Annotated in this window: 77 protein-coding genes and 3 tRNA genes (1 of these 80 only partly in view); 35 read left to right on the top strand and 45 right to left on the bottom strand. The window is 73.7% G+C overall.

Going from position 1 to position 84,044, the window contains the following annotated elements:
- The 3 genes from IE287_RS05605 to IE287_RS05595 form a co-directional block, all read left to right on the top strand.
- The coding region (locus IE287_RS05605; RefSeq protein ID WP_189847730.1) for an integrase core domain-containing protein at window positions 1–318 on the top strand (318 nt) is incomplete at its 5' end.
- A complete protein-coding gene (locus tag IE287_RS05600) occupies window positions 315–1,502 on the top strand; it encodes an FG-GAP repeat domain-containing protein (RefSeq protein ID WP_189847729.1) in 1,188 nt (395 codons plus the stop codon). The genes IE287_RS05605 and IE287_RS05600, both read left to right, overlap by 4 nt.
- Window positions 1,503–1,646: 144 nt before the next feature.
- Entirely contained in the window at window positions 1,647–3,224 is a 1,578-nt protein-coding gene (locus IE287_RS05595) for an FG-GAP repeat domain-containing protein (RefSeq protein ID WP_229883286.1), read from the top strand.
- A 471-nt stretch (window positions 3,225–3,695) separates the two neighbouring features.
- Here IE287_RS05595 and IE287_RS05590 read toward each other — a convergent pair.
- The 3 genes from IE287_RS05590 to IE287_RS05580 all read right to left on the bottom strand — a co-directional run bounded on the left by IE287_RS05590 (window position 3,696) and on the right by IE287_RS05580 (window position 4,096).
- Window positions 3,696–3,769 (bottom strand) — tRNA-Ile (locus tag IE287_RS05590).
- Between the two features lie 176 nt (window positions 3,770–3,945).
- Window positions 3,946–4,018 (bottom strand) — tRNA-Asn (locus IE287_RS05585).
- Between the two features lie 5 nt (window positions 4,019–4,023).
- Window positions 4,024–4,096, bottom strand: a tRNA-Asn gene (locus tag IE287_RS05580).
- A gap of 146 nt (window positions 4,097–4,242) precedes the next feature.
- On the opposite strand from IE287_RS05580, the gene IE287_RS05575 reads away from it, so the two are divergent.
- The 4 genes from IE287_RS05575 to IE287_RS05560 all read left to right on the top strand — a co-directional run bounded on the left by IE287_RS05575 (window position 4,243) and on the right by IE287_RS05560 (window position 9,792).
- On the top strand, window positions 4,243–4,557 hold the full coding sequence (locus tag IE287_RS05575; protein ID WP_189847727.1) for a YtxH domain-containing protein: 315 nt from the start codon (window positions 4,243–4,245) through the stop codon (window positions 4,555–4,557).
- 35 nt (window positions 4,558–4,592) lie between these two features.
- Window positions 4,593–6,032 (top strand): FGGY family carbohydrate kinase, encoded by a 1,440-nt coding sequence (locus IE287_RS05570; protein ID WP_189847726.1) that lies wholly within the window; start codon window positions 4,593–4,595, stop codon window positions 6,030–6,032.
- Window positions 6,033–6,130: 98 nt separating this feature from the next.
- Entirely contained in the window at window positions 6,131–7,864 is a 1,734-nt protein-coding gene (locus tag IE287_RS05565) for an ABC transporter ATP-binding protein (protein ID WP_189847725.1), read from the top strand.
- On the top strand, window positions 7,864–9,792 hold the full coding sequence (locus IE287_RS05560) for an ABC transporter ATP-binding protein (RefSeq protein WP_189847724.1): 1,929 nt from the start codon (window positions 7,864–7,866) through the stop codon (window positions 9,790–9,792). Before IE287_RS05565 ends, IE287_RS05560 begins: the two co-directional genes overlap by 1 nt.
- Before the next feature lie 70 nt (window positions 9,793–9,862).
- Here the strand turns inward: IE287_RS05560 and IE287_RS05555 are convergent, their stop codons facing one another.
- The 6 genes from IE287_RS05555 to IE287_RS05530 all read right to left on the bottom strand — a co-directional run bounded on the left by IE287_RS05555 (window position 9,863) and on the right by IE287_RS05530 (window position 17,638).
- Complete coding sequence (locus tag IE287_RS05555; RefSeq protein ID WP_229883285.1) at window positions 9,863–10,873, bottom strand: RNA polymerase sigma factor; 1,011 nt, start codon at window positions 10,871–10,873, stop codon at window positions 9,863–9,865.
- A 149-nt stretch (window positions 10,874–11,022) separates the two neighbouring features.
- Window positions 11,023–12,924, bottom strand: a complete 1,902-nt coding sequence (gene dnaG, locus IE287_RS05550; RefSeq protein ID WP_189847723.1) for a DNA primase — start codon at window positions 12,922–12,924, stop codon at window positions 11,023–11,025.
- A gap of 55 nt (window positions 12,925–12,979) precedes the next feature.
- Window positions 12,980–14,239, bottom strand: coding sequence for an NAD(P)/FAD-dependent oxidoreductase (locus IE287_RS05545; protein WP_189847722.1), 1,260 nt, complete (start codon window positions 14,237–14,239; stop codon window positions 12,980–12,982).
- Between the two features lie 192 nt (window positions 14,240–14,431).
- Window positions 14,432–15,733, bottom strand: a complete 1,302-nt coding sequence (locus tag IE287_RS05540) for a deoxyguanosinetriphosphate triphosphohydrolase (protein WP_189847721.1) — start codon at window positions 15,731–15,733, stop codon at window positions 14,432–14,434.
- A gap of 35 nt (window positions 15,734–15,768) precedes the next feature.
- On the bottom strand, window positions 15,769–16,596 hold the full coding sequence (locus tag IE287_RS05535; protein ID WP_189847720.1) for a sirohydrochlorin chelatase: 828 nt from the start codon (window positions 16,594–16,596) through the stop codon (window positions 15,769–15,771).
- 346 nt (window positions 16,597–16,942) lie between these two features.
- Window positions 16,943–17,638, bottom strand: coding sequence for a hypothetical protein (locus IE287_RS05530; protein WP_373307807.1), 696 nt, complete (start codon window positions 17,636–17,638; stop codon window positions 16,943–16,945).
- A gap of 75 nt (window positions 17,639–17,713) precedes the next feature.
- Between IE287_RS05530 and IE287_RS05525 the strand changes: the two genes are divergently transcribed.
- Genes IE287_RS05525 through IE287_RS05515 form a run of 3 tightly spaced genes read left to right on the top strand, consistent with a single transcriptional unit; the run spans window position 17,714 to window position 21,317 of the window.
- Window positions 17,714–18,439, top strand: coding sequence for an aquaporin (locus IE287_RS05525; RefSeq protein ID WP_189847719.1), 726 nt, complete (start codon window positions 17,714–17,716; stop codon window positions 18,437–18,439).
- Between the two features lie 30 nt (window positions 18,440–18,469).
- Complete coding sequence (locus IE287_RS05520) at window positions 18,470–19,174, top strand: SanA/YdcF family protein (protein ID WP_189847718.1); 705 nt, start codon at window positions 18,470–18,472, stop codon at window positions 19,172–19,174.
- Between the two features lie 46 nt (window positions 19,175–19,220).
- Entirely contained in the window at window positions 19,221–21,317 is a 2,097-nt protein-coding gene (locus IE287_RS05515; protein ID WP_189847717.1) for a molybdopterin oxidoreductase family protein, read from the top strand.
- Here IE287_RS05515 and IE287_RS05510 read toward each other — a convergent pair.
- The 5 genes from IE287_RS05510 to IE287_RS05490 are packed head-to-tail and all read right to left on the bottom strand — an operon-like array spanning window position 21,283 to window position 26,301.
- Window positions 21,283–21,681 (bottom strand): gamma-glutamylcyclotransferase family protein, encoded by a 399-nt coding sequence (locus tag IE287_RS05510; RefSeq protein WP_229883284.1) that lies wholly within the window; start codon window positions 21,679–21,681, stop codon window positions 21,283–21,285. The two genes, IE287_RS05515 and IE287_RS05510, sit on opposite strands and share 35 nt — an antisense overlap.
- Window positions 21,678–22,019: a divalent-cation tolerance protein CutA gene (gene cutA, locus IE287_RS05505; RefSeq protein ID WP_189847715.1), complete on the bottom strand. Its 342-nt coding sequence runs from the start codon at window positions 22,017–22,019 to the stop codon at window positions 21,678–21,680. Before cutA ends, IE287_RS05510 begins: the two co-directional genes overlap by 4 nt.
- 20 nt (window positions 22,020–22,039) lie before the next feature.
- Window positions 22,040–23,944, bottom strand: coding sequence for an ABC transporter ATP-binding protein (locus IE287_RS05500; RefSeq protein WP_189847714.1), 1,905 nt, complete (start codon window positions 23,942–23,944; stop codon window positions 22,040–22,042).
- Entirely contained in the window at window positions 23,941–25,680 is a 1,740-nt protein-coding gene (locus IE287_RS05495; RefSeq protein WP_189847713.1) for an ABC transporter ATP-binding protein, read from the bottom strand. The genes IE287_RS05500 and IE287_RS05495 overlap by 4 nt, the downstream gene beginning before the upstream one ends.
- A gap of 9 nt (window positions 25,681–25,689) precedes the next feature.
- Window positions 25,690–26,301 carry an NADPH-dependent FMN reductase gene (locus IE287_RS05490; protein ID WP_189847712.1) on the bottom strand — a complete coding sequence of 204 codons (612 nt, stop codon included), beginning with the start codon at window positions 26,299–26,301 and terminating at the stop codon, window positions 25,690–25,692.
- Between the two features lie 99 nt (window positions 26,302–26,400).
- Between IE287_RS05490 and IE287_RS05485 the strand changes: the two genes are divergently transcribed.
- From IE287_RS05485 to IE287_RS05470, 4 genes are all read left to right on the top strand, one after another.
- On the top strand, window positions 26,401–27,213 hold the full coding sequence (locus IE287_RS05485; RefSeq protein WP_189847711.1) for an aminotransferase class IV: 813 nt from the start codon (window positions 26,401–26,403) through the stop codon (window positions 27,211–27,213).
- Window positions 27,214–27,222: 9 nt separating this feature from the next.
- Window positions 27,223–28,014 (top strand): sporulation protein, encoded by a 792-nt coding sequence (locus IE287_RS05480; RefSeq protein ID WP_189847710.1) that lies wholly within the window; start codon window positions 27,223–27,225, stop codon window positions 28,012–28,014.
- Between the two features lie 356 nt (window positions 28,015–28,370).
- Window positions 28,371–28,883, top strand: a complete 513-nt coding sequence (locus IE287_RS05475) for a GVDTG sorting domain-containing protein (protein WP_189847709.1) — start codon at window positions 28,371–28,373, stop codon at window positions 28,881–28,883.
- Window positions 28,884–28,976: 93 nt separating this feature from the next.
- A complete protein-coding gene (locus tag IE287_RS05470) occupies window positions 28,977–29,597 on the top strand; it encodes a class F sortase (RefSeq protein WP_189847708.1) in 621 nt (206 codons plus the stop codon).
- Between the two features lie 7 nt (window positions 29,598–29,604).
- Here the strand turns inward: IE287_RS05470 and IE287_RS05465 are convergent, their stop codons facing one another.
- From IE287_RS05465 to IE287_RS05455, 3 genes are read right to left on the bottom strand one after another with little or no spacing between them, the layout of a single operon-like run.
- On the bottom strand, window positions 29,605–30,390 hold the full coding sequence (locus IE287_RS05465; protein ID WP_189847707.1) for a sulfite exporter TauE/SafE family protein: 786 nt from the start codon (window positions 30,388–30,390) through the stop codon (window positions 29,605–29,607).
- 49 nt (window positions 30,391–30,439) lie between these two features.
- Window positions 30,440–30,742 (bottom strand): hypothetical protein, encoded by a 303-nt coding sequence (locus IE287_RS05460; protein WP_189847706.1) that lies wholly within the window; start codon window positions 30,740–30,742, stop codon window positions 30,440–30,442.
- A complete protein-coding gene (locus tag IE287_RS05455) occupies window positions 30,739–32,019 on the bottom strand; it encodes a ferredoxin reductase family protein (protein WP_189847775.1) in 1,281 nt (426 codons plus the stop codon). Before IE287_RS05455 ends, IE287_RS05460 begins: the two co-directional genes overlap by 4 nt.
- Before the next feature lie 360 nt (window positions 32,020–32,379).
- Here IE287_RS05455 and IE287_RS05450 point away from each other — a divergent pair, with 360 nt between their 5' ends.
- From IE287_RS05450 to IE287_RS05425, 6 genes are all read left to right on the top strand, one after another.
- Window positions 32,380–33,570, top strand: coding sequence for an NAD(P)/FAD-dependent oxidoreductase (locus tag IE287_RS05450; RefSeq protein ID WP_189847705.1), 1,191 nt, complete (start codon window positions 32,380–32,382; stop codon window positions 33,568–33,570).
- On the top strand, window positions 33,567–36,089 hold the full coding sequence (nirB, locus tag IE287_RS05445; RefSeq protein ID WP_189847704.1) for a nitrite reductase large subunit NirB: 2,523 nt from the start codon (window positions 33,567–33,569) through the stop codon (window positions 36,087–36,089). Before IE287_RS05450 ends, nirB begins: the two co-directional genes overlap by 4 nt.
- On the top strand, window positions 36,086–36,427 hold the full coding sequence (nirD, locus tag IE287_RS05440; RefSeq protein WP_189847703.1) for a nitrite reductase small subunit NirD: 342 nt from the start codon (window positions 36,086–36,088) through the stop codon (window positions 36,425–36,427). The genes nirB and nirD overlap by 4 nt, the downstream gene beginning before the upstream one ends.
- Before the next feature lie 43 nt (window positions 36,428–36,470).
- Window positions 36,471–37,055 (top strand): TetR/AcrR family transcriptional regulator, encoded by a 585-nt coding sequence (locus IE287_RS05435; RefSeq protein WP_189847702.1) that lies wholly within the window; start codon window positions 36,471–36,473, stop codon window positions 37,053–37,055.
- An 85-nt stretch (window positions 37,056–37,140) separates the two neighbouring features.
- The gene (locus tag IE287_RS05430) at window positions 37,141–38,514 is read left to right on the top strand and encodes an MFS transporter (protein WP_229883282.1); all 1,374 of its coding nucleotides are present in this window, start codon (window positions 37,141–37,143) and stop codon (window positions 38,512–38,514) included.
- A 23-nt stretch (window positions 38,515–38,537) separates the two neighbouring features.
- Window positions 38,538–39,299, top strand: a complete 762-nt coding sequence (locus IE287_RS05425) for an SDR family NAD(P)-dependent oxidoreductase (protein ID WP_189847700.1) — start codon at window positions 38,538–38,540, stop codon at window positions 39,297–39,299.
- 18 nt (window positions 39,300–39,317) lie between these two features.
- Here IE287_RS05425 and IE287_RS05420 read toward each other — a convergent pair whose 3' ends face one another.
- A complete protein-coding gene (locus IE287_RS05420; RefSeq protein WP_189847699.1) occupies window positions 39,318–39,731 on the bottom strand; it encodes a VOC family protein in 414 nt (137 codons plus the stop codon).
- 92 nt (window positions 39,732–39,823) lie between these two features.
- Window positions 39,824–40,291 carry a group III truncated hemoglobin gene (locus IE287_RS05415; protein WP_189847698.1) on the bottom strand — a complete coding sequence of 156 codons (468 nt, stop codon included), beginning with the start codon at window positions 40,289–40,291 and terminating at the stop codon, window positions 39,824–39,826.
- 226 nt (window positions 40,292–40,517) lie between these two features.
- Between IE287_RS05415 and IE287_RS05410 the strand changes: the two genes are divergently transcribed.
- Window positions 40,518–41,678: an alkaline phosphatase PhoX gene (locus IE287_RS05410; protein WP_189847697.1), complete on the top strand. Its 1,161-nt coding sequence runs from the start codon at window positions 40,518–40,520 to the stop codon at window positions 41,676–41,678.
- On the opposite strand, the gene IE287_RS05405 is transcribed toward IE287_RS05410, so the two are convergent.
- The 4 genes from IE287_RS05405 to IE287_RS05390 all read right to left on the bottom strand — a co-directional run bounded on the left by IE287_RS05405 (window position 41,648) and on the right by IE287_RS05390 (window position 47,908).
- Window positions 41,648–42,673, bottom strand: a complete 1,026-nt coding sequence (locus IE287_RS05405) for an ArsR/SmtB family transcription factor (RefSeq protein ID WP_189847696.1) — start codon at window positions 42,671–42,673, stop codon at window positions 41,648–41,650. The two genes, IE287_RS05410 and IE287_RS05405, sit on opposite strands and share 31 nt — an antisense overlap.
- Window positions 42,674–43,167: 494 nt before the next feature.
- The gene (gene ppdK, locus IE287_RS05400; protein ID WP_189847695.1) at window positions 43,168–45,879 is read right to left on the bottom strand and encodes a pyruvate, phosphate dikinase; all 2,712 of its coding nucleotides are present in this window, start codon (window positions 45,877–45,879) and stop codon (window positions 43,168–43,170) included.
- A 356-nt stretch (window positions 45,880–46,235) separates the two neighbouring features.
- Window positions 46,236–47,372: a tRNA dihydrouridine synthase DusB gene (gene dusB, locus IE287_RS05395; RefSeq protein WP_189847694.1), complete on the bottom strand. Its 1,137-nt coding sequence runs from the start codon at window positions 47,370–47,372 to the stop codon at window positions 46,236–46,238.
- 359 nt (window positions 47,373–47,731) lie between these two features.
- Entirely contained in the window at window positions 47,732–47,908 is a 177-nt protein-coding gene (locus tag IE287_RS05390) for a DUF6243 family protein (RefSeq protein ID WP_189847693.1), read from the bottom strand.
- 275 nt (window positions 47,909–48,183) lie between these two features.
- On the opposite strand from IE287_RS05390, the gene IE287_RS05385 reads away from it, so the two are divergent.
- Complete coding sequence (locus tag IE287_RS05385) at window positions 48,184–49,191, top strand: aldo/keto reductase (RefSeq protein WP_189847692.1); 1,008 nt, start codon at window positions 48,184–48,186, stop codon at window positions 49,189–49,191.
- Window positions 49,192–49,208: 17 nt separating this feature from the next.
- Window positions 49,209–49,802 carry a TetR/AcrR family transcriptional regulator gene (locus IE287_RS05380; protein ID WP_189847691.1) on the top strand — a complete coding sequence of 198 codons (594 nt, stop codon included), beginning with the start codon at window positions 49,209–49,211 and terminating at the stop codon, window positions 49,800–49,802.
- Window positions 49,803–49,878: 76 nt separating this feature from the next.
- On the opposite strand, the gene IE287_RS05375 is transcribed toward IE287_RS05380, so the two are convergent.
- Window positions 49,879–51,261, bottom strand: coding sequence for a glycine--tRNA ligase (locus IE287_RS05375; RefSeq protein ID WP_189847690.1), 1,383 nt, complete (start codon window positions 51,259–51,261; stop codon window positions 49,879–49,881).
- 165 nt (window positions 51,262–51,426) lie between these two features.
- Between IE287_RS05375 and IE287_RS05370 the strand changes: the two genes are divergently transcribed.
- Genes IE287_RS05370 through IE287_RS05355 form a run of 4 tightly spaced genes read left to right on the top strand, consistent with a single transcriptional unit; the run spans window position 51,427 to window position 54,574 of the window.
- On the top strand, window positions 51,427–52,425 hold the full coding sequence (locus IE287_RS05370) for a metal ABC transporter substrate-binding protein (RefSeq protein WP_189847689.1): 999 nt from the start codon (window positions 51,427–51,429) through the stop codon (window positions 52,423–52,425).
- 12 nt (window positions 52,426–52,437) lie between these two features.
- Entirely contained in the window at window positions 52,438–53,205 is a 768-nt protein-coding gene (locus IE287_RS05365; protein WP_189847688.1) for a metal ABC transporter ATP-binding protein, read from the top strand.
- Between the two features lie 2 nt (window positions 53,206–53,207).
- On the top strand, window positions 53,208–54,104 hold the full coding sequence (locus IE287_RS05360; protein ID WP_189847687.1) for a metal ABC transporter permease: 897 nt from the start codon (window positions 53,208–53,210) through the stop codon (window positions 54,102–54,104).
- 59 nt (window positions 54,105–54,163) lie between these two features.
- Window positions 54,164–54,574 carry a Fur family transcriptional regulator gene (locus IE287_RS05355; RefSeq protein WP_189847686.1) on the top strand — a complete coding sequence of 137 codons (411 nt, stop codon included), beginning with the start codon at window positions 54,164–54,166 and terminating at the stop codon, window positions 54,572–54,574.
- A gap of 58 nt (window positions 54,575–54,632) precedes the next feature.
- Here the strand turns inward: IE287_RS05355 and IE287_RS38320 are convergent, their stop codons facing one another.
- From IE287_RS38320 to IE287_RS05335, 4 genes are all read right to left on the bottom strand, one after another.
- Entirely contained in the window at window positions 54,633–55,184 is a 552-nt protein-coding gene (locus tag IE287_RS38320) for a YcxB family protein (protein WP_229883281.1), read from the bottom strand.
- Window positions 55,185–55,221: 37 nt separating this feature from the next.
- Window positions 55,222–56,046, bottom strand: a complete 825-nt coding sequence (locus tag IE287_RS05345) for an isoprenyl transferase (protein ID WP_189847685.1) — start codon at window positions 56,044–56,046, stop codon at window positions 55,222–55,224.
- Window positions 56,047–56,059: 13 nt separating this feature from the next.
- Window positions 56,060–56,809, bottom strand: coding sequence for a DNA repair protein RecO (recO, locus tag IE287_RS05340; RefSeq protein WP_031005024.1), 750 nt, complete (start codon window positions 56,807–56,809; stop codon window positions 56,060–56,062).
- Between the two features lie 294 nt (window positions 56,810–57,103).
- Window positions 57,104–57,319, bottom strand: coding sequence for a hypothetical protein (locus IE287_RS05335; protein WP_189847684.1), 216 nt, complete (start codon window positions 57,317–57,319; stop codon window positions 57,104–57,106).
- Window positions 57,320–57,979: 660 nt separating this feature from the next.
- Here IE287_RS05335 and IE287_RS05330 point away from each other — a divergent pair.
- From IE287_RS05330 to IE287_RS05315, 4 genes are all read left to right on the top strand, one after another.
- Window positions 57,980–58,393 carry a hypothetical protein gene (locus tag IE287_RS05330; RefSeq protein ID WP_189847683.1) on the top strand — a complete coding sequence of 138 codons (414 nt, stop codon included), beginning with the start codon at window positions 57,980–57,982 and terminating at the stop codon, window positions 58,391–58,393.
- A gap of 218 nt (window positions 58,394–58,611) precedes the next feature.
- The gene (locus tag IE287_RS05325; RefSeq protein WP_189847682.1) at window positions 58,612–59,979 is read left to right on the top strand and encodes an FAD-dependent oxidoreductase; all 1,368 of its coding nucleotides are present in this window, start codon (window positions 58,612–58,614) and stop codon (window positions 59,977–59,979) included.
- A gap of 102 nt (window positions 59,980–60,081) precedes the next feature.
- On the top strand, window positions 60,082–61,731 hold the full coding sequence (locus tag IE287_RS05320; protein WP_229883280.1) for a helix-turn-helix domain-containing protein: 1,650 nt from the start codon (window positions 60,082–60,084) through the stop codon (window positions 61,729–61,731).
- Between the two features lie 78 nt (window positions 61,732–61,809).
- Entirely contained in the window at window positions 61,810–63,180 is a 1,371-nt protein-coding gene (locus IE287_RS05315; RefSeq protein WP_189847681.1) for an FAD-binding oxidoreductase, read from the top strand.
- Between the two features lie 7 nt (window positions 63,181–63,187).
- On the opposite strand, the gene IE287_RS05310 is transcribed toward IE287_RS05315, so the two are convergent.
- From IE287_RS05310 to leuA, 3 genes are all read right to left on the bottom strand, one after another.
- Window positions 63,188–63,880, bottom strand: a complete 693-nt coding sequence (locus IE287_RS05310; RefSeq protein ID WP_189847680.1) for a TerB family tellurite resistance protein — start codon at window positions 63,878–63,880, stop codon at window positions 63,188–63,190.
- 127 nt (window positions 63,881–64,007) lie between these two features.
- Window positions 64,008–65,351: a choice-of-anchor A family protein gene (locus IE287_RS05305; protein ID WP_189847679.1), complete on the bottom strand. Its 1,344-nt coding sequence runs from the start codon at window positions 65,349–65,351 to the stop codon at window positions 64,008–64,010.
- 229 nt (window positions 65,352–65,580) lie between these two features.
- Complete coding sequence (gene leuA / locus IE287_RS05300; RefSeq protein WP_189847678.1) at window positions 65,581–67,344, bottom strand: 2-isopropylmalate synthase; 1,764 nt, start codon at window positions 67,342–67,344, stop codon at window positions 65,581–65,583.
- Between the two features lie 293 nt (window positions 67,345–67,637).
- Here leuA and IE287_RS05295 point away from each other — a divergent pair, with 293 nt between their 5' ends.
- The gene (locus IE287_RS05295) at window positions 67,638–68,681 is read left to right on the top strand and encodes a M4 family metallopeptidase (protein WP_189847677.1); all 1,044 of its coding nucleotides are present in this window, start codon (window positions 67,638–67,640) and stop codon (window positions 68,679–68,681) included.
- 21 nt (window positions 68,682–68,702) lie between these two features.
- The gene (locus IE287_RS05290; RefSeq protein WP_189847676.1) at window positions 68,703–68,951 is read left to right on the top strand and encodes a protealysin inhibitor emfourin; all 249 of its coding nucleotides are present in this window, start codon (window positions 68,703–68,705) and stop codon (window positions 68,949–68,951) included.
- A 1-nt stretch (window position 68,952) separates the two neighbouring features.
- Here IE287_RS05290 and IE287_RS05285 read toward each other — a convergent pair whose 3' ends face one another.
- The 8 genes from IE287_RS05285 to IE287_RS05250 form a co-directional block, all read right to left on the bottom strand.
- Window positions 68,953–69,969 carry a hypothetical protein gene (locus tag IE287_RS05285; protein WP_189847675.1) on the bottom strand — a complete coding sequence of 339 codons (1,017 nt, stop codon included), beginning with the start codon at window positions 69,967–69,969 and terminating at the stop codon, window positions 68,953–68,955.
- Window positions 69,970–69,973: 4 nt separating this feature from the next.
- Entirely contained in the window at window positions 69,974–70,366 is a 393-nt protein-coding gene (locus tag IE287_RS05280) for a hypothetical protein (RefSeq protein WP_189847674.1), read from the bottom strand.
- A gap of 2 nt (window positions 70,367–70,368) precedes the next feature.
- Window positions 70,369–71,328 carry a GTPase Era gene (era, locus tag IE287_RS05275; protein WP_373307806.1) on the bottom strand — a complete coding sequence of 320 codons (960 nt, stop codon included), beginning with the start codon at window positions 71,326–71,328 and terminating at the stop codon, window positions 70,369–70,371.
- A 29-nt stretch (window positions 71,329–71,357) separates the two neighbouring features.
- Window positions 71,358–72,305, bottom strand: coding sequence for a WxL protein peptidoglycan domain-containing protein (locus IE287_RS05270; RefSeq protein WP_189847672.1), 948 nt, complete (start codon window positions 72,303–72,305; stop codon window positions 71,358–71,360).
- A gap of 123 nt (window positions 72,306–72,428) precedes the next feature.
- A complete protein-coding gene (locus IE287_RS05265) occupies window positions 72,429–73,766 on the bottom strand; it encodes a beta-xylosidase (protein WP_189847671.1) in 1,338 nt (445 codons plus the stop codon).
- Between the two features lie 201 nt (window positions 73,767–73,967).
- Window positions 73,968–74,450 carry a hypothetical protein gene (locus IE287_RS05260; protein WP_189847670.1) on the bottom strand — a complete coding sequence of 161 codons (483 nt, stop codon included), beginning with the start codon at window positions 74,448–74,450 and terminating at the stop codon, window positions 73,968–73,970.
- Between the two features lie 197 nt (window positions 74,451–74,647).
- Window positions 74,648–75,010, bottom strand: a complete 363-nt coding sequence (locus IE287_RS05255) for a cytidine deaminase-like protein (protein WP_189847669.1) — start codon at window positions 75,008–75,010, stop codon at window positions 74,648–74,650.
- Window positions 75,011–75,037: 27 nt separating this feature from the next.
- Window positions 75,038–75,856 (bottom strand): helix-turn-helix transcriptional regulator, encoded by an 819-nt coding sequence (locus tag IE287_RS05250; RefSeq protein ID WP_373307810.1) that lies wholly within the window; start codon window positions 75,854–75,856, stop codon window positions 75,038–75,040.
- Between the two features lie 157 nt (window positions 75,857–76,013).
- Here IE287_RS05250 and IE287_RS05245 point away from each other — a divergent pair, with 157 nt between their 5' ends.
- Window positions 76,014–77,414: an MFS transporter gene (locus tag IE287_RS05245; RefSeq protein WP_189847667.1), complete on the top strand. Its 1,401-nt coding sequence runs from the start codon at window positions 76,014–76,016 to the stop codon at window positions 77,412–77,414.
- Window positions 77,415–77,442: 28 nt separating this feature from the next.
- Here IE287_RS05245 and IE287_RS05240 read toward each other — a convergent pair whose 3' ends face one another.
- From IE287_RS05240 to IE287_RS05220, 5 genes are all read right to left on the bottom strand, one after another.
- Window positions 77,443–77,796 (bottom strand): MmcQ/YjbR family DNA-binding protein, encoded by a 354-nt coding sequence (locus IE287_RS05240; protein ID WP_189847666.1) that lies wholly within the window; start codon window positions 77,794–77,796, stop codon window positions 77,443–77,445.
- Window positions 77,793–79,100 (bottom strand): hemolysin family protein, encoded by a 1,308-nt coding sequence (locus tag IE287_RS05235; protein WP_189847665.1) that lies wholly within the window; start codon window positions 79,098–79,100, stop codon window positions 77,793–77,795. Before IE287_RS05235 ends, IE287_RS05240 begins: the two co-directional genes overlap by 4 nt.
- Before the next feature lie 13 nt (window positions 79,101–79,113).
- Window positions 79,114–79,611, bottom strand: a complete 498-nt coding sequence (gene ybeY, locus IE287_RS05230; protein ID WP_043221475.1) for an rRNA maturation RNase YbeY — start codon at window positions 79,609–79,611, stop codon at window positions 79,114–79,116.
- 11 nt (window positions 79,612–79,622) lie between these two features.
- On the bottom strand, window positions 79,623–80,660 hold the full coding sequence (locus IE287_RS05225; protein ID WP_189847664.1) for a PhoH family protein: 1,038 nt from the start codon (window positions 80,658–80,660) through the stop codon (window positions 79,623–79,625).
- Window positions 80,661–80,765: 105 nt separating this feature from the next.
- Window positions 80,766–81,833 carry a PfkB family carbohydrate kinase gene (locus IE287_RS05220; RefSeq protein ID WP_189847772.1) on the bottom strand — a complete coding sequence of 356 codons (1,068 nt, stop codon included), beginning with the start codon at window positions 81,831–81,833 and terminating at the stop codon, window positions 80,766–80,768.
- Between the two features lie 368 nt (window positions 81,834–82,201).
- Between IE287_RS05220 and IE287_RS05215 the strand changes: the two genes are divergently transcribed.
- A complete protein-coding gene (locus tag IE287_RS05215) occupies window positions 82,202–83,539 on the top strand; it encodes an MFS transporter (RefSeq protein WP_189847663.1) in 1,338 nt (445 codons plus the stop codon).
- Window positions 83,540–83,605: 66 nt separating this feature from the next.
- Here the strand turns inward: IE287_RS05215 and IE287_RS05210 are convergent, their stop codons facing one another.
- Window positions 83,606–84,044 carry the 3' portion of an adenosine deaminase gene (locus IE287_RS05210; RefSeq protein ID WP_189847771.1) on the bottom strand. 551 nt of this gene lie beyond the right edge of the window, so 439 of the gene's 990 nt are visible here — the last part of the coding sequence; the start codon falls outside the window, past its right edge; its stop codon occupies window positions 83,606–83,608.

The following is an 84,044-nucleotide window of genomic DNA, read 5'->3' as shown; positions in this document are numbered from 1 at the left end:
TGCGTTCTGCACAGCGATCGCGGGTCGCAATTCCGGTCCCGAAAGTTCGTCCGGACGCTCGGACGGCATCAGATGTCCGGCTCGATAGGGAGAGTCGGAGCGGCCGGCGACAACGCCGCCATGGAGTCGTTCTTCAGCCTGCTGCAGAAGAACGTTCTCAACCGCCGCACCTGGGCCACCCGTGAGGAACTGCGGATCGCGATCGTGACCTGGATCGAACGGACCTATCACCGGCGCCGCAGACAGACCGCACTCGGCCGACTGACCCCCGTCGAATACGAAACCGTCATGACCACACCGGCCACCCTGGCCGCGTGACCGAACCTGTCACCCAACTTTGCAGCAGACCCCCTCCGACGTTCGTGTACGAGAAGGAGAACTCCGACCCCCTCGTTCCCGGCGCCAAGCATGATCGGCCGGGAGACCTCAACGGGGACGGCTTCGCCGACTTCGTCGCCAACGATGCCGAGGGCAAGCTCTGGTTCTACGGCGGCAACGGCAACCTCGGTACGCCAGCAACCCGCCAGCTCGTCGGCACCAGCGGCTGGACCGGAGCACTCATCGCCCACCGCGGCGACCTGAAGAGCATGAACTTCGAGGACACGGCTCTCGACGGCTACGAAGACTTCCTCGTCCGGCTGTCCGACAACAAGCTCTACCTCTACCCCGGCAACGGCGTGGGCTCTCCCTGGATCTACACCCGCAAGGAACTCGCCCACCCCTCCGAAGGTGACTGGCGCGGCCTGCGCCAGATGCTGCTCCCTGGCAATATCGACGGAAAGCCCGGCAACGACCTCATCACCGTCGAGTGCATCTGGAATGACGACACGATCAAGCCAGAGGACCGCACGTGCGTGAGCGCCCGTCTCATCCTCTACAGCGGCAACGGGATCAGCGGAGACGGCGGCCAGAACCAGGCGATTCCCTTCGACTGGGACAAGAAAATCATCCTGGGCACCGGTGGCTGGCGCGACCTCACCAACCTCGCCGTCAGCGACGTCAACGGAGACTCCTACGCCGACCTCGTCGCCCGTGACCCCAGCGACGGCACGCTCTACCTCTACCCCGGCTGCGTCAACGACGCCGTCGCCTGCCCTGGCAGCGACTACAAGTTCCTCCCCCGCACCGTCTACGGCAACGGGGGCTGGAACCAGCGCCCCTACCTGACCTCTCCCGGCAATACCCAGGGCACCCTGCTGGCCGACGAGGTCACCTCACAGCCCTCAAACGAACTCCCTCCGGACCACCCGGACAACCAGCCCAAAACCTACTACTTCAAGCGGTTCATCCCGACCGTCGGCCAGGAAGCCGGCGACATCTGGGCCACCACCCCTGCTGCCCCGGACACCCCGGTCAACTACGTCGACTCCACCGGTACCGCGAAGAGCATCCTGTGCCCCACCGGATGCCTGCTCATCTACCCCGGCGGCAAGACCGCCCACGGCGCACCCCGCCTTGCGGGAACCGCCGGATGGGCCACTACTATCCGCGGAATCTTCTAGCGTCCACAGCCCACGAACGGACCCAGGTGTGCCATGCCTCAGAAAGGCACGGCACACCTGCCGTCCACCGGCCGCCTCACCACCGGTCCGCTCCGACCGCAGCACACACCCAGCCTGCGGCCCCTACCTTCCTGCGAAGGACACATGAGACGCCTCACCCGACGCACGGCCACGCTCACCGCGGCCACCGGCCTCCTCACCACGGCCACCCTCCTGGCCCCGCCCACCGCCAGCGCGGCGGACGAGCTGAAGCTGTCGGGGTACGACGTGGTGGCCGCACCCGGCTCGGCACCGCGGTTCTACCCGACCGTCGAGTCCGGCACGACCTTCTGGGGGAAAGTCGTCATCACCGTCGGCACCAAGCCGATGACCGACCCGGCGGGCGCCGGGGCGGGCCTCCCGGCGGGGTACGACTCCCGCAACAACAGCTGCACCCCGGCTGCCGGGTACACCGGTGTCCTCGTGTGCGACGGCGTGCCCTATCAGCAGCCCGCCACCATCGTTCCCTCGGGCGCCGCGGACGCCACCCTGTACTGGGGCTTCGCGTACATGCCCGCCGACGGCGACCTCGCGGCGGCCGTGAAGGAGGCCCGCAGCGCCGGCAGCCTCCCCGCGGACGGGCGCCGTGGTACCGGCAAGGTCACCGTGAAGTCCCGCGCGCACGCGCTGCTGAACACGATCGCCTTCGACACCCCGGCCGTCCCCGACGGCGGCACCGTCCGCCAGCAGCTGCGCGTCCACGCCAACGACGCCGGACGGCTGACACTCCGCTTCGGCCGGGCCGACGGCCAGCTCTTTGCCAACCTGGCCGTCCGCATCGGCGCCATCACCACCGGCCCGGGCGCCACCTGCGAGATCCACTACGCGACCCTGCCCGACGACGTGCCCAACCTGGCCTGCGAGCTGGAACCCGGTGACCACGTCATCGGCTACGCGCTGACCGGCACCGCGGGGCAGTACGCCCAGAAGCTCCAGGCCCACACCCGCTACGACATCTACGACCTGGCCGTGTGGGACGAGTCCGACGTCAAACTGGTGAGTGCGCCCTTCGCCGTCCAGGGCCGCACGATCCGCCCCTCCCACGGCCTCCTCGCCCGCAACACCGCCGGCACCCTGTTCTCTTACAGCGGCACCCGCTCGGCGGCAGCGCCCCTGTCCGGCCCGTACAAGATCGGCTCGGGCTGGCAGACCTACACCGCCCTCACCTCGCTCTCCCCGCTCAAGCAGGGCGGCTACTACTGGGCCGACCGGAAGCCCTCCGCCCGCACGCGCGGCCTGGGCGACGTCGTCGCCCGTGACGCGTCCGGCACCCTCTGGTACTACGACCGCCAGCTCGTCCGCGGAAAGCCCTTCGCCCCCCGCGTCAAGGTCGGCGGCGGCTGGAACGTCTACGACCGCATCGACGGCGCCGGGGACCTCGACCGCGACGGATACGCCGACCTCCTCGCCCGCGACAAGGCCGGGGTCCTGTGGCTCTACGAGGGCACCGGCAGCCTCACCGGCGCCCGGTTCACGGCGCGGGTGCGCGTCGGCGGCGGCTGGGGCGCGTACGACCGGCTCGCCGGCGGCGCCGACCTGACCGGCGACGGCCGGGCCGACCTGCTGGCACGGGACCGGGCCGGGGTGCTGTGGCTGTACCAGGGCACCGGCGACACCACCCGCCCGTACACCGGCCGCACCCAGATCGGCGGCGGCTGGAACACCTACAACCACCTGTTCTGACCCCTGCCGCCACCATGGCGGACGGCCGGGTCCCGAGGTCCGAGGAGAGACCGAGGGGATCCGGCCGGCCCACCGCTTGTCCTGCCCACGCGCCGGGAAGCACCTCGGTCCGCCCAGCGGGTCCGGCCGCAGGAGATGACGTGCGGCCGGACCGTGCCGCGTGCCGTCCGCCCGGTCGCCGTCGTCCGCCGACGCGGTCGTGTCGGAGCCGGGCTGTCAGACGCCGCCCGGGGCGGTCGCGGCCGTCGGGAGCGACCGCGTCCGGGTTCGGGAGGACGGGACCGGTGAAGAGGCCCGGAAGTGACGCGGGACGCGGTCACCGATGCGCCGAACGGGCGGTTCGGGCGCGTCGCGTGGCCCGCGTCCCGGCTGTGTCCCCACAGGTGTGATTTCCTGCCCGGGACGGGCCGCCAAGGCCCTTCGTACTCACGTCTGACCAGCCAAGCGCCTGGTCAGAACGATTTTTCCTTGTGGGGCGGGTGGGACTCGAACCCACGGCCGACGGATTATGAGTCCGCTGCTCTAACCGGCTGAGCTACCGCCCCCGACGCCGACGCGCGTACAAGTGTGCGCGCCGTCCTGCCGCAGCATAGCCGCTCATACGATCTCCTGCTCCGGAAGATCGGGACGATCGGTGCTGCTCGACCATGAAGACCGCGGAGCGGAACGGTTGGTTCCCGGGAACGCGAAAGAGGACCCCTGAGGGTCCTCTTTCGCTCTGCTCCCCCGACTGGACTCGAACCAGTAACCCTCCGGTTAACAGCCGAATGCTCTGCCAATTGAGCTACAGGGGATCGCGCTCCCCCGACTGGACTCGAACCAGTAACCTGCCGGTTAACAGCCGGCTGCTCTGCCAATTGAGCTACAGGGGATTGCTGCGGTGCACCGAACGGTCCTGCCCGGGTCGTCCCGGGCGGCGGTCGCTCGCTGCGAGACATACATTAGCGCAAGCAGGGGGGTGCTCCGCCAATCGGTATCCCCAGGACATCCCCAGGGCCCTCCAGGGAAGGATCGCAGCGTGCGGTACAAGCTGACGTTCGCCGCGGGTCTCGCGCTCGGTTACGTGATCGGCACGCGCGCGGGCCGCGAGCGGTACGAACGGATGAAGAAGTCCGCCAAGGACTTCGCACGGAACCCCGCGGTGCGCAACGCCGCCGAGACGGCCGCGCAGACCGGCCGGCAGTACGCGGGGAAGGCGGCGCACGTGGTCGGCGACAAGGTGGGCGACCGCCTGCCCGCCTCCGTCACCGACCGGGTGTCCGCCCTGCGCGGACGCGTCCGCTCCAACGGGCACGTCACCGAGGACGACGACTGGGGCACCAGCAACACCTGACCCGCAACCGGCCCGCGTGCGGCAGAATCGGGCCCATGGGGATAGTCGCGGGACTCGACAGCTCTTCGGACGCCACGCGCATCGTGGTCTGTGACACGGACACCGGGGCCGTACTGCGGCAGGGGCACGCCCCGCACCCGGTGGACGCCAAGGCCACCGACGTCGACCCGCAGAGCTGGCTGCTCTCGCTCGGGGAGGCCGCGACCGGCGGGCTCCTCGAAGGCGTGGAGGCCATCGGCGTCTCCGCGCAGGCGCACGGCGTCGTGCCGCTCGACGCCCAGGGCGGCCTGGTCAGGCCCGCGCTGGTCGGCAACGACAAGCGGGACCAGGTCGCCGCCGCCGACCTCGTCGATGCGCTCGGCGGGCGCGAGGCCTGGGCCGAGGCCGTCGGCACCGTCCCGCAGGCCGGGCTCCCGGTCGCGAAGCTGCGCTGGCTGGCCCGTACCGAACCGGAACACGCGCGGCGGATCGCCGCCGTCCTCCAGCCGCACGACTGGCTGGTCTGGCAGCTCCTCGGCCGCCCCGCCCGCCGCACCACCGACCGCGGCGCCGCCTCCGGCACCGGCTACTGGTCGCCCCGCACCGGCGCCTACCGCCCCGACCTCGTCGAGCTGGCGCTCGGGCACACCGTCGCGCTGCCCGAGGTGCTCGGCCCCGCCGAGCCGGCCGGCACCACCCCCGAGGGCCTGCTGATCTCCGCCGGCACCGGCGAGACCATGGCCGCCGCCTTCGGGCTCGGGCTCGGCCCCGGCGACGCCGTCGTCTCGCTCGGCGCCTCCGGCTCCGTCATGGCCGTCCACCACGAGGCCCTGGACCGGCCCGGCGCCTCCGTCACCTCCTACGCCGACGCCACCGGCAGGCACCTCCCGGTCGTCTCCGTCACCAACGCCGTCCGCACCCTGCGCGGCACCGCCGAGCTGCTGGGCGCCGAGTCCCTGGACGAACTCTCCGCGCTGGCCCTGAAGTCCACGCCGGGCGCCTCCGGACTCGTGCTCCTCCCCTACCTGGAGGGCGAGCGGACGCCGAGCCTGCCGCACGCCGCCGGCACCCTCACCGGGCTGCGCCGCGAGTCGATGCGGCCCGAGCACCTGGCGCGCGCCTCCTTCGAGGGGATGCTCTGCGGGCTCGCCGACGCCCTGGACGTGGTGCGCGGCCGGGGCGTCGAGGTGCGGCGGATCTTCCTGCTCGGCGCCGCGGCCTCGCTGCCCGCCGTCCAGGCCCTGGCGCCGGCGCTCCTCGGCGCACAGGTCGTCGTCCCCCAGCCGGCCGACTACGCGGCGCTCGGCGCGGCCAAGCAGGCCGCCTGGGCGCTCGGCGTGGCCCGCGGCACCCTCTCCCCCTCCGCCCCGCCGGCCTGGCAGGGCGCCGCGGCGCAGATCCTGGAGCCGGGCGACGAGCTGCCGGCGGGCCAGGCGGTGCGCCGGCAGTACGCGGCGGCGCGGGACCGGATCCATCCGGGGGCCTTCGGCGGCTGACGGGCGGGCGGGACGGTTCGTAAAGTCTTTCCCAGGGCTGGGCCGGGCGCCGTAAACCCGCTCGTAACGGTTCGCACGCTCGGGCGATAGTGGGAACCGTGCTCATAAGACTTCTCCGAACCCACCTGCGACCCCATCGAAAACCCCTCGCCCTGCTCGTCCTGCTCCAGTTCCTGGCGACCTGCGCGAGCCTCTACCTGCCGACCCTGAACGCCGACATCATCGACGAGGGCGTCGTCACCGGGGACACCGGCTACATCCTGCGGTTCGGCGCGCTGATGATCGGCGTCTCCGTGATCCAGGTGCTGTGCAACATCGGGGCCGTGTACTACGGCGCGCGGACCGCCTCCGCCGTCGGCCGGGACGTCCGCGGCGCCGTCTACGACCGCGTGCAGTCCTTCTCGGCGCGCGAGCTCGGGCAGTTCGGCGCGCCGTCGCTGATCACCCGGACGACCAACGACGTCCAGCAGGTCCAGATGCTGGTGCTGATGGCGTTCACCCTGATGGTCTCCGCGCCCATCATGTGCGTCGGCGGCATCGTGATGGCCCTCGGCCAGGACGTGCCGCTCTCCGGCGTGCTGCTCGCGGTGGTGCCGGTGCTCGGCGTCTCGGTCTCGCTGATCGTCAAGCGGATGCGGCCGCTCTTCCGGACCATGCAGGAGCGGCTCGACACGGTGAACCGGGTGCTGCGCGAGCAGATCACCGGCAACCGCGTGATCCGGGCGTTCGTGAAGGACGGGTACGAGGAGGAGCGCTTCCGCGGCGCCAACGCCGAGCTGACCGACGTGTCGACGGCGACGGGCCGGCTGATGGCGCTGATGTTCCCGACCGTGATGACGGTCGTGAACGTGTCCAGCGTGGCCGTGGTCTGGTTCGGCGCGCACCGCATCGACAGCGGCGGGATGGAGATCGGCGCGCTGACCGCCTTCCTCGCCTATCTGATGCAGATCGTGATGGCCGTCATGATGGCCACCTTCATGTTCATGATGGTGCCGCGGGCCGAGGTCTGCGCCGAGCGCATCGAGGAGGTCCTCGGGACCGCGTCGAGCGTGGTGCCGCCGGCCGAGCCGGTGACGGCGCTGGGGCGGCGCGGGCACCTGGAGGTCAGGGCGGCCGGCTTCCGCTACCCGGGCGCGGAGGAGTCCGTGCTCCGGGACGTGGAGCTGGTGGCGCGGCCGGGCGAGACCACCGCGATCATCGGTTCGACCGGCTCCGGCAAGTCGACGCTGCTCGGGCTCGTGCCGCGGCTGTTCGACGTGACCGGCGGCGAGGTCCTCGTCGACGGCGTCGACGTGCGGACGCTGGACCCGGCGCTGATGGCGCGGACGGTCGGGCTCGTGCCGCAGAAGCCGTACCTGTTCTCGGGGACGGTGGCGTCGAACCTGCGGTACGGCAAGCCGGACGCGACCGACGAGGAGCTGTGGCACGCCCTGGAGGTGGCCCAGGCCGCCGACTTCGTCCGGGGCCTCGAACACGGCCTGGAGGCGCCCGTCGCCCAGGGCGGCACCAACGTCTCCGGCGGCCAGCGGCAGCGGCTGGCGATCGCGCGGACGCTGGTCCAGCGCCCGGAGATCTACCTCTTCGACGACTCCTTCTCCGCGCTCGACTACGAGACGGACGCCCGGCTGCGGGCGGCGCTCTCGGAGGAGACCTCGGACGCGACCGTGGTGATCGTCGCCCAGCGGGTGTCGACCATCCGGGACGCCGACCGGATCGTGGTCCTCGACGAGGGCCGCGTCGTCGGCACCGGGCGGCACCACGAGCTGATGGCGGGGAACGAGACGTACCGGGAGATCGTGCTCTCCCAGCTGACCGAGGCGGAGGCAGCCTGATGGCCGGTCCTGGCGGACGCATGATGGCCGGGGGCACCCCGGGTGAGCGGTCGATGGACTTCAAGGGGTCGTCGAAGCGGCTGCTGCGGCAGCTGGCGCCGGAGCGCACCGCGCTCTGGCTGATGCTGGTCGCCGGTGTGCTGTCGGTGGCCGGCGCGGTGGTCGGCCCCAAGATCCTGGGGCGGGCGACCGACCTGATCTTCGCGGGCGTGGTCGGGCGGCAGATGCCCGAGGGCGTGACGAAGGCGGAGGCCCTGGCGAAGCTGCGGGCCGACGGCGACGGCGGGATGGCCGACATGCTGTCCGGGGTCGCCTTCACCCCCGGGCGGGGCATCGACTTCGGCGCGGTCGGCGAGGTGCTGCTCCTCGCGCTCGCGGTGTACGTGGTGGCGGGCCTGCTGATGCTGGTCTCCACCCGGATGTCGATCAAGGTGATCAACCGGACCGTGTTCCGGATGCGCGAGGACGTGCAGACGAAGCTGGCGCGGCTGCCGCTGTCGTACTTCGACCGGGCCAAGCGCGGCGAGGTGCTGTCCCGGGCGACCAACGACCTCGACAACATCGGCCAGACGCTCCAGCAGTCGATGGGCCAGCTCATCAACTCGCTCCTGACGATCGTCGGCGTGCTGGCGATGATGTTCTGGATCTCGCCGCTGCTCGCGCTGGTGGCGCTGGTGACGGTGCCGGTGTCGGTGGTGGTCGCGGCCAGGATCGGCAAGCGCTCGCAGCCGCACTTCGTGCAGCAGTGGAAGTCGACGGGCGCGCTCAACGCGCACGTGGAGGAGATGTACACCGGGCACACCCTGGTGAAGGTCTTCGGCCGGCAGGAGGAGGCCGCGCAGGGCTTCCGTGAGCAGAACGAGGCGCTGTACGAGGCCGGGTTCAAGGCGCAGTTCACCAGCGGCATGATGCAGCCGGTGATGTTCTTCGTCTCGAACATCAACTACGTCCTGGTGGCGGTGGTCGGCGGTCTGCGGGTGGCGAGCGGCACGCTCTCCATCGGCGACGTGCAGGCCTTCATCCAGTACTCGCGCCAGTTCTCGATGCCGCTGACGCAGGTGGCGTCGATGGCGAACCTGGTGCAGTCGGGCGTCGCCTCGGCCGAGCGGGTCTTCGAGCTGCTCGACGCCGAGGAGCAGCGGCCGGACGCGCCGGTCACCGGCAAGCCGCGCGACGTCGAGGGGAAGGTGGCCCTGGAGCACGTCTCCTTCCGCTACGAGGCCGACAAGCCGCTCATCGAGGACCTGTCGCTCGCCGTGGAGCCGGGCCAGACGGTCGCGATCGTCGGTCCGACCGGGGCCGGCAAGACGACGCTGGTCAACCTCCTCATGCGGTTCTACGAGGTGACCGGCGGCCGGATCACCCTGGACGGCGTGGACATCGCGTCGATGCCCCGGGCGGAGCTGCGGGCCGGGATCGGCATGGTCCTCCAGGACACCTGGCTCTTCGGCGGGACGATCGCCGAGAACATCGCGTACGGCGCCACCCGCGAGGTGACCCGGGCGGAGGTCGAGGCGGCCGCGCGGGCGGCCCACGCCGACCGCTTCGTCCGCACCCTGCCGGACGGGTACGACACGGTGGTGGACGACGACGGCGCGGGGGTCAGCGCCGGCGAGAAGCAGCTGATCACCATCGCCCGGGCGTTCCTGTCCGACCCGGTGATCCTCGTCCTCGACGAGGCGACGAGCTCGGTGGACACCCGGACCGAGGTGCTGATCCAGAAGGCGATGGCCCGGCTGGCCCAGGGCCGCACCTCCTTCGTCATCGCGCACCGGCTCTCCACCATCCGGGACGCGGACGTGATCCTGGTGATGGAGGACGGCTCGATCGTGGAACAGGGCACGCACGAGGAGCTGCTGGTCTCGGGCGGGGCCTACGCCCGGCTGTACGCGGCGCAGTTCGCGGCGGCGGTCGCCGAGGTCGACTGACCGGGGCGTCCGCCGTGGAGGGGCCCGTGCCGGGTGCGGCGCGGGCCCCTCGCGCGTGCGGGGGCGGACGTCAGTCCAGGTAGCCGCGGAGCTGGTCGGCGTAGGTGTGGTCGCGGAGCTTTCCGAGGGTCTTGGACTCGATCTGGCGTATGCGCTCGCGGGTGACGCCGAAGATCCGGCCGATCTCCTCCAGGGTGCGGGGGCGGCCGTCGTCGAGGCCGTAGCGGAGCTGGACGACCTTGCGCTCGCGCTCGCCGAGGGTGGACAGGACGTCCTCCAGGTGGCGGCGGAGCAGCAGGAAGGCGGCGGACTCGACGGGCGAGGCGGCGTCGCCGTCCTCGATGAGGTCGCCGAGGTCGACGTCCTCCTCCTCGCCGACGGGGGTGTGCAGGGAGACGGGTTCCTGGGCGAGCCGGAGGACCTCCCGGACCCGTTCGGGGGTGAGGTCGAGCTGGTCGGCGACCTCCTCCGCGGTGGGCTCCTGGCCGCGCTCCTGGAGCAGGTGGCGCTGGACCCGGACGACCCGGTTGATGAGTTCGACGACGTGCACGGGGACGCGGATGGTCCGGGCCTGGTCGGCGAGGGCCCGGGACATGGCCTGGCGGATCCACCAGGTGGCGTAGGTGGAGAACTTGTAGCCGCGCGCGTAGTCGAACTTCTCGACGGCCCGGATGAGGCCGAGGTTGCCCTCCTGGACGAGGTCGAGCATGGTCAGGCCGCGGCCGACGTACCGCTTGGCGACGGAGACGACGAGGCGGAGGTTGGCCTCGATGAGCTTCCGTTTGGCGATCCGGCCGAGGACGACGAGCCGGTCGAGGTCGTACGCGAGCTGCGAGTCGAGGTCGGGGGTGCGGGCCAGCTTCTCCTCGGCGAAGAGGCCGGCCTCGACGCGGCGGGCCAGTTCGACCTCCTCCTCGGCGGTGAGGAGGGGGATCCGGCCGATCTCCCGGAGGTACTGGCGGAAGAGGTCGGCGGAGGGGCCGTTGCCGCCGGTGTCACCGGTGGCGCGGCGCCGCTGGGCCGGGACCTCGGGGAGCGGGGGCAGTTCGTCCGGTTCGGTGGTCTGGATCTCGGTCTGCACGGGGGGCGACCTCCAGGAGGGGGCGGAACGGCACCGTCACCCCGCCCAGTGTGGGGTACGACACATCGCCGCCACGAGGGGCGTGCGGTGACTTTTTGCGGCCGGGCCGTGACCGAACGTGCCGCGGGGCGGCTGCGGCCGGGCGGGCCTCAGAGGGCGGCGGCGCCGTGGTTGCGGAGGGACTGCCCGTACTGGGTCAGGACCCACAGCTCGTTCTGCACGGCGGCGTGCCGCTCGGCGTCGCCGTGGGCGCCGAGGCGGGCGAGGGTGCCCTGGACGTCGCGGATGCGCCGGTCGACGGCGCGGAGGCGGACCTGGACCAGCTGGGCGCCGGCGTACACCTCGTCGATGGTCTTGGCGAAGATCGCCTCGACGGCGAGTTCGGTGACGAGGGCGCGGACCGTGTCGTCGGGCGCGGCCTCGCGGACGGCGTCGAGGTAGTCGGCGGGGGCGCCGTCGGCGCCGCCCGCGTCCTGGATGCACTGCCGGACGGCGGCGTAGGGCGGGGCGGTGAACTCGTCGGCGCCGTAGGCGTCGAAGGCCGGGGAGACGAGGGCCGGGTACTGGAGGGCGAGCTTGAGGAGCTCGCGCTCGGTGCGGTGGGCGGGGCTGCGCAGGTTGAGCGCGGGCCCGGCGGGGCCGCTGGGGGCCCGGACGTCGCCGTACGTGCGCTGCTGCCGGCCGTCGCCGCGCTGCGGGCCGCCCTGCTCCTTGCCGCCGCCGCGCTGCCAGCGGGCGATCTGGGCGACCCGGCGGACGACGAACTGGGTGTCGAGGATGCCGACGAGGCCGGCGAGCTGGACGGCGACCTCGTGCTGGGAGGCCACGTTCTTGATCTTGGCGACGACGGGGGCGGCCTCGTCGAGGGCGGCGGCCCGGCCCGCCGGGGTGTCCAGGTCGTACCGGTTCACGATCTGGCGGAGGGCGAACTCGAAGAGCGGGGTGCGGGGCTCGACCAGGTCGGCGACGGCGTCGTCGCCCTTGGCGAGGCGCAGCTCGCAGGGGTCCATGCCGTCGGGGGCGATGGCGATGTAGGTCTCGGCGGCGAACTTCTGGTCGTCCTCGAAGGCGCGCAGGGCGGCCTTCTGGCCGGCGGCGTCGCCGTCGAAGGTGAAGATGACGCGGGCCGAGCCGTTGTCCATCAGGAGGCGGCGGAGGATCTTGATGTGCTCGCCGCCGAAGGCGGTGCCGCAGGTGGCGATGGCGGTGGTGACGCCGGCCAGGTGGCAGGCCATGACGTCGGTGTAGCCCTCGACGACGACGGCCCGGCTGGTCTTGGCGATCTCCTTCTTGGCGAGGTCGACGCCGTAGAGGACCTGGGACTTCTTGTAGACCGGGGTCTCGGGGGTGTTGAGGTACTTGGGGCCGTTGTCGTCCTCGCGCAGGCGGCGGGCGCCGAAGCCGACGATCTCGCCGCCGACGTCCCGGATGGGCCACATGAGGCGGCCGCGGAAGCGGTCGATGGGGCCCCGGCGGCCCTCCTGGGAGAGGCCGGAGACGATCAGTTCCCTGTCGGAGAAGCCCTTGCCGCGCAGGAAGCGGGTGAGGTGGTCCCAGCCGGCCGGGGAGTAGCCGACGCCGAAGTGCTCGGCGGCGGCCTGGTCGAAGCCGCGCTCGGCGAGGAACTTCCGGCCGGTCTCGGCCTCGGGGGAGTCGAGTTGGGCGACGTAGAAGTCGGCGGCGATCTTGTGGGCCTCGATCAGGCGGATGCGCTCGCCGCGCTGGTGGCCGGGGTTGTAGCCGCCCTCCTCGTAGCGGAGGGTGATGCCGGCCTTGGCGGCGAGGCGCTCGACCGTCTCCGAGAAGGAGAGGTGGTCGATCTTCATCACGAAGGCGATGGTGTCGCCGCCCTCCTGGCAGCCGAAGCAGTGGAAGAGTCCCTTGCTGGGGCTGACCTGGAAGGAGGGCGACTTCTCGTCGTGGAAGGGGCAGAGTCCCTTGAGGTTCCCGCCGCCGGCGTTGCGGAGCTGGAGGTACTCGGACACCACGGAGTCGATCGGGACCGCGTCCCGGACCGCCTTCACGTCGTCATCGTTGATCCTGCCTGCCACGCAGGAAAGTGTACGGGGGTCCGGGGGCCGCCCCCCGGGCGTGTCGCCGCCGTGGTCAGGTGAGGCTCTCCAGGGCGACCGAAGGGTCGCAGAGGGCGTCCGGGTCCACGGTGGCCCGGGAGCGGATGAGCTTCTGGATCGGGTCCGTGACGTCCCACACGTTCACGTTCATCCCGGCGATCACCCGGCCGTCCTTGAGCCAGAAGGCGATGAACTCGCGCTTGCCGGTGTCGCCGCGGACGACGACCTGGTCGTAGGAGCCGGGCGGGGCCCAGCCGGAGTACTCCATGCCGAGGTCGTACTGGTCGGTGAAGAAGTAGGGGATCCGGTCGTGGGAGACGTCCTGGCCGAGCATGGCGCGGGCGGCGGCGGGGCCGCCGTTGAGGGCGTTGGCCCAGTGCTCGACGCGGATGCGGTGGTGGAGGAAGGGGTGCTCGAAGGCGGCGACGTCGCCGGCGGCGTAGACGTCGGGGTCGCTGGTGCGCAGGGAGGAGTCGACGGCGATGCCGCCGCCGTCGGCACGGTCGACGAGGGCGAGGCCGGCGTTCTCGGCGAGGGCGGCGCGGGGGGCGGCGCCGACGGCGACGAGGACGGCGTGGGCGGGGTGCTCCTCGCCGTCGTCGGTGCGGACGGCGAGGACCATGCCGTCCTGGCCGGTGATCTCGGTGATGCGGGCGCCGAAGTGGAAGCGGACGCCGTGCTCGGCGTGGAGGTCGGCGAAGAGCTGGCCGAGCTCGGGGCCGAGGACCCGGTGGAGCGGGGTGGGGTCGGCCTCGACCACGGTGACCTCGGCGCCGTAGGTACGGGCGGCGGCGGCGACCTCCAGGCCGATCCAGCCGGCGCCGGCGACGACCAGGTGGCCGTTGTCCCGGCCGAGGGCCTTGAGCTCGTCGCGGAGCCGCTCGGACTCGGGGATCCGGCGCAGCTGGTGGACGCCGGCGAGGCCGGTGCCGGGGACGTCGAGGCGGCGGGGCTCGGCGCCGGTGGCGAGGAGCAGCTTGTCGTAGCGGATGACGGTGCCGTCGCCGAGGCGGACGGTGCGGGCGTCCCGGTCGATGGCGGTGACGGTCTGGCCGAGGTGCAGCTCGACGTCGTGGGCGGCGTACCAGCCGGGTTCGTGGACGAGGGTGGCTTCCCGGTCCTTCTTGCCGAGGAGGTAGCCCTTGGAGAGCGGGGGGCGTTCGTAGGGGTGGTCGCGCTCGTCGCCGATGAGGATCACCCGGCCGTTGAAGCCCTCCGCGCGGAGCGTCTCCGCCGCCTTGGCACCGGCCAGTCCTCCGCCGACGATGACAAAGGTCTGATCTGCGTCGACCACGTTGATTCCTCCTCGTTGCGACCGGTTCTCTACGCTACGCCCCCGGGCCCGGCCCGGGTGGCACCGTCCGGGACCCGGATGCGAGGGTCCCGCACGCCGCCGGAAGGCGAAAGGGGGCGAACGGCGCCCGGGTCGTCTCTTCCCGGGTCTCGCAGGGCGGCGCGGGCCCGGCAGGATCCGGGAGGTGAAGGCCTAGCCCCGGGGGGTGCGCAGGCGGGCGTGGAGGGCGCGGGCGGAGGCGTCGGTGAGGGAGGCGATCTGGTCGACGATCACCCGCTTGCGGGAACGGTCGTCGGGCGCGGCGGCGAAGAGGGCGCGGAACTGCGGTTCGAGTCCGTCGGGGGCGCGGGCGACCAGGGCCTCGGCGAGCTCGGCGACGACGACGCGCTGGTCGGCGCGGAGCGCCTCCTGTTCGGCGCGCTGCATCACGTACCGGTCGGCGACGGCCTTGAGGACGGCGCACTCGTTGCGCGCGGCGCGGGGGACGACCAGTTCGGCGCCGTAGCGGGAGAGGCGGCCCGAGCCGTACGCCTGGCGGGTGGCGCCCTCGGCGGCGAGGCAGAAGCGGCCGATGAGCTGGCTGGTGGCGTCCTTGAGGCGGGCCTGGGCGACGGCGGAGCCGTCGTATCCGTGCGGCCACCAGTCCTGGTCGAGGAGGCGGTCGAGGGCTTCGGCCAGCTCGGCGGGGTCGGTGTCCTCGGGGACGTAGCGGCCGACGGCGACGGCGAAGACGTCGGCGCGCTCGGGCTCGGCGTGGAGGAGGTTGGGGTCGATGTGGCCGGCGTGCAGGCCGTCCTCGAAGTCGTGGACGGAGTAGGCGACGTCGTCGGACCAGTCCATGACCTCGGCCTCGAAGCACTTGCGCTGGTCGGGGGCGCCGCGCCGGATCCACTCGAAGACGGGCAGGTCGTCCTCGTACACCCCGAACTTGGAGGAGCCGGGGTCGGTGGGGTGACCGCCGCGCGGCCAGGGGTACTTGGTGGCGGCGTCGAGGGCGGCGCGGGTGAGGTTGAGGCCGACGCTGACGGGCTCGCCGTCGGCGTCCCTGACGAAGCGCTTGGGCTCGATGCGGGTGAGGAGGCGGAGCGACTGGGCGTTCCCCTCGAAGCCGCCGCAGTCCTTGGCGACGTCGTTGAGCGCCTGTTCGCCGTTGTGCCCGAAGGGCGGGTGGCCCATGTCGTGGGAGAGGCAGGCGGCCTCGACGAGGTCGGGGTCGCAGCCGAGGGCGGCGCCGAGCTCGCGGCCGACCTGGGCGCACTCCAGGGAGTGGGTGAGCCGGGTGCGGGGAGTGGCGTCCCAGGCGTATCCGCGGGTGCCGGGGGTGACCACCTGGGTCTTCCCGGCGAGCCGGCGCAGGGCCGCGGAGTGGAGCACGCGGGCGCGGTCGCGCTGGAAGGCGGTGCGGCCGGGCCGCTTGTCGGGCTCGGTCGCCCAGCGCTCGGTCGCGGTCGGGTCGTACCCGGGGGTCTCGCTGGTGCCGTCGTAGCCTGCCATGTCTCGACGGTAACCGGACGCGCCGACAAAAGGGGTCAGATGGCGGCGAGTTCCCGCGCGGGGGTGGTGGGGCGGCCGGTGCGGGCCCGGTCGTAGCGGTGCAGGACGAGACGGGCGAGGGCGGGGTGGGCGCCGAGCGGGTCGGCGGCGATCCAGGGGGCGTGGGCGGCCGCGCGGGCGGCGAAGAGGCCGGGGGCGGTGAAGCAGGAGGCGACGGCGACCCGGTGGCGGCCCCGGGCGGCGAGCGCGGCGACGGCCTCGGGGACGGTGGGGGCGGCGGCCGAGGTGTGGGCGGAGATCACGGGGACGGGCGCGCCGGGGGTGCCGAGGCGTTCGCCGAGGTCGGCGGCGATCCGGCGGAGGGTGGCGGCGGAGCGGGGGTCGCGGGAGCCGGCGGAGGCGAGGACGACGCCGGTGGCGGCGGAGGCGGAGTCGGCGGGGGTCCAGCCGGCCTCGGCGAGCCGGCCGGCGAGGGCCTCGACGAGGAGGGGGTGCGGGCCGAGCGGGTCGGCGACGCGGGCGCGCAGGCCGGGGACGGCGGCGAGCGCGGCGGGCAGGTCGTGGGTGACGTGGTGGCCGGGGGCCAGCAGGAGGGGGACGAGAACGGCGCCGGCACCGGTTCCGGCCTCGTGCTCCTCGGCGGCGAGGCCGGCCAGGGTCTCGTCGAGGAGCGGCGCGTTCAGTTCGATGTGGGCGAGGCGGACGTCGAGTCCGGGGCGCAGCTCGCGGACCCGGGTGAGGAGCCGGGCGAGGGCGGCACGCGCGCGGGGGTCGCGGCTGCCGTGTCCGACGGCCACGAGGACGGGGGCGGTGGTGGCGGGAAGGGCGGGGCGGTGGCTGGGGGACGGTGCGGACGGCTGCATGATCGGGGTACCTCCTGCTCGGGCTTCCCCGCCGGGGCGCCGTACGGACGCACCTGGCGGAGCTGGAGTCCGAGCTGCCGCGCGATCCGCCCCAGCAGGGCGGCGGCGTCCGCGAACGTGCTGTCCGGCTCCGTCATGGACCGATCCTGACGGGGGCAGGTTGCCTGCCCGTTGCACGGCGGTCACGGCTCCTTTCCGGGCCGGCACGCGGGTGTTTCGCCGGGCTCACGCGCGCGTGGCGGCGGATGTCAGGCCCGCGCCGCGCACGGGAGGGCCGGGGCCCCGGGCCCGTGCCGCGCGGGCGGACCGGGCGTCGGGCCCGTGCCGCGCGCGTGAGCGCGGGGTGTCAGGCGGCGAGCCAGACGCGGAGCGGGCCGAGGGGCCGGAATCCGGCGGCGAGCGCGGGGGCGAGGTCGTCGCCGGACTCGTAGCCGACGACCGGAAGGGCGGGGTCGGCGGCGGCGAGGACGGCGGGCCAGACGGCGGCGGGATCGGTGCCGTCGGCGGCGAAGAGGTCGGAGACTCCGGTGACGCCCGCGGCGACGGAGAGGACGGCGCCGCCGAGGACCGTCCCGCCGGGACCGGGGACGGCGAGGACGGTGACGGCCGGGTCGTCGAGGAGGGCCGGGCGGAAGAGCCCGGCCTCGTCGGCGTCGCCGCCGCTCCAGGCGTGCGCCCAGGCGGCGAGCGCCTCGGGGGTGCGCACGGGGGCGGCCGGCGCGGCACCGGCGCCGGCACCGGCGGGGCGGCCGATCCAGGTGGCGTCGAAGAGCGGCCGGAAGCCCTCGGGGGCGAGGTCGAGGCGGGCGTAGGAGTCCTTCACGGAGGCTCCGGGCGCGGTCCGGTCGATGCCGGCGACGACGTCGGCGGCGGTCGCGTCGCCGGTGAGGGAGACGGCGTCCGGGTAGTAGAGCGGGGTGCGGCGGGGGCTCGTCCAGGCCCGGGGGCCGGTGGTGGTGGCCAGGCCGTGGGCCCGGCACATGCCCGCGCACCACTCGGCGTTGTTCCGTACGGCGGCGGTCAGCAGTTCGTCGTTGATCACCGACGGATCGTACGGAGTGCGCACCCCTCCCCTCCCCCCTTTTTTCATTCCGAATCACGGAATATCTTTTCCACTATGAGAATGTCCCCCGCGTCGCTCCCCCGACGCGCCGCCGCCGAGTTCACCGGCACCGCCGCCCTCGTCGCCGTGATCGTCGGCTCCGGCCTCCGCGCCGACTCCCTCAGCCAGGACGTCGGGGTCCGGCTGCTCGCCAACGCCGCCGCCTCCGCCCTGGGCCTCGGGCTGCTCATCGCGCTCCTCGGTCCGCTCTCCGGCGCCCACTTCAACCCCGTCGTCACCCTCTCCGAGTGGTGGTCCCGCCGCCGCGACCCGCGAAGCGGCCGCGCGGTCCTCGCCTACGTCACCGCCCAGGTGGCCGGCGCGGTCACCGGCGCGGTCCTCGCCGAGGCGATGTTCGGCCGCGCGCCCGGCTCCTGGTCCACCGAGCCGCGCGCCGCCCTCCACCTGCTGCTCGGCGAGGCGATCGCCACCGCCGGGCTCGTCCTCGTCGTCCAGGGCCTGCGGCACATCGGCCGCCCCCAGCTGACCCCCGTCGCGGTCGCCGGCTACATCGGCGCGGCGATCTGGTTCACCTCCTCCGGCTCCTTCGCCAACCCGGCGGCCACCGTCGGCCGCTCCCTCACCGACTCCTTCACCGGCATCGCCCCCGCCTCGGTGCCCTCCTACGCCGCCGCCCAGCTCCTCGGGATGCTCCTCGGCATGGGCGTGGCGGGTGTGCTGTACGGCACGGATCGGGCCGCGGCCGAACCAAAGCCGGCGGCGGCGCGTCGGACGGGGTGACAGCCCGTCCCCGACCCCCGGAGGCCCGCGATGCAGGTCCGGCTCCCCCGCACCGTCCGGGCCCGCCGCCGCGCCGTCCAGGCCGTCATGGCGGCCGCGGTCCTCGCCCTGCTCCCCGCGGCCTGGATGCACACCGCCGCCGCCGGCAGGCTGCGGACCACCGCCGACGTGCCCGCCCGGGACGTCGCCGTGGTCTTCGGCGCCGGGCTCCGGGAGGGGCGGCCGACGCCGTACCTCGCCCACCGGCTCGACACCGCCGCCGAGCTGTACCGCACCGGCAAGGTGAAGGTCCTCCTCGTCACCGGCGACAACAGCAGGACCGAGTACGACGAGCCGGGCGCCATGCGCGCCTACCTCGCCGAGCGCGGCGTCCCCGACGACCGGGTCGTCGGGGACCACGCCGGCTTCGACACCTGGGACAGCTGCGTGCGGGCCCGTGAGGTCTTCGGCGTCGACCGGGCCGTCCTCGTCACCCAGGACTTCCACGTCAAGCGGGCCGTGGCCCTCTGCGAGCGGGCCGGCGTCTCCTCGTACGGCGTCGGCGTCGCCGAGCCGAAGGACGTCACCTGGTACTACGGCACCACCCGCGAGCTCTTCGCCGCCGGCAAGGCCGCCCTCGACGCGGCCCTCCGGCCCGACCCCCGCTTCCTCGGCCCCCGCGAGACCGGCGTCACCGAGGCCCTGGCCTCACCTCCGGGGGCCGCCCGGCCTGAGGGGAGAGCCCCGCGCCCGTAATCCGGGACGCGCTCGCGCGTAACACGCCCGACGCACCCTGGAACGCATGTCCGACGCCACCGCGGTCCCCACCCACTGCCCCTACTGCGCCCTGCAGTGCGGCATGCGGCTCCGCCCGACCGGCACGGCGGAGTCGCCCGCCGAGGTGGTCGAGCGGACCGACTTCCCGGTCAACCGGGGCGCCCTGTGCGGCAAGGGCCGCACCGCCCCCTCCGTACTCTCCTCCCGGGTCAGGCTCACCGAGCCCCTGGTCCGCCGCCCTGACACCGGGGCGCTCGCACCGGCCTCCTGGGAGGAGGCCCTCTCCGCCGTCGCCGAGGGGCTTCGCCGGACCCGCGCCGACCACGGCCCCGATGCCGTGGGGGTCTTCGGCGGCGGCGGACTCACCAACGAGAAGGCGTACACGCTCGGCAAGTTCGCCCGGCTCGTCCTCGCCACCTCGCAGATCGACTACAACGGGCGCTTCTGCATGTCCTCGGCGGCCGCCGCCCACCAGCGGGCCTTCGGCCTCGACCGGGGCCTGCCCTTCCCGCTGGAGGACATCCCGCGGACGGGCTGCGTGATCCTCGTCGGCTCCAACCTGGCCGAGACCATGCCGCCGGCCCTGCGCTACCTCACCGAGCTGCGGGAGAACGGCGGAAAGCTGATCGTCGTCGACCCGCGCCGCACCCGCACCGCCGAACAGGCCGACCTCCACCTCGCCCCCCGCCCCGGCACCGACCTCGCGCTCGCCCTCGGCCTGCTCCACCTGATCGTCGCCGAGGGCCGCGTCGACGAGGAGTTCGTCGCGGAGCGCACCACCGGCTGGGAGGCCGCCCGGGCCGGGGCCATGGCCCACTGGCCCGAGCACGTCGAGCGGATCACCGGCGTCCCGGTGCCGCTGCTGCGCGAGGCGGTCGCGCTCTTCTGCGACGCCGGCGACTCCATGGTCCTCACCGCCCGCGGCCCCGAGCAGCAGTCCAAGGGCACCGACACCGTCGGCGCCTGGATCAACCTCTGCCTCGCCACCGGGCGGGCCGGCCGGCCGCTCTCCGGCTACGGCTGCCTCACCGGCCAGGGCAACGGCCAGGGCGGCCGCGAGCACGGCCAGAAGGCCGACCAGCTGCCCGGCTACCGCAAGCTCGACGACCCCGCGGCCCGCGCCCACGTCGCCGGGGTGTGGGGAGTCCCCCCGGAGTCGCTGCCGGGACCGGGGCGCAGCGCCTACGAACTCCTCGACGCGCTGGGCGGCGAGGTCCGGTCGCTGCTCCTGATGGGCTCCAACCCGGTCGTCTCCGCGCCGCACGCGGCCCACGTCGAGGAGCGGCTGCGCTCGCTCGACTTCCTCGCCGTCGCCGACGTGGTGCTCTCCGAGACCGCCGCCCTCGCCGACGTCGTCCTCCCGGTGACCCAGTGGGCCGAGGAGACCGGCACGATGACCAACCTGGAGGGCAGGGTGCTGCTGCGCCGCCGCGCCCTCACCCCGCCGGCCGGGGTCCGCACCGACCTGGAGGTGCTGCACGCGCTCGCCGGGCTGCTCGGCTGGGAGAAGGGCTTCCCGACCGACCCGGAGGAGGTCTTCGACGAGCTGCGCCGCGCCTCGGCGGGCGGCCCCGCCGACTACTCCGGCATCAGCTACCGGCGGATCGAGGAGGAGCAGGGGGTCTTCTGGCCCTGCCCCGGGACCGGTGCCGGGGAGGACGACCACGCGGGCACGCCCCGGCTCTTCCTGGACCGCTTCGCGACCGCCGACGGGCGGGCCCGCTTCGTGCCGGTGACGCACCGGCCGTCCGCCGAGGAGACCGACGCGGACTACCCGGTGGTGCTCACCACCGGCCGGGTCGTCTCCCAGTACCAGTCCGGGGCGCAGACCCGGCGGGTGGCGGAGCTGAACGCCGCGGCGCCCGGGCCCTTCGTCGAGCTCCACCCGCGCCTGGCGGAACGCCTCGGGGTCGCCGAGGGCGAGCCGGTCGCGGTGGTCTCGCGGCGCGGGCGGGCGGTGGCGCCGGCCCGGATCACCGGCGCGATCCGCCCGGACACCGTCTTCATGCCCTTCCACTGGTACGGGGAGGGCCGGGCGAACACCCTGGTGAACCCGGCCCTCGACCCGGTCTCCCGGATGCCCGAGTTCAAGGTGTGCGCGGTGCGTCTGGAGCGTGGCTGAACCAGTCGCCGGAGGCGATGAGCGGGCCGACGGCGGTCCCGGGGGCGGCGAGGTAGACCCAGGCCCGGACGGTGGCGCCGTCGCCGGTGCGGACCGCGTCGACCGCCACCCGCTCGTACCCGGCCCCGGACTCCAGCCGGTCGAGGGCGTCGAGGAGCGCCGCGTACGCCTCGGGGAGGGGGGTCACCAGGCTGCCGCGGACCGTGCCCCCGCCGCGGACGGCGTACGGGTAGCCGGGGCCGTCGTGCAGGAGCGCGCCCGTCAGGAGGGCGTCCTCCTCGGTGGCGGTGCGGCCGAGGAGGAGCCGGTCGTGATGGCGCGCGCCGGGGCGGAGCGTGCCGTAGACGAAGAATGGCAGGGTCACGCGGTGCCGACCTCGGTTTCCAGCCATTCCAGGTAGGCGGCGGAGCCGCGGACGACCGGGGTGGCGAGGAGCTCCGGGGTCTCGTAGTCGTGCGCGGCGAGGAGGTGGGTCTCCAGGGCGGCGTACCGGCCCTCGGTGGTCTTGAGGTCGACCCGCCACTCCTCCGCGGTCTCCACGGCCGACTTCCAGTGGTAGACGGAGGTGACGGGGCCGGAGACCTGCGCGCAGGCCGCGAGCCGGGCCTCGACGGCGCCGCGCGCGAGCGCCTCCGCCTTGGCCCGGCTGTCGGTGGTGGTGGTCACGGCGAGGACGGTGGGGGCGCTGGGAGTGGTGGTCACGCCCTCACCGTACTGATCCGTCACCCGGCCGCGAACTGGGCCTGGTACAGGCGGGCGTACGCGCCGCCGGCGGCGAGCAGCTCCTCGTGGCCGCCCTGTTCGGCGATGCCTCCGCCGTCCAGGACGACGATGGTGTCGGCGTCGCGGACCGTGGAGAGCCGGTGGGCGACGACGAAGCTGGTGCGGCCGGAGCGGAGGGCCGACATCGCCCGCTGGACGTGGCGTTCGGTGCGGGTGTCGACGGAGCTGGTGGCCTCGTCGAGGACGAGGACCACGGGGTCGGAGAGGAAGGCCCGGGCGAGGGTGATCAGCTGGCGTTCGCCGGCGCTGAGGCCGTTGCCGTCCTCGTCGAGGAGGGTGTCGTAGCCGTCGGGCAGGGTGCGGACGAAGCGGTCGGCGCGGGCGGCCTCGGCGGCGGCGACGATCCGCTCGCGGGAGACCTCGCCGGGGACCCCGTAGGCGATGTTCTCGGCGATGGTGCCGCCGAAGAGCCAGGTGTCCTGGAGGACCATGCCGATGTGGGAGCGGAGCTCCTCCCGGCTCATGGCGGCGGTGTCGGTGCCGTCGAGGGTGATCCGGCCGCCGGTCGGCTCGTGGAACCGCAGCAGGAGGTCGACCAGGGTGGTCTTGCCGGCGCCGGTGGGGCCGACGACGGCGACCGTGCGGCCGGGTTCGACGGTGAGGGAGAGGTCCTCGACGAGCGGCCGGTCCGGCACGTGGCGGAAGGAGACGTGCTCGAAGGAGACCCGGCCGCGCGGCCCGGCGGGCCGCTCGGGGCGCTGCGGGTCGGGGCGCTCCTCCTCGGCGTCGAGGAGGTCGAAGACCCGCTCGGCGGAGGCGACGCCGGACTGGAGCGGGCCGGTCATGGCGGCGAGCTGGTTGACCGGCCCGTTGAACTCGTAGGAGTACTGCACGAAGGCCTGGACGTCGCCGATGCTCAGCGTGCCGCTCGCCACCCGCAGGCCGCCGAGGACGGCGATCAGCACGTAGGTGAGGTTGCCGACGAGGGTGACGGCGGGCTGGACGAGCCCGGAGACGGTCTGGGCCCGCAGGCCCGCCCGGTACAGCTCCTCGCCGAGCGCGTCGAAGCGGCGGACCGCCTCGTCGCGGCGCCCGAAGGCGGCGACCTCGGTGTGACCGGTGATCATCTCCTCGGCGTGGCCGCCGAGCCGGCCGGTCACCGCCCACTGCCGGGCGAACTGGGGCTGGGAGCGGCGGCCGACGAGGGCGGCGAGGCCGAGCGAGAGGGGGACGAGGGCGAGCGCGACGAGGGCGAGCGCCGGGGAGATCCAGAACATCATGGCGACGACGCCGACCAGGGTGAGCAGGGCGCGGACCGTCTGGCTGAGGGCCTGCTGGAGGGTCTGGGTGACGTTGTCGATGTCGTTGGTGGTGCGGGAGAGGACCTCGCCCCGGGGCTGCCCGTCGAGGTACGCGAGCGGCAGCCGGGCCAGTTTGGCCTGGGCCCGGGCGCGCATCCGGTGGCCGGCCCGCTGGACCACGGTGGTGGCGAGCCGCTGCTGGACCCAGGTGAACAGGGCGCCGCCGGCGACGACCGCCGCGGAGAGGGCGAGGTAGCGGCCCACGGCCGGATGGTCGACGCCGCCCGGGCCGGTGGCACCGCGGATGACGAGGTCGGTGGCGCGGCCGAGGAGCAGCGGGCTGAGGACGGAGAGGCCGACCGCGGTGACGCCGGCGGCGAGGACGCCGGCGAGCCGGATCCGGTCGGCGGCGAGCTCCCCCAGCAGGCGGAGGGCGGAGGCGCGGAAGCGCACCGAGCGCTCCGGGGCGGGACCGCCGGCCGGGCCGGGGAGCCGCTCCCGGGCGGCGGGGCCGCGGCGGGCGGGCGCGGCGGGCCGGGAGGCGTCGGAAGGGGCGGGCGGGGAGGAGGCGGGGGTCGAGCGGGGGGTGGCGGCGGTGCTCATGCGGCCGCCTCCTCTTCGGTCGGCTGGGAGCGGACGATCTCGCGGTAGGCGGGGCTGGTCCTCAGGAGCTCCTCGTGGGTGCCGGAGCCGACGACCCGGCCCCGGTCGAGGACGACGATCCGGTCGGCGTGGCGGATGGTGGAGACGCGCTGGGCGACGAGGACGACGGTGGCGTCGGCGGTCTCCCGGCGGAGGGCGGCGCGGAGCCGGGCGTCGGTGGCGTTGTCGAGGGCGGAGAAGGAGTCGTCGAAGAGGTAGACGCGGGGCCGGGCGACGAGGACCCGGGCGATGGCGAGGCGCTGGCGCTGCCCCCCGGAGAGGTTGGCGCCGCCCTGGGTGACGGGCGCGTCCAGGCCGCCGTCGAGGCCCCGCACGAAGTCGGCGGCCTGGGCGACCTCCAGGGCGTGCCACAGCTCGTCGTCGGTCGCGCCGGGCCGGCCGTAGCGCAGGTTGGAGGCGACGGTGCCGGAGAACAGGTAGGGCTTCTGGGGGACGAGGCCGACGGTCCCGGCGCGCAGCGCCGGATCGAGCCGGCGCACGTCCACTCCGTCGACGCGGACCTCTCCGCCGGTGGCGTCGAGGAGGCGGGGCACCAGGGCGAGGAGGGTGGACTTGCCGGAGCCGGTGGAGCCGATGACGGCGGTCGTGGTGCCGGGGCCGGCGGTGAGGGTGACGCCGCCGAGGACGGGTTCCTCGGCGCCGGGGTGGCGGAAGGAGACGTCGCGCAGGTCGAGGCGGCCGGCGCCGTCGAGGACGGTGACCGGGTCGGCGGGGACGGTGGCGGCGGGGACGGTGTCGAGGAGTTCGCGGACGCGGGCGGCGCCCGCCTCGGCCCGGGGCAGGTGCATGAGGAGGAAGAGGGCCATCATCACGGACATGGCGGTCTGGAGGAGGTAGCCGAGGAAGGCGACGAGCCCGCCGGGCTGGAGGGCGCCGGCCTCGATGCGGTGGGCGCCGCCCCAGATGAGGGCGAGGGTGGTGGCCTCCCAGACGACCAGGACGACGGGGAACATGACGGCCTGGAGCCGGCCGGCCCGCAGGCCGACGTCGAGGAGCCCGTCGTTGGCGGCGGCGAACCGTTCCCGCTCGTGCCGGTCGCGGACGAAGGCGCGGACCACCCGGACGCCGGTGATCTGCTCGCGCAGCACCCGGGTGACGTGGTCGAGGCGGCTCTGCATGCCGTGGAAGTGGGGCCGCATGCGCAGCACGACGGTGCCGACGGCCCCGGTCATGACGGGGACGAAGAGGAGGAGGACGAGGGCGAGCGGCACGTCCTGGCGCAGGGCCATGGCGAGCCCCCCGACGCAGAGCAGCGGGGCGGCGACGAGCAGGGTGAGGACGAGGACGGCGAAGGTCTGCACCTGCTGGACGTCGTTGGTGGCGCGGGTGATGAGGGAGGCGGTGCCGAAGCGGCCCCGCTCCCGGGCGGACAGGTCCTGGATCCGGCGGAAGACCTCGGAGCGCAGGTCCCGGCCGACGGCGAGGGCGATCCGGGCGGCGGTCCAGGTGACGGCGGCGGCCGCGGCGGCCTGGAGGAGGGTGACGGCGGCCATGGCGGCGCCGCCGGAGAGCACGCGGCCGGTGTCGCCGCGCAGGACGCCCTCGTCGATGACGCCCGCGTTGAGGGCGGGCAGGGCGAGGGAGGCGAGGGTCTGGGCGAGCTGGAGCAGGACGAGTAAGGCGAGCGGGGCGCGGTGCGGGCGCAGGCGCCCGGCGAGGAGCCGGAGCAGGGTCATGGCGGATCCTCAGGTCCCGTAGGGGCGGACGGCCTTGGCGTCCTTGAGGGCGCGGCCCCACCAGGCGAGCTGGTCGAGCATCAGCTTGGCTCCGGCCTCCGGTCCGGCCGGGTCCCGGAAGGCCCCGTCCTCGCCGAAGAGGCCCTGGGCGTTGGGCAGGACGACGCCGTCGCGGACGGTGACGGCGTGCATCTCGGCGTAGACCTGACGGAGCTGCTCGACGGCCCGGATGCCGCCGGAGATGCCGCCGTAGGAGACGAAGCCGACGGGCTTGGCGCGCCACTCGGTGTAGTGGCGGTCGATGAGGTTCTTGAGGGAGGCCGGGAAGGAGTGGTTGTACTCGGGGGTGAGGACGACGTAGGCGTCGGCGGCCTCCAGGACGGGGGTGACGCGGGCCAGTTCGGCGCGGACGCCGGGGTCGGGGTCGTAGGAGAGGGCGGTGGGCAGGCGGATCTCGGCGAGGTCGACGACGGTGAGCGCGAAGTCGGGGCGCTCGGCGACCCGGCCGCGGAACCAGTCGGCGACGACGGGGGCGAAGCGGCCTTCCCGGTCGCTGGCGACGACGAGGGCGAGGGTCAGGGGGGCGGCGGCCCGCGCGGCGGCGGAGTTCGTGGTGTCCATGCGGATGATCGTGGTACCTCAAGTTTGGTTGAGGTCAAGCGCGGTTCCGAAGGGTTCTCCGGGAGCGGGTCCCCGGGCCCCTCCGACTACCGTGGGCCCATGACGACCCCGCCCGCCCCCTCCCCCGTCCACGTCGAGGTCGACGGCGTCCCGGCCGCCGGTCCCGGAGTCCTCGCCGCCGTGATGGGCGGGTACGGGCACTTCACCGCGATGCAGGTGCGGGGCGGCCGGGTGAAGGGCCTCGGTCTGCACCTCGACCGCCTCGACCGGGCCACCCGCGAGCTGTTCGGGCGCCCCCTGCCCGGGGAGCGGGTCCGGGAGCTCCTCGCGCGGGCCGTCGCGTCCTCGGGCCGGCGGGACTCCTCGGCACGGGTGTACGCGTACGGGGACGGGCCCCGGGTCCTGGTCGCGGTCACCGTCCGCGAGGCCGCCCCCGACGGTCCCGGCGCCCCGCAGCGCCTGACGGCCGTCGACTACCTGCGCCCGGCGGCGCACCTCAAGCACCTGGGCGGCTTCGCGCAGAGGTACCACGGCGACGCGGCGCGCCGGGCCGGCTTCGACGAGGCGCTGCTGACCTCCCCCGCGGGCGAGGTCGCCGAGGCCGCCGTCTCCAACATCGCCTTCTGGGACGGCACTTCGGTGGTGTGGCCGACCGCGCCGCATCTCACCGGGATCACGATGGCACTGCTCGCGCCCCGGCTGCCGTCGGCGCACCGCGCGGTCGGCCTGGCCGAACTCCCCTCCTTCCGGGCCGCCTTCACCGCCAACGCGCGCACCATCGCGCCGGTGACCGGCATCGACGGGGTGACGTACCCGGTGGACGAGGAGCTGATGGCGCGGGTGGCCGGCACCTACGCGGGGGTTCCGGGCGAGGAGATCGCTTCCGGGGACGCGGACGGATCCGCCCGCTAGCCTGCGCCCATGGTTTTCAAGAGGCTTTTCGGCGGCGGCATCCCGCTCGAAGTGGACACGATCATCGAGCCCGGCCCGGTGCGGCCGGGCGGCCTGCTGCGCGGGGAGGTGGTGGTGCGGGCACCCGAGCGCGACCTGGAGATCGAGTCCATACAGCTCCGGCTCGTGGCGAACGCGCCGCTGTTCCACAAGGGCGACGGCGACGGCCAGGGCAGCGGCGACACGATCGGACGCCCCAGCGTCAGAGGCTGGTTCGAGATCGGGAAGGGCCAGGAGAAGCGCGTCCCGCTCACGTTCCGCCTGGGCTGGGAGACCCCGGTCAACGACCTGCGCGGGCAGGACCTCGGGGTCGTCATCGGCATCAGCACCGAGGTCGACGCCGCCGGGGTCAAGGCGCAGACGGACATGGACCCGGTGCGGATCGAGGCGCTGCCGCTGCACGAGGCGGTCCTGGACGCGTTCGTGGCGGAGGGGTACGCGGTCGACGGGGCACAGGTCCACGGGACGACGATCCCCGACGTCGAACGGCACCTCTACGCGTGGCAGGGCTTCCGGCTCACCCGGCCGGAGGCGACGGAGGACCGGCTGCGGGAGGTGGAGCTGACCTTCCACACCAACGCGGTGGGCAGCGAGATCTTCCTGCGGAAGTACGCCACCGGGAAGTACTGGGAGAACAAGCCGCCGGCCCTGCGGTACGTGGCCGCCCACCACGAGGTCGGCGCCCGCGACTTCACGGCGGACGCCCGGCAGTGGCTCGGCGAACTGACGGTCCTGAAGCGCACGGGGCGCGACGAGGACTGACCCCCGCCGCGCCCCCGCGCCCCGGGCCCGCGGGGGCGCGGGGGCGCACCCCCGTGACCCCGCGGAGACCCGCGGGGCGCCGGGCCGCGGGCCCCTGGAAGGCTCGTCCCCGGGGCCCGCGGGCCCCGGGCCCACCCCTCCCGCCCGTCCCGCCCCGTCCCGCTCACCCGTTCGGCACGACGTGGTGACCGACGACTCGAAACCCGCTCCGAGCTGCACAAACGCCCGGATTCCAGTCGACGCGCCGTATCGGACGGCGCAATCCTGATGCCCCATCAGCAGGCGCGGGGCGCGCCGGGGCCGTTACCTCGGTCCTACGGAAGACCGAACGACCGCGCGCCCCGGAGGACCCCACCATGCGCCCCACTGCCCGCCTGCTCACCGGAACCGCGCTGACGGTCGTCGCGCTCGGCGCGTTCGCCGCGCCGTCGGCGTACGCGAACAACGACGGACCCCAGACGCTGGAGATCTACCCCTCCTCCGCCTCGCCCGGCACGACCGTCACCGTGAACACCCTGGCGTGCGGCAAGAAGGGGCACGGCGTCGGCGACGCCAACTCGGTCGGCGCCGGGGAGTTCCAGCTGAGCCCGAGCACCCACAAGGAGGTCGTGGTCGGGCAGTTCACGCTCCCCCAGCACGCCCGGCCGGGCACCCACTGGATCGCGGTGGCCTGCGACAACGGCCGGACGGCCCGGGGCGAGCTGACCGTCAAGCACCGCGAGCCCAGCGGTCACGTGAAGACCGGTGTCGGCGGCAGCATCGGCCCCGACACCGCCCAGGTCACGGCAGGCGCGGCGGTGCTGGCCGCGGCTGCCGTCGGCGGTGTGTGGCTCATGCGGCGCCGGGCGAGCGGCGCCCAGGGCCACTGATCACACCGCCCGTCCCGCCCCCGCGCCGGCTCCCGCACACGGCCGGCCGGGGGCGGGACCTTCTTCTCCCCTCGACACCCGTGAGGAAGCGACGTGAGCAACAGGAGCAAGGGCTGGGGCATCGCGGTCGCCGCCTGCGCCGGCATCTGGCTCGTCCAGAACGGCTCGCAGGACGTCACCCCGCCCGTCCCCTCCGCCGCGCAGGCCTTCGCCGCCGGGCCGAGCGTGCACACCGACGCCGCCGCCGACCCGCTGCCCCCGTCCCCGCCGGTGCGGCTGCGCATCCCGGAGACGGACGTCGACGCCCCGATGACCCGGCTCGGCCTGGCCCCGAACGGCTCCCTGGAGGTCCCGCCGGCCGAGGACCGCAATCTGGCCGGCTGGTACGGGGACGGCGTCACGCCCGGCGCCGAGGGCACCGCGATCGTCGCCGGGCACGTCGACAACGCCGGCGGCCCCGCCGTCTTCTACACGCTCGGCGCCCTGAAGAAGGGGCACCGGATCGAGATCGACCGGGAGGACGGGAGGACCGCGGTCTTCACCGTCGACGCCGTCGAGGTCTATGCCAACGACGCCTTCCCCGACGAGAAGGTGTACGGCGCCACCGACCGCGCCGAGCTCCGGGTGATCACCTGCGGCGGCGGCTTCTCCGAGAAGAGCGGCGGCTACCAGGGGAACGTGGTGGCCTTCGGGCACCTCATCGGGGTGCGCTGAGCCGGTCTCACGCCCACTGGTCCCACCCGAGCTTCGCCACCATGGAGAGGACCACCACCAGGAGCACCCCGCGGACGAACCCCGAGCCCTTGCTGAGCGCCATCCGGGCGCCGACCATGCCGCCGGTCAGGTTGAAGGCGGCCATGAGGGCGGCCAGCTGCCAGTAGACGGTGCCCTGGTAGGCGAACATGGCGAGGGCGCCGGCGTTGGTGCAGACGTTGACGATCTTCGCGGTGGCGGAGGCCGTCACCAGGTCCAGGTGGAGGACGGCGGTCAGGGCCAGCACCAGGAAGGTGCCGGTGCCGGGCCCGAACAGGCCGTCGTAGAAGCCGATCCCGCCGCCGACGAGGACGATCGCGGTGACCACCCGGGCCCGGGTGAGGGGCGCCCCGTCCCCGCCCTCGGGCCGCGCGCCGAACGAGGGCCTCAGGATCACGAAGGCCGCCACCGCGACGAGCACCACGATGATCAGCGGCCGCAGGATCTCCTCGTCGACGGCGGTCGTGAAGAGCGCGCCGGCCGTCGAGCCCGCGAGGGCCGCGAGACCGACCCGCACCGCCGTCCGCACCGGCACCTTCGTCCTGCGGACGTAGGTGATCGCCGCGCCCGTCGTGCCCACGATCGCGACCGCCTTGTTGGTGCCGGTGACGTAGGGGTACGAGGCGTTCGGCAGCCCGATCAGCAGCGCCGGCAGGAGCAGCAGTCCGCCGCCCCCGACCACGGCGTCGATCCAGCCCGCGACGAGCGCGGCCAGGCAGAGCAGGACGAGGGTGCTGAGGGCGATGTCGGGCATGCCCGCGAGCCTAGGGACGGGATCGTTGCCCCGTCCATCGATCTCCTGATCATTGAGCAAGGTCTGAGCTTGTGTGCCCCGGCTCCCGGTCGGGCGCGGGCGGCGCGGCCGGGTCCACGCCGGTCAGCAGGGTCGCGGCGAGCGCCCCGGTGGCGGCGAGCACCACGGCGAGCCTGCGGCGCAGCCGCTCCTCGGTCGGCGGCTTCGGCCGCGCCCGGTGCCGGGCCGGAGCGGACCCGGGGACCGCGGTCGCGGGTCCGGGCGCGCCCGCGGACGGGAGGCCGCGGGGCACCGCAGGGGGGACGTCCGCGGGCGCGGTGCGGCGGGCGGCTCGGATCGCTGCTCGGGTCACGGGGCCTGCTCCTCGAAGTTCTCGGCGTGGATGCGGGAGGCCGGCACCCCGGCCCTGCGCAGGGAGGCGGTCGCGGCGCGCGCCATCGCGGGCGGCCCGCACAGGTAGACGTCGTGGGCGGCCAGGTCGGGGACGAGGGCCCGCAGCGCGCGGGGGGCGAGCGGGTCGTAGGAGCCGTCGGAGGGGCCGAGGAGGTAGTGCAGGGCGGCCTTCCGCTCCCGGGCGATGGCCTCCAGCTCGGCGCGCAGCACCAGGCCGCCCTCGTCGGAGGCGCGGTAGAGCAGGGTCATGTCGCCGGGTCCGCCGGGCATCGTCTCGAAGAGGGCCCGCAGCGGGGTGATGCCGACGCCGCCCGCGAGCAGCAGGACCTTGCGGCGGGTGCGGCGGTGGGCGGTGAACGCGCCGAAGGGGCCCGCGGCGAGGACGCGGGTGCCGGGGCGCAGCCGGCGGACCCGGCGGGTGTGGTCGCCGCGCACCTTCACGGTGATCCGCAGGGTGTCGTCACGGACCGGCGCGGAGAGCGAGAAGGGCAGCGCGGTGGCCCACAGGCCGCGGCTGAGGAAGCGCCACCGGAAGAACTGGCCGGGCTCGGCGCGCAGCCGGGCCACTCCCCTGCCCCGGACGAGGACGGAGACGACGCCGGGCGCCTCGTCGCGCACCTCGCTGACCCGCAGGTCGTGCCGGAGGGCCGCCCGGGCGGGCACCACGAGGCGGTACCAGACGAGGAGGACGGCGACGGTGGCGTGGGCCATCGACCAGAGCCAGCGGGTGAGCAGCCCGCCCGCGATGTCCGGTCCGGCGAGCTGGTGGACGAAGCCGAGGGCGGCGGCGAGCAGGGCGCCGAGGTGGACGGCGCGCCAGGTCTCGTGGCGGAGCCGGCCCCGGACGGCGCGGGCGGAGGTGATGCCGACGGCGGCGAGGAGGAGGGTGCCGGCGACGGCGGCGGCGATCGCCCCGTAGGAGAGGAGGTCGCCGGTGGCGGTGACGAGGTCGGTGCGGGTGTGGACGGCGTAGCCGCAGAGGGCGAGCACCGTGTGGGCGGCGATCAGGCCGAGGGTGTACCGGCCGCCGCGGGAGTGCCAGCGGGCCAGCCGGTCGGCGCCGACGCCGTGCTCGATCGCCGGGACCCGGGCCATCAGCAGGAGCAGGACGAGGACGCCGTATCCGGCGAGGAGGCCGGTGAGGTGGGCGCCGGTGGCGAAGAAGGCGTCGAGGCGGGCGGAGGGGCGGGCCTGCACGCCCCACAGCAGGGCGACGGCCCCGGCGCCGCCGAGGATGCCGTCCTGGAGCCGCCGGGGCGCGAGCCGCAGCACGGGAGCGGGCGCCGGGCCGGGCGCCGGGGCCGGCCGCGGCGGGGGTGCGGTGCGGGGCCCGGAGCCGTGGGGGGCGAGCGGCACGGGCACGGGGGTGTAGAGCGGGTGGTGGCGGGCCTCGGTGGTCACCTCCGTCACCCTAGGGCGGCCCGTATACGGGAACCGGGGTGCTTAAGCCGGGCTTGAGGCACGGCTGATCACGCCTTAACCCCGCGGGGTCCGGGCCGCCCTCACAGCCCGCCCGGTCCCCGTCGGAGATCAGCGTTCCGTACGGGAAACAGTCGGGATGCCACCGGGAAACACCGGCCGCGCACCCTTCCCGGTATGAGTACACGGATCGTGGTGGTCGGCGGCGGGACGGCGGGCCTCCGCCTCGCCCAGCGCCTGCCGGTCACCCTCCTCGGCGAGGAGCCGCACCTCCCGTACAACCGGGTGCTGCTGGCCGACGTCCTCGCCGGGCGGTACGCCCCCGAGGTGATCGCCCTGCCCGAGCCCCGCGAGCCGGTGCGCCGCGGGACGCGGGTGGTGCGCATCGACCGGGCGGCCCGCGCGGTGGAGTGCGCCGACGGGTCGCTGGTCGGCTACGACCGGCTGGTCCTGGCCACCGGCTCCAACCCGGTGCTGCCGCCGCTGCGCGGTCTGCGCGGGCCGGAGCTGCCCGAGGGCGTGCACTCCTTCCGCACCCTGGACGACTGCCTCGCCCTGCGGGCCGTGGTCCGGCCCGGCGTCCGGGCGGTCGTCGTCGGCGGCGGCCTCCTCGGGGTGTCGGCGGCGCGGGCGCTGGCCGCGCTCGGCGCGGAGGTGGTCCTCACCCAGCAGGGCGAGGACCTGATGGAGCGGCATCTGGACCCGCACGCCTCCGCGCTGCTGCGGGAGCACCTGGACGGGCTCGGCGTCGAGACGCACACCGAGTGCCGGGTGAGCGGTCTGCGGCAGCGGGACGGGGCGGTGACGGCGGTGGAACTCGCCGACGGCTTCGTCCTGGACGCCCAGGTCGTGGTCCTGGCCTGCGGGGTCCGCCCCCGGGTGGCGCTCGCCCGCGAGGCGGGGCTCGACGTCCGGACGGGGGTGGTCGTCGACGACGAGCTGCGCACCTCGGACCCCTGCATCCACGCGGTCGGCGACTGCGCCGAGCACGCCGGCCGGGTCTACGGCCTGGCGGGTCCGGCGCTGGAGCAGGCGGACGTCCTCGCGGACGTGCTCGCCGGCTCCGCCGGGTCCCGCTACACCGGCACCCGGGCGCTGACCCGGCTGACCCTCGGCGGAGCGCGGCCGCTCGACCTCGCGGCGTTCGGCGAGGCCACCCCGCGGCCGGGCGACGACGTCGTCCAGCTGACCGACGCGACCCGGGGCGCGTACCGCAAGGTCGTCGTCCGCGACAACCGGCTCGTCGGGGGCGTCCTCCTCGGCGACCTGGCCGCGGTCGGCGCGCTCGCCCGGGCCTGGGAGGGCGACGAAGCCCTTCCCGAGGCCCCCCTGCTGCACCTGCTCACCCACGACGGAGGCTCCTCATGACCACTCCCACCATCGTCCTGGTCGGCCACGGAATGGTCGGCCAGCGGTTCCTGGAGGCGCTCGCCGACCGGGGCGTCACCGAGCGGGCCAGGATCGTGGTCCTCTGCGAGGAGCCGCGTCCGGCGTACGACCGGGTCCAGCTGACCTCGTACTTCTCCGGGAAGACGCCCGACGACCTGTCGATGGTCGAGGACGGCTTCATGGAGCGGCACGGCATCGAGCTGCACACCGACGAGCCCGTCGTGGCGATCGACCGGGAGGCGCGGACGGTGACCGCCCGGTCGGGCCGGGTCGTCGCCTACGACCACCTGGTGCTGGCCACCGGCTCGTACCCCTTCGTGCCGCCGGTGCCCGGCAAGGACGCCGCCGGCTGCTTCGTCTACCGGACGATCGAGGACCTGCTGGCGATCGAGGAGTACGCCGGGACGGCGACGACCGGCGCGGTGGTCGGCGGCGGTCTGCTCGGCCTGGAGGCGGCGGGCGCGCTGAAGGGCCTCGGCCTGGACACGCACATCGTGGAGTTCGCGCCGCGGCTGATGCCGGTGCAGGTCGACGAGGGCGGCGGCGCGGCGCTGCTGCGGACGATCGAGCGGATGGGGCTGACCGTGCACACCGGCACGGGCACCCAGGAGGTGGTGACGGCCGACGGGTCCGTGACGGGCATGCGCCTGTCGGACGGTTCGGAACTCGCCGTCGACATGGTGGTGTTCTCGGCCGGTGTGCGCCCCCGGGACCAGCTGGCGCGGGAGTGCGGGCTGGACGTGGGCGAGCGCGGCGGCATCGCCGTGGACGAGCTGTGCCGCACCTCCGACCCCGCGGTCTTCGCGATCGGCGAGTGCGCGCTGGCCTCGGACGGGCGGGTCTACGGCCTGGTGGCGCCCGGGTACGAGATGGCGCTGACGGTGGCCTCGGTCCTCGCCGACGAGGCGGGCGAGGACACCGGCTTCACCGGTGCGGACCTGTCGACCAAGCTGAAGCTGCTCGGGGTGGACGTGGCCTCCTTCGGCGACGCCCACGGCACCGCCGAGGGCTGCCTGGACGTCGTCTACTCGGACTCCCGCGCCGGCGTCTACAAGAAGCTGGTGGTGGACCCGGAGGGCCGGCTGCTCGGCGGCGTGCTGGTGGGCGACGCCGAGTCGTACGGCCTGCTGCGCCCGCTGACCGGGACGAAGCCGCCGGTCTCCCCCGAGCAGCTGGTGCTGCCCGCGGGCGCGGGGGCGCCGGTGGCGCTCGGCCCGTCCGCGCTGCCGGACGACGCCGTCATCTGCTCCTGCCACAACGTGACGAAGCACGCGATCGGCCAGTGCGGCTCGCTGGCCGAGGTGAAGAAGTGCACCAAGGCCGGCACCGGCTGCGGCAGTTGCGTGAAGGTGATCGAGAAGCTGCTGCCGAAGGCGGCCGACCAGGGGCTCTGCGGCTGCTTCTCCTACACCCGCAGCGAGCTCTACGAGATCGCCCGCACCCTGCGGGCGACCTCCTTCGCCGCCCTGCTCGACTCGCACGGGCGGGAGACGGCGAAGGGCGGCGAGGGGTGCGAGGTGTGCAAGCCGACCGTCGGCTCGATCCTCGCCTCCCTCAACAACGGCTACATCCTCGACGGCGAGCAGGCCTCGCTCCAGGACACCAACGACCACCACCTGGCCAACCTCCAGCGCAACGGCTCCTATTCGGTGGTGCCGCGCATCCCCGGCGGCGAGATCACGCCGGAGAAGCTGATCGTGATCGGCGAGGTGGCCCGCGACTACGGCCTCTACACGAAGATCACCGGCGGTCAGCGGATCGACCTCTTCGGCGCCCGGGTCGACCAGCTCCCGGCCATCTGGACCCGGCTCGTGGACGCCGGCTTCGAGTCCGGGCACGCCTACGGCAAGGCGCTGCGCACGGTGAAGTCCTGCGTGGGGCAGACCTGGTGCCGGTACGGCGTGCAGGACTCGGTGAAGATGGCGATCCACCTGGAGCTGCGCTACCGGGGGCTGCGCGCCCCGCACAAGCTGAAGTCGGCGGTCTCCGGCTGCGCCCGCGAGTGCGCCGAGGCCCAGTCGAAGGACTTCGGCGTGATCGCGACGGCGAACGGCTGGAACCTGTACGTGGGCGGCAACGGCGGCGCGACCCCGCGCCACGCGGACCTGCTCGCGCAGGACCTGTCGGACGCCGAACTGATCCGGCTCATCGACCGGTTCCTAATGTTCTACATCCGGACGGCGGACCGCCTGGAGCGGACGTCGGTGTGGCTGGAGCGCCTGGAGGGCGGGCTCGACCACCTCCGGGACGTGATCGTGAAGGACTCGCTGGGCCTCTGCGACGAGCTGGAGGCGCTGATGGCGGCCCACGTCTCCGACTACCGGGACGAGTGGGCGCAGACCCTGGACGACCCGGAGCGGCTGCGGCGCTTCGTCTCCTTCGTGAACGCCCCGGAGACGCCCGACCCGACGGTGCGGTTCGTGCCGGAGCGGGACCAGATCAAGCCCGACCTCACGATCCTGACGATCGGCACCCTGGAAGGAGCCCTCTCCCGATGAAGACACCGACGACTCTCGAACTCTCCCCGACGCCCGACTCCTGGATGACGGTCTGCGACGCGGCCCGGCTGACCCCGGGCCGGGGGCTGGCGGCGCTGCTGCCGGACGGCCGGCAGGCGGCGGTGTTCCGGGACCGCGCGGGCCGGGCGTACGCGATCGACAACCGCGATCCGTTCACGGGGGCGCAGGTGCTGTCGCGGGGGCTGGTCGGCACGGCGGACGGGCGTCCGTTCGTTGCCTCGCCGCTCCTGAAGCAGCGCTTCGACCTGGAGACGGGGCGGTGCCTGGACGACGACGCGGTGGCGGTGGCGGTGTACGAGGTCCGCCTCTCCTCCTGAGGGATACTTGACCGATCGTTCCAGATCGGCGTACGGTCCCCTCGTGGCCAGGACCAAGGAATTCGACCCCGAGGCCGCGCTCCAGGCGGCACTCGACCTGTTCTGGGAGCGCGGCTATGAGGCGACGTCGATGGCGGACCTCGTGGAGCGCCTCGGGATCGGCCGGGCCAGCATCTACGCGACCTTCGGCAACAAGCACGAGCTCTACCTGAAGGCGCTGGAGCGCTACCTGGAGACCCGGGACCCGGGACTCGTCGAGGAGCTGTCCGCGCCCGGCCCGGCCCTGCCGGCCGTGCGGGCGCTGGTCCGCCGCTTCGCCGCGGAGGCGGCGGCGGAGGGCGAGCGCCTGAGGGGCTGCCTGGTCACCAACTCGGCGGCGGAACTGGCCCCGCGCGACCCGGTGGTGGCCCACCGGGTCGAGCTGAGCTGGGAGCAGATCGAGACCCTGCTGTACGCGTCGCTCACCCGGGCCCGCGCCCGGGGCGAGCTGCCGGAGGGGCGCGATCCGCGCACCCTCTCCCGGATGCTCCTGGTCCTGCTCCAGGGGATCCGGGTGGTCGGCAAGGCGTCGACGGACCCGGCCAGGGTCCGGGACGCGGCGGAGGAGGCCCTGCGGCTGCTGGACTGAGCGGCCACGGGGACGGGCGCCCTTCGGGGCGCCTTTTTCCGGGGGTGATTCTGGAATGTACGGTCAAGTACAGATGGGGGACGGCATGACGACGTACGGAAGGACCACGGCGACCGCGGCACCCGCCGCCCCGGCGGACCCCCGGGGCGTCCGCCGGGGGTTCGCGCTCCTCGGGACCGTGCAGGCGACGCTCATCTTCACGCTCGCCTCGCTCGCCGTCCCGCTCCCCCGGATCGGCGCCGCCTTCGGCCTCGACCGGAGCGGGCTGATCCTCCTCGGCGCCGCCTACGGACTCTCCTTCGCCGGGCTGCTGCTGCTCGGCGGACGGCTCGCCGACCGGTACGGCGCGCGCCGGGCGCTCACCGCGGGCCTGCTCCTCTTCGCCGCCGCCTCCGCCCTCGCTCCCTTCGCACCCGGGTACGGCACCCTGCTCGCGGCCCGCTTCGCCCAGGGCGCGGGCGCCGCGCTCGTCGCCCCCGCGGCGATGGGCGCGCTGCGCGCCCTCCACCCCGAACCGGCCGCCTACGGGCGGGCGATGGGCACCTGGGGCGGGCTCTCCGTCCTGGGCGCCACCGCCGGGAACCTGCTCTCCGGCGTCCTCACCGCCGCCCTCTCCTGGCGCGCCTCCTTCGCCGTGCCGGTCGCCGTCGCCGTCGCCGCGCTGCTCCTCGCGCCCCGGCTGCTGCCCGCCACCCCGCCCGGCGCCGAGCGCGCCCTGGACCTGCCGGGCGCGCTCCTCGCCACCGCCGGGATCGCCCTCGCCAGCACCGGACTGGTGCTGACCGACGCCCACCCGTGGGGCTCCGCGCCCGTCCTCGTACCGCTGCTCACCGGCCTCGCCCTGCTCGCCGTCTTCGCCCGCACCGAGCGGCGGACCGCCGACCCGCTGCTCCCGCCGGACTTCCTGCGCGACCGGCGACGGCTCCTCGGGCTCGCCGCGATCGCGCTCACCGCCGCCGGCACGGCCACCGTCTTCGTCCTGCTCTCGCTCTCCCTCCAGCACGGGCGCGGCTGGTCGGCGCTGCTCACCTCGGGCGCCTTCGTGCCCTTCGCCGCCGCGCTGCTCGGCGCGGGCCGCGCCGCCGGGCCGCTGCTCGCGCGGTTCGGGCCCGCCCGGGTCACCACCGCCGGACTGGGCACCGCCGCCGCCGGGCTCGCGCTGCTCGCGGCCGGCGCCGCGGACCCGGCCGCGCCCTACGCGTACGGGCTGCTGCCGGGGCTGCTCCTGCTGCCGGCCGGCGGGGCGCTCTCCTTCGCGGGCGCCGCCGTCCTCGCCACCGAGCGGGTGGGGGCCGACCGGGCCGGGCTCGCCGGCGGCGTCCTGAACACGGCGATGGAGCTCGGGCCGACCGTGCTCTTCGCCGCCCTGCTCACCCTCGGCGGCGACAGCGCGCCGCTCGCCGCGGCGGCCGCGCTCTTCGCCGGCCTCGCCCTCCTCACCGTCCGCCTCGCCACGTGACCCACGCCTCCAGGGGAGTTCCCATGACCGCACGTTTCACCGGCCGCGTCGTCCTCGTCACCGGCGCCGGCTCCGGCCTCGGCCGCGAGACCGCCCGCGCCTTCGCCGCCGAGGGCGGGCGGGTGGTCGTCGCCGGCCGCACCGCCGCGACCGTCGGGGAGACCGCCGCACTGATCCGGTCCGAGGGCGGCACCGCCACCGCCGTCACCGCCGACGTGACGGACCCGGAGTCCACCCGCGCGCTGGTCCGGCGGACGGTGGAGACCTACGGCGGACTCGACGTCGCCGTGAACAACGCGGGGATCTTCCGGGGCGGGCACAGCGCCGCCGACTTCCCGCTCGACGACTGGCGGGCGCTGCTCGACACCAACGTGACCGGCGTCCTGCACGCCCTCCAGGCCGAGGTCGCCCACATGCGGGCGCACGGCGGGGGCGCGATCGTCAACGTCTCGTCCAACCTGGGTCCGCACGTCCGCCTCCCCGGCCTCTTCGGCTACCAGGTCTCCAAGGCGGCCGTCTCGGCGCTCACCCGCGCCGCCGCCCTCGACCACATCGGCGACGGGGTCCGGATCAACGCGGTCAGCCCGGGCGCCGCCGAGTCCGCGATGTCGCTGCTGCCCGGCGAGACGGAGGCCGGGCGGGAGGTCCGGATGAAGGAGCAGTCGCCGCTCGGCCGGATCTCCTCGGCGGCGGAGGTGGCGGCGGCGGTGCTGTACCTCGCCTCGGACGCGGCGGGCTCGACCGTCGGCACCGACCTGGTGGTCGACGGCGGCGTCTCCGCCTGAGCCCGCCCACGAGGGCCCTCAGCCCTGCGTCGTGGCCGGGTCCATCCAGAAGACCTCCCAGTGGTGGCCGTCCGGGTCGGCGAAGGAGCGGCCGTACATGAAGCCCATGTCCATCGGCTCCTTCGCCGGCGCGCCGCCCGCCTCCAGGGCCCGGTCGGCCAGCTCGTCGGCCTTCTCGCGGCTCTCCGCGTTGAGCGTGAGCAGCACCTGGGTGGTGGCGGCGGCGTCGGCGACCTCCTTGCCGGGGGCGGTGAAGGTGGCGAACTTCTCCCCGGTGAGCAGCATGACGAAGATGGTGTCGCCGATCACCACACAGGCCGTGCTGTCGTCGCTGAACTGCGGGTTGATCGTGTACCCGAGCTTCTCGTAGAAGGCGCGGCTCGTGGCGAGGTCCTTCACGGGCAGGTTCACGAAGATCATCTGCGGGGCCATGGCGTGCTCTCTTCTCCGTCGTGCGGTGCTGTCGAGAGGTAAGACGGACCGGCCGGCCCGAACTCATCGCTCCGCCGGAGGATTCTTCCGGCTCAGGCCGCCGCGCGCAGGGTGAGCGCCGCCAGCGGGACGAAACCGCCGGTCCCGCCGGTCGCCGCCGCGGCCTCCGCTCCGGGGCCGCCGAGCCGCTTCAGCATCGAGACGGCGATCCGCTCCCCCGTCATCCTGGCCCGGTCCGCCAGCAGTCCCCGGTGGAGCCCGTCGACAGTGGCGTGCCAGAGCTGCACCCAGCGCCCGAAGTGGGCGGGGGTGAGCGGGCGGACGGAGTGCAGGGCGGCGTGCGGGGCGAAGGCGTCCCGCCCGTAGGGGGCGGTGCGGAAGAGGGCGCGCTCCCAGAAGTCGGTGATGCGCGGCAGGTGGACCTCCAGGTCCGTGCCGGCGACCTCGGTGAAGAACGGGCCGATGAGGGGGTCGGCGAAGGCCGCCGCGTAGAAGCGGCGCAGCAGCACGTCGAGGTCGTCGCGGCCGCCGATGTCGGTGAGCTCCCGGGTCTCGCGCATGCGTCCAGTCTGCCGGGCCGGGCCCGCCGCCCCCAGTGCCGAAGGTCCCGCCCCGCGGGCGGGCGCCCCGCCGTCCGCGCGGGGCTCACCCCCGCCGCCCCGTAGCCGCCCCCTCCCCGTCACCGGTTGTTGATGCCCAGTCAACTCCCGGCTCCTAGGTTCACTCTCCGCGCGGCCCCGCCGCTGACCGTGCGGCGGGCGGTCACCACACCCCTGGAGAGAAGACGTGGAGCGACGCAGTTTCCTGCGCGGAGCGGTCATCGGCACGTCGGCGGCCGCCTTCGGCGGCACCCTGATGCGGGGCGCCGCCTACGCGGCCCCCGCCCAGCCCGGCGCCGGGCCCTACGGGGCGCTCGGCGCGGCGGACGCGAACGGCATCCTGCTGCCGGCCGGCTTCACCAGCCGGATCGTCGCCCGCTCGGGACAGACCGTCCCCGGCACCTCGTACACCTGGCACAACGCCCCCGACGGCGGCGCCTGCTACGCCGACGGCACCGGGTGGATCTACGTCTCCAACTCGGAGATCAACCCGAGCGGCGGCGCGAGCGCCCTGAGGTTCGGCGCCACCGGCACCGTCACCGGCGCGTACCGGATCCTCTCGAACACCCGGCAGAACTGCGCCGGCGGCAAGACCCCGTGGAACACCTGGCTCTCCTGCGAGGAGGTCAGCCTCGGCTACGTCTACGAGACCGACCCCTACGGCGTGAACGCGGCGGTCCGCCGCGACGCCATGGGCCGCTTCAAGCACGAGGCGGCCGCCGCCGACCCGGTCCGCAAGGTCGTCTACCTGACCGAGGACGAGACCGACGGCTGCTTCTACCGCTTCGTCCCGTCCACCTGGGGCAACCTCTCCTCGGGCACCCTCCAGGTCCTCAAGGCCGGCACGGCCACCTCCGGCTCCTTCACCTGGCAGAACGTGCCGGACCCGGACGGCTCCCCGACCACCACCCGCAGCCAGGTCTCCGGCGCGAAGAAGTTCAGCGGCGGCGAGGGCTGCCACTACGCCGACGACAAGGTCTGGTTCACCACCAAGGGCGACAACCGCCTCTGGCAGCTGAACCTCACGAACAGCACCTACGAGCTCGCCTACGACGACTCGCTGGTGCCCGGCGGCGCCGCTCCGCTCACCGGCGTGGACAACGTCACCGGCGCCTCCTCCGGCGACCTCTACGTCGCCGAGGACGGCGGCAACATGGAGATCTGCCTGATCACGCCGGACGACACCGTCGCGCCCTTCCTGCGGATCACCGGCCAGTCCGGTTCCGAGATCACCGGACCGGCCTTCTCGCCCGACGGCACGCGGCTGTACTTCTCCAGCCAGCGCGGCACCTCGGGCAGCTCCTCGGGCGGCATCACCTACGAGGTGACCGGCCCGTTCCGCGCGTAACAGCGCTCCTCCCGCCGCTGGGTCCCGCCTCCCCCCAGGAGGGCGGCGCCCAGCGGCGTCAGCGTGTGCAGCACCGCGTTCCCGTGCCGGAGGGTGGCGATGAGACCGGCCTCGCGCAGCACGCCCGCGTGCTGGCTGGCGGAGGCGAGCGACACCCCGGCCCGCCGGGCCAGCTCGCTCGTCGTCCCGCCGTCCCCGATGGCCCGGAGGACCTCCGCCCGGGTCTGGCCGACCAGCTTCGCCAGCGAGGAGACCCGCGGCGGGCGGACCGTCGGCGCCTCCCCGTGGGTCACCGGGTAGACCAGCACCGGCGGCAGCGCCGGGTCGCGCAGCATCACCGGCGTCCCCCGGCAGAAGTACGACGGCTGGAGCAGCAGCCCCCGCCCGTCCAGGTGCACGTCCCGGTCGACCGGGTAGGCCGCCTCCAGGACCGGCGCCCGCCAGCTCAGCATCGGCGGCAGCGAGTCCAGCAGCTCCTCCGCACCGCCGTCCAGGACGGCCCGGCCGCGCCGGGCCCGGTCCGCCTCCACCCGGGCCCTGATGTGCGCCCAGTAGGGCTCCACGGCCGCCCGGTGGTAGCTCCGCAGCGCGCCCGTCAGCCGGTCGAAGGGCTCCGGGCCGCCGTCGGCGAGGGCCCGCAGCGAGTGCGGCACCGTGCGGCCGCCCGACCGGTCGGCGGCCAGCAGGGAGAGCTCCGAGCGGAGCCGGCCCGGAGCGGTCGCGCGGACCGCCTGGAGGCCGTCGTCGAGGCCGTGGAGTCCCTCCGCCGGGGTGAGGAAGTCGGGGAAATAGCCCCGGCTCGGGACGAGCGCGGCGAGCAGCCTGGTCTCCCCGCCGAGCCGCGCCCTCGTTTCCGTGCGCCACCCGCCGAACACCACGGGACCGCGCCGGTCCCTTAAACGGTGAAAGCTGAGAATCGTTTCCCACAGGACGTCAGGACGGGCGGCGATCCGCACCCCCACCAGATCGTCCGCGGTGAAATGAATACGAAGCATGAAGTCCCCACCTGTGCACTCGCAACCACCCCGCGATCGAGTATGCACACCATCACTGCACGTTACCAGGGTGTTTCAGCCACAGTTGAAAAGCATCGCGGCGAACAGGGCCCAACGGAAATGCTGTGCAGGTCGGGCAGGAAACCTTCAGGACCGAGGTGACGTGGTGAAGACCGTGGGGGGCTTTGCCCGTCCGGCGGCGGTCGGCGAGGGTTGCGGCTCACCTGCCCGACACGTGAAAAAGGGTGCGGCCCCCGGGTGGGGATCCGGGGGCCGCAGCCGAAACGGCCGCAAACACAGACGTTCAATTTCCAATAATTCAATGCGGACGTAATTGCGCATGAATCTGACGTGAAAACGACGGGACGGACACCTCCGCACAAGGTGTCCGTCCCGTCTCTTTCGGATCCGGGACCGCCGTCCGCCGGTGAGGGTACGGAAGGGATGACCGACGGCGGCCCCGGGGGCTTCGCGGGGCCCGCGGGCCCCTCGGGTCAGCGGCTGTCGCTGCCCTTCGCCTCGGCCGCCGCGCGGCCCGCCTCCAGGCGCGCCACCGGGATCCGGAACGGCGAGCAGGAGACGTAGTCGAGGCCGACCTCGTGGAAGAAGTGCACCGACTCCGGGTCGCCGCCGTGCTCGCCGCAGACGCCGAGCTTGATGTCGGGGCGGGTGGCCCGGCCGGCCTCGACCGCGGAGCGGACCAGCGCGCCGACGCCGTCCTTGTCGATGGTCTCGAAGGGGCTGACGCCGAAGATGCCCTTCTCCAGGTAGGCGGTGAAGAAGCTGGCCTCCACGTCGTCGCGGGAGAAGCCCCAGACCGTCTGGGTGAGGTCGTTGGTGCCGAAGGAGAAGAACTCGGCGGCCTCGGCGATCTGGCCGGCGGTGACGGCCGCGCGGGGCAGCTCGATCATGGTGCCGAGCGCCAGCTTCAGCTCCACGCCGGTCTCCGCCACGACCTCGGCGATGACCCGCTCGGCGTCCTCGCGGACGATCTCCAGCTCCTGGACGGTGCCGACGAGCGGGATCATGATCTCGACGCGCGGGTCGCCCTTGGCGTCGATCCGCTGCGCCGCGGCCTCGGCGATCGCCCGGACCTGCATGGTGAACAGGCCGGGGATGACCAGGCCGAGACGGACGCCGCGCAGACCCAGCATCGGGTTCTGCTCGTGCAGCCGGTGCACGGCCTGGAGCAGGCGCAGGTCGTTCTCGTGCGGCTCCTTGCGGGACTCGGCGAGGGCGACGCGCACCGACAGCTCGGTGATGTCGGGCAGGAACTCGTGGAGCGGCGGGTCGAGCAGGCGGACCGTGACCGGCAGGCCGTCCATGGCCTCGAAGAGCTCGACGAAGTCGGTCTTCTGGAGCGGCAGCAGGGCCTTGAGGGCCTCGTCGCGCTCGGCGTCGGTGTCGGCCAGGATCAGGCGCTCGACGTACTGGCGGCGCTCGCCGAGGAACATGTGCTCGGTGCGGCACAGGCCGATGCCCTGCGCGCCGAAGCGGCGGGCGCGGGAGGCGTCCTCGGCGTTGTCGGCGTTGGCGCGGACCCGCAGGCGGCGGACGCGGTCGGCGTAGGCCATGATCCGGTGGACGGCCTGGACCAGCTCGTCGGCGTCGTCGGCGCCGGCGTGCATGCGGCCCTCGAAGTACTCGACGACCGGGGACGGTACGACGGGTACCTCACCGAGGTAGACCTTGCCGGTGGAGCCGTCGATGGAGACGACGTCGCCCTCCTCGATGACCGCGCCGGAGGCGGTGGTCATGCGGCGGCGCTTGGTGTCGACCTCCAGCTCCTCGGCGCCGCAGACACAGGTCTTGCCCATGCCGCGGGCGACGACGGCGGCGTGCGAGGTCTTGCCGCCGCGCGAGGTCAGGATGCCCTCGGCGGCGATCATGCCGTCCAGGTCGTCCGGGTTGGTCTCGCGGCGGATCAGGATGACCTTCTCGCCGGAGCGGGACCACTTGACGGCCGTGTACGAGTCGAAGACGGCCTTGCCGACGGCCGCGCCCGGGGAGGCGGCGATGCCGCGCCCGATCTGCTCGACCTTCGCGTTCTCGTCGAACTTGGGGAACATCAGCTGGGCCAGCTGGGCGCCGTTGACGCGCTGGAGCGCCTCGGCCTCGTCGATCAGGCCCTGGTCCACCAGCTGGGTCGCGATGCGGAAGGCGGCACCGGCGGTGCGCTTGCCGACGCGGGTCTGGAGCATCCAGAGCTGACCGCGCTCGATGGTGAACTCGATGTCGCAGAGGTCCTTGTAGTGGGTCTCCAGCGTGTTCATGATCTGCATGAGCTGGTCGTACGACTTCTTGTCGATCGACTCGAGGTCGGCCAGCGGCACCGTGTTGCGGATGCCGGCGACGACGTCCTCGCCCTGCGCGTTCTGGAGGTAGTCGCCGTAGACGCCCTCGTGGCCGGAGGCGGGGTCGCGGGTGAAGGCGACGCCGGTGCCGGAGTCCGGGCCGAGGTTGCCGAAGACCATCGAGCAGACGTTGACGGCGGTGCCGAGGTCGCCCGGGATGCGCTCCTGGCGGCGGTACAGCTTGGCGCGGTCCGTGTTCCACGAGTTGAAGACGGCCTCGATGGCGAGGTCCATCTGCTCCCGCGCGTCCTGCGGGAAGTCGCGGCCGGTCTCGGCCTTCACGATCGCCTTGAAGTGCTCGACGACCCCGCGCAGGTCGGCGGCGTCCAGGTCGGTGTCGCTGGCGACCCGCTTGGCGGCCTTGGCCTCGTCGAGGGCGTCCTCGAAGAGCTCGCCCTCGACGCCGAGGACGGTCTTGCCGAACATCTGGATGAGCCGGCGGTACGAGTCCCACGCGAAGCGCTCGTTGTCCGCCTGGCGGGCGAGGCCGTTCACGGACTCGTCGGAGAGGCCGATGTTGAGGACCGTGTCCATCATGCCCGGCATGGAGAACTTGGCGCCCGAGCGGACCGAGACGAGAAGCGGGTCGTCGGCCTGGCCGAGCTTCTTGCCCATCTGCCGCTCCAGGGCGTCGAGGTGGGCCGAGACCTCGTCGCGGAGGGCGGCGGGCTCCGAACCGGACTCGAGGTAGACCTTGCACGCCTCGGTGGTGATCGTGAAGCCCGGGGGGACCGGCAGACCGAGGTTGGTCATCTCGGCGAGGTTGGCCCCCTTGCCACCGAGCAGGTCCTTCAGGTCCCTGTTGCCCTCGGTGAAGTCGTACACGAACTTCTGATCATTGTTTTCCGACACGGGTCTCGACTCCTCGACGACTCGGTTGGCTGCCCTGACGGCGAGGAACATACCCAGATCGAAGGCTTCTGGGGAGGTACGCCTACCGGTCACACGGTCTTAACCACCCGTCCGCCCCCACTTCGAAAGTTACCGAGGTGAAGCTTCCGCTTTCACGCCCCGAAGCCCGCTTGACCCAATCCAGGGACGATCCGCTCACATGAGCAGCCTTCCCGCCCATTTGCGTTCAACTCTTGAACGCAAAAAGGGTGGCACCCAGTGCCACCCTTCAAGCGGTGCAGCCTTCGTAACCTGCTCATCTGAGCGGCGCCCACCTCAAGGGTGGCGAGGATCACTCCCCCGGAAGGCCGAAAATCTCAGCCCCCGGACGTGTCCAGCTCGGCGTCCTCGCTCACTCCGGCGCAGTCGTAGGGGTCCTTCAGCCAGCCGTCGGGCAGGACGACACGGTTGTTTCCGGACGTACGGCCCCGGGGGCCGTCCGCGCCCACCGGCCACGGCTGGTCCAGGTCCAGCTCGCTCAACTGAGCGCGCAGCGCCTCCAGGGACGAGGTGACCGCCAGCTTCTTCCGCATCTCCGAACCGACCGAGAAGCCCTTCAGGTACCAGGCCACGTGCTTGCGGAAGTCGACGACGCCCCGCTGCTCGTCGCCCAGCCACTCCCCCAGCAGCGTCGCGTGCCGCACCATCACGTCCGCGACCTCGCGCAGCGGCGGCGTCCGGTACCCCCCGGTGCCCTCCAGGCCCGCCACCAGGTCCGCGAAGAGCCACGGCCGGCCCAGGCAGCCGCGCCCCACGACCACGCCGTCGCAGCCGGTCTCGCGCATCATCCGCACGGCGTCGTCGGCCGACCAGATGTCGCCGTTGCCCAGCACCGGGATCTCCGGCACGTGCTCCTTGAGCCGCGCGATCGCGTCCCAGTCGGCCGTGCCGCCGTAGTGCTGCGCCGCCGTCCGCCCGTGCAGGGCGATCGCCGTCACGCCCTCCTCGACCGCGATCCGGCCCGCGTCCAGGTAGGTGATGTGGTCGTCGTCGATGCCCTTGCGCATCTTCATGGTGACCGGCAGGTCCCCGGCGTTCGTCACCGCCTCGTGCAGGATCGCCCGCAGCAGCGGCCGCTTGTACGGCAGCGCCGAGCCGCCGCCCTTGCGGGTGACCTTCGGCACCGGGCAGCCGAAGTTCAGGTCGATGTGGTCCGCGAGGTCCTCGTCGACGATCATCCGCACCGCCTTGCCGACGGTGACCGGGTCCACCCCGTAGAGCTGGATCGACCGCGGCTGCTCCGTCGCGTCGAAGCGGATGAGCTGCATCGTCTTCTCGTTGCGCTCCACCAGCGCCCGCGTCGTGATCATCTCGCTCACGAAGAGGCCCTTGCCTCCGCTGAACTCGCGGCAGAGGGTGCGGAAGGGGGCGTTGGTGATGCCGGCCATGGGCGCGAGCACCACCGGCGGCTGCACGACGTGCGGGCCGATGGAGAGGGGGGAGAACGCGGTCATGGCCCCATTGTCCCGCACCGCGCCGCACCGCCCGGGGGACGGCCCGGCGATCCGCCCCCGCCCGCCCCGGGAGCCGGGCACGGCCGGGCCTCCCCACCGGTGCCGGCCACCGGGTCCGGCGGCCGGCGGCGACGGCCGGACCCGTGGCGGGCCCGCCTCCGGACCCGGTGGCACAGGGTGCCGCGACGGTGCCGCCGCGGGTGCCCGTGACGCTTCACTCCTCGACGGCGGGCGCCCGGCACGCGCGGGCGGCGGGCAGGGCGGGGACGGCGGAGGGCCGGGCGAGGGCGGCGGAGGGCCGGGCGGGGACGGCGGGGGGCCCGGTCCGCGGCTGCGGACCGGGCCCCCGGCATCGGCGACTACTCGGTGGCGGGGTCCTGGTTGCGCTCGCGCATCTTCTTCAGGAGGTCCTGCTTGCGCTCCTCCGCGGACAGGCGGTCGGCGGTGCGGCCCTGGCCGGCGCCGTGCTGTTCGGCGCGGGACAGCTTCTTGCGCTGTCCGCCGACGCCGAGGAGGTTGTTGCGGCTCTTCGCCATGGGGTTCTCCCCTTCGATGAGGTGGGCGGTGGTCGGTGGATCGGCCTGCGCGCCGCTCTCACTCGTAGATCGGGAGGTGAGCAAACATGCCCGCACCGTACCGACGCGGCCCCGGACGGCGCATCCGGTTTTCCGGCCGCCCGCCGCCGGCGCCGCCCTCCCCGTCCTCGTCACCGCCACCGCCATCACCCATTGAATGACAAATATTGAAATCTGTCATCGGTCATGTCATGGTTGAAGGGCACCCCCACCCCTCCTCCCCTCAGGAGACCGCCATGCTTCCCACCCGCTCCCTCGGCACCACCGGTCCCGCCGTCTCCGCCCTCGGGCTCGGCTGCATGGGCATGTCCGCGCTCTACGGCGAGGCCGACCGGGCCGAATCGGTCGCGACGATCCACGCGGCCCTGGAGGCCGGCGTGACCCTCCTCGACACCGGCGACTTCTACGGCATGGGGCACAACGAGCTGCTCATCGCCGAGGCGCTGCGGACCGCGCCCGCCGCCCGCCGCGAGCAGGCGCTGACCAGCGTGAAGTTCGGCGCGCTGCGGACCGTCGAAGGCGGCTTCACCGGATACGACGGCCGGCCGGCGGCGGTGAAGAACTTCGCCGCGTACTCGCTCCAGCGGCTCGGCACCGGCCACATCGACGTCTACCGGATCGCCCGCGTCGACCCCGACGTGCCGATCGAGGAGACCGTCGGCGCCATCGCCGAGCTGGTCGAGGCCGGACACGTCCGGCACATCGGCCTCTCCGAGGTCGGCGCGGACACCCTGCGCCGGGCCGCCGCCGTCGCCCCGATCGCGGACCTCCAGATCGAGTACTCGCTGGTCTCCCGGGGCATCGAGGAGAAGATCCTGCCGGCCGCCCGCGAGCTGGGCGTCGGCGTCACCGCGTACGGCGTCCTCTCCCGCGGCCTGATCAGCGGCCACTTCACCCGCGACCGGGCGCTCGCCCCCGGCGACTTCCGCGGCATGAGCCCCCGCTTCCAGGGCGAGAACCTGCACCGCAACCTCGACCTCGTCGACCGGCTGCGGGCCGTCGCCGAGGCCAAGGGCGTCTCGGTGGCACAGGCCGCGATCGCCTGGGTCCTGGCGCAGGGCGACGACATCGTGCCGCTGGTCGGCGCGCGCACCCGGGCCCGGCTCGCCGAGGCGCTCGGCTCCCTGGAGGTCGTGCTCGACCCGGCCGACCTGGCCGCGATCGAGGCGGCCGTCCCGGCGGGCGCCGCCGCGGGCGACCGCTACCCGGCCGCGCAGATGGCCCACCTGGACAGCGAGCACTGACGGGTACTGTCGGGTCCATGGCCGCCACCGAAACCCTCACCGCCGAGCGCATCCTCGAAGCGACCGAGGAGGTGCTGCGGCGGTACGGGCCCGCGAAGGCGACCGTCGTGGACGTGGCCCGGGTCCTCGGCGTGAGCCACGGCAGCGTCTACCGCCACTTCCGCACCAAGGCGGCGCTGCGCGAGGCGGTCACCGAGCGCTGGCTGGAGCGGAACGTCGTCGAGCTCCGCCCGTACGCCGAGGGCCGGGGGCCCGCCGACGAGCGGCTGGGCGGCTGGCTGCGCCACCTCTTCGCGATGAAGCGGCAGAAGGCGGGCGGCGACCCCGAGCTGATGGCGACGTACATGGTCCTCATCGGTGAGAACAGCGCGGTCGTCGACCGCCACGTGGACCACCTGGTGGAGCAGATCGCCGCCATCGTCGCGGACGGGATCCGGGACGGGGCCTTCGCCGCCGCGGACCCCGACGTCGCCACCACCGCCCGGGCCGTCTTCGACGCCACCGACCGCTTCCACGACCCGGCCCACGCCGCCGACTGGTCCGCCCCGGGCATCGAGCCGGCCTTCGAGGCCGTCCTCTCCCTCGTCCTGAGGGCGCTGCGCCGGGCCTGAGCCGCCGCGCGCACGGGAAAGCCCCCGGTCCGGAACCCGGACCGGGGGCTTCGCGGCGCGCCGGGCGCCGCCGGGGTCAGGCGCCGATCAGGCGGCTGGCCAGGTAGCCCTGGATCTGGTCGAGGGAGACGCGCTCCTGCTTCATGGTGTCGCGCTCGCGCACGGTCACCGCGTTGTCCTCGAGGGTGTCGAAGTCGACGGTGATGCAGAACGGGGTGCCGATCTCGTCCTGACGGCGGTAGCGGCGGCCGATGGCGCCGGCGTCGTCGAAGTCGATGTTCCAGTTCTGCCGCAGGTCCGCCGCGAGGCCCTTGGCCTTCGGGGAGAGCTGCGCGTTGCGGGAGAGCGGCAGGACGGCGGCCTTGACCGGGGCCAGGCGGTGGTCGAGGCGCAGCACGACGCGCTTCTCCATGACGCCCTTGGCGTTGGGGGCCTCGTCCTCGGTGTAGGCGTCGAGCAGGAAGGCGAGCATCGTGCGGCCGACACCGGCGGCGGGCTCGATGACGTACGGCGTGTAGCGCTCGCCCGTCTCCTGGTTGAGGTAGGTCAGGTTGGCGCCCGAGGCCTTGGAGTGGGCGCTCAGGTCGTAGTCGGTGCGGTTGGCGACGCCCTCCAGCTCGCCCCACTCGCTGCCGCCGAAGGAGAAGCGGTACTCGATGTCGGCGGTGCGCTTCGAGTAGTGGGAGAGCTTCTCCTGCGGGTGCTCGAACCAGCGCATGTTCTCCTCGCGCAGGCCCAGGCCGGTGTACCAGTTCCAGCGCTGCTGCATCCAGTACTCCTGCCACTCCTCGTCCTCGCCCGGCTTGACGAAGAACTCCATCTCCATCTGCTCGAACTCGCGGGTCCGGAAGATGAAGTTGCCCGGAGTGATCTCGTTCCGGAAGGACTTGCCCATCTGCGCGATGCCGAACGGGGGCTTCTTGCGCGAGGTCTGCTGGACCTGGGCGAAGTTGGTGAAGATGCCCTGCGCGGTCTCCGGGCGCAGGTAGGCGACGGAGCCGCTGTCCTGGGTCGGGCCGAGGTGGGTGGCGAGGAGGCCGGAGAAGTTCTTCGGCTCGGTGAAGGTGCCCTTGTTGCCGCAGTTGGGGCAGTTGAGGTCGGCGAGGCCGTTCTCGGGGAGGCGGCCGTGCTTCTCCTCGTACGCCTCCTCCAGGTGGTCCGCGCGGAAGCGCTTGTGGCAGGAGGTGCACTCGGTCAGCGGGTCGGTGAAGGTGGCGACGTGACCGGACGCCTCCCAGACCTCGGTCGCCAGGATGACCGACGAGTCGATGCCGACGACGTCCTCGCGCGCGGTGACCATGTAACGCCACCACTGGCGCTTGATGTTCTCCTTGAGTTCGACACCCAGCGGTCCGTAGTCCCAGGCGGCACGCTGACCGCCGTAGATCTCGCTGCACGGGTAGACGAAGCCACGGCGCTTGCTCAGGCTGACGATGGTGTCGATCTTGTCGGCGGCCACGGTGCTCTCTTCATTACGACGACGAAGTGCGAATGCCACAGGTTACCGGCGCCCGCACCCCCCGTATCAAATCGGTTCGGTGGCCGGCGGCCCCGAGGAGCGCGTGGCCCGGACCACAGCTTCGGCAATTGACAACCGTTTCCAGTTTTGTTGAAAATGAGTGTCATGAACGTACGCCGTCTGATACCCGCCACCGCCGTCTCCGGAGCCGTCACCCTCGCGCTCGTCACCCTCTCCGCCTGCGGCGGGAGCTCCTCGGCCGCGGACAAGGGGACGGACGGCAAGCTGGACGTCGTCGCCTCGTTCTACCCCGTGCAGTACCTCGCCGAGCAGATAGGCGGCGGCCACGTCGCCGTCCAGACCCTGACCAAGCCCGGCGTCGAGCCCCACGACCTGGAGCTCAAGCCCCGGCAGGTCGGCGAGCTCGCCGACGCCGACGTCCTCCTCTACCTCAAGGGCGTCCAGCCCGCCGTCGACGAGGCCATCGCCCAGGCCGGCGTGGAGCACACCGTCGACGCCGCCACCCTCACCTCCCTCGAAGCCCACGGCGCCTCGGCCGGCGAAGGCCACGACCACGCCCACGAGGGCGGGGAGTCCCACGAGGGCGACGCCCACGAGGACCACGACCACGGCTCCGAGGCCGGCACCGACCCCCACGTCTGGCTCGACCCCGTGAAGTACGCCGAGGTCGCCAAGGGCGTGGGCGCCGCCTTCGCCAAGGCCGACCCGGACCACGCCGCCGACTACGAGAAGAACACCGCCGCCCTGGTGAAGAAGCTCGGCGACCTGAACACCGAGTTCGAGACGGGCCTGAAGTCCACCGCCACCCGGACCTTCATCACCACCCACTCCGCCTTCGGCTACCTCGCCGAGCGCTACCACCTGGAGCAGGAGGGCATCACCGGCGTCGACCCCGAGTCGGAGCCGAGCCCCGCCCGCGTCAAGGAGCTCCAGGACGTCGCGAAGGCCGACAAGGTCTCCACCGTCTTCTTCGAGACGCTCGCCAGCGACAAGACCGCGAAGACCCTCGCGGCCGACACCGGTCTGAGGACCGACGTGCTCGACCCGCTGGAGGGAATCACGGAGAAGTCCAGGGGCGATGACTACTTCGAGGTCATGCGGTCGAACCTCGCCGCACTGAAGACCGCTCTCGGCGCCGAGTAGGAGGCCCCCCTCGTGAGCGACGACCAGCCCGTCATCTCCGTCCGCGGAGCCACCGCGGCCCTCGGCGCGCGCCCCGTCCTGCGGGGCGTCGACCTCACCGTCCACCGCGGTGAGGTCGTCGCGCTGCTCGGCGCCAACGGCTCCGGCAAGTCCACCGCCGTCCGCGCGGTCATCGGCCAGGTCCCGCTGACCGGCGGCACCATCGAGCTCTTCGGCACCGAGCGCAGGCGCTTCCGCGACTGGGCCCGGGTCGGCTACGTCCCCCAGCGCACCACCGCCGCCGCCGGCGTCCCCGCCACCATCCGCGAGGTCGTCTCCTCCGGCCGGCTCTCCCGCCGCGGGTTCGGCTTCGCGACCAGGGCCGACAAGGCCGCCGTCGAGCGGGCCATCGCGCTCGTCGGCCTCGCCGACCGGGCCGGGGACTCCGTCTCCGCGCTCTCCGGCGGCCAGCACCAGCGGGTCCTGATCGCCCGGGCGCTCGCCTCCGAGCCCGAACTGCTGATCATGGACGAGCCGATGGCCGGCGTGGACCTCGCCAGCCAGGAGGTGCTCGCCACGACCCTGCGCGAGCAGGTCGCCGGCGGCACCACCGTCCTCCTCGTCCTGCACGAGCTGGGCCCGCTGGAGCCCCTCATCGACCGCGCGGTCGTGCTGCGCGACGGCTGCGTCGTGCACGACGGGCCGCCGCCCGAGGGCGTCGGACAGCACGCGCTGCCCGGTCACGACCACGTACATCCGCACGCGGCCGGCGAGCCGCTCCGCACGGGACTGCTGACCTGACCATGGACTTCCTCGAACCCGCCTTCATGCAGCGGGCGCTCCTCGCCGCCGTCCTCGTCGGCGTCACCGCGCCCGCCGTCGGCATCTACCTCGTCCAGCGCCGCCAGGCGCTGATGGGCGACGGCATCGGGCACGTGGCCATGACCGGCGTCGGCCTCGGCTTCCTGCTGAACTCCAGCCCGGTCTGGATGGCCACCCTGGTCGCCGTCGCCGGCTCGGTCGCGATGGAGCTGATCAGGTCGTACGGCAAGACCCGCGGCGACCTCGCGCTCGCGCTGCTCTTCTACGGCGGCATGGCCGGCGGCGTGCTGCTGATCAACCTCTCGCCGACCGGCTCCAACGCCAACCTCACCTCGTACCTCTTCGGCTCGCTCTCCACCGTCTCGCCCGAGGACATCACGGCGATCGGCGTCCTGGCGGCCTTCGTCGTCCTGGTCACCGTCGGCCTGCGCAGGCAGCTCTTCGCCGTCAGCCAGGACGAGGAGTTCGCCCGCGTCACCGGCCTGCCGGTGCGGCTGCTCAACCTGCTGATCGCGGTCACCGCCGCCGTCACCGTCACCGTCGCGATGCGGGTCGTCGGCCTGCTCCTGGTCAGCGCGCTCATGGTGGTGCCGGTCGCCGCCGCCCAGCAGCTGTCCAAGTCCTTCCGGGCGACCTTCGTCCTCGCCGTGGCGACGGGCGTCACCGTCACCCTGGCCGGCACGGTCACCTCGTACTACCAGGACGTCCCGCCCGGCGCGACGATCGTCCTGTACGCGATCGGGGTCTTCGTCCTCATGACGCTGCTGGCCGCCCCGCTCGCCCGGCGACGGGCCCGGGCCGCCGCGGCCGCCGCCGGCGACGGCTGCGACACCACCGTCCCGGGGGGCCGCAAGCCCGCGGACGACGTCAGGGTCTGACCCGGGTCAGGGGGGACTGGCAGAATGGCGGGGGCAACGGATACATCAAGGAGGCCCCCGTGGCGACGGCAGGACCCCCCGTACGCGGCCGCTCGACCAGGCAGCGCGCCGCCGTGGCCGCAGCGCTGAGCGAAGTGGACGAGTTCCGCAGCGCGCAGGAACTGCACGACATGCTCAAGCACCGCGGTGACTCCGTCGGCCTGACCACCGTCTACCGCACCCTCCAGTCCCTGGCGGACGCGGGCGAGGTGGACGCGCTGCGCACCAGCGACGGCGAGACCGTCTACCGCCGCTGCTCCTCGGACGACCACCACCACCATCTGGTCTGCCGCGCCTGCGGCAAGGCCGTCGAGGTCGAGGGCCCGATGGTGGAGCAGTGGGCCGAGACGGTCGCGGCCGAGCACGGCTTCGTGAACGTGGCGCACACCGTGGAGATCTTCGGCACCTGCGCGGAGTGCGCGGCGAAGTGACCTGACATACGAGCGGGCCCGCACCGGAGCGATCCGGTGCGGGCCCTTTCGCGTCGGGTCACAGGCGCCGGCTGTGCCGGTCCAGGAGGGCCCGGAGCCGGTCGGCGCCGTCCGGGTCGGCGAGGCCGTGCTTGGGCAGGTAGGCGAAGCCGGAGCCGGTCGACCGGGGCGTGAGCAGGACGAAGAGCCGGTCGGTCTCCACGTACCGGGGCAGCAGCGCCCAGCGGATCACGGCGTCGGCCTCCCGGGAGGTCCACCGGACGCTCTCGGCGTCGACGACGACGCCGGCCTCGCCGCCCTGGGCGCGGGCGGCCCGGTGGAACGCCCGGGCGACCGCCCAGCCCGTCAGGTGGAGCACGGCGACGACGGCGACGCCGAGCGCGGTCATCTCGACGACGGTCCCCGTCTCCTTCGCGCCCGGGAGCAGCAGCTCCAGGGCGGCGATCAGGAGGGCGAGGACCGCGGTGCCGTACGCGACCCGTCGCAGCACCCGCCACCAGCGGGCCGCCCCCAGGCTGACCCGCACCGCCTCGCGCACGTCGGCGAGGACGACGGGGTAGGCGAGCTCGACCCGGTCGTGGTGCGTGGAGTCGTCCGGTGTCCCGTTCACGCGCCGGATCGTAGCGGCTTCCGCCGGCGGGCCGGTGTCACCCCTTGTCGAGGACGGCGAGGTCGGCCGGGTCGACGCCGCCGAAGCGGCGGTCGCGCTGGGCGTACTCGACGCAGGCCCGCCACAGGTCGCGGCGGTCGAAGTCGGGCCACAGCACGTCCTGGAAGACCATCTCGGCGTACGCGCTCTGCCAGATCAGGTAGTTGGAGGTGCGCTGCTCGCCGCTGGGCCGCAGGAAGAGGTCGACGTCCGGCATGTCCGGGTAGTAGAGGTACTTCTGGATCGTCTTCTCGGTGATCTTCGACGGGTCGAGCCGGCCGGCCCTCACGTCCTCCGCGAGCGCCTGCGCCGCGTCGGTGAGCTCCGCGCGGCCGCCGTAGTTCATGCAGAAGTAGAGCGTGAGCTTCGTGTTGTCCTTGGTCTGCTCCTGGGCGACCTGGAGCTCCTTGGCGACGGACTTCCACAGCTTGGGCATCCGGCCGACCCAGCGGACCCGCACGCCGAGGGAGTCGAGCTGGTCGCGGCTCTTGCGGATGAAGTCGCGGTTGAAGTTCATCAGGAAGCGCACCTCCTCGGGAGAGCGCTTCCAGTTCTCGGTGGAGAAGGCGTAGAGGGAGATCGAGCCGACGCCCATCTCGATGGCGCCCTGGAGGACGTCGAGGACCTGTTCGGCACCGACCTTGTGGCCCTCGGTGCGGGGCAGGCCGCGCTCCTTGGCCCAGCGCCCGTTGCCGTCCATGACGATCGCGACGTGTTCCGGCACGAGCTCGGACTGGAGCTTCGGCGGGCGGGCGCCGGACGGGTGCGGCTCGGGGGTGCTGTACTCCCGGCGCTGGCGACCGAGGAGTCGTGCGATGGCCATGACGTGGTCTCTCCTAGCTTTTCTCTACGTACCGCAGGGAGCGCAGGCCGCGCTCCAGGTGCCAGTGCAGGTAGGCGGAGACGAGTCCGCTGCCCTCCCTGACGTGACGCGGCTCGCACGCGTCCGCCGTCGCCCAGTCGCCGGTGAGCAGGGCGCTGAGCAGGCCGATGGCCTCCGCTGAGGGTACGACGCTTCCGGGCACCCGGCAGTCGCCGCATATGACGCCGCCCGCCGCGACGGAGAAGAAGCGGTTCGGCCCGTCGAGGCCGCACTTGGCGCAGTCGGAGAAGGAGGGCGCGTAGCCGTTGACGGCGAGGGAGCGGAGGAGGAAGGCGTCGAGGATGAGGTGGGGGGCGTGTTCGCCGCGGGCGAGGGTCCGCAGCCCGCCGACGAGCAGCAGGTACTGCTGGACGGCCGGCTCGCCCTCGTGGTCGGTGAAGCGCTCCGCCGTCTCCAGCATCGCGGTGCCGGCGGTGTAGCGGGCGTAGTCGGTGACGATGCCGCCGCCGTAGGCGGCGATGGTCTCGCTCTGGGTGCAGAGCGGCAGTCCCCGTCCGACCAGCTCGCTGCCGCGGGCGAAGAACTGCACGTCCACGTGGGAGAAGGGTTCGAGACGGGCGCCGAACTTCGACTTGGTCCGGCGCACCCCGCGCGCGACGGCGCGCACCCGTCCGTGTCCGCGCGTGAGGATCGTGATGATGCGATCCGCTTCGCCCAGCTTCTGGGTGCGCAGCACGATGCCGTCGTCGCGGAACAGACTCATGGGCCCATTCTCCCGTACGCGGGAGCGGCCCGGGCGCGGGTCCTCCGGATCCGGCCCGGAGGCGGACGGGGCGGGGAGGCGGGCATGGGCCCCGGGGCGGACTCGGGGCGGCCGGGGCGGACTCGGGGCGGCCGGGGTGCCGGAGGGGACCGGGTGCCGGGGGCCGCACCCCGGAGGCGGGGCCGGCGGCCGCGTCCGGGGCCGGCGACCGTGCCCGGGCGGGACGGCGGCCGGAGGCCCGGGCGGGGGCGGCCGGGAAGGCCGGGCGGGGCGGCCGGGCAGGCCGGGGCCGGATCAGGGGACCTCGCCGCGGCTGCGGGCGTTGACGTGGGCGGTGGCGGCGCTGAGGCGCTCCGCGGAGGTGGCCTCGCGGACCTCCTCGGGCTCCACGTCCCACTCGCGTCCGCCGCCGAGCGGGCGGATCTGGACGTACGGGCCCTCGTGGCCCATCACTCTCGCGACCCGTCCGGTGCGGATCTCCACGACGTACGCCCCGATCGGCAGTGTCATGACCGGCCCTCCTCCCCGGCGGTCCGGGCCCGGCGGTGGCCGGGCGGGTCCGCCGTGCGGTGTCCCTGTGCGAACGAGCGGCCGCGGGGGACGGCGGGGCCGCGGTCCGGCCGCCGGTCCCGGGCGGGGGATCCCCTCGCGCCGTTCCCGCGCATTTCCGGCTCCGCGTGCCGCGCCGCTCCGACTTCCCCCGTGGTCGTTCTCTCCTGGTGTCTTCCTTCACCAACGTATGCCTTTCTGAATCCATTTCCCGCTTCCCCACTCCCGGGTGACCGGTGATCCGTAGAATCGGGGGACGCACCAAGGGAGTTCGGGACGTTCCCGCACGCCACCCGGGCGGGATGTTCGAGCGGATAATTCGATTCGCGGCCGCCGAGTCGGGCGCGAAATCGGCGGAGCACCGCACATTCGGGGGATTTCCGAACGGCCGTCCTCGGCGGCCTCGGAATTGCTCCCGGAGCGCCCCCTGTTTTCGCCCCGGCGCACGCCGGGGCGCGCACAGGGGGCGCACGGAGCGCCCCGTTTCCGCCCCGCGGGACGGCGCCACCGGGCCGGACGTGGTGCGGGGCGGGCCGGTGCCCCTACGATCGGCGCGGGAGCGCCGCCCTGTCGCCCGGAGGCGCCCCGGGACCGACCGACGGCGGCGGAGGACTGCGGACGATGACGGCCACCCCTTCTCTGGTCCTGCGCGGTGGCGAATCGGTTCTTCGCTTCGCCGGCGGGCCGGTCACCCTGCACCGGCCGGACAAGGAACACCACATACCGCTGGCGGCGATCTCGTTCGTGCACGCCGAGGGCCGGTCCCTCGCGATCGTCCTCACGGCCTCGGGCGCGAACGAGCCCACGATCTACCGCGTCACCGACGTCGACGAGGCCGCCGCGCTCGCCTTCGGGGAGGCCGTGACGGCCGCCCTGCCCGCGGAGCCCGCCCCGGACGGCGCCGAGCTCGTCACCACCCGCGCGCCCCGCGCCCCGGAGCCCCCCGCGGCCCGCGGCGTCGCCTGGGGGCCGGTGGCGGCCGCCGTCGCCGCCGTCCTGCTGATCGCCCTGGCGGTGTTCGCCGCGCGGGGATGACCGGAGGCGCCCGGCCGGGAAGGGACGGCCGGGCGCACCCCCGCCCCCTGCGATCACGCCCTGCCGACGGCCCCGCCCCAGGCCGATCTTTGGGAAGTCATAAGTTCGCCTTATGGGGCCATAGACCGGGGTCGGGTACCACTTTCGCCCCCGCGTTAATTAGGGTGGCCTAAGTGTCGGCGGTTCCGCCGCACCCCGTACGCGAAGGGAACCCAGTCATGCCCCGCCCCCTCCGGGTCGCGATCGTCGGCGCCGGCCCCGCCGGCATCTACGCCGCCGACGCGCTGCTGAAGTCCGACACCGCCACCGAGCCGGGCGTGTCCATCGACATCTTCGAGCGGATGCCGGCCCCCTTCGGCCTGATCCGCTACGGCGTCGCCCCCGACCACCCGCGGATCAAGGGCATCGTCACCGCCCTCCACCAGGTCCTCGACAAGCCGCAGGTCCGCCTCTTCGGCAACGTGAACTACGGCACCGACATCCACCTGGACGACCTGCGGTCCTTCTACGACGCCGTGGTCTTCTCCACCGGCGCCATGTTCGACCGCGAGCTGAAGATCCCCGGCGTCGACCTGGACGGCTCCTTCGGCGCCGCCGACTTCGCGTCCTGGTACGACGGCCACCCGGACGTCCCGCGCACCTGGGACCTGTCCGCCGAGAAGGTCGCCGTCCTCGGCGTCGGCAACGTGGCCCTCGACGTCGCCCGCATCCTCGCCAAGACCGCCGAGGAGCTCCTGCCGACCGAGATCCCGGCCAACGTCCACGAGGGCCTGAAGGCCAACAAGGCCGTCGAGATCCACGTCTTCGGGCGCCGCGGCCCGGCCCAGGCCAAGTTCAGCCCCATGGAGCTGCGCGAGCTGGACCACTCCCCCACCATCGAGGTCATCGTCAACCCCGAGGACATCGACTACGACGAGGGCTCGATCGCCGAGCGCCGCAAGAACAAGCAGACCGACATGGTCGCCAAGACCCTGGAGAACTGGGCGATCCGCGACGTCGGCGACCGCCCGCACAAGCTCTTCCTGCACTTCTTCGAGTCCCCGGTCGAGATCCTCGGCGAGAACGGCGAGGTCGTCGGCCTGCGCACCGAGCGCACCGAGCTCGACGGCACCGGCAACGTCAAGGGCACCGGCGTCACCACCGACTGGGACGTGCGGTCCGTCTACCGCGCGGTCGGCTACCTCTCCGACGAGCTCCCCAAGCTGCCCTGGGACGCCGTCAGCGGCACCGTCCCGGACCAGGGCGGGCGCGTGATGGAGGGCGACGAGCCCATGGCCTCCACCTACGTCACCGGCTGGATCCGCCGCGGCCCGGTCGGCCTCATCGGCCACACCAAGGGCGACGCCAACGAGACCGTCGCCCACCTCCTGGAGGACTTCGCCGCCGGCCGCCTCCTCGCCCCGGCCAGCCCGGAGACCGACGCGGTCGTCGGCTTCCTGGAGGGCAAGGGCCTCACCTACACGACGTGGGACGGCTGGTACGCCCTCGACGCCGCCGAGAAGGCGCTGGGCGAGCCGCAGGGCCGCGAGCGCGTGAAGATCGTCGAGCGCGAGGACATGCTCCGCGCGAGCGGCGCGATCGACTGACGCGGCGCTCCCCCGCCGGGAGCGCGACGGAAGGGGGCGCCCACCGGGTGCCCCCTTCCCGCGTCCGGTCCTACGCTGGAAGGACCGGAAGGGGTGAGGGCCGTGTCCGCACCCGTGATCGACCGCGCCGGCCGGGCCCGTGACGCGGTGTCCCGCGAGGCCTGGACCGAGGCGTACGCGCTGCTGCACGCCCGCGACCGGCAGCCCGACGAGGCGCTGACCGCCGACGACCTCGGCGCGCTCTCCGACGCCGCCTGGTGGTCCGGCCACCTCGACGAGTCCGTCGCCGCCCGGCTCCGCTCGCACTCCGCCCACGTGGCGGCCGGAGACCACCGGGGCGCCGGGATGGCCGCCTGGTGGCTCCACTACGAGTACGCGGGCCTGGGCCGGCCCGCCGTCGCGGCCGGCTGGCTGCACCGCGCCCGCCACCACCTGGACGGGCTGCCGCCCTGTCCCGAGCAGTCCTTCCTCGCCTGGGCCGACGCCGAGGAGGCCACCGCCCGCGGCGACGGGACCGCCGCGCTCGCCGCGACCGGCCTCATGACCCGCCTCGCCGAGGGGTCCGGCAGCCCCGACCTGCTGGCCCTCAGCCGCCAGGCCTCCTGCGCCGCGCTGCTCGCCCAGGGCCGCCGGGCGGAAGGGCTCGCCCTCCTCGACGAGGCGATGTGCGCGGCCGCCGCCGGCGAGCTCAGCCGCGTCTTCACCGGCTGGCTCTACTGCCTGGCGCTCACCCAGTGCATGGAGGCCGCCGACCTCGGCCGGGCCGCCGAGTGGACCCGTACCGCGATGGAGTGGTGCGCCGCCTCGGACACCGGCGAGAACCCCTTCCGCGGGGTCTGCCGGGCCCACCGGGTCGACGTCCTGGACCTCCTCGGGGAGTGGCGGGCGGCCGAGGAGGAGGCCCGGCGGGCCTGCCGCGAGGTGCCCGTGGACTGCCTGGAGGCGGCGGCCGCCGCCTACTGCGCCGCCGGGGACGTGCAGCGCCGCCAGGGCCGCCTGGACGAGGCCGCCCGCTCCTACGCCCACGCCCACGAACTGGGCCGGCTCCCCCAGCCGGGACTCGCCCTGCTGCGCCTCGCGCAGGGCCGCGCCGACGCCGCGGCGGCCGGACTGCGCCTCGCCCTGGTCTGCCAGGACGCCCACCGCGGCCCGCTGGCCCGGGCCCGGCTGCTCGCCGCCGCCACCGAGGTCGCCCTCGCCTGCGGAGGCGTACGGGACGCGGCGGACGCGGCGGCGGAGCTCGACGCCCTCGCCGGTGACGTGCCGCTGCTGCGCGCCCTCGCCGACACGGCGGCCGGCGCGGTGGCCCTGGCCGGGGGGACCGAGGAGGCGCTGCCCCCGCTGCGGCGGGCGCTGGAGGGGTGGCTGCGGCTGCGGGTGCCGTACGAGGCGGCGCAGACGCGGATGCTGATCGCGGCGGCCGACCGGGCCGCCGGGGACCAGGAGGCCGCCCGGCTGGAGCTGGCCTCCGCCCGGGACGCCTTCGAGCGGCTCGGCGCCGGTCCCGACGCCCGCCGGGCCGCCGCGCTGCTGACGGCCGCGTCCCGCCGCCGGCTGCCGGGCGGGCTGACCGCCCGGGAGGCCGAGGTGCTGCGGCTGGTCGCCGGGGGCGCGACGAACAAGGGCGTCGCCGGCGCCCTGGTCATCAGCGAGCACACGGTCGCCCGGCACCTCAACAACGTCTTCGCCAAGCTGGGCGTCTCCTCGCGCGCCGCCGCGACCGCCTACGCCTACGCGCACGGCCTGGTCTGAATCGCCCATCCCGCGGCGGTGCCGGAATGGGCGGTCCGGGCGATGCGGCCGCCGGGACCGGACGCGTACACCGGGAGCATGACCACTTCGACGGAGACCCTGGACGCGCTCCGCGGTGCCGTGCGCGGCACCGTCGTCACCCCCGGCGACCCCTCGTACGAGGAGTCCCGGCGGGTCTACAACGCCCTGCACGACCGCCGTCCCGCCGTCGTCGTCCGCGCCGCGGACGCCGGCGACGTGAGCGCGGCGGTCCGCCACGCGCGGGAGCACGGCCTCCCGCTCGCGGTCCGCGGCGGTTCCCACTCGGTCGCCGGCTTCGGCACGGTCGACGACGGCCTGGTGGTCGACCTCTCCCCGATGCGGGAGGTCCGGGTCGATCCGGAGGACCGCACGGCCCGGGCGGGCGGCGGCGCCACCTGGGGCGACCTCGACCACGCGGCGCACGCCTTCGGGCTCGCGACCACCGGCGGGGTCGTCTCCACCACCGGGGTCGCCGGGCTGACCCTGGGCGGCGGCATGGGCCACCTCGCCCGCCGGTACGGGCTGAGCTGCGACAACCTGATCGGCGCGGAGGTCGTCACCGCCGACGGGGACCTCGTCTCCTGCGACGCCGGGCGCCGCCCCGACCTGTTCTGGGCGCTGCGCGGCGGCGGCGGGAACTTCGGCGTGGTGACCGAGTTCGCCTACCGGCTGCACCCGCTGGCGGAGGTGCTCGGCGGGCTGACCTGCTACCCGCAGGACGAGGCGGTGATCCGCGCCTGGTACGAGGCGGCCACCGCCGCGCCCGAGGAGCTGAACATCATCCTGGTGCTGGCCCTCGGCCCGCAGGAACCGTTCCTGCCGGAGCGCTGGCACGGGCGTCCGGTCTGCGCCGCCTTCACCTGCTTCAGCGGCCCCCGCGAGGGCGACGAGAAGGTGCTGGCCCTGCTCGACGGGCTGGGCCCGGTGGTCGGCCGCTTCATGGAGCGGATGCCGTACCCGGTGATCAACACGCTCTTCGACGAGCAGCTGCCGGCCGGCCTGTACCACTACTGGAAGGGGAACTTCAGCCGCGGGCTGAGCGACGGGGCCGTCGCCGCGCACGCCGCGTACGGCGCGACCATGCCGACCATGGAGTCGGACACCGCGCTCTTCCCGATCGACGGGGCCTGCCACCGCACCGGCCCGGAGGAGACCGCCTTCGCCTACCGGGACGCGGACGTCTCGCACTCCATCGGCGCGACCTGGACCGACCCGTCCGGCACGGCGGCCGGCGTGGCCTGGACCCGCGCCTACGACCGGGCGCTGCGCCCGCACACCGAGGCCGGCGGGTACGTGAACTTCATGGACGCCGACGACCAGGACCGGGTCCGGGTGAACTACCGGCAGAACTACGCGCGGCTGCGCGAGGTGAAGCGCCGCTACGACCCCGGCAACGTCTTCCGGCTCAACCAGAACATCGTGCCGTGAGCGTGGTTCAGGCGACCGTCCGGGCGGAGGCGAGCAGCCGCAGGACGTCCTCGGGGAGGAGGCCGAGCGCCGTCCCGACGGTGCCCAGGACCTCCTGCTCGGCCGGGCTGTAGCAGCCGTCGGCGAGGGCGATCCGGGCGGCCTGGAGCAGCAGCGCCTCGCGGCCCGCGGGCTCCAGGTGCGGGGTGAGCGGGGCGACGGCCTCGTGGATCTCGATGGCGAGGAGGGCGCCCTCGGGGTTGATCTCCGGCATGAACCGCCCGGTGTCGGCCTCCAGCGCCTCGACCAGGTCGACGAGCTGGACGGCCGTGCAGTCGGCGTATCCGGCGGAGCGGACGGCGTGCACCGCGCGGTCGAGGACCTCGCGGGAGCCGGTGCCGCCGGCCGCGAGGACGGCGAGGGCGACGGTGTGGACGGCGTCCCGCAGCATGGCGGAGAAGCGGCCGGTGGTCGGCCGCTCCAGGACCTCGGTGCCGAAGTGGGTGTGGCAGGCGGCGCACTCCACGACCGGCCCGGTACAGCCCCGGGGCACGAGCGGGACGCCGAGGACGGCGAACCGGCGGCGGCCGGTGCGCCGCCGGTAGTTGCGGTCCCCGCCGCACTCCTCGCAGAAGAACTCGCCGTCCCCGATGGTGTTCCAGGAGGTGCGGATGCCGCAGACGGTCAGCTTGCCACCACGTGTTTCCCGGGCAGAACGCACGCGCACCTCCTCAACGGCCCGGCTGCACTGCCGGTGCGTTGGCGTGATGTTAGCCACATCCATGATGTGGCGTCAGCACCTCGTCCGTACTTCGCACCGGAGATGGCCGAGACACGTCACCGGGGTTTCAGGCCCGGCGGCGGCGCTTCGCGAAGGCCAGGAAGCCTCCGCCGAGCACCAGGGCGCCGACGGCCGCGCCGATGACGCCGGGTCCGATGGCCGAACCCGTCGTCGCGAGATCACCCTCCGGGGTGGTCGCGGACGGGGCCGGCGCCCCGGTCTCCTCGGGGGTCCCGGCCGGGGCGGTGGTCCCGGCGGGGGTGCCGGAGGGCGTCTCGGAGGGGGCGGGCACGCCGGTCTCCGGGGTGCCGGGGGCGGAGGTGGTGGGCGCCGGGGTGGTGGGCGCCGGCGGCTCGGTGGTGGCCGGCGGGGTGGGGACCGGGGTGTCGGTCGGCTTCGGGGTCTCCGGGGTGACGACCGGGCCGGGGACGGTCTCGCCGGGGAGGCAGCCGGCGAAGGTCATCTGGTGGGTCTCGGCGCCGGGGACGGTGACGAGGTTCTTCGCTATCACGGCGCCGTTGACGTGGCCGGGGCCGACGCCGGGGCCGCCCATGTGGACGGTGGCGCGGGGGGCGAGGATCGTGCCGGGCCACGAGGTGTAGTTCTTCTTCACCGTGGTGGCCTGCGGGAAGTTCCACAGCAGCTGGGAGCGGATCGTGCGGTAGGCCTGGTCCGGCACGTCGTAGTCGTCGACGACGGGCAGGCCGCCGGCGAGGTTCTTGTAGTAGACGCCGTAGGTGGCGTTCGTGTTCATGTCGTACGCGGTGCCGAGCACGTTCACCAGGGTGGAGGCGCCGACCGGCACGTCGAAGGTGATCGCGCGGGCCTTCTGGAGGTCGGCGGCGTCCACGGCGAAGACGTTCAGCCGGGCGTCGGTGCCGGTGAGGAAGAGGCCGTCGCCGGCGGCGGAGACGGTGCCGTTCGGCTTCTCGCCCGCCCAGGCGGTGGAGCGCGTGCGCAGCTCGGCGAACTCCTTGCCGAAGTCGACCGGGGAGGCGCCCTCGGCGATCGGGCCGTCGACGCCGAAGTTCTTGCCGCCGGAGGCGTTCACGACCTTGCCGGCCACGCCGGTGCCCTTGGTGATGACGACCTGGTTGGCCGTCAGGGTGCCGCCCACGACGAGGCTGTGGCCGCCGGGCAGCCTGCCGAGGTCGGCGGAGGTGAGCTGGTGGCCGACGGAGAAGCCGGACGACTGCGCCGGGTCGCCGAACCTGGCGTCGCCGCCGACCGCCACCGCGCCCTCGGAGTCCGAGTGGCGCACCGAGTCGCCCTCGACGAACTCCGCGTACAGCCCGGCCGTGCCGAGCGGACGGGGCGCGCATGCGGCGGGGTCGGCGGAAGCGGCGGGGGCCCAGGCGAGGGCGGCTCCGGTCACCGCGAGGACGGTGGCCACGGCAGCGGACGTGCGCATGCGGAACTCCAGGTCAGGGAGTGCGGGGAGGGAAGGAGTGGGGGGTCCCGGGGGGAGTGGTCTGTACCATCCGTCACACCGTGATGTGCCGTCAACTCACCGCATATGGCGCCGATTCCGGCATGTCGCCATGATCTTCCTTAAGTAGACCTGAAACCGTGACGCACCTCACAAAAGCGCCGCCCCGCCCCCTCGCGGAGGGGGCGGGGCGGGCGTACGGAGCGTGAGGTCAGCGCGCGGAGCGGTTGACCGCCGAGATGACCGCCTTCAGGGAGGCGCGGGTGGTGTTGGCGTCGATGCCGATGCCCCACAGGACGCGTCCGTCGATGGCGCACTCGATGTACGAGGCGGCCTGCGCGGAGGCGCCCTCGCTCATGGTGTGCTCCTGGTAGTCCAGCAGGCGGGCGTCCACGCCGACCGACTGCAGGGCGTCGAAGAAGGCCGAGATCGGGCCGTTGCCGGAACCGGTCAGGACGGTCTCGGCGCCGTCGACGACCGCCTCGATCTTCAGCGTGTCGGTGCCGTCGGTGTCGGAGGTGGACTGGTTGGCGCGCAGCTGGATGCGGCCCCACGGGTTCTCCGGGTTGGGCAGGTACTCGTCCTGGAAGACGGACCAGATCGCGGCCGGGGTGACCTCGCCGCCCTCGGCGTCGGTCTTGGCCTGGATGATCCGGGAGAACTCGATCTGCATCCGGCGGGGCAGGTCCAGCTTGTGGTCGTTCTTCAGGACGTAGGCGATGCCGCCCTTGCCGGACTGCGAGTTGACCCGGATGACGGCCTCGTAGGAGCGGCCGACGTCCTTGGGGTCGATGGGCAGGTAGGGGACGGCCCACTCGATCTCGTCGACGGTCTTGCCCCGGGCGGCCGCGTCGGCCTCCATGGCGTCGAAGCCCTTCTTGATGGCGTCCTGGTGGGAGCCGGAGAAGGCGGTGTAGACCAGGTCGCCCGCGTAGGGGTGGCGCGGGTGGACCTCCATCTGGTTGCAGTACTCGGAGGTGCGGCGGATCTCGTCGATCTGCGAGAAGTCGATCTGCGGGTCGACGCCCTGGCTGAACAGGTTCATGCCCAGGGTGACCAGGTCGACGTTGCCGGTGCGCTCGCCCTGGCCGAACAGGCAGCCCTCGATGCGGTCGGCGCCGGCCATGATGGCCAGTTCGGCGGCGGCGACGGCGGTGCCGCGGTCGTTGTGCGGGTGGACCGACAGGCAGACGTGCTCGCGGCGGGTCAGGTTGCGGGACATCCACTCGAAGCGGTCCGCGTGCGTGGAGGGGGTCGAACGCTCCACGGTGGCGGGCAGGTTGAGGATGATCTCGCGGCCGGGGCCGGGCTGCCAGACGTCGCAGACGGCCTCGCAGACCTCCAGGGCGAAGTCCAGCTCGGTGTCGGTGAAGATCTCCGGGCTGTACTGGTAGCCGAAGGCGGTCTCCGGACCCAGCAGCTTCTCGGCGTACTCCATCACCAGGCGGGTGCCGTCGACGGCGATCTGCTTGATGTCGTCCTTGGAGCCGCGGAAGACGACCCGGCGGAAGGTCGGCGCGGTGGCGTTGTACAGGTGGACGGTGGCGCGCCGGGCGCCGACCAGGGACTCCACGGTCCGCTCGATCAGGTCCTCGCGGGCCTGGGTCAGGACGGAGATGGTGACGTCCTCCGGGATCGCGCCCTCTTCGATGATGGAGCGGACGAAGGCGAAGTCGGTCTCGCCGGAGGACGGGAAGCCGACCTCGATCTCCTTGTAGCCCAGGCGTACCAGCAGGTCGAACATCTCGCGCTTGCGGGCCGGCGACATCGGGTCGATCAGCGCCTGGTTGCCGTCGCGCAGGTCGGTCGACAGCCAGCGGGGCGCCCGGGTGATGCGCTGCTCCGGCCAGGTGCGGTCGGGGATCTCGACGGCCTCGTACCGGCCGTACTTGTGGATCGGCATCCCGGACGGCTTCTGCGCGTGCGTCGCGTTGGTGACGGGAGTGGGCCGGCTGACGAAGGGAGACTGGGACATTGCGTAGGGCTCCTCGGGTCCTTCACGGGGGACGGCCGACTGTCGAACGCAACACCGAAACCCGCGGGGAGGGGGTCGGCCTACGACTACAGGCCCTCGCCGCGGCAGCTAAGGAGAAGCAGCCCGAAACGCATGATGTGCGTCACCATAGCCCAGGACCGGGGACGGCGGACGTCCTGTTTCAGTATGCGGGACGGCGGTGACGTCAAGCCCGAAAGGTGACTCATCACTCCATTTCGCCAATCCTCGTCGCCTGTAGTGACTCCGGCGTCACGGAGTGCCACATTGCCGGTATGACCTCCCCCTTCTGCACGATCGTGCCGCCCCACCTGCTGGAGCACCTCGCGGCCTCGGAGAACCCGGCCGTCGCGGCGGCCGCGCGCCGCACCCTGATCGCCGACGCCTCGGCCCGCACCGCCCGGCTCCTCCCCCGCCCCGCGGCCGCCGCGCCCGGCGCGCCGGCGGAGCCCGCGGCCCCGCGCCGCACCGTCCACGACGCGCAGCGCCGCACCGGCCTGCCCGGCGTGAAGGTCCGCGACGAGGGCGACGCGGCGACCGCCGACGCCACCGTCAACCGGGCCTACGCGGGCCTGGGCGCCACCTTCGCGCTCTTCCGGGACGCCTTCGGGCGCGACTCGATGGACGGGGCGGGGCTGCCGCTGATCGCGACCGTCCACTACGACGAGAAGTACGGCAACGCCTTCTGGAACGGCGAGCAGATGGTGTTCGGCGACGGCGACGACGAGATCTTCCTCGACTTCACCCTTCCGGTGGACGTCATCGGGCACGAGCTGGCCCACGGCTTCACCCAGTACACGGCGAACCTGGAGTACTTCAGCCAGTCCGGCGCGCTCAACGAGTCGGTCTCCGACGTCTTCGGCGCGCTGGTGAAGCAGCACGCGCTCGGCCAGACCGCAGACCGCGCCGACTGGCTGATCGGCGAGGGCCTCTTCCACCCCTCCGTGCAGGGGACGGCGCTGCGCTCGATGAAGGCGCCGGGGACGGCGTACGACGACGACGTGCTCGGCAAGGACCCGCAGCCCGCCCACATGGACGACTACGTGCGCACCGGCCGGGACAACGGCGGGGTGCACATCAACTCCGGCATCCCCAACCACGCCTTCTACCTGGTGGCGACCGAGCTCGGCGGCCACGCCTGGGAACGGGCCGGGCTGATCTGGTACGACGTGATGACCAGCGGGGTGCTCGCCCCCGAGACCCGGTTCGCCGAGTTCGCGGCGGCGACGGTGGCGGCGGCCAGGGCGCGGTACGGCGACGCGGCCGAGATCCAGGCCGTCACGAAGGCGTGGGCCACCGTGGGCGTACCGACCGACTGAGCCGGCTGGTAGACAGGCCCCATGCGGATTCGAGTGCGGCGCACCGGTGGTTTCGCGGGCATCGAGCGGTCGGCGGAGGTGGAGGTCTCGGGCCCCGAGTGGGAGTCCCTGGCCTCCGCCGTCCTCGCGGCGCCGGAGGCCACCCGGGTCGTCCCGGACGGCTTCTCGTACGAGATCACCGTCGACGGCCGGACCGTGAGGTGCGCGGACCCGCACCTCACGGACGACCAGCGGACGCTGGTCACGAGGGTCCTCAAGGAGGGCGCCTGAGCTAGCGCCCGAAGAGACGGCCCCAGAAGCCGGGCTTCCTCTCCTCCGGGGGGCGGACGGGGCCGACCTCGAACGACCACTCGCCGTCGGCGTTCACGACCTCGACGAGCAGCGGCCCCTCGGGCAGCTTCCGGGCGTCCTCCGGGCGCCGGGCGTGGTCGCTCGCCAGCGTGTCGGGGAACGGGGCGGGGGCGCCGGGACGACGCGGCTTGTGGCCCAGGACGCGCAGGGACGCGTCGGCCCCCGCCGGGCGGAGCCGGGTGCGCAGTTCACCGGCGGGTCCGGTGTGGAGCAGCACCTCGGTCCCCCGCCCCGTGGCGCCCGCCCCGAGCTCGCGCACGCCGGTCACGGGCCGGACGACGATCACCCACTCGTCGTGGTCGCCGCACCGGAGGCGGAAGCGCAGCGGGTACAGGTCGTCGCACCACATCACCCGCTGCGCGAACCGGCCGGCCGGATGCGAGCCGCCGAGTCCGACGGCGTCCCTGCCGTTCCAGTCGACGGAGTCCAGCATGAAGAAGCCCGTCCCCCTCCAGGCGTACTCGACCAGGACGTAGCCGGGCGGCGGGACCTCCTCCATGGCGAACCTGGCATCGCCCCTGCCGACGTACACGAGGTCGTCGAACCCTCCGCCGTCGAGGATCCCGGCCGGCGCGGCCCTCCCGGTCGACGGAGCGGCCGAGGGATCGGAGGCCGGAGCGGGCGAGGGGGTGGAAGAGGCGGCGATCAGGTCCGCCCACCATCCGCCGGCCGCGCGGTCGACCCGGCGCGGGGGCGGTGCGCCGTCCTCTCCCGGTGGGCCGGAACCGGCCGGCGAGCCGTCCGCCGCAGAGCTCGTGCCCGTACCCGTGCCGAAGCCCGTACCGGCGTCCGCGCCCGGGCCCGTACCGGAGCCTGTTCCGGCGCCCGCGCCCGCCGACTTGCCGACGGCTCCGTGCGGGATCTCCAGCGGGACCGGCCCGCCCTGTCCTGGCTGCCCGGGGACCGGCAGGTCCTCCCCCTTGCTGATCTGCGTCACGGCGTCATGCTGGCACGCCGTCTCGGGGCGGGTCCACGGTCGGATGCGGCGGGGCCGGCACGCCGAGGGCGGTGAAGGGGGTGACCAGGAGGGCGTACTGCTCCGGGGTGAGCCGGCCGCGCTTGAGGACCGCGCGGCCGGCGATGCAGATCGCGGACTTGGCGTCGGACAGGAGCCCCGTGAGGTGCTCGTCGAGCTCGTCGGCGCGGGCCAGCAGTCCGCCGCGGACCCGCCGCGTGAGCGCCGAGTCCTGTGCCGCCGAGGGCCTCGCCGCGAGGCTCGCCTCCCGGCCGCCCCGGGAGCGGTCCTCGACCATGCGGTCGAAGGCGGCGGCCAGGGCGGCGGGCGGCAGGGCGAGCGCCGCGTCGACGAAGCGCTCGGTCCCGGGGTCGAGCACCGCTAGAAGCCCAGGCGGCGCAGCTGCTTGGGGTCGCGCTGCCAGTCCTTGGCGACCTTGACGTGCAGGTCGAGGAAGACGGGCGTGCCGAGGAGGGCCTCGATGTGCTTGCGGGACTTCATCCCGACCTCCTTCAGGCGGCTGCCCTTGGGGCCGATGATGATGCCCTTCTGGCTGGGGCGCTCGATGTACACGTTGGCGTGGATGTCGAGCAGCGGCCGGTCGGCGGGGCGGCCCTCGCGCGGGATCATCTCCTCGACGACGACCGCGATGGAGTGCGGCAGCTCGTCGCGCACGCCTTCGAGCGCGGCCTCGCGGATCAGCTCGGCGACCATGACCTGCTCCGGCTCGTCCGTGAGGTCGCCCTCCGGGTAGAGCGGCGGGGACTTCGGGAGCAGCGGGATGAGCAGGTCGGCGACGAGCCGGACCTGCTTGTCGCCGACGGCGGAGACGGGCACGATCTCCGCCCACTCGATGCCGAGCTCCCGGCCGAGCTGGTCGATGGCGATCAGCTGCTCGGCGAGGGTCTTGGAGTCGACCAGGTCGGTCTTGGTGACGATGGCGACCTTGGGGGTCTTCTTGATCTCGGCGAGCTCCTTGGCGATGAAGCGGTCGCCGGGGCCGAGCTTCTGGTCGGCGGGCAGGCAGAAGCCGATCACGTCGACCTCGGCCCAGGTGGTGCGGACGACGTCGTTGAGCCGCTCGCCGAGGAGGGTGCGCGGCTTGTGGAGGCCGGGGGTGTCCACCAGGATCAGCTGGGCGTCCGGGCGGTGCACGATGCCGCGCACGGTGTGCCGGGTCGTCTGGGGGCGGTTGGAGGTGATCGCCACCTTCTGTCCGACCAGAGCGTTGGTGAGGGTGGACTTGCCCGCGTTGGGGCGCCCGACGAAGCAGGCGAAGCCCGCCCGGTGGGGGGCGGTGTTCTCATCGGTCTCATCACGGCGCACGCTCATGGGGGCCATTCTCCCCGATGAGCGGCCGCCTCACGTACTCAGTGTCCCGGCCGGGCCGCGCGGCGCCGGATCCGCCACCCCGCGAGGCCTCCCCCGGCGGCCAGGAGGAGCACTCCGGCGAGCGGCCAGGGCAGGGCGACGAAGGAGACGCCGGCGCTCTCGCGGACGTCCTTCGCGGTGGCGGTGAGGGTCACCTCGCCCCAGTCGAACTGCGGTGATCCGATCCACTTCTCGGTCAGCCGGATCCGCTGGCGGGGCAGCAGCTCGGACGGCACCTGGGCGAGGTCGCGGTCGAGCAGGGTGCGGCCGAAGAGCCCCTGGGCGGAGAGGACGACCTGGGGGTTGAGGGTGACGTTGCCGCGGTTGTGGAGGGTGTACGTGACGACGGCGGTGCCGTCCCGGACGCCGGGGACGACCGGCCGGTCCTGCTCCAGGGTGACGTCCTCGACGGCGAGCGCGGGTACGGCGGGGCCGCTGACCTTGAGGTAGACGCGGGCGCCGACGGCCCGCTGGATCCCCAGGGCGACGGAGCCGCCGTCGGCGGGGGCGATCCGCTCGTCGAGGGCGACGAGGGCCCCGGGGTGGTCGCCGGGGTCGGCGTCGGCGGGGACGGTGAGGGTGAAGGGGACGGTGACGGCGGAGCGCGGCGGGACGGTGACCGTGGCGCGTTCGGGCTTGATCCAGGCACCGGTGCCGGTCTGCGGCTCCTTCAGGGTGCGCAGGGCGAAGCCGCCGTCGCGCTCGGTGTTGTAGGCGTCGGCGCCGTAGAGCCGGAAGGTGAGCGGCTCGGCCGTCTTGTTGGCGACGGTGACCCGGTCGCGGAGGGTGGCGCCGGGGTCGGCGGTGAGGAAGAAGTAGGGGCGTTCGCCGAGGCGGGCGGCGGCCGGGTAGACGGCCCACTCGCCGTTCTCGGCGGCCTGGGCGGCCGGGGACCCGAGGAGCAGCAGGGCGGCGCTCAGGAGGAGGACGTACAGCTTGCGTCGCACGGTGCGGAACCCCCGGTGGGTGCGGTGGGGAGGAGTGGGTGCGGTGGAGCCGGTGGAGAGGTGCGGGGACGGGGCCGCCGGCGGGCCGGCCGGGGGTGCGCCCGGCCGGCCCGCCGGCCGTCGTCAGGACAGGGTCAGCGTCAGCACGCCCGCGTAGCTTCCGGGCGCGGTGAACGCCGGGACGTCCAGGGAGAGTCCGGCGTCGACGGTGAACTCGCCACCGGTGACCGTGCCGTTCGCGGTGGAGGCGAGGGTCGCTCCGGCGCCGACGGGTCCGGCCGAGCCGGCCGTGCAGGCGCTGGGGCTGCCCTCCTTGGCGACGCAGGCCGGGCTCCAGCTGAGCCGGTCGGCGCCGATGGCACCGCCCGGACCGGTGAAGTCGGTGACCTTGCCGGTCACGGACCAGCCCGCGGGGCCGCCGCGGAAGTCCTTGACCGTCACCGTCCGCAGCGCCCCGGTGGCCGCGCCGCCCTGCCCGAAGTCGACCGAGGAGAGCGCGACGGCGTCCCCGGCCTGGGTCATGGACAGCTCGCCCGCCGTGACCGTGGCGGTGATCTTCTGGCTGTTCGGCGGCGTCGGGGTGTCGTCGATCACCTGGTACGGGATCGGGCCGGCGCCCTTCTCCGCGTTCCAGCTCCCGCCCTCGTAGGCGACGACGCCGGTGGTGGCCGGGTCGTTCACCTTGAGCCGGGCGACGAAGCCGCCCGCGCTGTCGGTGGTGACGGTCATCCGGTCGGCGGTCTCCGCGGCCCCGGCCCGGGCGGCCACGGTCACCTCGGTGAGCGGGGTGAACCGGGCGCCGGTGACGGTGACCCGGACGCCGGGGGCGCCGGAGGCGGTGCCGAGTTCGAGGGTCCGCTCGTTGGGCACGGGCTGGTCGCCGGCCTGGACCGTCTGGGAGACGGGGGCGGGCGGGTTGAGCACCGTGCAGGGGGTGTCCAGCTCCATGAGGTAGCTGGTGTGGATGTTGTAGTCACCGGGCGAGAGGGTGATCGCGCCCGCCGTGGTGACCGTGAAGCTGCCGGTCATGGAGAAGCCGGGGAAGGCTCCCTTGCCGGGGACCGGGGGGTTCTTCTTGGGGCCCGTGACGCTGATGGCGCCGCTCTGCGCGCCGCCGAGGACGACCTTGCCGCTGGGGGTGAGGATGTCGGCCGGGAGCGCGAGGTCGACCGGGTTGGACGCGGCGGGCTTGGTGATCGAGTAGGTCACGTTGACCTTGTCGCCGACCTTGGGGCTGGCGTTGTCGACCGAGATCACGGCGGTGGTCGTGCCCTCGATGGGCGGGATGCCGGCGATGGGCGGCGGGACGCAGCGGGTGGGGAATTCCACCGACTGCCCGGCGCCGGTCGCGTGGGCGGGGGCGGCGAGCCCGCCGCCGGCCGCGAACGCGAGGGCGGTGGCGCCGAGGACGGCGGTCCAGCGCCGTCTTCGGGCCGCCGCCCGGGTTCGGGTGAGTGCCATGTGTGTGCCCCCTCCTGAGGGTCGAGAGGGCGCCATTGACGGCCGGGGGGCGAGAGAAGTCAATAACGACGGAAGCCATTGACTGATGACCCATCAGATAATGGCAGGATCGGTCGATGTGCCGACTTCTCCGGCATGTCCGGTGGCATGCCGAGGACCGGCACCGCCCTCGGCGGCACCGGTCCCGGGTGGTGCGGTGGGTCAGCTGATGACGAACGGCCCCGGGGACTGCGACGTGACCGCGTCGCAGTTCACGGTGATGCCGAAGATCACCAGCTTGAGGGCGACGCCGGCGAAGTACGAGTTGAGGCTGTCGCCGGCGACCACGTTGGCGGCCGTCAGCGGGCCGAGCTTCGCGGTGCCGCCGGCCGGGATGGCCGGGTTCTTCTTGCCGGTGAAGACCCGGTCCGGACCCGTGGTGTTGTCCAGGATCAGCGTGGAGCCGATCGTGTCCGCGCCGACCGCGACCGGCGTGGTGACGGGGGCGGTGATCGAGACCTGTCCCGTGGTCCCGGAGTGGGTCATGGTGAGGGTGGCGGTGCCGCCGCCCCAGCTCCCGCAGTCGTACGTGGCCGTCGCCGTGCCCGGCGAGACGGCCGCGGAGGCCGTGGGGGCGAAGGCGAGGGAGGCGGTGGCGAGGCCCGCGGCGAGTGCTCCGGCCGCTCCCCAGGTGCTTCTTCTCATGGCGAGTTCGTACCCCTTCCGATGACGAACGCAGGGGTGCGGGCACTGCGTGGAATGGCGGACATCTGACGGCCCGTCGGGCCGTCCGCCGCCTATTGAGACGCAGACGGCACGGGAAGGCAAGAGAATGTGCGGAGATCCTTCACAAACGCGCAAGGGTCCGGCCGCGGCCGGACCCCCGTGCCGGCGCGCCCCGCTCAGCCCGCGGTGCCCGCCGTGCGCAGCTGCCCGTCGGGGCCCGCGAGCAGCACCGGCGTCCGCGGCCCGCCCAGGTCCCGCACGGCCGCCCGGTCCTCGTCGGACACGGCCTCGCCGGCCGAGACCACGGCCGCCGCCTCCAGCGACTCGGCCCCGCTCGCCACGGCCATCGCCACGGCCGTCCGCAGGGCGCTCAGCTTCAGCGACTCCAGCTCCACCGTGCCCGCCACGTAGGTGCGGCCGGTCTCGTCCCGTACGGCCGCGCCCTCGGGCACGCCGTTGCGGGCGCGGGCGCTGCGCGCCAGCGTGATGATCTTCAGGTCCTCGGCGCCGAGGTCGCCGTGCTCACTGCTGAGTGTCATGGAGCGAGCATAGGTCGGGGCCCCGGCTCACCCCGCCAGCGGGTACAGCGCCCCCCGCCGGCCCTCCGGGGAGTCCAGCCACTCCAGCTTCTCCGCGGTCCGCGCCTCCGGCAGCGGGGTGTGCAGCACGATCACCAGGTCCGGCCGGGCGGGCACCCGCAGCTGGGTCGCCTCCATGACGAGCAGCCCGGCCACCGGGTGGTCCATCTCCTTGCGGTTCTGGCCGCCCGGCCGGATGTCCCGGCGCTCCCACAGCTCGGCGAACTCCGGGCTCGCCGCCCGCGCCTCCTCGACCACCGCGCGGAAGCCGTCGTCGTCCGGGCACTCCGAGCAGGCCGACCGGAACTGCGCCACGACCTTCGGCGCCAGCTCCTCCCAGCCCCGCATCCGCGACCGGTACCGCTCGTCGGTGAAGAAGTCGATCAGGCAGTTCCGGGTGGCGTCCGACCGCATCCCGAGCACGGCCGCCGCCGCGTCGTTGAACATCACCGTGTTCCAGTACACGTCCATGATGTGCGCCGGGAAGGGCGTCCACGCCTCGATCAGCCGGCGCAGCCCGTGGCACATGTCCCGGTCCTCCGGGGCCGCTTCGAGGGCCGGCGGGTTCAGCGCCGCGAGGACGTACAGGTGGCGGCGCTCCGCGGGGCTCAGCTTCAGCACCCGCGCCACCGAGTCGAGGACCTGCGGGGAGACGGTGATGTCCCGGCCCTGCTCCAGCCACTGGTACCAGCTGACCCCGACCCCGGCGAGGACGGCGACCTCCTCGCGGCGCAGTCCCGGCGTGCGCCGCCGGCCGCCGTCCGGCAGTCCCGCCTCGGCCGGACCGACCCGGGCCCGACGGCTCATCAGGAACTCGCGCAGCTCGCCCAGCCGGTGCCGCTTGGACGCGTCGCTCTCGCTCGCCGTGGCCACGTCTGCTTCCTCCCCCGGACGCCTGGTGGTGCGACCAACAGGATAAGTTCCCGCTCCCCAGCGTTGTTCCCGGCCGACGAGAGTCGTGGCCATGGCAACCGTCACCTCCGCCCCCGGCACGACCGCGCCCCCCGCTCCCCCGGCCCTCACCGGGCGGTCCCGGCTCGTCCTCGTCGTGCTGTGCGCCGCCCAGTTCATGGTGTCGCTCGACTTCTCCGTCCTCAACGTCGCCCTGCCCGCGCTCGGCGCCGACCTCGGCCTCAGCCCCTCCGCCCTCCAGTGGGCGGTCACCGCCTTCGCCCTGCCGTCCGGCGGCTTCCTGCTGCTCTTCGGCCGGATCGGCGACCTCTACGGCCGCAAGCGGCTCTTCCTCACCGGCCTCGCGGTCTTCGGGGCGGCCTCCCTGCTCGCCGCCTTCGCCTGGGACCCGGCCTCCTTCCTCGCCGGCCGCGCCCTCCAGGGCCTCGGCGCCGCCGCGATCGTGCCGACCGGCATGTCCCTGCTCACCACCACCTTCCCCGAGGGCCCGCTGCGCGACCGGGCGCTCGGCATCTCCGGCACCCTGCTCTCGCTGGGCTTCACCGTCGGCATGATCCTCGGCGGCGTCATGACCGACACCCTGGGCTGGCGCTCCACCATGGGCCTGCTCGCCCTCTTCGGCGCGCTGGTGCTGCCCTTCGCGCCCCGGCTGCTCGCCGAGTCCCGCACCCCCGAGCGGCCCCGGCTCGACGTGCCCGGCGCGGTGACCGTCACCGGCGGTCTGCTGGCCCTGATCTACGCCCTGTCCACGGCCGCCGAGCGCGGCTTCGGCGGCGCGGACGTCACGGTCACCCTGGTCGCCGGCGTCGTGCTGCTCGCCGCCTTCGCCGTCGTGGAGTCCCGCAGCGAGGCGCCGCTGGTGTCGCTGCCGATGCTGCGCCGGCGCACGGTCGCCTTCGGCAACCTCGGCGGGCTCGTCACCTTCTCGATGATGTCGACGCTGGTCTTCGCGCTGACCCTGTACCTCCAGGAGACCCTCGGCCTCTCCGGCTTCGCCACCGGCCTGGTCTTCGGCGTCCAGGGCGTCCTGTCGGTCCTCGCCGGCACCTTCGCGCCCCGGCTGATCGGCCGCTTCGGCGCCCGCCGCACCCTCGCGGCCGGGCTCGCCGGACAGGGCCTGTTCGTCACCGCCCTGCTGGGGATCGGCACCGGGTCGGGTGCGGTCCTGGCGACCGCCGCCGTCTCGATCGCCTCGATGTTCCACCTGGTCGCGATCGTCTCGTACGGCGTCACCGTCACCTCCGGCGTCCCCGACGAGCAGCAGGGACTGGCGACCGGCCTGGTCACCACCACCCAGCAGGTCGGCCTGACCGTCGGCATCCCGCTGCTGGGCACCCTCGCCACCACCGGCGGCAGCCTGTACGACGGGGTGCGCACGGTGATCGTCCTGGACGCGGCGATCGTGCTGGGCGCGGCGGTGCTCGTCGCCCTGGGCCTGCGCCGCGCCCGGTAGGGCGGAGGGAGCCTCCGGGCGGCGGTGGCTACGGCCGGTCGAGGCGGAGCCGTACCGCCTTCGGCAGCCCGGCCACGACCAGGTCGTACGAGTCCTCGACCAGCTCCCGGACCATCCGGTCCGGGAGCCCGGCCACCTCGACCGTGTTCCAGTGGCGCTTGTTCATGTGGTAGCCGGGGGTGATCGCCGGGTGCTCCTCGCGGAGCCGGACGGCGTCCTCCGGATCGCACTTCAGATTGACCCGCAGCGGCTCGCCGTCCAGCCGGGAGAGCGCGAAGAGCTTCCCCGCCACCTTGAAGACCGAGGTCTCGGGACCGAAGGGGAACTCCTCGGTGGCGTCGTCGAACTCCAGGCAGAAGGCGCGCAGCCGGTCCGGGGTCACTCCGGGTCCCCTCCTTCCGCGCCGACCGGGGCGACCGGCTCGACGAGCACGGTGACGATCTTGTTCCGGCGGCCGGCCGGGGCCTCGGCGGTCAGCCGCAGCTCCCGTCCGTCCGGCAGGGCGACGACGGCCGAGGCACCGGAGATCGGGACCCGGCCGAGGGCCTTGGCGAGCAGTCCGCCGACGGTCTCCACGTCCTCGTCGTCGAACTCGTCGGGACCGAAGCCGTACAGCTCGCCGAGGTCGCCGATGTCGAGGCGGGCGGTGACCCGGTGGCGCTCGTCCCCGAGCTCCGCGACGGGCGGCAGCTCCCGGTCGTACTCGTCGGTGATCTCGCCGACGATCTCCTCCAGGATGTCCTCGATGGTGACGATGCCGGCGGTGCCGCCGTACTCGTCGATGACGACGGCGACGTGGTTGCGCTCCTGCTGCATCTCGCGCAGCAGGTCGCCGGCGTTCTTGGTGTCGGGGACGAAGGCCGCCGCCCGCATCGCGGTGGAGACCAGGTCGGCCTCGGCGTCGCGGTTGATGTGCGTCTTGCGGACCAGGTCCTTCAGGTACACGATGCCGACGATGTCGTCCTCGTTCTCCCCCGTCACCGGGATCCGGGAGAAGCCGGAGCGCAGGGCGAGGGTGAGGGCCTGCCGGACGGTCTTGTACCGCTCGATGCAGATGAGGTCGGTGCGCGGCACCATCACCTCGCGGACCAGGGTGTCGCCCAGCTCGAAGACCGAGTGCACCATGCGGCGCTCGTCGTCCTCGATCAGCGACTCCTGCTCGGCGAGGTCGACCATCGCCCGCAGCTCCGCCTCGGAGGCGAAGGGGCCCTTGCGGAAGCCCTTGCCCGGGGTGAGCGCGTTGCCGATGAGGATCAGCAGCTGCGGGATCGGCCCCATGATCCGGGCCAGCGGCAGGAGGACGTACGCGGCGGCGGTCGCGGTGTTCAGCGGGTGCTGGCGGCCGATGGTGCGGGGCGAGACCCCGACGGCCACGTAGCTGACCAGGACCATCACGGCGATGGCGACGAGGAGCGCCTCCCAGGTCTCCGGGAAGTACTCCAGGCAGGCGTACGTGACGAGGACGCCGGCCGCCATCTCGCAGGCGACGCGGACGAGCAGCGCCACGTTGAGGTAGCGGGTGGGGTCCGCGGCGACCTGGGCGAGCTTGTCGGCGCCGCGCCGTCCGGAGCGGACGGCCTCGGCGGCGCGGAAGCTGGAGACGCGGGCGAGCCCGGCCTCGGCGCAGGCGGCGAGCCAGGCGACGACGACCAGGGCGACCGCGCCGAGGATCAGCTGGATGCTCATCGGGCGCGCGGGGTCAGTTGACGGTCGGGGCCGGGGACGGGCCGGTGAGGCCCTTCTCGGCGCGCCAGCCGTCGACGATGGCGGCCTGGAGGCCGAACATCTCGGCCTTCTCGTCCGGCTCCTCGTGGTCGTAGCCGAGGAGGTGGAGGACGCCGTGGACGGTGAGGAGCTGGAGCTCCTCGTCCATGGAGTGGTTCGTCGGGGCGTCCTCGCCCTGCTTCTTGGCGACCTCGGGGCAGAGCACGATGTCGCCGAGGAGCCCCTGCGGGGGCTCCTCGTCGTCCTTGGCCGGCGGGCGCAGCTCGTCCATCGGGAAGGACATGACGTCCGTCGGTCCGGGGAGGTCCATCCACTGGATGTGGAGCTGCTCCATCGCCTCCGCGTCCACCACGATCACCGAGAGCTCGGAGAGCGGGTGGATGCGCATGCGCCCGAGGGCGTAGCGGGCGACGTCGAGGATCGCCTGCTCGTCGACCTCGGTGCCGGACTCGTTGTTGACGTCGATCGACATGTGCGGTGCTTCTACTTCCCGTTGCGGCCGGTGCGCTGCTCGTTGGCGCTGTCGTACTTCTCGTACGCGTCGACGATACGGCCGACGAGCTTGTGCCGGACGACATCGTGGGACGTGAGCCGCGAGAAGTGGACGTCCTCGACGCCCTCCAGGATGTCCTGGACCTGGCGCAGACCGCTCTTCGTGCCGTTCGGCAGGTCGACCTGGGTCACGTCACCGGTGATGACGATCTTCGAGTCGAAGCCGAGCCGGGTGAGGAACATCTTCATCTGCTCGGGGCTCGTGTTCTGCGCCTCGTCGAGGATGATGAACGCGTCGTTGAGCGTCCGTCCGCGCATGTACGCCAGGGGCGCGACCTCGATCGTCCCGCTCGCCATCAGCTTGGGGATGGAGTCCGGGTCGAGCATGTCGTGCAGCGCGTCGTAGAGCGGGCGCAGGTACGGGTCGATCTTCTCGTAGAGCGTGCCGGGCAGGAAGCCGAGCCGCTCCCCGGCCTCGACCGCCGGGCGGGTCAGGATGATCCGGGTGACCTGCTTGGACTGCAGGGCCTGGACCGCCTTGGCCATCGCCAGGTAGGTCTTGCCGGTGCCGGCGGGACCGATGCCGAAGACGACCGTGTGCTTGTCGATCGCGTCGACGTACCGCTTCTGGTTCAGGGTCTTGGGGCGGATGGTGCGGCCGCGGCTGGAGAGGATGTTCTGGGTGAGCACCTCGGCCGGGGTCTCGTCGGCGCCTTCGCCGTTCTCGCTCGCCTTGAGCATGGCGATGGAGCGTTCCACTGCGTCCTCCGTCATCGGCTGTCCGGTGCGGAGCACCAGCATCATCTCGTCGAACAGGCGCTGGATGAGGGCGACTTCCGCAGGGTCGCCGACCGCGCTGACCTGATTGCCCCGGACGTGGATGTCCGCCCGGGGGAAGGCCTGCTCGATCACGCGGAGCAGGCTGTCACCGGAACCGAGGACGGTCACCATGGGGTGCTTCGCGGGCACCGCGAAGTGGGCACGGGCCTCGCCCGGCGTTCCGTTGGGTGCTGTGGGTGTCTGCGTCATGGGCCGGCACTCTGGCCTGCGCATACCTCCTGCTGCGGGGTTCTCGCTGCTCGACAACCTCTCGCGTCCCAGCGTACGACCTGGTGGCCGTGTGCCCGAAGCGGTTTACGGGACGGCCGCCCGGAAGCCGATGGTCGGCACCGCGCGGCGGGGCGGCCAGGGACGGGCGGGGGCCGGCAGGAGGCCCTCCAGGAAGGCGTAGCGGGCGCGCAGCGGCTCGGGGTCCTGGCGGCCGTCGTGCTGGACGCGCTGCCACCAGGCGGCGATCTCGGCCCAGGTCGGGGCGGAGAGGGAGCCGCCGAACTCCTGGACGGAGAGGGCGGCGGTGAGGCCGGCGAAGGCCAGGCGGTCGGCGAGCGGCCAGTCGGCGAGGGTGCCGGTGACGAACCCGGCGACGAAGACGTCGCCGGCGCCGGTCGGATCGAGGGCCTCGACGCGGATGGCGGGGACCTCGGCGGTCTCGCCGGTGGCGCCGTCGACGGCGTAGGCGCCCTCGGCACCGAGGGTGACGACCGCGTAGCGGACCTTCTCGGCGAGCGCGCGGGCGGCCGCGCGGGGGCAGTCGGTGCGGGTGTAGCGCATCGCCTCGGCGGCGTTGGGCAGGAAGGCCTCGCAGTGCTCCAGGTCGGTCAGGCCGGTCAGGTCCCAGCGGCCGGTGTCGTCCCAGCCGACGTCGGCGAAGACCTTGGCCCCGTCCCGGGCGGCCCGGGCCACCCACTCCTCGGCGCGGCCGGGGGCGAGGGAGGCGACCGCGGCCCGGGCCAGCGGCGGGCGGACCGTGGCGTCGCCGTCGGGGCGGGGGGCCTCGTGGCCGTGGGAGACCATCGTCCGCTCGCCCTCGTAGGCCATGGAGACGGTGACCGGGGAGTGCCAGCCCTCGACGGTGCGGGAGAGCGAGAGGTCGATGCCCTCGCCCTGGGCGAGGGCGTCCCAGCAGTACTCGCCGTAGTGGTCGTCGCCGAAGGCGGCGGCGAGGGAGGTGCGCAGGCCGAGGCGGGCGAGGGCGGTGGCCATGTTGGCGACGCCGCCGGGGCTGGAGCCCATGCCGCGGGCCCAGGACTCGGTGCCGCGGACGGGGGCGCTGTCGAGGCCGGTGAAGATGATGTCGAGGAAGACGGTGCCGGTCAGGAAGACGTCGCAGGCCGGGTCGGCGGGCTCGCGGACCGTCTCCAGCGGGTCGACGGGCCGGTCCCCCTGCGGCGGCGCCCCGCGCCGGTCTGCGCGCTGGCCTCCGTACGGCTCTCCGCGCTGGTCTCCGCTGGCTGTGCTCACGGCGAACTCCCCGGTCGTGGTGCGGCGGGATCGGCACCGGGTGCCGATCCGGACAGTGTGCCCGATGGGGTCGGGGTGACGGGGGTGACGCGACGGAACGCCCCCGCTTACCCCGGCCCACACCTCCCAAACCGATTGTGTCCCGTCTCACAGGACGAATCGGGGGAGAGCACCTTCTCCGCTCATTCGGTTGCTTGATACACATGGTGCCGCGACCCCGTGGATCACCGGGCGCCGTCTCATTCCCCCGTTCAGTTCCTGGAACGCCCATGCCGTCGCGCCCGCGCGCCCGGGGGGCCCTCGCCGCCCTCGTCGCCCTCTTCACGGCCGGATACCTCGCCCCGTACCTGCTGCCGACCGTCGTCGGCCGGCTCGCCGCCGGACTCGGCCTCGGCCCGTCCCAGGCCGGCCTGGTCGGCTCGGTGCTCCTGCTCGGCTCCGCCTCCGCCGGTTTCACCCTCGCCGCACGCGTCGAACGGATCGGCCCGCGCCGGGCCGCCCGCCTCGGACTCCTCGCCATGGCCCTGGGGTACGGCTCCGCCGCCGCGACCGGCACCCTGCCGCTGGTCGTCGCCGGTGTGGTCCTCGGCGGCTTCGGCTCGGGCACGGCGACGGCCGTCGCGGCCTCCGGGATCGCCGGGCAGCCGGACCCGCACCGCGCCTCCACGCTGGGCCTGCTCTCGGTCTCCGCCACGGCCGGCGCGCTGTACCTGACGCTGCCGCGGCTCGGCGGCGGCCACTCCCTGCCGCTGCTGGCGCTCGCCGGCGCGGCGGTCCTGGTCTGGCCGGTCACCGGGCGGCTGCCGGGCGCCCCCCGCGCGCGGGACGGCGCCCCCGCCGCGAGGGCCGCGGGTCCGCTGCCGTACCGCCGGGCCGGCGCCGTGCTCGCCGGCGGCATCCTGTGCTGGTCCCTCGCCCAGAACGCCCTGTGGGGCGTGAGCGGCCGCATCGGCACCGGGCAGGCCGGTCTCTCCGAGGTCACGGTCGGCGCCGTCTTCGCGCTGGCGCTCGGCGCGGGCCTCGCCGGGGTCACGGCGGCGGGCGCCCTGGGCTCCCGGCTCGGCCGGGCGGTCCCGATCGGCGCGGGCACGGTCCTCATCGCCCTCTGCGTGCTGCTCAGCTCGAACGCCCGCGGCCTCGCCACCTTCGCCGGCGGCGAGATCCTCTGGAACACCGTCTACCCCGTCGTCCTCTCCTACCTCCTCGGCCTCGCCGCCTCCCTCGACCCGCGCGGCCGGTGGGCGGTCCTGGTCGGCTCGGCCTCCTCCCTCGGCACCGCCTGCGGCCCGGTCGCCGGCAGCGTCCTCGCCGAGACGGCGGGCTATCCGGGCATGGGCGCGGTCCTCGGCGGCCTGCTGCTCCTGGTGGCGGCGCCCCTGACGGCGGTCGCCCGGCACGCCTCCGGCCGCCCCCTGGTACCGGGCTCCGTCCACCGCCGCGGGGGCGCGCCCGCGGCCTTCGTGGCGGGCGCGACGCCGGCTCCGACGGCGCTGGTGCCCCAGGTCGGCGCGCCGGAGCAGGAGATCGCGGCCATCGCGCCGCCGGTGTCCGCGCGCCGCCCCACCCGATCCGCCTTCCGCCTCGCCCGCCCCTCCCAGACCCCCTGACCCCGCCCCGGGCCCGCGCCCGACGGAACGGCGGGACCGCAGCGGGGCGGCGGGGCGCCGGAGGGCTCAGAAGGCGTAGGCGGCCACTTCGGCGAGGTAGCGCGCGCGACGGGGCTCGTCGTCGTCGAGGAAGGACGCCTCGAAGGAGTGCCGCGCCAGGACCCGCAACTGCTCCGGGGAGAGCCCGAGGGCGTCCCGCACCCCGTCGTAGTTGTCGCCGACGTAGCCGCCGAAGTAGGCGGGGTCGTCGGAGTTGACGGTGACCAGGAGCCCCGCGTCCAGCATGGCCCGCAGCGGATGGTCGGCGAGGGTGTCGATCACCCGGAGCCGGACGTTCGACAGCGGGCAGAGGGTGAGCGGGATCCGCTCGCGGACGAGGCGCTCGACGAGCTCCGGGTCCTCCATGCAGCGCAGTCCGTGGTCGATCCGTTCCACGCCGAGGACGTCGAGGGCCTCCCGGACGTACTCCGCCGGTCCCTCCTCGCCCGCGTGCGCGACCCGGCGC

This window comes from Streptomyces omiyaensis (assembly GCF_014650895.1).
Taxonomy (GTDB): Bacteria; Actinomycetota; Actinomycetes; order Streptomycetales; family Streptomycetaceae; genus Streptomyces; species Streptomyces omiyaensis.
Note: the sequence above shows the minus strand (reverse complement) of the source record. Positions and strands in the feature narration are given on the sequence as shown.

Bases quoted from the DNA above. Each gene is read 5' to 3' on its own strand.
- IE287_RS05595 (WP_229883286.1), top strand. From the start codon at position 1,647: ATGAGACGCCTCACCCGACGCACGGCCACGCTCACCGCGGCCACCGGC.
- IE287_RS05570 (WP_189847726.1), top strand. From the start codon at position 4,593: ATGGGGATAGTCGCGGGACTCGACAGCTCTTCGGACGCCACGCGCATC.
- IE287_RS05560 (WP_189847724.1), top strand. From the start codon at position 7,864: ATGGCCGGTCCTGGCGGACGCATGATGGCCGGGGGCACCCCGGGTGAG.
- IE287_RS05540 (WP_189847721.1), bottom strand. From the start codon at position 15,733: ATGGCAGGCTACGACGGCACCAGCGAGACCCCCGGGTACGACCCGACC.
- IE287_RS05535 (WP_189847720.1), bottom strand. From the start codon at position 16,596: ATGCAGCCGTCCGCACCGTCCCCCAGCCACCGCCCCGCCCTTCCCGCC.
- IE287_RS05525 (WP_189847719.1), top strand. From the start codon at position 17,714: ATGAGAATGTCCCCCGCGTCGCTCCCCCGACGCGCCGCCGCCGAGTTC.
- IE287_RS05520 (WP_189847718.1), top strand. From the start codon at position 18,470: ATGCAGGTCCGGCTCCCCCGCACCGTCCGGGCCCGCCGCCGCGCCGTC.
- IE287_RS05515 (WP_189847717.1), top strand. From the start codon at position 19,221: ATGTCCGACGCCACCGCGGTCCCCACCCACTGCCCCTACTGCGCCCTG.
- IE287_RS05500 (WP_189847714.1), bottom strand. From the start codon at position 23,944: ATGAGCACCGCCGCCACCCCCCGCTCGACCCCCGCCTCCTCCCCGCCC.
- IE287_RS05495 (WP_189847713.1), bottom strand. From the start codon at position 25,680: ATGACCCTGCTCCGGCTCCTCGCCGGGCGCCTGCGCCCGCACCGCGCC.
- IE287_RS05490 (WP_189847712.1), bottom strand. From the start codon at position 26,301: ATGGACACCACGAACTCCGCCGCCGCGCGGGCCGCCGCCCCCCTGACC.
- IE287_RS05485 (WP_189847711.1), top strand. From the start codon at position 26,401: ATGACGACCCCGCCCGCCCCCTCCCCCGTCCACGTCGAGGTCGACGGC.
- IE287_RS05480 (WP_189847710.1), top strand. From the start codon at position 27,223: ATGGTTTTCAAGAGGCTTTTCGGCGGCGGCATCCCGCTCGAAGTGGAC.
- IE287_RS05475 (WP_189847709.1), top strand. From the start codon at position 28,371: ATGCGCCCCACTGCCCGCCTGCTCACCGGAACCGCGCTGACGGTCGTC.
- IE287_RS05465 (WP_189847707.1), bottom strand. From the start codon at position 30,390: ATGCCCGACATCGCCCTCAGCACCCTCGTCCTGCTCTGCCTGGCCGCG.
- IE287_RS05450 (WP_189847705.1), top strand. From the start codon at position 32,380: ATGAGTACACGGATCGTGGTGGTCGGCGGCGGGACGGCGGGCCTCCGC.
- nirB (WP_189847704.1), top strand. From the start codon at position 33,567: ATGACCACTCCCACCATCGTCCTGGTCGGCCACGGAATGGTCGGCCAG.
- nirD (WP_189847703.1), top strand. From the start codon at position 36,086: ATGAAGACACCGACGACTCTCGAACTCTCCCCGACGCCCGACTCCTGG.
- IE287_RS05430 (WP_229883282.1), top strand. From the start codon at position 37,141: ATGACGACGTACGGAAGGACCACGGCGACCGCGGCACCCGCCGCCCCG.
- IE287_RS05425 (WP_189847700.1), top strand. From the start codon at position 38,538: ATGACCGCACGTTTCACCGGCCGCGTCGTCCTCGTCACCGGCGCCGGC.
- IE287_RS05420 (WP_189847699.1), bottom strand. From the start codon at position 39,731: ATGGCCCCGCAGATGATCTTCGTGAACCTGCCCGTGAAGGACCTCGCC.
- IE287_RS05415 (WP_189847698.1), bottom strand. From the start codon at position 40,291: ATGCGCGAGACCCGGGAGCTCACCGACATCGGCGGCCGCGACGACCTC.
- IE287_RS05405 (WP_189847696.1), bottom strand. From the start codon at position 42,673: ATGCTTCGTATTCATTTCACCGCGGACGATCTGGTGGGGGTGCGGATC.
- dusB (WP_189847694.1), bottom strand. From the start codon at position 47,372: ATGACCGCGTTCTCCCCCCTCTCCATCGGCCCGCACGTCGTGCAGCCG.
- IE287_RS05390 (WP_189847693.1), bottom strand. From the start codon at position 47,908: ATGGCGAAGAGCCGCAACAACCTCCTCGGCGTCGGCGGACAGCGCAAG.
- IE287_RS05385 (WP_189847692.1), top strand. From the start codon at position 48,184: ATGCTTCCCACCCGCTCCCTCGGCACCACCGGTCCCGCCGTCTCCGCC.
- IE287_RS05380 (WP_189847691.1), top strand. From the start codon at position 49,209: ATGGCCGCCACCGAAACCCTCACCGCCGAGCGCATCCTCGAAGCGACC.
- IE287_RS05370 (WP_189847689.1), top strand. From the start codon at position 51,427: ATGAACGTACGCCGTCTGATACCCGCCACCGCCGTCTCCGGAGCCGTC.
- IE287_RS05360 (WP_189847687.1), top strand. From the start codon at position 53,208: ATGGACTTCCTCGAACCCGCCTTCATGCAGCGGGCGCTCCTCGCCGCC.
- IE287_RS05345 (WP_189847685.1), bottom strand. From the start codon at position 56,046: ATGGCCATCGCACGACTCCTCGGTCGCCAGCGCCGGGAGTACAGCACC.
- recO (WP_031005024.1), bottom strand. From the start codon at position 56,809: ATGAGTCTGTTCCGCGACGACGGCATCGTGCTGCGCACCCAGAAGCTG.
- IE287_RS05335 (WP_189847684.1), bottom strand. From the start codon at position 57,319: ATGACACTGCCGATCGGGGCGTACGTCGTGGAGATCCGCACCGGACGG.
- IE287_RS05330 (WP_189847683.1), top strand. From the start codon at position 57,980: ATGACGGCCACCCCTTCTCTGGTCCTGCGCGGTGGCGAATCGGTTCTT.
- IE287_RS05325 (WP_189847682.1), top strand. From the start codon at position 58,612: ATGCCCCGCCCCCTCCGGGTCGCGATCGTCGGCGCCGGCCCCGCCGGC.
- IE287_RS05315 (WP_189847681.1), top strand. From the start codon at position 61,810: ATGACCACTTCGACGGAGACCCTGGACGCGCTCCGCGGTGCCGTGCGC.
- IE287_RS05305 (WP_189847679.1), bottom strand. From the start codon at position 65,351: ATGCGCACGTCCGCTGCCGTGGCCACCGTCCTCGCGGTGACCGGAGCC.
- leuA (WP_189847678.1), bottom strand. From the start codon at position 67,344: ATGTCCCAGTCTCCCTTCGTCAGCCGGCCCACTCCCGTCACCAACGCG.
- IE287_RS05295 (WP_189847677.1), top strand. From the start codon at position 67,638: ATGACCTCCCCCTTCTGCACGATCGTGCCGCCCCACCTGCTGGAGCAC.
- IE287_RS05290 (WP_189847676.1), top strand. From the start codon at position 68,703: ATGCGGATTCGAGTGCGGCGCACCGGTGGTTTCGCGGGCATCGAGCGG.
- era (WP_373307806.1), bottom strand. From the start codon at position 71,328: ATGGCCCCCATGAGCGTGCGCCGTGATGAGACCGATGAGAACACCGCC.
- IE287_RS05265 (WP_189847671.1), bottom strand. From the start codon at position 73,766: ATGGCACTCACCCGAACCCGGGCGGCGGCCCGAAGACGGCGCTGGACC.
- IE287_RS05260 (WP_189847670.1), bottom strand. From the start codon at position 74,450: ATGAGAAGAAGCACCTGGGGAGCGGCCGGAGCACTCGCCGCGGGCCTC.
- IE287_RS05255 (WP_189847669.1), bottom strand. From the start codon at position 75,010: ATGACACTCAGCAGTGAGCACGGCGACCTCGGCGCCGAGGACCTGAAG.
- IE287_RS05250 (WP_373307810.1), bottom strand. From the start codon at position 75,856: ATGAGCCGTCGGGCCCGGGTCGGTCCGGCCGAGGCGGGACTGCCGGAC.
- IE287_RS05245 (WP_189847667.1), top strand. From the start codon at position 76,014: ATGGCAACCGTCACCTCCGCCCCCGGCACGACCGCGCCCCCCGCTCCC.
- IE287_RS05235 (WP_189847665.1), bottom strand. From the start codon at position 79,100: ATGAGCATCCAGCTGATCCTCGGCGCGGTCGCCCTGGTCGTCGTCGCC.
- ybeY (WP_043221475.1), bottom strand. From the start codon at position 79,611: ATGTCGATCGACGTCAACAACGAGTCCGGCACCGAGGTCGACGAGCAG.
- IE287_RS05225 (WP_189847664.1), bottom strand. From the start codon at position 80,660: ATGACGCAGACACCCACAGCACCCAACGGAACGCCGGGCGAGGCCCGT.
- IE287_RS05215 (WP_189847663.1), top strand. From the start codon at position 82,202: ATGCCGTCGCGCCCGCGCGCCCGGGGGGCCCTCGCCGCCCTCGTCGCC.